We start from the raw sequence: 111,109 nt of genomic DNA, 5'->3' as shown, positions 1-111,109 counted from the left end.
CGCCCCACCGCGACGGCGGTCAGGCGCAGTACATCCACCGCCCGGTGCCGGACCCGCAAGTGGCCACCACGACCGCCGCCCGCGCCTGGGCGCTCGGCCGGCTCCACGAGCCGATCCAGCTGCGGGACATGGCCGAGCAGGAGTCCATGTCCGTACGCACCTTCACCCGCCGCTTCCGTGAGGAGGTCGGCGTCAGCCCCGGCCAGTGGCTCACCCAGCAGCGCGTCGAACGCGCCCGGCATCTGCTGGAGTCCAGCGACCTCTCCGTCGACCAGGTGGCCCGGGACGCGGGCTTCGGCACCGCCCAGTCGATGCGCCAGCATCTGCAGGCGGCGCTCGGTGTCACGCCCACCGCGTACCGGCGCACGTTCCGTGTCACGGCCAAGGCGGCGTGACACGGGCTATTCTCCTCGGCATGAGTGAGGGGGACAGCGGCAGACGCATCGTCGACGGCCGCTTCGAACTGCAGGTCAGGCTCGGTGGCGGCGGTATGGGCACGGTGTGGCGCGCCCACGACCTGCTGCTGCACCGCAGCGTGGCCGTCAAGGAAGTACGGCCACAGGATCCCGGTCTCGCCGAGTACGACCCGGAGGCCGCGCGGATGCTGCGGGAGCGGGTCCTGCGCGAGGCCCGCGCGCTCGCCAGGGTCGAGCACCCGAACGTCGTGACCATCCACCACATCGTCGACGGCGGCGGGGACTCGTACCCCTGGATCGTCATGGAACTGGTCGAGGGCGGCTCGCTCGCCGACCGGCTCGACCAAGGCGCCATGACCCCCGCGGAGGCGGCCCGCATCGGCCAGGGCGTCCTGTCGGCGCTGCGCGCGGCGCACGCCGCCGGCGTCCAGCACCGCGACGTGAAGCCCGCCAACGTCCTGCTGCGCCGCGACGGCCGCCCGGTCCTCACCGACTTCGGCATCGCCGCGGTGCGCGAGTCGACCACGCTCACGGCCACCGGGGCACTGATCGGCACCCCCGACTACATGGCACCCGAGCGCATCTCGGGCCAACCGGGCGGCCCCGAGGCGGACCTGTGGTCCCTGGCGATGATGCTGTACGTGGCGGTCGAGGGCCACCATCCGCTGCGCAAGGCCACGACACTGGCCACGCTGGCCGCCGTGCTCTACGACGAGGTACCGCCTCCCACTCACGCCGGCCCCCTGACCGCCGTACTCAATGCCCTCTTGGTGCGCGACCCCGCGGCAAGGCCGGACGGCGAGACCGTCGAGCGCATGCTCGCCGCCGCGGCCCGACCCGCCCCCGAGCAGGCGCCCATCTCGTACCCGCTCGCACCACCGACGCCGACGCCGACGCCGCCTCCGCCGTACGGTCCGGCGACTTTTGGGCCCCCTCCGGGCATGCCCACGGCGGATGTCGCACTTTCCCCGGCCGAGAAGACCGGCAGGCGGCAACGGCGGATACGGAGCGTCGTCATCGTCGGTTCGGTCGTCGCCGCGATCGTGGCCGGCAGCCTGATCCGGGGGCAGCTGGCCGATGGCAACCACGACGACGCGTCGGACTCTCCCCGCGTCACCGGCACGCCGGCCGGAGCCACCTCCCATGCGACCGCGGCGACGACGAGCCCGGCGGAACACCAGACACCCGGCAAGGCGAAGAACTTGCTCACCCCCGACGGCATCCGCACCGCACTGAAGGCCATCGAGGACGAGACGGGCCGCCACTCCTACGGCGACCTCACTGTCTATCCCGAATACGTCTCCGCGGAAGTGATGGTCGCGGGCAGTCGGACCCAGTACGACACCTACACCTACCGCACCGACGGGGGCGTGGAGAAGGGCATCATCAGCAGTTCCCTGATGGGCGGCGACCAGCCGGTGAGCCTGAGGAACTTCAACTGGGACGCCCTGCCGTCCCTGCTCGCCCAAGCGGAGAAGAAACTGAACGTCGACAAGCCCACGACCCGGTATCTCGTGCTCAATCAGCCGAACACGATCTTCAACAGCCCGGCGGGCATGGCAGTCTACATCAGCAACGATTACAACCAGAGCGGCTATCTGCAAGCCTCGCCGCAGGGCAAAGTGACCAAGACGATGCCCTACGACGGCTGACCGCCACACCCGTCACTTGCACAACTACGAACGCAGCGGCGAGCACAGCAGAGCGGCCGGACCCTGGGAGCTGCCGAAGCGGGTGGTGAAGGCGATGCCTGCGGTGTACTCGTCTGCGGCGCACTGGCCCTTGTAGTTGCCGTAGGCGAAGTCGCCGCCTGCGGCATCGGAGGGGCGGTTGTCAAAGCGGTCGAACCAGACCGTACGACCCGTGCGGCCCAGCGCAGTGCCGGCGGGTGCGCACAGGGCCGCCGACACACGCTCACCGCGTCGGCTGTAGCCGATGACGAACTGCCCGGCCGGGCACTGGAGTTTGGTGTAGCCGCCGGCCCAGTCGCCGCCCGTGGGAACGTACCGTTCGTCGGTGACGACCGTCTGGGCGTTGCCCGCGGCGCGCAGTTCACCGGCGGTCGCGTCGGTGCACAGGCCGCGGCCGGCGGTGTGACTGAGGCCGATGAGCCGGAGGCCGTCGGGGCACGCGGCCTTGTAGGCCCCGGAGTCCCAGTCGCCGCCGGCCCGCACGCGCAGGGACTGCACCTGGTCGCCGTGGTCGGTGGTGAGCATGCGCCAGGTGGCGGTGGGGGCGATGTACCCGGTGCGGGAAGCCGAGGTCATGAGATGGTTCCAGGCGGTGCCGCGCCAGTCGCCCCGGTCGAGGATGCCGTACCGGCGCCCCGCGCTGTCGTAGCGCAGCAGGGCCCAGTCGTCGTGGCCCTCCCAGCCGACCAGGGGCCAGTAGGCGAAGTCGGTGTCGTGGTCGGCGAAGTAGTCGGTGATGTTGCCGAACCAGGTGCGGGCCGCGGTGCCCGTCTCACTGGCTCCGATCCCGAACTCGCTGATCCACACGGGCGCGGTGTGGTGCTGTCCCTCGGTGGTGACGAAGAAGGCCTGATCGGCGAGGACTTGGTACAGCTGGTCGCGGGTCAGGTCCTGGTAGCGGGCATCGTGGGTCTCGCCGATTCCGGTCGCGCCGCTGTGCCGGGGGCCGGTGTAGCCGTAGAAGTGGGCGGAGTAGACCAGCTTGTGGGTGTCCACGAGGGTGTGCGAGAGCGTGCGTACGGGTGTGAGGGTGGGCGGTCGTGCGGCAGTCCGTCGACGGGCACACCGGTCCAGTTGATGCCTTCGACGATGATGAGCAGGTTCGGGTTGCCCTCGGTGAGGATGCGGTCCCCGGCGAGTTGGGCCGCGGCGAACCAGTCGTGTCCGTCGCCCGAGCCCCAGTTGGGGTCGTCCCAGACGTCACGCCGTACTTCGTTGTAGAGATCCGCGCCCACGACACGGGAGTTGGCGGCATACCGGTGGGCCATGAAGACCCAGTCGTCGGCCCACTGCTGGGTGGACTGACTGCTGTTCCAACGCTCGTTGCCGTCGATGCCACAGCACCAACGGGACGTGTTGGTGTGGTTGTTGAGGACGACCGCGAACCCGTTCTGGGTGAGAGCGGCCACGACGGCGTCGTACACCTGCAGCGGTGTCTTGCCGCGCAGCTGCGGATTGGCCGTGACGGCGGTGTCCGGGACGGGCGTCGTCGAGTGGATCATCTCGTTGGAGAACGGAAGCCGGATGCTGTTGATGCCGAGCGTGTGGAAGTCGGCGAGCAGCGCGGGCAGGGACGTACGGTCCAGGCCGAGAGGTATGCCGTAGGAGTTCTGTCCGGCGTGGTGGTTGGCCGGATCGGTGACGCTGCCGCTTCCGGTCCAGGAGCCCTGGGCGCCGTCCCAGTTGGCCGACCGCAGCCGGAAGCGGTTGCCCTGGGCGTCGACGATGTAGCGGCCTCGGGTGGAGAGCGGCGGCTGCCAGGTGTCGGCCACCGGGATCGAGGCTTGGGAGACGGTCCGGGTTGCGGCCGGCTCCGGGGTGGCGGCGAGGGCCGTCGGGGCGGTGGCGAGGAGAGTGAGCACCGTGACGGTTGCTGTCAGGTACTGGACAAGTCTGAAGGTCGGCATCCGGTCCTCTGCGGGCGGGCGGTGGGGAGACTGACGAGTCGCCACCAGAGTAGGGATGGAAAGCGGTTCGGGTCGACGTAGGTTGCCGTCGACATGCTGTTCCCCGGTGGGTACGCGAGCGCATGCCCGTGAGACTCCCGCCCCCAGCGGCGTGGCACTCACCGCGGTACACCTGCTTCCAGTCAGGATTACTGGCCGTTCCGCTGGGTTGTCTGGAGGAAGATATGACGGTGAATCGGCTCGGCCTGGTCGTCCACAGCGGGCGTCCGGAAGCCGTGGAGGCCGCACGGATCGTACGCGCGTGGTGTGCCGAGCACGACGTGCCGTGTACGGACATCGACGTGTGGCGCGACGGCGGCAGGCACAGTACGCGTGACGAACTCGACTCCGCGGGCGACCCGGACCTCATCGTCACACTGGGGGGCGACGGCACGTTCCTGCGCGGCGCCCGGCTGGCCGCCGCGAACGACTCCCTGGTTCTGGGCTTCGACCTGGGACGGGTGGGCTTCCTCACGGAGGCCCCCGTGGCAGCGGTGCGTTCGGCTCTGGACGCCGTGCGGGAGGGGCGGCACCAGGTCGAGAAGCGCATGCTGCTCACGATGCGCGCGTCGTGCCGCCTCGAAGTGCCCTCGGACGTGGAGGGGCTGTTGCAGTACGGCCGCGGCCCGCTGCTGCCGCCACCGAGTGTGCGCCCCGAGTGCGAGGCCGACAGGGACTGGGGCATCCCCCTTCATGTCACGGCGCTCAACGACGTCGTCGTCGAGAAGCTGTCGCGGGACCGGCAGGTCTCGGTCGGCGTCTACATCTCCGGCAGGCTCCTGGCGTCCTACTCCGCCGACGCGCTGCTGGTCGCCACACCCACGGGCTCGACCGCCTACAGCTTCGCCGCCGGCGGCCCGGTCGTGTCGCCCCGCTCGGAGGCGCTGATCTTCACACCGGTCGCTCCGCACATGACCTTCAACCGGTCGGTCGTCACGGCCCCCGACGAGCCCATCGGACTGCGTGTGCTCGAACGCTCCGGCCGGGCGGCGGTCAGTGTGGACGGCCAGGTGCGTGGCGTGCTCGATCCGGGGGACTGGATCGGGGTGTACGCCGCGCCGCAGAGACTGCGGGCCGTACGGCTCGGGCCGATGGACTTCTACGGCCGTCTGCGCGAGCGGATGAACCTGACCGACGCCCCCGCCGCCGTGGCCGACGGGACCGCCGCTCCGCTGTGGTCGGTCACCACCCCTCCGCCCGGCGACCTCGCCCACCTCGAATTCCTGAGGGGATCGGACGATCCGTCCCGGGTCCCCTAGGTACGGCCCACGGCTAGGTACGGCCCACGGCTAGGTACGGCCTACGGCTGGGCGGACGGGCTGTGACTTCCCCCACCTGTCCTTGCCGCAGGCCAGGGGGCCTACCTAGGTTCGGTGACATGTCCTCCCACGGCCCCACCCATCCTGTCGATCCGGACGAACCCGACGCAGTGCGCGGGAACGGCACCGGACGGCCGGACACCTCCGCGCCGGTCGACTTCTCCGTCGACCTCGGCGCCCACGAGGTGCTGCGGCGGGCCCATGTTCTGGACGCCCTCGGCCCCGACTGGGATCCCGTCGCCGTGCTCCAGGACGAGGAGGCGGCCTACGACCTGCTGTACTCCGGCCTCAGCGAGGAACAGCGGCAGGTCTACGACGACCTGGTCGCGGCCGGTGTGCTGCCGAGGAGGGGAGACGGCAGTGCTGCCGCTTGACCCCCAGGCCGACATCGGGCGCCGCGCCTGGGTGAGCTGCCCGAACTGCGACGACAGCCAGGGGTGCGACACCTGCGAGCAGCGCCGCACCTGCTCCGAGCACTGGCGGTATCTGCTCCGTAACACCGGCAGTCTGCTCCATCTGCAGTGCCCGTCGTGCGGCCACATCTGGGAGCACGAGACCGGCTTCGGCGCGACCCGCTCCCGCTGGGAGCGCATCACCAGCGGCCTGCGCCGGCAGTGATCGGCGGCCGCGCCGCGTAGGACTCGGCATCACGTACGGCGTCCGCGCGGACTCCTGGCGTAAGCACGTCCGGCAGTGACGCCTCACTCACCCGGCGCGAGCGCGTGCGCGAGAATCCGGGCCGCGGACTCGATCAGTGCGTTGTCCACGGGCGCGTCCCGGGTGGACTTCGACGACAGCACGGCCAGCACGACCGGTGTGCGCCGCGTGGTCCAGGCGACGCCGATGTCGTTCGCGGTCGCATAGTCACCGGTGCCTGTCTTGTCCGCGACGACCCAGTCGCCGGGCAGGCCCGCGCGGAACCGCCCGCCGCTGGTGGTGTTGCCCTTCAGCCAGGTGACCAGTCGCTCGCGATCGGCGTCGGCCAGGGCCCGGCCCAGCGTCAGTCGTTCGATGCATCCGCCGATCGCCGCCGGTGTGGTGGTGTCGCGGAGATCACCGGGCACGGCCGTGTTCAGGTCGGTCTCCCAGCGGTCGAGGCGGCTCACCCGGTCGCCGATCGAGCGGAAGAACCCGGTGAGCCCGGCCGGTCCGCCGATCTCGCGCAGCAGCAGGTTTCCCGCCGTGTTGTCGCTGTACTGGATCGCGGCCGCGCACAGGTCGGCCACCGACATGCCGGTTTCGACGTGCGCCTCGGTCCTCGGGGAGTTCGGCAGGAGGTCCGCGGGCGGGTAGTGGATCACTTTGTCCAGCGCTGAGCAGTGGCCATGAGCGCGCAGGACCGCCGCGGCGGCGACCGCCTTGAACGTCGAGCACATCGGGAACCGCTCCCGCGCCCGATGGGACACCACCTGCCCGGTGCGGACGTTACGGGCGTACACGCCGAGGCGAGCGGCGTAGCGCCGTTCGAGATCACGCAACTCGCCTTCGGCACTGCGCAGTTGGGGCGACGTCTGCGCCGAGGCCGACGACGTCGTGACAACAGGGGTGAGTACGGCGGCGGAGGCGGCGAGGCCGGCCTTGAACAGGCCGCGGCGCGGCATGGATGCGGAAGTGGTCATGTGCAGAGGTAAACAGCAGAACCTCACTCATGTCCAAGAGTGAACTTTGAACGCACCATAACCAATTGATATGACTGCTGGATGGACCTGCTCGCACACCTTGAGGCGTACGTCGCGGTCGTCGACGAGTCGAGCTTCTCGCGCGCGGCCGACCGGCTCGGGATCGCCCAGCCGCTCCTCAGCCGGCGTATCAAGACGCTTGAGGCGCACTTCGGCGGCTCGCTGTTCGACCGTTCACGGCGTCGGATCACGACCACCGAGTTCGGCGTACTCCTGCTGCCGTACGCCCAGGACGTGCTGGACCGGGCCCAGCGGCTGCGGCACGTCGCGCGGTCGGCCCGCGAGGTGGCGGCAGGCGCGGTCGGAGTGCCTGCAAACTGCGGTCCGGCGGCACTGGCGCGCGTCATGCGGGCGGGCGCCGAACACGGCACCACGCTGCGCGTGCACGAGCTGCCACCGGAGGAGCGGCTGGCGGGTCTGGCCGACGGATCGCTGACGTACGCACTGCTGCGCGTACCCCCGGAGCACGCCGCGCTCCGCGTGCCCCTCGGTCTGGCCTCCGCGCCGCCCGACGGGCCGGACGGTACCCGCACCGGACCGGTCGAGGGCGGCGGGCAGCGGCCTCGTCCGCGCGCGGTCCATCTTGAGGACCTGCGGCCCGCACGGGGCCGACTCCGGCGGCCGGCCGCCGTTCCGATCCTCACCATGGTGGAGGACCAGGTGCCCTACGCACAGGACCGGCTGACCCGTGCGGCCGCGCGGGCCGGGCTGCCCGAGGGGCTGATCCGTCCGGCCGGCCTCACGGCGACGGCGCCGGCCGAGACCCTGGCCGGACGGGTGACCCTGCTCTGCGCGGAGCCCTACGCGCGGCTGCACGGGGCGAGTTGGGCACCGCTCGCTGACGCGTTGCTGCACCGGGGATACGACTTCGGCGCCACACGGCGTCAGGAGGGCGTGACGAGCGTGCCGGACTGGCTGGTCACGTTGCTGGCGGCCGCCGTCGGAGCCGCGCGGAACACCCCGGCCGCGCAGCCGCCCGGGACGGCGCCCCGGGACGCCTCCGCACGGCTGGCGGCGCACGGATGAGCCCCCGCCCGAGCCATGTCGCGAGCGATGGCGCCCTGCTGGACGTCGCCGAGGCGATCGCCGCGGACTGGGCGGCCCTCGGAGTCCACGGCTCGTTCCTCGCCCGCGGCATCGACACCGGCGAGCAGCTCGGCTTCGACGTCGACGAACCCGTGCCCCTGGCCTCGGTGGTGAAGGTCCCGCTCGCCCTCGTGGCGCTGGACCGGATCGCGAGCGGGGAACTCGACCCGGCACGGCCGGTGACCGTCGAGCCGGACACGAGCAGTGTCGGTGCCACCGGGCTGGCCGCGTTCCGGCACCCGGCCACCGTCGCCGTCGACGACCTCCTCTTCCTCATGCTCTCGGTGAGCGACAACGCCGCTGCCGACGCGCTGCTGGACCTCCTGCCGGTGGAGGACATCGATGCCCGTCTGCGCACCTGGGGGTGCTCCGGCGTCCGGGTGCGCCACCGGCTCAACCGCATGTACGAATGCGCCGCCGGCGCGGCGGGCAATGACTTCTCGCTCGCCCTCGAACTGGCCATCCGTGACGACCGCTCGGGGCGTCACTCCATCGAGACGCTGGATCCGGCCCACGCCAACCTCGGCACCGCGGCGGCGCTCGTCGATCTCCTGGAGCGCGTGTGGCGGGACGAGATCGCGCACCCCGACGCCACGTCCGAACTGCGCAGACTCATGGGCCTGCAGGTCTTCACCCAGCGGCTCGCGAGCGAACTGCGCGCGGACACGCTCCGGGTGAGCGGCAAGACCGGAACCTTCCTCCACCTCAGGCATGAGATCGGCGTCGTGGAGGCCGACTCCGGTGACCGGGTGGCGCTGGCCGCGCTCACCCGCTCCGACCGCCGGGCCAAGCTGGCGCCGGACGTCGACCTGGCGATCGGAATCGGCGCACGGCAGGCCTTCGAGGCGCTACGCCGCTGAAGCGCGTCGCTGCTTGGCCAACCGGTCCGCTCAGTCGCGTCCGCGTCCCTTCCCCAGGCGTTCCAGTACCGCACCCGCCATGGCCTGCTCACCCTTGGCGTTGGGGTGTGCGGGGGCCGCGGGCGAGGCCGGCTGCAGCGGTTCGATCCAGCGGTCGGCCGGGGCCTTGCACATGTCGTGGTCGCGCGTGGGCGCGTAGGTGTCGACGTACTCCGCGTGGTTCCAGGCGGCGACCAGGCGCAGCATGACGTTCAGGCGCTTCTCGGTGTCCCGCAGATAGGGGAAGTCCTTCGACGCGAACGGCACCGAGGGGTAGCAGCCGGTGCCGTCGTCGGGCAGGAGGTCCGGGTAGCCGACGACGAGCACCCGGGCGTGCGGCGCCCTGGCGTGCACGGCGCGCAGCACACGGTCGACCTTCGGCGCGGTCTGGACGATGTTGAGCGTCAACTGGTCGATCCCGGACGAGGCGTAGTAGCGCTCGCAGGGGTTTCCCGACAGGTCCTGGGCGGCGAGCCGGGCGCAGGTCTGGATGATGGAACCGAAGCCGACGTCGTTGCCGCCGATCTGGACCGTCACCAGGTCGGTGTCCCGCCCCACCACGTCGAGTTGGGGACCGTTGGTGCCCTGCGGCTTCCACATCTCCTCGGTGGTCGCACCGGCGCAGCTCACGTCCTTGAACGCGGACACACCGCGCTGCGCCGCCACGAGCGAGGGGTAATTGTGGTCGGAACGGGCGCAGTTGGCGTCCACCTGCTGCGGTATGAGCGGGCCCGAGCTGTAGGAGTCCCCGAGCGACACGTACTGCGTGTCGTGGCCGCGTCCCGCGTCGTGCGCGGAGGCCGGTACGGCGGAAGCGGCGACGAGTGTGCAGCCGCCGAGCGCCGCCCCCACCGCGACCGGCCATCGCCGGCGTCTCGCCGCTTCTTCCGGCTTCGTGTCGTTCAGCATCGAAGACCCCCCTGAGCACGGAACTTCGCGCGCAGCCGCCACCAGGAGCGGCTCTCGCGCGTTCGACCAGGCTTGTATACCGTTCGGTATGTCCCGGGGGCCAGAGGTCGGAACCGAGTAACAGACCGGACAGGGGCGAAGGGCAACTGGGCGCCGACGTGTTCAGGTTGCTGCCCGCTCCCGCTCCTCGCCGCCCGCCGTGTCGCCGCGCGGGCCGTCCGGGCGAGCCGACTCGCCCCTTGAGTCACGACTTCGGCTTGTTCGATGCTACGAACTTCCGCCATAGGGCTTCCGATGGGGCGTCTAATAGGAAACCTTCCTATCAGTAGGCTAGAGGGGACAACGTCCCACCCCCCACTTCCAGTTGGAGCCCCCATGGTGCAACTCGACGATCATGCAGCATCCCCGTCCGGCCCCTCCCGCCGGACCTTCGTCGCCCTGACCGGCGCCGTGGCCCTCGGCGGTTTCCTGGCCGCGCAGCACGCCACGGCGGCGCAGGCGGCCGCCCCGGGCCTCGACGACCCGGCGAAGAAGGAAATCGCCATGAAGCTCGTGTCGAGCGCGGAGAACTCCTCGCTCGACTGGAAGGCGCAGTACAAGTACATCGAGGACATCGGCGACGGACGCGGCTACACCGCCGGCATCATCGGCTTCTGTTCCGGCACCGGCGACATGCTCGACCTCGTACAGCTCTACGCCGACCGCAAGCCCGGCAACGTCCTCGCCAAGTACCTGCCCGCCCTGCGCCGCGTCAACGGCAGCGACTCGCACGACGGACTCGACCCCAACTTCCCCAGGGACTGGCGCAAGGCCGCACAGGACTCTGCGTTCCAGCAGGCGCAGAACGACGAGCGCGACCGCGTCTACTTCAACCCCGCGGTGCGGCAGGGCAAGGCGGACGGACTGCGGGCGCTCGGCCAGTTCACGTACTACGACGCCATCGTCATGCATGGCGACGGCAGCGACCCCACGAGCTTCAGCAGCATCCGCAAGCGGGCGCTGCGCCGGGCGAAGCCGCCGGCGCAGGGCGGCGACGAGACGACGTACCTCAACGCCTTCCTCGACGCCCGGGTGTGGGCCATGAAGCAGGAGGAGGCCCACAGCGACACCAGTCGGGTCGACACCGAGCAGCGCGTCTTCCTGCGCAAGGGCAACTTCGACCTGAACACGCCGCTGGACTGGAAGGTCTACGGCGACAGTTATCACATCGGCTGATCGCAGGGGCGCGAGGGCAACACGAGGCGCCGGGACGGCCCGACCGAAGTCGGACCGTCCCGGCGCCTCGCGCTGCTCCGCGGCGTTGCCCAGGCTCCCGCTCGGTCAGCCATTCGGGTGTGTTCCCCGCCGTGGAGCGTGTGAGGTCGACGATGTTCTTCGTCACAGGTGTGATGTTTGTTAAAACGCCGGAATGAAAGGGGGCGAATGGGCAACGTTCCCTTTCATGCCCCAAACGAACCTCCCCCGGCAGGTGACACGATGACGACGGCGACCAGGGTGCCGAGGCCACCGTCCACCAACGCCACCGCAGCCGACCCCACGACTTCTCAGGCCGCCGCGATGCCCTCGCTGCCGTCGCTGACCGGACTGCGGTGGGTGGCCGCGCTGCTGGTCTTCGGACTGCATGTGCGCAACTTCGGCTACTTCGGAGGCGACGGCGGCCGGATCGTGACATGGGGACTGGGGGCCGGCGCCGTCGGCGTCTCGTTCTTCTTCGTTCTGTCCGGGTTCGTACTGACTTGGTCCGCGCGGCCGAACGACCGCGCCCTCGCCTTCTGGCGGCGCCGCATCGCCCGTATCTACCCGGTCCATCTGGCCACCGCCGCGATCGCGCTGCTGATGGCGTACACGCTGGCCCGCCAGCCGAAGCCGACGCTGCCCCAGGCCCTGGCCAACGTCCTGCTGGTGCATTCCTGGTGGCGTCCGTGGTGGCAGACGCTGGACCCGGTCAGCTGGTCGCTGGCCTGCGAGGCGTTCTTCTACGCCGCCTTCCCGCTGCTGGCACTCCTGCTGCGCCGCCTCGGCCCCAGGGGACTGACGGCTCTGGTCGGGATCTCGGCGCTTTCGGTCCTCGTGCTGGCCTGGGCGGAGGCGCACCACTGGGCGGACCAGCCGATCAGCTCCTTCCCCGCCGCCCGGCTGCCCGAGTTCGTCCTCGGCGCCGCCTCGGCCAGGCTGGTGCTGCTGGGCCGGTGGCGCGGCCCAGGCCTGGAAGCCTCCCTGGCCCTCGCCATCATCGGCTACTTCTTCGTCCCTCAGGTCACCGCCGGATACCCCGCCACCGCGTGTACCCTCACCGGCTTCGCCCTGCTCATCCCGGCGGCCGCCGTGGCGGACCTGCGCGGCCTTCCCTCCCTGTGGCGTGGCCGGCGGATGGTCCGGCTCGGTGAACTCTCGTTCGCCTTCTACATGGCCCACCTGCTGGTGCTGCGCGCCGCCACCAGCGTGCTCGGCAAGTACCCGCACTTCGGCGTGGCGGCGGGTCTGGCCGTCACCGCCGCCCTGTTCACGGTGTCCCTCGTCCTGTCGTGGGTCCTGTACGAGGCGGTGGAGCGTCCCGCGAGGCGACTGCTCCTCCGCAAGCGCCGCTCCGCCAAGCCCCAGCCGACGCCACCCGCCGCGGCGAAGCCCGCGCCGCTCAGCAGGTGCACCGAGGACGCACAGCGGACCGACGGCTGAACCGACGAGTTCGGCCCGCTCAGGAGCGGGACGGGTCATCGCGGTCGACGACGGTGCCCGGGATGACCTTCCCCGGGCCGGTGTCCTCGTCCTTCAGTGCCCGCGCCTCGCTCTTGAAGATGCGGGCCGCCTTGCCGGCCGACCGCGTCAGCTCGGGGAGTTTCTTGATCCCCAGGACCACGACGACCACCAGGAGGATCAGGGCCAGCTCGCTCAAGCCGAACATCAGGTTGCTTCCTTCCGTAATCTACAGTGCTGTAGAAGTGTCTCCCGCGAGGCGATCACTCAACAAGCCCTCGCGGGAATCCAGCCCCGGCCGGCGGTCATCGACTGTCTAAAGTGACCGCGTGACCAACGAACCCGCCGATCCGCCCAGAACCGCCTACCCGTCCTCCATACGTCGCACCGCGCTCGTCGCCCTCGGCTCGATCGTGTTCGTGGTGCTGTGCGCATGGGCCCTGCTCGGCCATTCCAGCATCAAGGCCGTCCTCGCGGGCGCGGTGGGCGTGCCGTTCTTCGGTCTGTGCGCCGCCGTCGCGATCGGCCGTCTCGTACGACGGCGGCCCGAGCTGGTCATCACCGGCGAGGGCGTGACCCATGCGATGCTGGGCTCGATCAGCTGGACGGAGATCGCCGCGGTCGGGATCCGGGAGATCAAGGTCAGTTCAAGGCCCCAGCGCATGATCGAGCTGATCCTCCACGACCCGGGCGCCTATCTGGCACGCGCACCACGCATGGCTCGCATCACCGGCAAGGCCAACCTGCGCCTGGGCTACAGCCCGGCGACCATCTCCGCGACCACGCTCCCGGTCGGTGTGGACGAGGTGCTGGCGGCCATGCGCCATCACCACCCCGAGTTGAACATCGGCCGCTAGGACGACGAGCCCCGCCGATTACATGGGTTACATGGGCGCTCATGCTGCAGGGCGTGTATGCGTCGGATGGGTCAGCGGCCGTCGGTGAATATCCGGGTGACCGCCGCCCCCCACGTCATGACAATGGAGCCCACGCACCAGGCTCACTGCGCAAGTACAAGGGCGCAAGCACAGGAAGGCGGCCGTCCGTGACCGTCCCGAACGTCCTCCTGTCCGGGATCGTCGGTTCCACCGCGTACGGACTCGCTCACGAGGGCTCCGACGTCGACCGCCTCGGCGTCTTCGCCGTACCCACCGCGGAACTGCACGGTCTGCACCGGCCGAAGGAGTCCCACGTCACCACCAAGCCCGACCGCACCCTGCACGAGGCCGCCAAGTGGTGCCGCCTCGCCCTCGGCGGCAATCCGACCGCGATGGAACTGGTGTGGCTTCCGGACGAGTTGTACGAGGTGCGGACGCCGTTCGGGGACGAGCTGATCGGCATACGGTCCTCGCTGCTGTGCGCCAAGCGCGTCAGGGACGCCTATCTCGGCTATGCCACACAGCAGTTCCGGCGCCTGGAGGCCCGCGGCGACGGATCGTTCTCCGCGGACACCCGCAAGCGCACCGCCAAGCACGCCCGGCACCTGAAGCGGCTGTGCCACCAGGGCCTGGAGCTGTACGCCACCGGCCGGCTGACCATCCGGGTCGAGGACCCGCAGGAGTACCACGACTTCGGCGAGCGCGTGGCCGCCGACGCGTCCGCCGCTCTGCCCGTGCTCCGGGCCTACCAGGCCGCGTTCGACGAGACGACCAGCGTGCTCCCGGAGCAACCGGACGAGGCGGCCGCCGAAGCGTGGCTGCGCCGCGTGCGGGGCCACCTGTATGCCGAGGCGCCGACGCGGGGATGACCTCGGCCGTCACCTGTGACTGCTGGTGGTGCTCGCGGGCGGTGGGGACGAGGGAGCCTGTTGCAGCGCGGCCAGCAACTCGTTCCGGCCGACGAGCAGTTCCGTGAGGATGCGGCGGGCGGCGGCCAGCAGTTCGGCGACGTCACCGCCGGCCAGTGCGTAGAGGACCGTGGAGCCCTCCCGGGTGGACACGACGATCCCTGATCGTCTCAGCACCGCCAACTGCTGCGAAAGGCTGGACGGTTCGATCTCGATGTCCGCCAGCAGATCCCGTACGGGGACGGGGCCGTGCTGCAGCAGCTCCAGGACCCTGATGCGCACCGGGTGACCGAGCATGCGGAAGAACTCCGCCTTGGCCTGGTAGAGGGGGACTTGCACGCGTTCGCTCCCTGCCGGGTCGGAGTGGTCGCCAGGATGCGGCGGCACCGCGAAGGTGCCGCCGCTCGATCCGGCTTCATGAGTCGATCCTTGTCGCCCGCGACCGTGCGCATCCACGAGTTGGGGTCATGCTGATCTCGTGACTTGAAGAAATCTTCACGTTCTGGGCATGCGTGTGCCCGGGCATACGACCGCTCAGACCTCGATCTGTTCCTCCACCCGCTTCAGCTGGTGCCGGGCCATGGCCAGATTGGACCGGGACTTGTCGAGCACGAGATAGAGGAAGAGCCCATTGCCGTTGCGCCCGCTGACCAGGCGGATCAGGTGGTACTGCCCCTCAAGTGTGATCAGGATGTCCTGAATGTCGCCCTTCAGGCCCAGCTGCTCCATCGTGCGCACTTTCGCGCGGATGACATCCGTGTTGCCCGCCGAGGCGATGTTCAGGTCGAGGTCCTTGTTCCCGCCCAGAGTGCCCAGCGCCATGCCGCTGGTGTAGTCGACGACCGCTGCCCCGAGCGCCCCCTCGACCGAGGCCATGATCTCCTTTAAGGACACTTCGACATTCGCCATCGTGCCTCCCCTTGGTTGTCGGCTGCGGCGGCGCGGCGCGTTGCCGTCCCGCCCGGTGGTTGCACCGTAGACATGCATATGCAGCCCGATGGGGGCGTCTCCGGGACTGACGGCCGATGCCTGATAGATCACATAAGACGACTGATCTTGAATCGAGGGGCGATCGACTTCGATTGACTCGAAGCGGCGACCGACGGTGTCACGCCAGGGGTCAGGGCGCGGTGAACAGGTTCGGGAAGCGTGGCGCGAGCCAGGGCTTGCGCCCCCAGGCGACGATCTGCCCCCGCGCGATGGCAGGCCACGGGCTGCGCCGGCCCAGCGCGATGAGCAGGAAGGCGACGGGCTCGATGAGGATGGTGCAGTCCGGGCGCTCCTGCGGCTCCGGGGTCACCAGCACGGTGCCGTCCGCCAGGGTCACGCCGAACGCCGTACCGCCCCTGAGTCGCACGGTGTAGCGCGCGGTGAGACCGGCCGTGGCGGCCGCGTCGGCCACGCGCGGCATGACCGAGAGCATGAACGGCATGCACAGCCCGGCACGGTCCGGGTCGATCATGTGCGGGCGCTTCACCGCGCGAGCGAGGTCGTAGCCGTGGCCCAGCATGTGGGTGAGCAGGTAGGACGCGAGAAGGGGTCTGGTCAGGGGGCCGAGCGGCGTGACGAGCGGTGTGTCGTCGGCGGTCCCGTCGGCGGCGGCCCGCGCCACGGCGGCCAGGAAGGCGTCGGCCTGCTCGGTGATCACCGCCGCCAGTGGCTCCGCCCGGCGCTCCCCGTAGGCGGCGAGGGACTGTTCATTGGCGGCGGCCAGGCTCTGGGGTGTGCCGTCGCCGTAGGGGCGCTCGCGCCCTGCCGCGAGGTCGGCCATCAGCTCATTGGCCAGTGCCAGATGGGCGGCCGCCTCGCCGAGGGTCCACTCGGATCCCGGTACGGGGACGGTCGTGTCGGGCGCGCCCCGCACCAGCGCGGCGATGTCTCCTGCGGTCTCGCGTATCGCCTGCCCGAGCCCTTCGGGCAAGGGCTCCCTGATGTCCTGCCGTACCGTCGGACGCACGCCGCACGCTCCCGTTCTGCCTGCCGCGCCCATCGCGCGCCGGGGTACCCAATCAGACTCGGCGCCCCGCGACAAGCCTCGGCACACGGCTTCGCGGGGCGGGCCCCGGCGCAGGCCAGGGGGCGGCTGCCCGCCTGCCCTGGTGCGCCGAAGGGGCCCTTTGCGCGACTTGATGTGCCGAACGGGTGAAGAATTGACGGGAGTTGTGAAAGGCGGCAAGAATTCGCTTACTTCGCTGGGCCTGAAGCGAGCGAAGTGACGCGAGTGACTCGGTCGTCCACGCCTTCATGGCGTCTGCCCGTGTCGCCGCTCGCGGTCCACCACCTCCCACACCTTCACCTTCACAGAGGCTCATCTTGTCGCGTTCGCATCAATCGAGAACTCTGGCTGCTCTCGTAGCAACCGCTTTCACCAGCGCGATCGTCCCCCTGGCCGCGGCCGGTGCCGCAAGCGCCACGACGGCCGCCGAATGCCAGTCCGCCACCGTCCAGTACCGCATCGTCGACGCCGACGGAAAGACCGTCGGCGCGGACTGGACCTCGCAGGGCGGGTTCCACCAGTGGGACAGCGCTCCCGGAACCGTGGAGGTCCGGCTCGCCCCGGCCCAGAGCGTGGGCGACGGCTGCAAGTACCCCGTCTCCCTCGCCGAATACACCACCGAGGGCTCGAACTGGTACACCTCCGGTCACCAGACCCTGGTCGACAAGGCCACCGTCTACCTCACCGCCGCCGACGTGGCCGGCTCGGACGACGCGAAGCGGACCTGGCAGCAGCTGTCCGTGCAGTCGCCCGACTGCTACGGCCAGATCGACCTGTACGGCGACGACGTCTCGTACGACGGCAAGACCGGCGAGGGCCATGGCCCCGTTCCCTACCAGCCGGACAACGTCATCACCCCCTATCACCTGATAGCCGCGTGGAACGGCGGGGACAAGGCGTGCACGCCCGGCACCCCTGACTCGCCCACCCCCACACCGTCCGAGCCGACCCCCTCCACGCCCGCGACCCCGACCTCGCCCGCGGACAGTACGCCGCCGAGCGACGCGACCACTCCGCCGACCACCCCCAAGCCCTCCACCACGCCTCCGACGACGCCGGACGTGCCCCCGCTCCAGTCGACACCGCCCACCACCCCGAAGCCGTCGCCCAGCGACAGCAAGCCGCCCCTGGCCGAGACGGGCGCGAGCGCCCCGGTCGGCCTGATCGCGGGCGGCGCCGCCCTGGTGATCGTCGCCGGAGCCGGAGCGGTCTACATGACCAGCCGCACGCGTCGCTCATGATCCGGGGCCACGGGATCGTCCTCGTGCTCTGACGCACCCCGCCGGCTCCGCCTCCGTACCGGTCCGGAGGCGGAGCCGGCGCCGTCGGGCCGGAGAGAGGGCCGGGCGCTCCGCGTGACGCGCGCCACACCCGTGCCCCGGAACTCGGCCGCCGGTCGCTCCGACTCCTGAAGCGGTACGGAGGTACGGACGTGATCTGGAGACGCGGTTGATGGACGATTCTCGGCAGCCCTCGCTCGGCAAGGGTCCGTTGTCGCTGCGCAGGCTGCTGCCCCCGCCCGCCCTCTGCGGATTCCTCGTGCTGCTGGCGGTGCTGTTCACGGTGTCGTACGCCGTCGGCGCCTCGGTCGGACCCGTCGCGCCCGGTATGCACGGCACCGATACGGGCCGTGGAGGCGAGGGCGATGGCGGCGGAGGCGGCGGGAGAGGTGGCATGGACATGGGGGACATGCACGGGGGAAGCCACTGATGGGTGCGGAACAGCTGGACGACCGTGGGCAACGGCAGGAGCGGGAGCGGCTGTTGGTCACCGCGCTGCTCGCGACGCCGGTGCTCGTCCTGTCGATGGCGCCGGGCCTGCAGTTCCGCAACTGGCAGTGGCTGTGCTTCGTGCTGGCCGCGCCGGTCGCGGTGTGGAGCGCGTGGCCGTTCCATGTGCGGGCGGTGCGCGGGCTTCGGCATGCGTCGGCGACCATGGACACGCTGGTGTCGCTGGGCGTGGCGGTCCCCTTCGTATGGTCGGCGTACGCGCTCTTCCTCGGCGGTGCGGGCGAGCCCGGCGTGCGGATGCCCTTCAGCCTGGTGCCCCACGCGTCCCAGGGCACCCCCTACGTCTATCTCGAAGCGGCCGTCGGAGTACCGCTGTTCGTGCTCACCGGACGCTTCCTGGAGGCACGCGACCGACACGGTACGGCGGCGGCCCCGCGGTCGCGGATGCAGCGGCTCGCGGACTCGGCCGCGGGCGTCTTCGTGCCTGTCGTGCCGGCGCTGGCCGTCACGGCACTCGGGTTCTGGCTCGGCGCCGGAGCCGATCCGCAGCCGGCCGTCTCCGCGTGCGTCGCGGTTCTGGTCGGGGCCTGCCCGTGCGTGCTCGGTCTGGCGACGCCGACCGCGCTGATGGCGGCCACCGGCCGGGGTGCCCGACTGGGCGTGCTGGTCACCGGTCCGCAGGCACTGGAGGGGCTCAGGCACATCGATGCCGTCGTCCTCGACAAGACCGGCACCCTCACGTCCGGCCATATGAGTGTCGTCCGGGTCACCGCCGTACCGGACGGTCTCGGCCGTGGCGCGCTGCTGCGGCTGGCCGGAGCCGTGGAGCAGGGCTCGGAACACCCGCTCGGCCGTGCTGTCCTGGCATACGCCCGCCGAGAGCTGCCCGGGCAGCGGCTGCCGGACGTGACCGGGTTCCGCGCGCTGCCGGGACGGGGCGTGCGCGGGAGGGTCGAGGGACGCCGGGTCGAAGTCCTGGCCGTGGACGACGAGTTGCCCGCGGTCCTCGCTGCCGCCCTGCCGGTCGGCGAAGCCTCCGCCCACACACCCGTCCTGGTTCGCGTGGACGGCGTGGCCGAAGCCCTGATCGAAGTCGGGGACGTCGTACGGCCGGGCGGTTACCGGGCCGTGGAGCGGCTCCGGCGTCTTGGTGTGCGCCCCATGCTCGTCACCGGCGACGCGCCCGTGCCCGCCCGAGCCGTCGCCGAGGCGCTGGGCATCGACGACGTGCACGCCCGCCGCACCCCCGAGGACAAGGCCGCCCTCGTACGCGACCTGCAGCAACAAGGCCACCGCGTCGCGGTTGTCGGCGACGGCGTGAACGATGCCGCCGCACTGGCTGGCGCCGACCTCGGCATCGCCATGGGCAACGGCGCCGACCTCGCCATCGGGGCCGCCGACGTGACGCTGGCGCGCGGCGAGATCGACGGCCTCCCGGACGTGATCCGCCTCGCCCGCCGCACGCTGCGCACGATCCGCGCCAATCTCGTATGGGCCCTCGGCTACAACGTCGTCACCGTCCCGCTCGCCATGGTCGGCCTGCTCGACCCGATGCTCGCCGCGGCGGCCATGGCGGCCGGCTCGCTGCTGGTGGTCGGCAACAGCCTGCGGCTCCGCGCCTGGCAGCCCTCACCCGCCCGGAGGCCCACCCGTTGACCGAACAGCACCCCTGGCGGCCCACCCGCCGCCGGCTGACCGACACCCTGCTCGCCGCGATCGCTCCGCTCGCCGCGTGCGGCCTCGCCCTGGCCGGACTGACCATCTGGGTCGGTGCCGGGAAGGCGGGCAGCCCCGCACGGATCACCGTCTCGGCCGGGCGGGTCTTCCTGCCGTACGGCAACAGTACGGAGACCGCTGCCTTCTTCGACCTCACCAACCTCGGCGGCGCGGACGACCGGCTGGTCGAGGTGACGTCCCCGGCGGCCCGGGGTGAGATCACCCTCAGCCGTCACCGCACCACCCGAAGCGGGGCCGCCTACAAGGCCGACACGGCCTCGGCCACTGTCCCTGCGGGCGGGAAACTGGCCATGTCCCCGCACGGCGTGGACGTGAGCCTGCGTGCCGGGGCAAGGTGGCAGACGGGTGACCTCGTCTCGTTCACCCTGCACTTCGAGCGCAGCGGGACGGTCCGGGCCGTCGCCGTGGTGATCCGGCCCGGCGGGCGTGCCTCGTGACCCGGATGCGAGGATGAGGCGCCATGACAGCAGGGTGGTGTTCTCGCACGATACGGGCCGCGGTGTTCGCGGCCGTGTGCGTGCTGCTCGCCGCCCTGGGCCACGTGCTGATGTCCGGGACCGACGTGCCCGGCTGGGCGCTGGCCGGTGGCGCGGCGGTGACCGGTGGCGCGGGCTGGTGTCTGGCGGGCCGTGAGCGCGGTCTGCTGTTGATCGTGACCGTTGTGGTCGCCGCTCAGACGCTGCTGCACGAGGCGTTCTCACTCGCCCAGTCGGCAGTGGACGGCCCGTCCTCCATGGACATAAGCGCGATGGACTCCATGGACATGGGCTCCATGGATATGGGACACATGGGCTCGCGCCACATAGCCGCGCCACACATGGGTGCAAGCCACATGGGCGCAGGCCACATGGACGCGCCCCACATGGGCGACTCGGCGGGTGCAGACTCGTCGTCCCTCGGCATGCTCGCAGCCCACCTGCTCGCCGCGGTGCTGTGCGGGCTGTGGCTGGCCTACGGCGAGAAGGCCACGTTCCGCATCCTGAGGGCCGTGGCCGGCCGGCTGGCGGCACCCCTGCGGCTGCTGCTGGGCCTGCCCGTCACCCCGGACCGGCCGCGGCTCCGTGTGCGGCGCCGCCGCTCGGACCGCACGCCGCGGCGCCTCCTGCTGGCCGACTCGATCACTTCTCGGGGCCCGCCCGTGGGGACCGCTGTCGAGGACAGCTGGATCACCCGAGGTCGCGCAGTCGCGCCTCGGGTCACGGCCGTACGCACGCACAAGCGCCCCGGCGCGCAAGCGGCGTAGGCCGTCTCCCCACTCACCGGACCGTTCGCGCATACGCGCGCCATCGGTCCGGATCACGGATGACCGAGAAGGACACCAGGTGACCATCCCTGCCCTGCCCACCTTGCGCCGCAAAGGCGACAACTCCGGAGCGCTCGACGAGTCGACCACCGCATGGGCGCTCGCCGCACGAGGCGGAGACACGGACGCCGTCGAGCACTTCGTCCGCGCCCTGCACCGCGACGTCCATCGCTATGTCGCCCACCTCTGCGCCGACCCCCAGGCGGTCGACGACCTGGCGCAGGACACGTTTCTGCGGGCTCTCGGCAGCCTGCACCGCTTCGAGGGCCGCTCCTCGGCGCGCGCCTGGCTGCTCTCCATCGCGCGCCGTGCCGTGATCGACAGCTATCGGTACGCCGCCGCCAGGCCGCGCCTGTCCGACGTACCGGACTGGCAAGTGGCCGTGGAACTCGCCCAGCCGCAGAACCTGCCCGGCTTCGACGACGGCATAGCCCTGCTCGATCTGCTGGCGTCGTTGCCGGACGAGCGACGGGACGCGTTCGTCCTGACCCAACTGGTGGGCCTGCCCTACGCGGAGGCGGCCGAGGTCAGCGACTGCCCGGTCGGCACGGTCCGTTCGCGCGTGGCCCGTGCCCGGGCGACCCTGATGGATCTGCTGGACGAGGCGGACGAACCTGCCGTCGCGGCCGCCTGAGCCGGCTGCTGCGAGGGGCCGGCCCCGGTGACAGCCGGAGCCGGCCCCTCGTCAGCACCCATGCGCCACCGACGGCGATTCATTCGAGACGGACTGCCAACCGGCGGGAACTCACGACGCGTTCGTCCCGACTACTGGACCGGGTGAGGGAAATTCGCCCCGTGTACCGAGTAGATCCTGGAGATTTTCAATGCGTTCTCGTGTGTGGGCCGGTACGGCGGCCGTCGTACTCGGCGGCCTGCTGGCGGCGGGGTGCGGAGGTGCGGGGAAGGAGACGGCGGACGCGAACGCCGGAAAGGCCGACTCCGGCGCCCACCCGGTCTCCGTCACCGACTGCGCGGGCGCGAGGACCACCTTCTCCGCCGCACCGGCGAGGATCGTCACGAGCAACGCCTCCAGCCTGGAACTGCTGCTCCGCCTCGGTGCCGGTGACAAGGTGATCGGCACCGGTTTCCCGCCCGGCAGGGGCACCCTGCCCGCCGCCCTGGACGCGCAGGCCAGGAACGTGAAGGTACTCAGCCGGAGCGTGATCCCGAAGGAGAAACTGCTCGGCTCGGGTGCCGACCTGTACGTCGACACCTTCGCCTCCATGGGGAGCATGGGCGGCGGCATGGGGGACGCGCCGACGGCGGAGGAGTTCAAGGCGGCCGGGATCAAGCACATCTATCTGAAGTCCACCGCCTGCGCCGCGCAGAGCAAGGACCCGGTGACCGATCTCTCCGCGGTCGAGGCCGACATCACCTCCCTCGGCGCCGTCACCGGCACCCGCGCACGGGCCAAGGAGATCGTCGCCGGGATGAAGAAGAAGGTGGACGCCGTCCAGAAGGCGGTCGGCGGCATGGCCGGGAGCAAGCGGCCGACGTACTTCCTCTTCGACTACGACGCCGGCACCAAGCAGCCCACGGTCGTCTGCAACCGCCAGATCGCACACGCCGTGATCACCCTGGCCGGCGCCCGCAACGTCTTCGCCGACTGCGACGGCGACTACAAGCAGGTCGGCTGGGAGGACGTGATCGCCAAGAACCCCGACTGGATCCAGCTCGGGGTCCGCAACAGGGGCAACGCGGCGGCGAACGAGAAGGCGTTCGACGAGGCCGAGCACTGGCTCAGGTCCAACGCCGCCACCAAGGGCCTGAAGGCGGTGCGGGAGGGCCACTTCCTGCGCATCGGCTCCGAACCGACCACCATCGCGGGGGTCGAGAACGCCGACACGGTCGAGGCCATCGCCAAGACCCTCCACCCGGGCAAGGTCGGCTAGCCGTGCTGTCCGCACTCTCCCCGTCCCGGCGCCGGGCGTCGGCCGGGAACCGTGAGGCCCGCAGCCTGCCCGCCGCGCCGCTCGCCCTGGCACTCGGGATCGGGCTGCTCGTGGCGCTGACCGTGGCGGTGGGCCGGGGCTCGACCTCCATCCCGCCCGGCGAGGTCTGGAGCGTGGTGTGGCGACGGCTGTCCGGCGAGGCGCCACGCCCCGGCACGGACGACCTCATCGTGTGGCAACTACGGCTGCCCCGAGCCCTGTTGGCCGCACTTGTCGGCGCCGGCCTCGGACTCGTGGGTACGGCCATGCAGGCTCTGGTGCGCAATCCGCTCGCCGACCCGTACTTCCTGGGCATCTCCAACGGCGCCTCACTCGGCGCCGTCGCCGCGATCGTGCTCGGTGTCGGCGCGGGCGGGGCCCTGGGCCTCGGGCTGTCCGGTGCGGCCTTCGCCGGTGCACTGGCCACCTTCGCACTCGTGTGGGCCGTGGCCCGGCGTGGCGGAGGATTCGCCCCCCTGAGACTGGTGCTGGCCGGAATCGCGGTGGGCCAGTTCCTGTCCGGCTTCACCAGCTATCTCGTCCTGCAGACCGGGGACGAGCAGCAGACCCACAGCGTGCTGTTCTGGCTGATGGGCAGCCTCAGCGGGGCGAGTTGGCCGCTGCTGGCGGCTCCCGCGGCAGCCGTGCCCGTCACCCTGCTGTGGCTGCAGGCGCGCGCCCGGGCCCTCAACGCCCTGACCGTGGGCGACGAGACGGCGGCCGGACTCGGTGTGGACGCCACCCGGCTGCGCCGTGAACTCTTCACCATCACCAGCGTGTTGACCGGCGTACTGGTCGCGGTGTCGGGCGCGATCGCGTTCGTCGCCCTGATGGTGCCGCACGCCTGCCGGCTCGTCGTCGGCGGTGACCACCGCCGACTGCTGCCCGTGTCCGCCCTGTTCGGAGCCCTGCTGCTGGTCGTGGTGGACATCGTCTGCCGCACGGTCATGGGCACCCAGGAGCTCCCGGTCGGTGTGGTCACCTCGCTGATCGGGGCTCCGGCCCTGCTGTATCTGCTGGATCGGCGCCTCGGGAGCGGCAGTTGAGAATCGACATCGAGGACCTGCACGTCGCCTACGCCGGCCGCACGGTCGTGGCGGGGGCGCACCTGGTGGCGGCCGAGGGCGAGATCACGGGACTCGTCGGCCCGAACGGAAGCGGCAAGTCCACGCTCCTGCGCACCGTCTACCGGCATGTGAAGCCGACGGCCGGACGGGTCCTGCTCTCCGGCACGGATCTGCGCGAGCTGACCCCGGTCCGGTCGGCGCGGCACGTGGCCGCGCTACCGCAGGAGCGAGGGGGCGATTTCGAGCTGACCGTGCACGAGGTCGTCGCCATGGGCCGTACGCCCTACAAGCGGGCCTTCGCCGCGGAGGACACCGCCGACCGGGACATCGTCGCCCGTGCCCTGGCGGACGTCGGCATGTACGAGCAAGCAGGACGCCGGTTCACGGCCCTGTCCGGCGGAGAACGCCAACGCGTCCTGCTGGCCCGTGCGTTCGCGCAGAACCCGGACGTCCTCGTCCTGGACGAGCCGACCAACCACCTCGACATCCGCCACCAGGTGGAACTGCTCGCCCTGCTGCGGGCTCACCGCCGTACGACCCTGGTGTCGCTGCACGATCTGAACGCGGCCGCATCCGTCTGCGACCGCCTCCACGTGCTGCACGCCGGACAGGTGGTCGCCTCCGGTCCACCGCGCGACGTCCTCACGCCCACGCTGATGGCCGAGGTGTTCGGCGTCAGCGCGGCCGTCGTCGACCACCCGCTCACCGGTGACCCACTGATCGCCTTCGACCACCGGGCGTCGGCCGACGCGGAACCGTCCGCGGCGGCGCGGACACCAGTAGGGCGCACACGAATCGGCGGCTGACCCATGACACTTCGCAAGGATGAGGACCGCTGGCTGCTGGTCGCCGTGGCGGGCGTGCTGGCGTTCGTGGCGATGCTGGACATGAACATCGTCAACGTGGCCCTCGCGGACATCGCGGACAGCTTCCATGTCCCCGCCGCGACCGCTCAGTGGGCCGTACTTGCCTATCAACTCCCCGTTGTCGCCCTGCTGTTGCCTGCGGGGCGATGGCTGGACGGCGTGGGGCTGCGCTCCGCCGTGCTGTTCGCGACGGCCGGTTTCGGAGTGTGCAGTGTGCTCGCGGCCGCCGCGCCCTGGATGGCCTGGCTGATCGCGGCGCGTCTGGCGCAGGGCGTCTTCGGTGCGGTGCTGTTCGTGCTGATGCCGGTCCTGGCCGTCCGTTCCGTACGGCCGCACTCGCGCGGACGGGCGATGAGCGTGCCCGCGACGCTGGGTCCGCTCGGGGCAGTGGCCGGACCGGCCGTCGGTGGCCTGCTGCTGGACCACTGGGGCTGGCATGCCGTCTTCCTGGTCAAGGTCCCGTTCTGTGTGCTCGCCCTCGTCGTGACCCGGCGGGCGATGCCGGGCGACGGCCGGCTGCGGCTGCCCGACCGCCGGTCACTGGTGGATGCACTGCTGGTGGCCACCGGTGTGGCGGTGCTGCTGCTGGCGCTGACCTCGGCATCGGACGGTCCGTCCCGGCTGCCGCTCGTCATCGCGGCCGTCCCGCCGCTGTGGTGGTGGCTGCGAGGACCGGGCGGCCGCCCGGTGGCCGGGGTGCTGCGGACGGCCGGCCTGCTGCGGGCGCACGGGGCGGTGCTGGCCCTGGCGGCCGGGTTCGCCGCGATGCACTACGTCGTCGCCCTGTACCTCCAGCGCGACGACGGAGTCAGCGCCACGACGACCGGGCTGACCGTCCTCGCCTTCCCGCTCGGCATGGGGCTGGCCGGGCCGCTCGGCGGGCGGCTGGCCGACCGGTACGGGGCGCGGCCGGTCGCGGTCACGGGCGCCGTGCTCACCACGGTCGGCCTGCTGCTGCTCGTCCCGCTGGGAGACGACTGGTCGCCGTGGCAGGTGGCCTGGCGGCTCGCCCTGGCCGGCGTCGGAATGGGCCTCAACGGCGGCCCGACCCAGGCCCTGGTCATGGGCGCCGCCCCGCCGGACCGCACGGCGACCGTCGGATCCACCGCCCAACTCGCACGCAGCCTCGGCTTCACCCTCGGCCCCGCGCTCGCCACGGCCGTATGGGGACTCACCGGCCCAGGCAACGGCGTACACGCCGGGCTCGCCCTGGCCGCCACGGCCGCCTGTCTCGCCGTACCCCTGCTCGCCGTGCCCGGACGACGGCGTGCCCCGGCACCGGGCACGACCACGGGCACGGCACCCGCCGCTCGTCCTTGACCTACGAGCGGTCCGATCCACCGACGCGGCGCCCCGCCGTCCGTCCCTGACCCTGGAGTCGTCCCATGTGCGGAATCACCGGCTGGGTGTCCTTCCATCACGACGCCCGCACCCGCGCCCCGGTCATCGATGCCATGACCGCCACCCTCACACCCCGCGGCCCCGACGCGGGTGGCGTCTGGCTCGGTGAGCACGCCGCGATCGGGCACCGCCGCCTGGCCGTCATCGACCTGGCCGGCGGGGTGCAGCCGATGACCGACCGGCCCGACCGGCCGACGGCCGTGCTCAGTTACAGCGGCGAGGTCTACAACCACCACGCGCTGCGGGCCGAACTGCGCGGCAGAGGTCATCGCTTCGACACTCGCAGCGACACCGAGGTGGTGCTGCGGGCGTACGCCGAGTGGGGCGAGGACGTCGCCGACCACCTGGAGGGCATGTTCGCCCTCGCGGTCTGGGACGAGCGTGCCCAGCGGTTGGTGCTGGTGCGCGACCGGCTCGGCGTCAAGCCCTTGTTCTGGGCGGCCGTCGACGGCGGCCTGGCCTTCGCCTCCGAGCCCAAAGCCCTGTTCGCCCACCCCGAGATCAGGCCCAAGGTGGACGCCGACGGGCTGCGCGAGGCGTACAGCCTGCTGTTCAACACCGGGCCCACGGTGTGGTCCGGGGTGCGGGAGGTCGAACCGGGTGGCGTGCTCGTGCTGGACCGCGACGGCATCCGCGAGCGCCGCTACTGGCAGTTGGCGGCGGGAACGCACGACGACGACCAGGACGCGACGGTGGAGCGGATCCGCGAACTGGTGGGCGCCGCGGCCCGCAGCCAACTGGAGGCCGACGTCCCGCTGTGCAGCCTGCTGTCCGGCGGCATCGACTCCACCGTACTGACCGCCCTGCTCGCCGACGAACTCCGGCTGCGCGAAGGCCCGGACGCCCGCCTCCGCTCGTACGCCGTCGACTACAGCGACCAGGCCGAACGCTTCACCGGTGACGTGCTGCGCACCGGTCACGACACCCCGTACGCCACCGAGGCGGGCGCCTTCATCGGGACCGACCACAGCACGGTCGTACTCGACCCGAGAGCGCTCCTCGATCCCGAACACCGCAGGGCGGTGGTCGTGGCCCGCGACTCGCCGATCGGCGTCGGCGACATGGACACCTCGCTGTATCTGCTCTTCGGTCGGATACGGCGGCACTCCACCGTCGCCCTGTCCGGGGAGGCCGCCGACGAGGTCTTCGGCGGCTACCCCTGGTTCCACCACCCCAAGGCACTCGCCGCCCCGACCTTCCCCTGGCTGCTGGTGACGGGCGACGAGGCCGCCATGCCCCTGAACCCGGAACTCGGCTTGCGCATGGGCGAGTTCCGGGAGGACACGTACCGCGGCGCACTGGCCGCCGTACCGCACCTGGACGACGAGAACCCCGTCGAACACCGGCAGCGCGAGATGCAGCACCTGTCGCTGACCCGCTGGCTGCGTCAACTCCTGCACCGCAAGGACCGGTTGAGCATGGCGCAGGGCCTGGAGGTGCGCGTCCCCTACTGCGACCACCGCCTCGTCGAGTACGCCTTCACCACCCCCTGGGCGTGGAAGAGCTTCGACGGCCGGGAGAAGAGCCTGCTCCGGGCGGCGGGCACCGGGCTCGCCCCCGACTCCGTCCTGCACCGCCCCAAGAACCACTACCCGGCCACCCACCACCCCGCCTACAACCGCGGCCTGCAGAACATGGCCCGCGACGCGCTGGCCACCGAACAGGTGCGTGCCCTGGCCGACGAGACCCTCGTCAAGCCCTGTCTCGACACCCCGCCCGACCGACTGGAGTGGGGCCACCGTCTGCGCCTCGAACGCGTCGTCGACCTCGCCCTGTGGCTGGACCACTACCGGCCCGAACTCGCCCTCTGAGGAGCCTCGGCATGACCATCCAGGAAGAACCCCCACCGGCCGTGGCCCCGCAGACGCTCCCCGACCCGGTGCCACTGATCGGCTGCCCCTACAAGGCCGACCCGTACCCCCTGTACGAGCGTATGCGCGAGGCCGGACCGGTCCACCGCGTCCTCTTCCCCAGCGGCGTACGGGCCTGGCTCGTCACCGGGTACGACGCCGCGCACGCCGCCCTGAACGACGACCGCCTCGGCAAGAACCACGACCGGGGCAACGACCGCTGGCGCGCCCGCGCCTCGATCATGCCGGAGCCGCAGCACTCCCAGCTCCAGGTCCATCTCCTCCACCAGGACCCGCCGAAACACACCCGCATGCGGCACTACGTCACCGACGCGTTCACCCCGCGCCGCATCGAGCAACTCCGCCCCCGCCTCCAGCAACTGGCCGACGCGCTTGTCGACGCCCTGCCCGAACAGGGACCCGCCGATCTCGTCACCGGCTTCGCCGCCCCCTTCGCCTTCCAGGTCCTGGCCGAAGTCATCGGCCTTCCACCCGAACTGGCGGTCCGCTTCGACCGCGACTGGGGCAAGGTCGTCCAGCCGGTCGGCCCCACCGACCCGGGACGCCCGCGGTACGAGGCGCGGCTGCACGGCCTGCAGAGCTATATCGCCGAAGTCGTCGCCCACAAGCGGGAGTACGGGGACGACGACCTGCTCAGCCGTCTCGTGCTGGCCCGCGACCGCCGCGAACTCTCCCCGGAGGAACTGGACTCGATGGTCTTCCAGCTCCTCGTGGCCGGACAGGAACCGGTCACCAACCAGATCACCACGGCCCTGACGGCCCTGTTCCGGCACCCCGACCAGTCGGCCCGGCTACGGGACGAGCCGGACCTCCTGCCCCGCGCGGTCGAGGAACTCCTCCGCTACGACAGCGCCTTCGAGCTGACCACCTGGCGCTTCTTCGCCGAGGACAGCGACCTGCACGGAACCCGCGTCCCGGCCGGTGACTCGGTGATCGTCTCCCTGTGCGCGGCGAACCGCGACCCCCGCCGCTTCCCCGAGCCCGACACCCTCGACCTCGACCGCAGCCCCAACCCCCATCTCGCCTTCGGCCACGGAATCCACTTCTGCCCCGGCGCCGCCCTCGCCCGCGCCGAACTCCGGATCGCCCTGAGCACCCTGCTCACCCGTCTGCCCGGACTCCACCTGGCCATCAGGGACGAGGACATCCAGTGGACCCCGGCCGTCCTCGGCCGCGGCACCAGCCACCTGCCGGTCGCCTACGACCGACGTCGCTGACGCCGGCCCGGCGTCGACGCCAACCCACGTCCGAGATGCCCGCACCCCACCCGGAGACCAGCATGCCCCTGACGACCGTGCCGGACGAGACCCGCACCACGGCCATCAGCACCGCGATACTCGACCTGCTCCTGCCGCACCACCGCACGACCGACGACGCCCCCGCCCTCGCCTCCGCGGAGGCGTTCCCCCACCAACTGCGCCGGATCACCCGCTTCGTACATGACGGCGCCCCCGTCGTGTTCACCCTGCCCGGCTTTCCCTGCAAGTCCCCGAACCCGGCAAAGGTGCTCGGTCATCTCCCCGACCAGGCGGAACGCCTCTCCCTCGGATTCCTGAACACCCTGTGCACCGAGATCGAGCGGATCCACCCGCCCGGCGCCCGCGTGATCATCTGTTCCGACGGCCATGTCTTCGGAGACCTGATCAACGTCCCCGACCCACACATCGACGCCTATGCCGACGAACTGCGCCTGCTCCTGGCCGAGTCGGGGCTGGACAGACTCTCCGTCTTCGACCTGCGCGACGTACTCGGCGACCTCCCGTCCGACGCGAAGCGCGCCCATGTCCACGAGCGCTACGCCCCCACCCTGGACGCCCTGCGCGCCGAGATCCGCGCCGACGACCACGCCCTCGCGCTGTATCGGGGGATCACCCGCTTCCTGGTCGAGGACACCGCCGACCATCCGGGCACCCGCTCGGCGCTCCAACGCGCCTGCCGCCAACGGGCGTACGGCGTCATCCAGCGCAGCCGAGCCTGGGGCAACCTGCTCGCCGAACACCACCCCCACGCCGTACGCCTGTCGATCCACCCCCAGCCGGTCGGCGCCCCCAAGTTCGGCATCCGCCTCCTCGACGCACCCGACGCCTGGACCACTCCCTGGCACTCCAGCGCCCTCCTGCGCCCGGACGGCACTTGGACCCTGATGCCCCGGTCCCGGGCTGCCGGACTGGGACGCCTGGTGCGACGGGACGGCAGAGCCAGCCACTTCGAGGACTGGTCAAGAGGGTACGGAGGACTGCCCCTTGGAGCGCAGCAGGAGCACCCTGACGTCGTCCGTGCACTGGCCGGTGGGCCGGGCGCAATGGACGAGGCCGTCGATGAGGCCCTCCAGGCTGTCGTCGTCGGCGTGTGCGAGGTGACGGACCAGGCCGTTGGTGACCTGTGCGGGGTTGGTTCCGGGCCGTTCCACGAGGCCGTCGGTGTGGAGCGCGACGATGGAGCCCGTGGGCGGGGGAGTGGCGGTGAGGGGGTACCGGGCGTGTGTGTCGATGCCCAGGAGCGGCCCGGGTTCGAAGTCCAGGATGCGGGCCCGCTGTGGTGCGTGGCGCAGGAGGGGAGGTACGTGACCCGCATTGGCGAGGGTCAGTTCACTGCGGCGGAGGTCGACTTGGGCATACAGGCAGGCGACGAGCAGATCGGAGTCCAGGTCGACCAGTAGCCGGTTGGTGCGGGCCAGGACCTGACCAGGTGTGGCTCCGGCACTCGCGTGGGCGTGTATGGCGATGCGGACCTGCCCCATGAGGGCGGCTGCCGCGATGCTGTGGCCTTCGACATCGCCGATGACGGCAGCGGCGGTGGTGTCGTCCAGGCGCAGCAGATCGTAGAAGTCGCCGCCGACTTCCATTCCGTGGCCGGCCGGCAGAGAGCGGGCGGCTACCTCCAGGCCGGGCGTGCGTGCAGACTGCCCGGCAGGAGGGCCCGTTGGAGTTCGCCGACGAGGCGGTGCTGGGTGTCGTACAGATGGGCACGGTCCAGTGCCTGGGCCATGAGACCGGCCAGTGAGGTGAGGACGGCGCGCTCGTCGGCGGTGAAGGAGCGGGGCTGTTCGTAGGTGAGGATGCAGCAGCCCACGGGGCGTCCCGTGATGACAAGGGGCAGGAAGGCCCAGGCTTGTTTGCCGCTGATCCAAGGTGCCCTGGGGTAGCAGCGGGCCAGGTCGGCAGGGTTCGCGAAGAAGGCGGCGGTGCCGCCGGCCAGGACGTGGCCCGCGGGAGTGAGATCGGTGTCGAGCGGCAGGGCGTCGAGGCTTTCGATGATGTCGGCGGCGTAGCCGTGATGGCCGGTGATCTTCAGGCGGCCTGCCTCGGCGACGGACAGGACCAGACCCTGGGTGCCGAAGGCCGGCAGGATCTGCTCGACGGCCGGCGCCGTCACATCGCGCACGGTCACCGTCTCCGTGAGCGCGGCCGCCGGATGGACGAGTTGGTAGAGCCTGCTGGTGGGCGTTGCCGGAGGCCGCTGTGCGGCGGCGGGCGCACCGGGGGCGCGGGCTTCGTCGTCATGGCTGGTGATCCGGGCGCTGATGCCGCTGGTGTCCGGGTACATGTGGAAGGTCAGCCTCTGGTCCGGCGGGCGCGCCGCGGTGAACGAGACCGGCGCTCGGCTGACGACCGCCGTACGGTACTGGTCCTCGTACCCGGGGTCGTCCAGCCAGGGAAGGGACTGCCAGGGCCGCGTTCCCCGCAGCTGGTCCGGGCCACGGCCGAGCAGCCTGGCCGCTGTGCCGGTGACGAAGGTGACGCGGCCTTCCAGATCGAGGGCCAGAGCGCCTTCGGGGAGGCGGTCCAGTGAGTCGACGGCGGCGAGCCCGGTCTGCTCGGGGTGGTGTACGGAGTCGACGGGGACGACATGCGGTCGGTCGGGCAGCCCGGGTGGGTCGGCGACTCGTCCAGCAGACGGGCCAGGCGGTGGGCGCGGGCGGTGATGTGGGCGCGTTCGCGCGGTGTGGCCTCGTGCGGGTGGTCCTCGGGCCACATCAGCACGATGGCGCCCCAGCAGCGGCGTGCCCCGGTCAGTGGGGCCGCGGCGAGGGCGAAGGGGTGGGGCAGGACCGCGGCGGTGCGGGGATATCGGCGCGCCATCTCGTCCTGGCTCCCGACCCACACGAGCACGTTCTGCCGGATCGCGTCGGTGACCGGGAGGGGGGTGGTCAGCGAGAGCCGTTGCCATGGCGCGGTGAATTCGACCGGAAGCCCGCACAGTGCCACCAGGCGCAGCATCGCGGCGGCCTCTTCGATCAGGAACACACCACCGGTCGCGGCACCGGTGCGGCGGACGACGTCGGCCAGCGCCGTCGCCAGGGCGTCGTCGGGGGATCCGCCACCGCTCATACAAGGACGATATGCCCAAATGATCGACCGCATTCGGTCAGGACTGTCGAGTGTGCGACCCGCTGACGGACCGGCAGAACCGGGCGACCGGCCCCTCCCGAAAGCAGGGTCCCGGCCCCTTTCGAAAACAGGGTCCCGGCGCCTCCCGAAAACCGGATGACCCCACGGGGCGGCCCACGCTACGGTCTTTCTTGTTCAGGTGCGCAGGCAGCGGCTACTTCGCCTTTCAAGCGGGTAACGCGGGTTCGAATCCCGCCGCCGGTTCCGGCCGGTGTCGTCCAGTGGCCCAGGACGCCTACAGTGCCGCCGCCGACCTCGATCTCTGAACATCAGGGGCGCGTCACGTCTGCTGCGTGCCCCACTGATCCGGCCCGACCTCGCGCCATTCGATCAGCGGTGAATGGGCGACCTCGTCCGGGTCGATGTCCAGCCCGGCCCGGCGCAGGAACTCCGCGACATCCGGCACGCCGTACGCAAGCCCGAGGATCTCGCCGTCCACGCGCACCCTGCGGCCTCCGCTCGGTGAGGGCGGCGAGACCACGACGCGAAACTGCCTGGTCACATCACCAGCATCAGGCGATCGGTCCGGACGCGCATCCGGCGGGGCGTCGCCCGTGCTCACATCGCCACCAGGTCGGCCCACCGGGTGACCCCACCGCACTGGATGCGCATGCCGTGCCGAGCGGACAGTGCGTGGACGATCTGCTTGCCCCGGCCGTGCTCGTCCGGGTCGATTCCGTCGGGCGACTGCCCCGCCGCCAGTACGGGTCCCGCGTCGGTCACCTCCACGCGCAGGGTCCTGAGGCCGTCACGCCGGCCCCAGGACAGCCGCAGCTCCGCCGGCGGCAGAGCATGGACGAGCGCGTTGGTGAGCAGCTCCGTCACCACCAGGATCGTGTCCTCGACGATCTCCGGAGACACGTTCCAGGCGGCCAGGACCGCCCTCACATGCCGGCGAATGGCCGAGACGGCGCCGGCGACGGGCGGCAACGGAAAGACATGTTCGACTACCCCCCGAGGCCTGATTTCGAGCTGTGCCGCCATGTGCTCTCCTCCGGTGAGCGCTGCCGGCGGGTCGCCGGGGCTCAGTGCGCTTTCCCGCACGTTAGGCAGGCGCGCGGAGCCGGTCAATGAACAGTGGTCGGCATTGCCGAACGGCGGCTCTGACCTGGTGCTGAGCCGGTGACCTGCACGTAAGGCGGTCCCTCCACGGGCGTATTAGGCTCGTTTCATGGCCGGCCCAGTCCAGTCGATCGAACGGGCGGCGGCAATTCTGCGGCTGCTCGCTGGTGGGCCCCGTCGGCTCGGGCTCGGCGAGGTGGCGGCCTCGCTCGGGCTGGCGAAGGGCACCGCCCACGGCATTCTGCGCACGCTCCAGCACGTGGACTTCGTGGAGCAGGACGCGGCGACGGGAAAGTACCAGCTCGGGGCCGCGCTGCTACATCTCGGCACGAGTTACCTGGACGTCAACGAGCTGCGGTCGCGCTCCATCAACTGGGCCGACGCCCTGGCCGCCCGCAGCGGGGAGGCCGTCCGTCTGGGCACCCCCTTGGAGGGCAGGGTCCTGGTCGTCCACCACGTCTTCCGGCCGGACGACACGCTCCAGACCCTGGACGTGGGCGCACTGCTGCCGCTGCACGCCTCCTCGCTCGGCAAGGTTCTGCTGGCCTTCGGTACCGCCCCCCTGGAAGCGGTTCTCGAATTCGGGCTGGAGACCTACACACGGCACACGATCGTCGCCCCGGAGGAGCTCTCCCGGGCGCTCGCCGAGGTCCGGGAACTCGGGTGGGCCGCCGAGGTCCAGGAGATGAGCATGGGCGAGGCCGGCGTCGCCTCACCGATCCGAGGGCACGGAGGTCTTGTCGTGGGCGCCATCGGACTGTCCGGGCCGGTCGAGCGGATCTGCGACAGCCAGGGCCGTCCCCTCCCGAACCTGATCACCCTGCTCCGTGAGGCCGCACGGGCGATCTCCAGAGACCTGGGCGCAGCTCGCTGGTAGCCACCCGCCTCTTCGACACATCGGAAGGCAGAGCTGATCATGGTTGAACGGTATGTAATGTCCATCGATCAGGGCACCACCTCTACTCGATGCATTCTGTTCGACCAGCAGGGGCGGCTGGTGACGGTCGCGCAGCGCGAGCACCAGCAGCACTTCCCCAAGCCCGGATGGGTCGAGCACGACGCCCTGGAGATCTGGCGCAATCTGCAGCGCATCGTGCCCGAAGCACTGTCCGGCACCGGGGTGGGCGCGAAGGACGTCGCCTCGATCGGTATCGCCAACCAGCGGGAGACGACGGTGCTCTGGGACCGGCGCACCGGTGCCCCGCTGGACAAGGCCATCGTCTGGCAGGACATCCGCACGGCACCGCTCGTCGAGGAACTGGGTCAGCGCCCCGGCGAGGAGTTCTTCGTGGAGCGTTGCGGTCTGCCGCCCTCGACCTACTTCTCCGCACTGCGGCTCCGCTGGCTGTTCGATCACGTGGACGGGCTCGAACAGCGTGCCCGGGACGGCGAGGTGCTCTTCGGCACGATGGAGACCTGGCTCATCTGGAACCTCACCGGGGGAGCGGACGGCGGCCTGCACATCACCGACCCCACCAACGCCAGCCGCACGATGCTGATGAACATCCGCACGCTCACCTGGGACGAGGAACTGCTGGAGTTCTTCGGGGTGCCCCGCACGATGCTGCCCGAGATCCGGTCGTCCGCCGAACGGTACGGCGCTGCCCGCCTGGTGCTCCCGGGCGTCCCCATCACGGCAGCCCTCGGCGACCAGCAGGCCGCCCTGTTCGGCCAGACCTGCTTCTCCCCGGGAGAGGTGAAGTGCACCTACGGCACGGGGAGCTTTCTGCTGCTCAACACCGGTACCGATGTCGTGCGGTCCCGCAACGGGCTGCTCACGACCGTGGGTTACAAGATCGGGGACCAGGCCCCCGTCTACGCCTTGGAAGGTTCGATCGCCGTCACCGGCTCACTGGTCCAGTGGTTCCGGGACCGTCTGGGCCTGATCAGCAGCGCCCCGGAGATCGAGACCCTCGCGCGCACGGTCGAGGACAACGGCGGCTGCTACATCGTCCCCGCGTTCTCCGGTCTGTTCGCACCTCACTGGCGCAGCGACGCGCGCGGTGTCATCGTCGGACTCACCTCGTACATCACCAGGGGACACCTGGCCCGAGCCGTCCTTGAGGCGACCGGCTGGCAGACCCGCGAGGTCGTCGACGCCATGAACGCCGACTTCTCGGTCCCCCTCAAGCAACTCAAGGTCGACGGCGGGATGACGGCGGACAACCTGCTGATGCAGTTCGTCGCCGATGTGCTCGATGTGCCCGTGGTACGGCCCATGGTCGCCGAAACGGTCTCCCTCGGCGCCGCCTACGCCGCCGGGCTCGCCGCCGGTTACTGGTCGGACCTGGAGGTCCTGCGCCGCCACTGGCACCGGGCCGCCCAGTGGCTGCCGGACATGGACCCCGAGCGCAGGGAGCGGGAGTACGCGGACTGGAAGCGGGCCGTCGAGCGCTCGCTGGGCTGGGTCAGATCGTCGAAGTCGCCTTGACCGGGGAACTCCGGTCCGCCGGTGGCCCGTACACCTGGAGTCGCTTCCGTCCCACAGGTGTACGGGCTCGGCCGGCCGTCATGGGGCCGGCGCCCGGTGTCAGCGCTTGGTGTAGATGAAGCCGACCTTGTCGAGCTCGTCGCCCGAACGTCCGTGGAAGCCGGCGATCTGCCAGCCCGACGGTGCCGTACGGGTCACGCAGTCCGAGGTGGTCGTACCGCCCGCGAGGGTGCGGCCCAGGTTGGTGGTGAACCTGGCGTAGAAGATCCGGGTGTGACTGTCCTTCACGCCTTCGCAGAGGTAGGCGGTCGTCACATACTCGCCGCTGCCCAGCGTCAGCGACGATGCCGTGCCACCGGTTCCGCCGTGGGTGAGCGTGGTGCCGTTGCTCAGCGTGATGCCGACCTGGTCGACCCGGGACCCGTAGCGCAGCGCGACGGTGGTGGCGCGGGCGCCGGCGGGGACCTTGTCGATGTCCTGGTAGTAGTCGCCGTGCGGACCGCCGAACTGGTCGCTGAGCTGGAAGTCCGGGTTCTGCGACCAGGAGAAGCCGACCGTGATCGGGTCGTGGTCCGAGAGCATGAGCCCGTCGGAGGTCAGGAATTTGGCGTGCTCGTTGTTGTACGAGGTGGCGTTCAGCGTGACGAGCCTGCTGCTGCGGTACAGGACCTTGTCCACGACCTCGCAGGTGTTCGGCACGGTGGCGCCCGTCTGGTCGCAGACCAGCGCGTCACTGCCCTTGGCCGGAGGTGTGCCGCCGCGCATCAGCTGCACCCAGGCGTCGGTCAGTCCGTTGGCCGCGGCGAACTCGGCGATGGTGTCGCCGGTGCGGGTGTAGCGGGTGTTGGTGTCACCCATGACCACGACCGCGTTGCCCGCCGAGTGCGACTGGATGAACGACGTGATCTGGTTCAGGTTGTCCGCGCGCGAGGCGAGGTCGCCGTCGTTCGTGCCCGCGTTGGTGTGCAGGTTGTAGAAGTCGACGTACACACCCTCGGCGAGGCGTTCACGCATGAAGGAGAAGCCCTTCGGGGTGAGGCAGTCGCCGGAGTCGAGCTGGCAGGAGTTCCACTTCACGCGCTCGAAGTCGTCACCGTCCCAGGCGTAGTCGGAGACGGTGTTGAGCCCGCTGCCGATGCCCGCGCCGCCGCTGGTGGCGGTGCGGTAGGGGTGAGCGTCCGTGGAGTACAGGTACGCGTGGTAGTTGAAGTCCTCCTGGACGTTGACGATGTCGTACGGTGCGATGCGCCGGCCGATCTCCGTCGTGCTGGTGTCGCGCGGTGTCGAAGCGCTGGACAGGGATTCCGGAAGGCCGGCGACGTTGTACGTGAGCACGCTGAACGTGCCCGAGCCGGCAGCCGCGGCCGGCGTGGCTGCCGCCGTGAGCCCGCCGAGGGCGGCGACCGCGGCCGCCAGGCAGGCGACGAGTCTGCGCATGGGGGTGTCTCCTACGGGGGGTGGACCGATCGGGGTGTGAGCATGCCAAAACTTAGCGGCAAACGCTTTCTGCGCACCCTCTTCGCGCCCGTCCAATCGGGGAATTCCATGTGACGAGAAGTAGATCAACTACCGTTTGGAGACGGTTGGTTCACTTGTGAGCGGGTGGAAAGGGCTTGTAGAAGCTGCCACTTGCACCTGCGCTCGCCCTTGCAGAGGCAGGCGCTTGCCGCTACCGGCTCTGCCGGCGCTTCGGGAGGGCCGTCCGCCCCACCGTCGCCGCCAGTTTGCGCAGCCGCCGCCACTCCAGGGGCGGTGTGACCGCGGGGACGCCGGGCCGGGTGCGGGGGACCCGGACCCGCAGGGCGCCGGGTCGGATGCGGCAGTCGACCGGTGCGGGCAGCACCAGGGCCTCGCCGTCCACGCCGGCCTCGACATCCCCTTTGTCGCAGTCGACGACGACCTGCCGGGCGGTGACCGCGGTGAGCCCCTCGGCATTCCGTCCGCGCAGCAGTCCGGCAGCGTGGGCAGCGCTCTCCACCTTGACGCCGAGCACCCCGAGCACGCCCAGATCCATCCGCTCCCGATAGCCGAGGCCTGCCACGTCCTCCATGCGGTAGGGGTTGTTGCTGACCAGGACGGCCTGGGGCGTGTCGATGACGAGGTCGGGGCCGCCGGTGCCCGCGACGCGCGCCGTGAGCCGCGGCCCACGTTCATGGGTGAGCAGTTCGGGCAGCAGATCCAGGGTCGTGCGCACCTTGTCGTCCCGGTACGCGGGGCTCTGCACGACCGCGGCGTACGCCCCGAAGGACGCGTTGTTCACGAAGGGGTGCTCGCCCGCGAAGCCGAGGTCGACCCGGAGTTCGACCCCGTCGCGGAGCGCGTCCAGGCATGCCGAGGGGTCGCCGCGATCGAGCCCGAGGTCCATGGCGAAGTGGTTGCGGGTCCCGGCGCAGATCACCAGGAACGGCACGTCGTGCTCCGCGGCGACGGCCGCGACCCGCGCCTGCGTCCCGTCCCCGCCGGCGACTCCGAGCAGATCGGCGCCTTCCGCGAGGGCAGCACGGGCCAGCGCGACGACGTCTTCGGGCCCGTCCGCCCGGCCGGTGCCGAGCAGATGCACGCGGGCCCCGAGCTCCTCGGCCTTCGCCTTCAGCCCGAACCGCTCGACCTTCCCGCCCCCGGACCGCGGGTTCATGATCAGATACGGCTGTGCCGGAGGCGGCGTCTCGTACTCGACGACCCGTACGACGTGCGACCGCGTGCCGCTGAGCGCGACCTTCCCGGTCCACACGGCAAGTCCCCACAGGGCCAGCAGCAGGACGGGCAACCACAGCAGCCGCGCCACGGCGAAGAGCGCGATCGCGGCGGCGGGCGCGGCGACCGCGAGGACCCCCGCGGCGGCCCGGAGCCAACCCCGCCGGGTGAGCGTCCACCACAGCGCCGCCAGGCTCACGGCGATCGACAGGCCCCCGACCAGCACGAGGACCACCCCGGCCGAGGATGCGGTGCCGAGCGGTGCGATCACGGCCAGCCCGGCGAACGTCAACGACGCCCGCGCCGCCCACCGTTGCCGCGCGTGCGCCCGCACGTCGAGCCCCGAGCCCGTACGCGGACCGCTTCCAGGAGCCGCGCCCTTGTCCTTCAAGCCCTGCTCCGCCTTTCCAGTGAGCTCAGGAGCCGGCGTCCTCGTCGCCCTCGTCGCCCTCGTGCCGTGCCGCGCGCTCGAAGTCCTCCCAGGCCTGCCGCTGGATCTCCGCGCTGTCCGCGAGCAGATCCTCCAAGGGCGCTGCCTTGCCGGTCGGCGGAGCGAGTGCCCGGATGAGCGTGTCGTAGAGGTACGCGCAGGCGTCGGCCTCGGTGGCGAATCGCCGTATGACGCTGTCCTGGGAGCGTTCGCTCAGGCCGACGCACCAACTGTCCGCCGTACGACGCAGAAAGTAATGGGCATCGGGTCGGGCGGGTACGGCGGGGACACCGGCGATCTCGTAGAACGCCTCGGGAACGCCCGCCTCGCGGAGTCTTTCGACGAGTTCTGCTCTGTCCATCAGGTCGGTCGGTCCTGTCCGTGGTCGCCCGGGTGGTCTCCGGCGCTGTTGCCCGAGACCACCCAGGGTCTGCCGCGGTCAGGTTACCGGCAGCTCTTCCAGGTTCTTCAGCATGACGAGCTCGGGGATCGGCTTGTCCGTGAGGTACTGGAGCCCCTGGCCGGGCTGGCCGAACCAGGGCCTGATCGGGCCCGCGTGGACGGTGAACGACTTGAGGACCCGGTAGAGGTGATAGCCGTACGGGTGGGCGGGGTCGAAGGTGTCGAGGTTGCTCGGCGGAATCGCGCGCTTGGCGTACGGCGTGCCCGCGGGCGCGAGGAAGCGGCCGAAGCCGCTGCCGAAGAGGTCGAGCAACTGCCCCGCGCGGAGCGTCAGATCACGCTCGACCGGCTTGCCGTTCTGGAGGACGAAGCCGTTGTTGTCGGGGTACCACCAGCCGGACTTCTCCGTCTGCGGATCCGTCTGCCAGTAGCAGCCGAGGAACCAGTAGGCGTCCGTCCCGTCCGTGCGGTGATAGCCCTTCAGGATCTGGCCGAGGGCGCCCGTGCGGGGAAGGTCCGCCGGTCCCAGCCGCCAGTCGTGCATGAAGTACTTCTGGAGCGCCGGTGGCGCGGAGTTGGTCCCGCGGCCGCGGTTCTCGGTCGGGCAGTGAGCGATGCCGACCGCACCCTGGTGGGCGGCTTGAGCCGTGGCCGGTGCGATGCCGACCATCAGGAGCAGCCACGCGAGGGTGCTCCCCATGAGAGCGCGCAGTACGCGCATCCGGTATCCCTTCTCTCCCTGGCGCCGACCGGCGCCCGCGCTTCGATGCAGGGCCCAGTTCAGGGGCGGCATATGCGGGAGGACCGAAGAAAACGCAGCCTGTCACCCGAACCGGTGGGCACAATTCATCGAATGGCCGAAGGGCCGGACACCGTGCAGCCGGGCGGTGCTTGAGAAAGGCAGAGGGAGGCCACGCATGGAGGTCCGATCGGTCGTCGGGCGAGGCGTCCGCGTGGGCGCGCGGGTTGGGGCATGGCCCGCGGGAATCCTCGCCGGCGGGTGCCTGGTCGTCGCCTTCGTCTTCCTGGTCGGGGGCCGATCGGGGACCGTGCGCACGCTCGTCACCTGGGGTGTCGTAGCGGCGCTTGCGAGTATGGCGGCAGGCGTGGTGCTGGGCGCCGGCGCAGCGCTCATGTTGGCGGTCGCACCCCAGCGGCTGCTCGTGCGTCCCGTGCTGAGGGGCACGCTCGCGGGGCTCACCGCCGGTCTGCCGATCGCGGCACTTTCGGTCGCCTTCCTGACAGGGGACGGCTACTCCCTTGCGAGTTACCCCCCTTCGATTCATGTCCTTACGTGGACCGTGCCGCTGGTGATCGCTCTGGTGTTGGGCGCGCACAGCGGCGAGATCGCCGGGGCCAGGGCCGAAGGCCGTTCAGGTGGGCTCGGTCTCGGTGGTGGCGTCGGGGACGTAGGTGACGATTCGGCTGGGGCCGCCGGGCGTGCGGTGCGGGCCGAAGTCGTGCGCGGGGTCGTCATCGGGCCACCTGCCCGGCCTTGGCCTGGACGTAGGCGACGTAGCGGATGGTGAACACCATCGGGACGACGAAGCCCGCGATCTGGATGACCGTCGCGGTGGTGGAGTGGGCGTCTCCGGCATGTGCCACCAGGGCGAGGACGACGGCGGTCAGGACGAAGGCCGCGGTCCATACGGCGGTGATGACGACGTTGGTGCGGATGAACGGCTTGAGCTTCCAGACCTCGGGCGGGGTGGTGCGCTTGGCGATGCCCAGGGTGAACGGCCTGCCGATGGCCAGCGAGACGCCTGCGATCACCGCGAGGGTGCCCGAGGAGAGAGCTGCGGAGTAATCGTGCACACCGGAGTGGGGATCGGCGAAGGCGACGACGGCCAGTACGGCGAAGAAGACCGCCGAGCCCAACTCGATGATCAGCGCGTCGAATCCGGTGCCTGCCCTGACCTGCTGGGCGACGAGCGCCACGGCGACCAGCAGTGCGGCCAGTGCTGACCACTGCCAGTCCCCCGAGGGGAGTACGGCGAAGACGATCCACGGCAGGAACGTACGCAGGTAGGACATGATCTCTCCGTTTCGGGGTTTCTCGCCTGACATGTCAAAAGTAGAACGTCCAGCATCGACATGTCAATACTGGAATATGCGAGGTACAGTGGAGCTATGAGCCTCAGACACGCACTGCTCGGTCTCCTCTCGGAGCGCCCCGCCAGCGGTTACGACCTGCTGAAACGGTTCGAGACCTCGCTGGCCAACGTCTGGCCGGCCACACAGAGCCAGATCTACACGGAGCTGACCAAGCTGGCCGACGCCGGACTGATCACGGTGGCGGCCGAGGGGCCGCGCGGCCGCAAGGAATACGCCCTCACCGAGGACGGGCTGGCCGAACTGCGGCACTGGCTGACCGAGACGAAGCCCCAGCGCAACACCCGTAGTGATCTGCTGCTGCGGGTCTTCTTCCTCGGAGTGCTCAAGCCGGAGCAGGCGCGCGCGTATCTGACCGAGCTCACCGAGTTGTCCGAGCAGAGTTACGCGGAGCTCGACCAGCTGGCGCGGGACATCGACTGGGACGACGACAACCTCTCCGTCTACGGGCGGATCGCCCTGGAGTACGGCCTGCGCTTCAACGCCATGCGCCGGGAGTGGGCCCGGTGGGCCGCCGACCAGATTGCGTAGGGAGTAGGCTATGACGGTCGTTATATCCGGCGGAGTGCGAGGAGAATCCGCAGGTGAACCAGACCAGTCCGCAGACACGCGAACGGATCGTGGCCGGTGCGGCCGACATGATCAGTCGACGTGGCCTGAATGCGACCAGCATCCGTGAGATGGCCAAGCATGCCAAGGCTCCGCTCGGCTCGACCTACCACTACTTCCCGGACGGCAAGCAGCAACTCGCCACGGAAGCCGTCCGCTACGCCGGTGAGACCGTCGCCCGGATCCTGCGCAAGGAACTGCGGGCGGGCCCGGCCGCCGGTCTGCGGGCCTTCCTCGACCTGTGGCGCAAGGTGGTCGTCGACACCGAGTTCCGTGCCGGATGCCCTGTCCTGGCGGTCTCCATCGAGGAGCCGCCGGACGACGAGGTCCCCGCGGCCGTGGCGGCGGCCGCCGGGATCTTCGACGAGTGGGAGGGCCTGCTGGCAGGGTCCCTGCGCGAGCACGGCGCCGACCCCGACCAGGCCGCGCAGCTCGCCACCCTCGTCGTGGCGGCCGTGGAGGGGACGGTCGCCATGTGCCGCGCCAAGCGCAGCACCCAGCCGCTCGACCGCACCGCCGAGCAACTGCAGAAGCTGGTCCTCGCGGCGATCAAGGACTGAGCCGGTGTGCCTAGCCGCGGAGGCCTCCCTCGCCGACCGTCGCGCGGACCGCCCTGACCTTCTCCTCGGTGAACACGCCGCTGTCCAGGAGCGACAGAATGGACAGCACGCCGCCGCGGGAGCCCCAGCTGCCCTCCTCGATGACTTGGAAGTTGACCCACCAGGTCGGTGGCGGCTCCTCAAGACCGCAGGCCCGCGCCATCGCGGCCAGGACGCGCTCGATGACCTCGGCGCGGACCTCCTGACGCCAGTCGTCGTCCATGACGGCCACGTCGATCACCATGACGTCGAGGCTCTCCGCCGTGTCCGCCGGCAGTCGGCCGCCGATGGCCATCATGCCGGGCTCGCGCTCCACGAAGTGCACCTGGAACCCGCCCCGCGCGGCCGGGGCGAACTGGCCGACCTCCGGTACCAGCACGGCATCCGTCAGTGTCTCGGCCGGCGTGCGCCGCTGTTCGAGGTCCAGGCGTCCCTCGCGGGCAACCACGGTGATCACGGTCACGTCAGCTCCTATGACAGTCGTTATAGGAGCAGCGTACGCCGGGTTATGACGAGTGTTATAAGGGGTGCTCGGTGCTGTAAGGCGTCCTGGGTGCTGTCATGGGGGAGAGCCGGATGACATGCTTCCCGCGCCCTTCGACTTCGACCCAGACCAGTCCTGGACAGGAGCACCCGTGAGCTACGACGTCACCGGCGTCCGCGCCCAGTTCCCCGCCCTCGCCGCCGGCATCGCTCACTTCGACGGCCCCGGAGGCACACAGACCCCGCAGCCGGTCATCCAGGCCGTCTCCGACGCCCTCGCCCATCCCTTGTCCAACCGCGGCCACGAGGTGGTGGGGGAGACCAACGCCGAGGCGATCGTCGTGGAGAGCCGTCGTGCCATGGCGGACCTGCTGGCCGCCGACCCCGCAGGGATCGTCTTCGGCCGCAGCGCCACGCAGCTCACCTACGATTTCTCCCGCACCCTCGCCAAGAGCTGGGCCGCCGGCGAGGAGGTGGTCGTCACGCGGCTCGACCACGACTCCAACATCCGGCCCTGGATCCAGGCCGCGCAGCAGGCCGGTGCCACCGTCCGGTGGGCCGAGTTCGACCCCGCGACGGGCGAACTGGCCGCCGACGACATCCGCGCCGTGCTCTCCGGGCGCACCCGGCTGGTCGCCGTCACCGCCGCGTCCAACCTGATCGGCACCCGGCCCCCGATCGCAGAGATCTCCCGTTCGGTGCATGAGGCCGGCGCGCTGCTGTACGTCGACGGCGTCCACCACGCCGCCCACTCCCTGGTCGACATCGACCGGCTCGGCGCGGACTTCTACACCTGCTCGCCGTACAAGTTCCTCGGCCCCCATCACGGGGTCCTCGCCGCCCGTCCCGAACTGCTGGAATCCCTCTACCCGGACAAGCTGCTCCCGTCGACCGACACGGTCCCGGAGCGCTTCGAACTCGGCACCCTGCCCTATGAGTTCCTCGCCGGTACGCGCGCGGCGGTCGACTTCCTCGCCCGCCTCGACGCCACGGCGACGGGCACGCGCCGAGAGCGACTGGCCGCCGCGGCCGCGGCCCTCGAAGGACACGAGGACGTCTTGCGGACGCGGATGGACAAGGGCATGTCGGAACTGGAGGGGATCACGATCCACTCCCGCGCGGCCGACCGCACCCCGACCCTGCTCCTCACCTTCGATGGCCGCGACGCGACGGACGCCTACCGCTTCCTGGCGGCCCGCGGCGTCCACGCACCCGCCGGCTCCTTCTACGCGCTCGAAGCCTCCCGGCACCTCGGCCTGGGCGACACCGGCGGCCTGCGGGTGGGTCTCGCGCCGTACAACAACGCGGCGGACGTCGACCGGCTCCTGGAAGGTCTCGCCGACTTCCTGCGGTCCTGAGGCGCGTCAGGCTGCCCCGAGCCGGCTCCCCAGCCCCACGTTCCAGCGTCCCGCGCGACCGCTGAACTCGGTTGCGGTCAGGGGCGGTACGTCGAGACGCCAGAAGGCGGACTCCGGCGCTCCGAGCACATGCAGGGTCGCGGCACGGACGACCTCCGGCTCCACCACCGCCACGGTACGGCCGGAGAACTGTGCGGCCCCGTCCAGCCAGTGCGCAACGCGCAGGCACAGCTCGTGCACCGACTCCCCGCCGTGCGGCGCCGCCTGAGGATCCGTCAGCCAGCGAGCCATTCCGTCCGGCTCGGCGGTGCTGACTTCGTCCAGGGTGCGGCCTCGCCAGCGGCCCATGTCCAAGCCGTTCAGCGAAGGCGAGTCGGTGGCGTCGAGGCCGAGCGCCGAAGCCGTCTCCCGACAGCGGATGGTGGGCGAGGTGAGGGTGCGGTCGGCAGCCGGGAGGGCATTGGCGGCCGAGCGGGCACAGGCAGTGCCGGCCGAGTCGAGCGGGGAACCGTCGTCGAAACGGGCCTGGCGGAGGGCCGCGTTCATCGCCGGCGAGATCAACATCACCCGACTGGTCATCCATTGACTCCGTTGCTCAAGCACCGCTGCTCAGGTGCGCGTCCGGGGCCGACCTGTGCGCCCTTGGCCGTACCCCTGTGCGGCGATCGGGCCGTCGCCGGTGCGCCGGCCGCGACCGTCACTTCCAGGCCGTCTCCACGCAGGGCCCGGTCTCCGGCAAGTGCTTCTTCGCCCACTCGCCGAGCTCCTTGAGTGCGGGCTCCAGCGCGGCCCCGGACTCGGTCAGCCGGTAGGAGACCCGCAGCGGCGGTCCTTCGTCGACCTCGCGCACCACGAGTCCGGCGGCGCCGAGCTCGGCCAGCCGGTCGGAGAGCATGCGCTCGCTGATGCCGGGGACGGCCCGGCGCAGATCGGCGAAATGTGCCGGTTGTTCCACCAGTACGGCCACGATCGGGCCGCTCCAGCGCTTACCGAGCAGCTGGAAGACGCGAGTGATGCCGTCGTCCACTCGCTTGCATGCCGCCACCTCGTGGTTCTGATCCGCCGCCATGGGATCAGGGTATCGCCCTGCCGTGAGGGGATGAAAAAAAGTAAGTACCTGTGTTAGATATAGCCGAGTACGAAAACTTAGCCCGTGGGCTTCGCCTCGGGCTCGCTCTTCTGGAGACACGCATGGCCACCTTGCTGCACATCGACTCGTCCGTCTTCCCGAGCGGGGGCTCCGCCTCCCGTGCCGTCGCGGAGGCCTTCCGCAAGACCTGGCAGGAGCAGCACCCCGACGGCACGGTGATCTACCGCGACCTGGCCTCGAACCCGGTCCCGCACATCACCGCCGACGCCCACACCGCCGGATTCGCCGATCCCGCGGCGCACACCCCGGAGCAGGCGGCGGCCTTCGCCGAGCGTGAAGCTGATCGAGGAGCTGGAGCAGGCGGACGCGGTGCTGATCGGCGCACCGATGTACAACTTCACGATCCCGTCGACCCTCAAGGCATGGCTGGACAACGTGATCCTGATCGGCCGTACCGCCGGTGAGGCCCACTCCGCCAAGGGGACCCCCGTCACCGTCGTGGCCAGCCGCGGCGGCTCCTACGCGCCGGGCACCCCGCGTGAGCCCTTCGAGTACGTCCAGAACTATCTGACGGCGATCCTCGCCGACACCCTCGCCCTGGACCTGGACTTCATCGTCCCCGAACTCACCCTGGCCCCCCACAACCCGGCCATGGCCGAACTCGTGCCGCTCTTCGAGTCCTCCCGGGAGCGTGCCCTGCAGGACGCGGCAGCCAAGGCGAAGGCTCTTGCCGAGCGTCTTGCCGCGTAACAGCGGCTGACTCGGCGACTGCTCAGCCGCCGGTTGCTCGAACGGGGAGCGGGCGAGCACGAGGAACGCTGCGCTCGTCGCGTGCGCCCGCTCCCCGTTCGGCCGCTGTCTACTTACGCCGACGAGCGCTCATGAGTACCCGCAGCGCAGCCACCGGCGACGGGCTCGCCGAGCCGTGCAGCAAGCGTGGCCCCCGCGCGAGCACCGCTTGCGCGGTCAGCAGTTCCATGTCGACCAGGGCGGTCAACAGCACCCGGCAGGGGGCCGTGGTCAGGGCGGGCAGCTCCCGGGCGGCCGCCAACGATGCCTGTGCTGCCGCGACTTGGTGGTTCACCAGCTCGGCGAGGCCCGCCGGCACCCGGCCCGCGGCGAGGTCTTCGAGCGTGACGGCGTGGCGTGCCAGCGCCTGGGCGGAGATGCCGATCCGGCTCTCACGCAGGTCCTCGGCCAGATCGTTGACGAAGTCCAGCCGTTGACTTCCGTCGATGAGCGTCCGACACGCTGCCCGGAACGGGGCAATGTCGGTGTCCGGCCCGAGCAGCACGCCGACCAGCATGAAGGCCGGCAGTGAATAGGCATCCAGGTAGGCCTGGTAGTCGGCCTCCGAGGCGAAGCCGCCGAACTCCAACTCCGCGGTGGCGGTGCACAGATACGACTCCACCGCCTCGCGCAGCCGCGGATGGGCGGCCACGGAGTGCACGAGCGTGCGGACCAGAGGATCGTCACTCACCCCGGAGTCCAGCCCCTTGCGAACCTGCTGTTCCCACGCTGCCCAGGCCGCGAACCGCTGTGCCTCGGGACCGGAGTCCAGCAGGTTGTCACCGTGATCCATCACGGCCGTCGCCGCGACCACGTGCGGCAGCAACGGCCGCGGCAACAGCAGCCGGGCCGCCAGGTAGGCGGTACGGCGGGCGCGCGCCACGAGCGCGCGTTGAGCGTCGTAGTCGCTGCGCAACTGCGGGTCCCGTATCCCCGCCGCATCAAGACTCTCGTTCCATGCGCTCATGGGGATGATCGTAGGCCTACTTCCGCAGGGCCCATGTCTGGTACACGTGCAGCCACTCGTCGAGGGTGACCGGTCGCTCGTCGGGCGCGTCGGATTCCCATATGATCCAGCACCCGGCGTGCTCAAGTGCGGTGCGTACGACGGCCAGGAGCGGGACCAACTGCTCGGCGCTCGCCATTCCCCAGGGGCCGCCGTGGTGAAGGAGCCGCCACACGTCGTACTCGGTGCCCTCCATCCAGCCGGCGCGATACGCCGCCTCGGAGACCTCCGACATCGCCTCGGCGAGCGCGCGCTGCTGCGGGGTGAGGTCGGACATGCGGCCCAGTATCGGCTCTCAATGGGCGGCGCGGACCCGGCGTTGACGGTGTCGACGTGGCCAGTGGCACCCGGCCGCCCGCTTCCCTCCGGGCGGGCGGGTGCTTGGCATGGTCTGCGGTCGGGGCCGTCAGCCGCGCGGGCGTTCGAAGGTGAGGAGGAGGCCCTCGACGGCTCCGGGGCCTATGCGGCCCTTGACGTCGGCGGAGGTGATGGCCTTGAGGGCCCAGCCGTCCTCCGCGTGCTTGTTGAGGACCTTCTCCAGCTTGTCGCTGTCCAGGGCGTCGCCGATCAGCGACTCCCGGAACGTGACGACCTTGTACTCGTATGTGTAGGGGCTGCTCATGGTGCGGAGTCCTCCTGCGGGTCGGCCCGGTCGGGCCGGGGTGCGATGGCCGGGGTCAGCCAATCATCCCCGGGGACCGATGGGTACCTCGGGGCGGCTGTCGTGTCACCCGGGCCGCCTGGGTGTCGAGGACGCAGCGTGATCCGCGGCGAGGGTGGATGCGCACGACGACGGACCTCATGGTGGCGTGATGTGCTGGAGTGCGACGGCCGATCTCGTGGCCGGCACCGGTGTGGCGGCCGTCGGGGTGGCCTGTGTGGCACGCGTGCGCAGGCGCCGGGATCTTCCGCTCGCCGCCCTGCCGTTGCTGCTCGGGGCCCATCAGATCGTCGAGTCGATGGTCTGGGAAGCGGGCGGTGGCAGTGGACCCGCCACCGTCGTCTGGGCCGTCATGGCGCTGCCGCTGCTAGCCGTCTGGGTCCCGGTGGCCGTGGTGTGTGCCGCCCCGCCGGGGGCCCGGCGTCGGCTGACGCTCCCCCTCGCGGCAGGAGTACTGACGGGCGTGGTGCTCGCGTACGCCGTTGCCACCGGCCCGGTGACGGCCGAGATCCGCGGCCGCACGGTCGGCTACGCGGTCGACCTCTCCCATCCACAACTGCTCGTCGCGGGCTACCTGCTGGCCACCGTCGGCTCGTTGCTCCTGTCCGGTGACCGGCGGGTGGTGGTGCTGGGGATCGTGGTCGCCGTCGGCGCGCTTGTCTGCTGGACCCCGTGGCGCCTGGAGTTCGTCTCGACCTGGTGTGCGCTCGCGGCTGTGTGTTCGGCGGTCCTGCTCGGTTGGGCGGGTGCGCGCCCGGTCTCCTCGGAAGTGCGTACCTGAAGCGGCTGGTTGACCGCGCAGGTGGGCGATGATGGGACCCGAGGTCATGGCCGAGGAGCCCGAAGGGGGAGGGGCAGGGATGGCTGATCAGCCGGTGTTCGTCGTGGGGGAGGGGCTGGAGGCGCTGGAGGCGACCGCGTTCGCCGCGGAGGAGGAGTTCCAGGAGCTACTGGCCAGGCACCCGCGTGTCCTGGACTTCGGGACCCTCTCCGACGGGCAGCCCTTGCGGCTCGTGCTGGTCGCGCGCGAGATGGGGGTTCCGACCAGCGCGGAGAGCGGGTCGGTGTACCGGCTGGACCACCTCTTCGTCGACGCCGACGGGGTGCCTACGCTGGTGGAGGTCAAGCGGGCCACGGACACCCGCCTGCGCCGGGAAGTCGTGGGCCAGATGCTCGACTACGCCGCGAACGCCGCCCGGTACTGGCCCGCCGCGCTGTTGCAGCACTCTTTCGAGGAGACCTGCCGGGCCGACGGCCGCTCCATGGAGCAGGCGTACGGGGAACTGCTCGGTGAACGTTCCCCCGAGGACTTCTGGGCGACCGTGGAGGAACGTCTGGCCGCCGGGCAGATGCGACTGCTGTTCGTCGCCGACCGCATCCCGCTGGAGCTGCGGGCGATAGTCGAGTTCCTCAACCGGCAGATGCGCCAGACCGATGTGTACGCCGTTGAGTTGACGCAGTACCGGGGCGACGGAGAGCTGAAGGTTCTCGTACCGCGTGTGTACGGCGAAGTGGCGACGGCGGCGAAGACACCATCGGGCCACGGCGGCACGCAGCGTACGACACGGGCCGAGCTGCAGGCTGCGCTCGACACCCGGTGCACTCCGGAGGTGCGCCGCGTGGCCATGGCGCTGCTCGAACACGCGGAGGTGCGTGGGAAGTTGGTGGGTGGCGCTGGCCGCTGTCCGAGCATGAACGTGCACTACCGCATGGCCGGCGGCGGATGGGTGCCGATCGGCACGCTGTCCCTGTACGAGGACCCCGCGAGAGAGGAGTTCGCCTTCAGCCTGGGGTCGATCGTCATGCGCTTCGGCTTCGACGCGACAGCGGCGTTCGCCGACGCCCTGCCGAGCGCCGGTGGCCTGGACAAACGGCTGCACCAGCTACGGAACACGAACTTCAACGGGTGGCCGTCCGTGTCCCTGGCAGCCCTCGCCGCCGAATCGGGTGCGGTGACAGCGATCCTGACCGCCATCGAGCAACTCCTGGCCGGTCACGAGCCCCGGCCATGACCCCGTTGGCCGCCGACGGCACCACCACGTACATGGTGGCCCTGTACCTGAAGTCCGGAAGTGACCCGGCTGGTCGTGCTGCGCGGCAACAGTGCCTCGGGCAAGTCGTCCGTCGCGGCCGGATTGCGTGACAGACTCGGCCGCGGTCTGGCGATCGTCGGCCTTTCCGAGCGCCTCGGTGACTCCATGGCGCTTCACCTGGGGTAATACGTCGCGAACATGTCCACGACGTGAGCGAGCGATGACGGTCCTGCAGTGAGCATCGGCATCACTGTGTCGATCACTGGAGTCCACTGCCATGTCGTTGCCGCGTACCGGGGTTGTCATCGTGACCATGGGCACTCGCCCGCGGGAGCTGGAAGCCCTGCTCGCCTCCGTGGAGAAGCAGGATGTGCCTGCGACGAAGGCGGAGCTGATCGGCAACGCGACGCTCCTCACCGACGTCTCCTCCGCCGTGACCAAGGTTCCGCTGGAGGAGAATCTTGGCTGCCCTGGTGGCCGCAACGTAGGGCTGAGAATTCTTCGTGAATCGGGCGAAGTCGACGTGGTCGTCGAGCTGGACGACGACGGACTGCGGCCACGGAGCGTCACGGAGTCCATGTAAGTTTCCGAAGCTCGATCGCCGATTACCGAAAAGTCATATTCGGCGCGGTACGGCTCCGTCCTGCCAGCGGTAGAGGTCGCGCAGCAGGGAAATCTCGGCGCCGTGATGGATCAGCTCCCTGTTGACGTGCAGGACGATGCCCTCCATGGGAAACCGCTCGGGACCCACCGTGGGCGGATTCTCCAGGTCAGCGTCCGAGAGTTCGCGGACCCCCGCGTTCCATCTCCCATACATCTCATCGAGCTGTTTTAGTGCCTCGTCAGCGGTCCCCGCGTAGGCGAATGTCTGGGAGTCGACGTCCTGGCCGCCGAAGTGCCATCCGACCCGATAGCCCAGGCACGAGACGATGATGTGCGCCAGCCGCCAGGCAATCGTGGTCACCGGCGCCGGCACCGGATCAGGGGACGCGGAGTCCACCGTCCACTCTCCCGAACCTGCCGACATCGGTGCGGCGGACGTGCCACGTGGGCGGATGCTCCAGCAGCCGCGCACCGGCTCCCAGAAGTACTCCTCATCGGTAAGACCGTCCAGCCGCGGCCGCAGGTTTTTGTGCCAGTACCAGTCCAACTGCTCCGCGAGCCGCTCGCTTCTTGTCATTTCCGCACACTACATACAACGGTGATCTGGCTGCGACCCTCGCGGACGCCGTCGCCGGCCGTGGGCCGCGAGAGCGTACCGCACCGGGAGATGACGCTGGGGGCTGATGTGCCCTTCGGGCCGCTGCCGAGCCGGACTTCCTGGACGCGGAGTATGCCCACGATTCGCATGCGTCCCACAGCCAACTCCCTCGCCACACGTCACGTACGTGCTGAGCATGGAAAGTTGCACAGTGCAAGGGAGCAACAACCGCCACGCTGGCTGGACGTCACGTACACGAGAAAGGCCAGTCGGAAAGGTGGGTCAGGACAACCTCCGCCCGTCGTGCTGCGGGAACACGATCTGCCGGGTGGCGCGAACATCGGTCTGATCGACACGGTTGTGCGCTACGCCCTCGACGCCGGATATCACGTGGTCCTGGAAGGCTGGAGAAGGGGATCTGCGTGAGTGGTGCCGGCCGCTAGATCTGCTGCCCGGGGGGCGTCGAGTCCGTCGTCGGCGCCGACAGCACGCTCGCCGAGACCGTCGGCCGCATCATGCGGGACACGGGCCTGGCCAACCCTTCTGCCGTCGGTCGACACGATCTGTAATCGTGCGGTAGCGGACCGGAGTCGCTCGTCCGTCACGGGCCGTGCTGCTGTCGTCGGGGAGGGAATGACTGCACGGCCTGTCCGGTTGTACGGGCCGTGATCGTGAAGGGGGCGGTGTCCCCGGAGCGTGTACAGCTTCTCAGCTCCCACCCGGAACCCGGGAATGCGGCGACGAGAGCGGCTGTTACATCGGCAGCTGGCATGCCCGGGTCAAGATCGGGATGTGAGTGAAGGAGGAACTCATGGCACGCACCAACACGCGCCCCGTGGTCAGGCTGAAGTCGACGGCGGGGACCGGAGTCACCTATGTGACGCGCAAGAGCCGTCTCAACAACCCTGACCGGCTCGAACTGCGCAAGTTCGACCGAGTGGCGGGGGCGCACGTCCTGTTCCGCGAGGAGCGCTGAGCCCGGCCGCTGCCGCGGACGCAGTCGCCACGCACGCACGAGGAGGAAAACCCATGAGGCCCGGCATTCACCCCCAGTCCCGCCCGGTCGTCTTCCGCGACCGCGCCGCCGACATCACGTTCCTGACCCGCTCCACGGCGGACTCGACCCGGACGATCGAGTGGAAGGACGGCAACACCTACCCGCTGATCGACGTCGAGATCTCGTCGGCCAGCCACCCGTTCTACACCGGAAACACCCGCGTCGTGGACACCGCAGGCCGGGTGGAGCGGTTCGAGCGGCGATACGGCCGCACCGCCTCGGCCGGCCGCTGAGCGCCGACCGCGGTCCGGCTCCCGAAGGAGCCCGGAGGAGAGGAGCAGGCAGCCATGAAGGTGCGCAAGTCTCTGCGCTCGCTGAAGTCCAAGCCCGGCGCGCAGGTGGTACGCCGCCGGGGCGTGACCTTCGTCGTGAACAAGAAGAATCCGCGCTTCAAGGCGCGCCAAGGCTGACGCAAGGCGCGTAAGGACCGACGGGCCGGGGCTGAGCGGCCCCCGACCCGTCCCCTCCGATGGCCTCGGATCCCGAGAGCGGTCCGAGGCCATCGGCATGCCCGGGCCCCGCCTCACGTGACGCGGATCACGCCCGCCGAGTGCAGCGCCGTGGGCAGGCCAGTGCCTTTTCCCTGATGTAGGCAGCCGGCAAGAACGGGGACCGCAGGGATGGAGCAGACAAGGGCCGGTGAGTACGACGAGTTCGTGGCGGCCCGTTGGTCGGGGTTGTTCCATCTGGCCCGTCTGCTCACCGGAGGTGATCGGCATCGGGCCGAGGATCTGTTGCAGGAGTCATTGGTCAAGCTGTGGTTCGTCTGGCCGAAGATCGCCGACGAGGCGCCGGAGGCGTACGTACGCAAGGTGCTGGCCCGCGCCGCCGGACGCTCGGCCCGGCGTCGGTGGTGGGGCGAGCGCCCCGTGGAGGAACTGCCCGAGGTGGTGGCGACGGGCGACATGTCGGCGACCGTGGCCGAGCGTTCGCGGCTGGAGGCGGCACTCGCCCAGCTGAGTCCGCGGCAGCGGGCGGCCGTGGTCCTGCGCTATTACCAGGACCTGCCCGACCGGCAGGTTGCCGAGGTGCTGGGGTGCCCGGTGGGCACCGCGCGGTCCCATGCCTCGCGTGGAGTGGCCCGGCTGCGTCAGCTCCTGGCCGACGTCATCGAGCCGGTGAGGTGAGGAAGGAGCCATGGACCACTTCGAGCGACAGTTGGCGCAACTGATGCGCAGCGCCCAGGAGCACACCCCCTTCGAACCCGAGCAGCGGGAGCGGCTGCGGGCCGGTGTCCGGTCCCGCAGGCGTGTCCGCGCCGTGCAGAGGGCCGCCGGTTCCGCCCTGGCGGTCGCCGGACTCGGCATCGTCATCCTCCTGTGGCCCCACGCCCCGGTCAGGAACGAACCCAGCGGTCCCCACCCGCGGCCCGCGACCAGTCCTTCGGACCCCGCCACCACGTCACCCACGCCGGATGCCACTGAGAGCGAGACCCCCTCCTCGTCCGCGACCACGATCCCTCCGTACACCGGTGGCCCGCCGACGACCTCCGCGCCGCCTGCCACGGACGGGAGTTCGGACCCGAGCAACCCACCCGCGACCGAGTCGGCGGACACGGCCACCTCGGGGAGCACTGTCACCACACCCCCGCCCTCGGCGTCCTCGACGGCACGGGTCGACACGTCCAGCGAACCTTCGTCGGTGGTCAGTCCGAGCGGTTAGCACGCACGGTACACGCCCCGGAGCCCCCTCTTCCCCGCCTCACCTCCTTATCCAACTCAGCACCCCGGTGTGCCTTCGGCATGCCCTACGAACGATCACAAACAAGGAACAACGTGACGAATCCAAGGTCGGCCTCAGCGCTGGACATCGCCCCTCTGCCACCACGGTCACCACTGCCGACGCACCATGACGAACCCGTGCTGGACGTGGCGGTGCCGGTGTTCAACGAGGAGACGGACCTCGAGCCGAACGTACGGCGGCTCCACGGGCATCTGTGGGAGACGTTCCCCTACCCGTTCCGGATCACCGTCGCCGACAACGCCAGCACCGACGCAACCCCGCGGATCGCCGCGCGCCTCGCCGAGGAACTGCCTGAAGTCGAGTGGATACGACTGCCCGAGAAGGGGCGCGGCCGGGCGCTGCACGCGGCCTGGTCGGGTTCGCGGGCCCCTGTCGTCGCCTATGTCGACGTGGATCTGTCCACCGGTCTTGCGGCGCTGCTGCCCCTCGTCGCCCCGCTGATCTCGGGCCACTCCGACCTCGCCATCGGCACACGTCTGGCCCCCGGCTCACGGGTGGTCCGCGGACCCAAGCGGGAGGTCATCTCGCGCGGCTACAACGCCCTGTTGCGCTGCACGCTCGCCGTGGGGTTCTCGGACGCCCAGTGCGGGTTCAAGGCGATACGGCGCGACGTCGCCGAGCGGCTGCTGCCGCTTGTGCGCGACTCCGGCTGGTTCTTCGACACCGAGCTGCTGGTGATCGCGGAGCGGGCCGGGCTGCGCATCCACGAAGTGCCGGTCGACTGGATCGACGACCCGGACAGCCGGGTCGACATCCGCGCCACCGTGCTCGCCGATCTGCGCGGCATCGCCCGGGTCGCCGGGGCGTTGGCCCGTGGCACGCTCCCCTGGGCCGGGCTGACGCGGAGCAGAGCCGGTGAGTCACCCGGCGGGCAGGCCAGGCAACTGACGTGGTTCGCGGTGATAGGAGCGGTGAGCACGCTCGCGCATCTGCTGCTGTTCACGGTGCTGCGCCCGGCCGCCGGGCAGCAGGCCGCCAACGCCCTTGCCCTGCTGGCCTGTTCGATCGTCAACACGGCCGCCAACCGGCGCCTCACCTTCCGGCTGCGCGGGCGGGACGGCGCGCTGCGCCATCAGGCCAGAGGACTGGTGACCTTCGTCGTCGGCCTGACGCTGACCGCGGGCTCGCTCGCCGCCCTGCACCTCGCGGCGCCCACGGCCGGCCACGGCGCCGAACTCGCCGTGCTGGCCGCCGCCCATCTCGCCGCGGCGCTGCTGCGGTTCCTGCTCGTGCGGGCCTGGGTGTTCCGCGCCCGGCCCCGCCGACACCTGACAGGGCCCGCCGCTTCATGAACACCCGCACCGACCCGATGCCGAACTTCACACCAGCCGCTCTGCCTGGCCATGAACCCCCGTCGTTCCCGACTCCCGGCCCAAGCCACCGCATACGCGAGACCGCCCGGCATTACGCCCCCGCCCTGGCCCTGTACGGCGCCCTGAAGCTCCTCGGCTTCTGCACCTTCATGTACCTGCTGCACTCCGCAGGGGACTACCGCACGAAGCACCCACGCTTCGGCGGCGGAGCGCATGCGTGGGACGTCCTGGGCACCTGGGACGGCTGGTGGTACCAGCAGATCGCGATGCACGGATACCACCCGGAGCTGGTGCCGGTCCCCGGTGCCACCGGACTGATCACCCTTGAGGGCAATTCGGCGGCGTTCTTCCCGCTCTACCCCGCGTTGATGCGGCTCACCTCCGAGATCACCGGACTCGGGCCGTACGGCGCGGGCCTGGTGGTCTCCGTCGTCGCCTCGTTCGTCGCGGCCATGGGGATCTTCGCGGTCGCCGAGTTGCTCGGTGGCCCGCGAGCCGGGCTGGCCGCGGCCGGCCTGTGGGCCGTATGGCCCGGTTCCGGCGTGGAGTGGGCGGTCTACTCCGACTCCCTCTACGTGGCTCTCGCCGCCTGGGCCTGCTACGCCGTACTCACCCGCCGCTGGCTCACCGCAGGGATTCTCACCTGCGCGGCGGGACTCAACCGCCCGACGGCCGCCGCCCTGATCGCGGCGCTCGCCTTCGCCGCGGTCAGCGCACTGCGCCACCGCCGGGACGGAGTCCTGCGTCCGCTGGCCGCGATGGCCCTGGCACCGCTCGGCCTGCTCGGATATCTGGCCTGGGTCGGCCACCGAATGGGCGACTACGGCGGCTACTTCACGCTCCAGGCCGGTGCCTGGGCGCATGAGTTCGACTACGGTCGGCAGACCCTGGATGTGCTGACATCCGTCCCGGTGGGTCACTTCGACTACCTCTTCGCGTTCCCCTTCGAGGACGTCATCGGCGTCGGAACGGTACTGCTGGCCGTTGCGCTCATCCCCCTGCTCATCCGGCTGCGGCCCCCGGTGGTGCTGGTCGTCCACACCGTCCTCACCATCGCCCTGGTCCTGAGCAGCCAGCAGATCTTCGGCAACGTCTCGCGCTATCTGCTCCCGGCCTTCCCGCTGTTCATCCCCCTCGCCATGGCCCTGCGCCGCCTCAGCCTGCCCCTCCAGTGCACGCTGCTCGGCATCGCCGCTCTGGCCTCCGGCTCCTACGCGGGCTATGCCCTCTTCGAGCTCGGCGTGCCGTAGTCAGCCGGTGGTCCAGCCCGGCACCGTCGGCAGCACCCGCTCGGCGACGCGGAACAACGCCGCGTCGTCGGGCGGCACGTCGTCCTGGCGCCAGATGGTCACCTCGAAGGTGCCGCCGCCGTCCTTGGGGTTCCTGGCGACCATCAGGCAGCGGGCGATGCCCCCGGGTCCGGTATCGGCCTTGCTGCCGTTGAACGTGATGGCGATGGTCCGGTCCGAGTAGAGGACCGCCTGGTGTCCCAGGACCGTTTGCTTCTGCGCGCTCCGGCCCATGAGGTCGGCCGTCTCGGTGACCGAGAGGTCGTCGTAGGAAGCCGAAAGCTTCACAGAGTAGGTCGGCAGCGTCACGTCCGCCTCGGGCGTGGCGATCCTGGTGCCGCCGGCGAGCTTGAACTCGCTTTCACCGCCCGATGCGGTTTCCGCGTGCTCCGCCGGCGTTCCCAGCAGCTTGGGCAGGTCCGGACGGTTCAGCGCCGTGCACAGCTGCGCCCCGGACACACGCTTCGACGACTGCTTCTTCGTCGGAGTGCTTGAGGTATGGGTGCTCGAGCAGGCGGCCGGCTTGCTGTCACTGGCGCCGTGCCCGGAGACTTTGTCCAGCCCCCACATGCCGCCTATCAGGCCTCCCACCAGCACCACTGCCGCAGTTGCCTGAACCCCCGCACTCGGGCCCTTCTCGGATTCGACGCGATCGTCGGCCATGTCCCCCCACCTTGCTGTTCGCGCCCGATGCGCGCGCTGCGGAGCCTAATCGGTGATCGTCTTGTGGGGAAACAGAGTTATGACTGTGAAGATCAGGCTTGCGGCGCACCTGAGTCGGGCGCGCCCTGTGCCGGGGGCCGTGCCGTCGCCCCGGACGCCTCACGGACCACGACACACCGCACGAACAACGCATGACTGTGGCCGGATTAGCCGTCTGAGGGGTGTTCGAAGCCGGTGATACTCAGGGCTGGGCAATCCGCCCGATTTCCTACGTCCGGAGGCCGCTGATGCCCCAGACCCGTGTTCACACCGCCGCCGTGCTCGACGCCTGGCTGTCGGGTGCCGAGAGCGCGTACGGCCAGATCAACCCCGCCGGGCCGCTCTACGTCGGCGGCGCAGCCGCCGAGGCCGCGCTGACCGACCCGAGCGACTCCCTCTACGGCTTCTGTTCCAGCCCGAGCGGGTCGCGCGGCAGTTGGTGCTGCTGATCGCCTGGGGCGTCACCAGACCCTGGGGCGCCACCACGGAGTGAGGTCCGAAGAAAGGAGCGTGGGGAACCGCGTGCCGAGCACGGCCGGTCGCGCGGTTCCCCACGTGGGTTCGGGGCGTCTGGCAGGGCGCGGACGCGCGGCGGAATGCGGAATGCGGAATGCGGAATGGGGGCGGTGGACGGGTGAGCGGATCGGCGCCGGAACAGACGGAACAGGTGGAACAGACGGAACGGACGGAGCAGGCGGAACAGGCAGACGAGACGGGAGGGGGAAGAAAGAGCGACGAGACGGAGTGGTTCACCCAGCCCGTACGCGGCATCGCCCGTCCCTGGCGGGAGGACCTGGCCCGGCGGTTGACTGCCGTGGACGCGTTGGGTCCCGCGGAGCGGGACGTGGTGCTGGAGGCCGGCCACACCGCCCTGCTCAGGTCCCTGCACGCGAAGCTGTCCCGGCTGTTCCTGATCGAACTGCACGCACTGCGTATGGCGGCGGGCGCCGGGCCCGCCGACGGCGGTGCGACCGGGGCCGGTTCCGACACGGACACATGGGCCTCGTTCATCGAGCAGGCCTGCGAGGAGGGCTATCTCGACCGGCTGGCCGGCCGATACCCCACCCTCGGCTCGCGGATCGCGGCCGTGGCACGGCTGTCGGTGGCGGCGACAGTGGGCTTCGCCGAACGGGTCGCCGCGGACCGCGAGTTGCTGCGGCCGTTGCTGGGTGCGCCCGCGGGCGAGTTGCGAGGGGTCGCGTTCGGGGCGGGCGACAGTCACCGCGGCGGCCTGACCGTCAGCCGGGTGGACTTCGCAGGCGGCAGCGTCATGTACAAACCCCGTCCGTCCGAGGCCGATGTGGCACTGGGCGCGCTGTTGGACGAACTGTTCGAGGGCTTCCCCGGTGCCCCGGCGCCGCACGAGCGCATCCGGGTGCCGCGCACACTGGCGCGCGAGGGCTACGGCTGGGCCGAGTTCGTCCGCCACCGCTACTGCGCGGACGACGCCGAACTCACCGCGTTCTACCGCAACGTCGGTCACTGGCTCGCCGTCCTGCGCTTCACCGGCGGCACCGACATGCACGCCGAGAACATGATCGCCGAGGGCCCGGTGCCGGTGATCGTGGACGCCGAGACACTCTTCGACGCCCCCGCGCCCTTCCCGCCCAGCGGCCGGGGCGACGCCGTGGACGTGGCCGCAGCGGCCATCCGCCGTACGGTGCTGCGTACCGGACTGCTGCCCGTACGCGGCACCGGCTTCGCGCTCGGCGGGGTGGACATCTCCGGGGTCGGGGCGCTGCCCGGCCAGCAGCCGCTGATCCCGAATCCGGTGATCGCGGAAGGCGGCACCGCCGCGGCCCGCTTCGAGGTGGACCTGGTGGCCATGCCCGGCGCGGGCAACCACCCCAGCGCCACACCGGTGCTGAGCGCGTACTGGGACCGGATCCTGGCGGGTTTCCGCGAGATGACGGCGTATCTGCACCGGCCCGGGAACGACCCGCATCTCCTGCTGCGCCGCTTCGAGGGCGCCCAGGCGCGACGCATCCTGCGGCCCACACAGGCGTACGTCGACATCGGCCGGATGCTGTGGCACCCCGCCTCCTTGCACGACGAGCCGGCGGCCGTCGAGCGCGCCCGGGACATCCTGCTGCGCAACGCGGAGGTGCTGCCCGGCGCACCGACGGACCGCGCCGCCATCGACGGCGAGATCGCGGAACTCCTCGCCGGCGACGTACCGATGTTCACCTTCACCGTGGACGCGGCGGCCGTACGGACCACGGTCGAGGACTGGCGCACCGCCGACCTGGCGCTGGAGGAGTCGGTGATCCAGGACGCGCTGGTGGGCGCCTACCTAAATGAACGTTCTTTGCCCGCGCGAGTGCAGGAGGCCGCCCGCGACCCGCACGCCCGCGACCGGGAGTGTCGCCGCCGTGAGTTGGCCGCGCAGATGGTACGGCGGCTGTGCGACGGTGCGGTGCGCGGCGAGGACGGTACGGTCACCTGGATCAGCCCCGTGTTCACCCCGGCCGGATGGTCCATCCGAGTACTCCCCGCCGACCTCTACACCGGGCAGGGCGGAGTTGCCCTGACCCTCGCCGAGTACGTGACCGAGGTGCGGGCAGGCAGGGCGGACGAGGTGCCGGGAGTCGCCGAGACGTACGAGGGGGCACTGCGGGTGCTGCTCAGCACCGAGGACAAGACGCCGACGCCGTCACCCGGGGCGTTCAGCGGTGCCGCCTCCCAGGTGTGGACGTGGCTCGCGCTGCACCGGGTGCTCGGTGACGACTTGCTGCTGGAACGGGCCGCCGAGAGAGCGCTGCTGCTCGCCGAGGGGCGACTGGTCGAGGACGACATCGAGGTGGACCTCCTCAACGGGGCGGCCGGCGCAATCGTGCCCCTGCTCAACCTGGCCGCGGCGACCGGGCAGGACCGCTGGCTCGGCGCCGCCGCGCACATCGGCCGCCGGCTGGCCGGGCTGGCCACGGTCGACGCTAGCGGCGCCCGCTGGACGACCCGGCTCAACCCCGAGGGCATCGGCGGATTCGCCCACGGTGCCAGTGGCATCGGCTGGGCGCTGGCCCGGCTCGCCCTGAGCGACGCGGGTTCCGCGGCGGACCGGCGTGGCTGGACCCACCTCGCCGAACGGGCCGTCCACTACCAGGAGTGCCTCTACCGGCCCGAGCACGGCAACTGGCTCGACGTACGCGTCGGCGCCGAGGAGGACTTCTTCACCAGTTGGTGCCACGGCAGCGCGGGCGTCGGCATCGGCATGCTCGACCTCCACCGGCGCACCGGCGATCCCGCCCACCTCGACATGGCCCAGCGCGCGGCACGCGCCTGCGCCGCCGAGGGTTTCGGCTGGAGCCACACCCTGTGCCATGGCGACCTCGGCCTGTGGGAGTTCCTGACGTCGATGGACTTCGGCGACCCGGCCGACCTCGACGGCGAGATCCTCACGGGCCTCGAACAACGCGGCCCGGTGGGCGGCTTGGCCCGCGAGGCGTTCTCGCCCAGCCTCATGTCCGGACTCTCAGGAGTCCTCCACACCCTGCTCCGCATGCACCCCGCGGCCACCCTGCCCAACCCCCTGCTCCTGGACTGATGCCTGGGCGCGGTCAGGGCGGTGGGACTCGAACCGATGTCGGCCCAGCACGCGGTGTCAGTGGTGGCTGCTTTCATGGCCCCATGAACACCGAGCAAGCGGATCCGGCCGAACTCAAGGCTCTTCGTGCCGCGTTCGACGTGGACGACGACGGCGAGTCGGCACTGGGCTGGGAGAAGGTCCATGCGTTCGAAGCACGGCACGGCATCGTGCTGCCCGAGCCGCACCGGAGTTTTGTCGCCGAAGTGACCGACGGCTCCTACTCCGGGCCGCCGGACCATGGCCTGCTGGGGCTGGGCGAACTGCCCGACGACTGGGGCGGGGAGGCCGAGGAGCGTGACCTGAGCCGGCCGTTTCCGCTGGTGGAGGAGTGGCTGTGGGAGGACGCCGAGGACGAGCCGGACGACTCCGCCCTCGACGCCGTCATCAACCACGGCTCTCTGGTGCTCGGCACCGACGGCTGCGGCATGTACTGGCATCTCGTCGTCACCGGCCCGCACCGCGGCCACATATGGAACATCACGGACGTCGGAGCCGCCCCCTTCGGCGCCGAGTTCGGACACACCACCGCGGCCGGCGGGTTCGCCGGCTGGGTCGCCCACTGGGCGGAGTCCAAGCCGTGGTTCGACCAGGAGGCCGTGGCCTGATGAGCGACGAGAAGATCATCGACGTTGCCTACGGCGAGGGCTGGGACGCCTCCCACGCGGCCGTGCTCGGACCGATCGGCACCGCCGAGGCGGCCGGACGGGACGCGGCGGGGGAGCCGTACGCGGTGGTGCTCCGGCCGCGTGACGGTGCCGAAGTGATCGTCGCGCACCTGCACCACGCCCGCGACTACATAGGACTGTGGCTGTACGACACGCGGGGGCGCCGGTGCGTCGAGGTGGACCTGAGACGCCTGGCGCAGGACCGGCTCTTCCTGCTGTACCGCCGCGTCTGGGTCTACGAGAACGACGAGGCGCCGGAGTTCGCGCCGGACGCGGCACGCGTGACCCTCCATCTCCGGCCCGACGGGAAGGGACGACAGATCGTCGAGCCCAAGGGCGACCGGGGCGGCTCGCGCCACACCATCGCCGATCTTCCTGAAGCGCAGCGGTGGTTCTCGCCTCCGGCCTTCGGCAAGTGGCTGCACCTGCTTGCGGCGCTGTGCATCGAAGGCGCCGGCGACCACGAACTGCGGGAGAGCGCGGACCAGCCGGACGGCGAGCGTGCCGAGCCCAACTGGCATACGCCCGAGGGGCTGCGGCCGCGACACCTGGACGAGCTGTTCACCGCGGGGGCGCGATTCTCGGACCGCGACGAGGTGTACACCGTCCGCGAACCGACGGCGGCCGGCACGCTGCGGCTGCCCAGTGGCCGACTGGTGGCGCGCGACCCCACGTACGACACGTGTGAGCAGGACGTCGGCTTCACCGTGACCGTGCCCCCCGGCGACTATTCCGTGCAGATCGCCTCCGCCGGGTACGACACCGAATTCTGGGGCAAGTCGATGACCATCGACGAGGACACCGCCGTCCGCATCCTGGTCTCCGACCGGCCGACGGACGGCTGGGAGCCGGCCCTGCTCGACGGCCAGGACACGCGGCTGCTGCGGGAGGGCGAGTTCTACGGCTTCGGGGTGGACAGCGGGACCGGTGCGTTCGTCGATGCCGGCACGGCAGGCGAGCTCGGGCGGCGCTACGGCGACGGTATGGCCAACGGCACGCTGGAGTTGGCCACGGACGAGAACGGCGTCCACATCCTGGAGGACCCGGCCACCGGGACCAACCTCATCGCCTACCCGAGCGGCCGAGGCGACGGCTCGTACCCCGTGTGGATCGGCCGGGACGCGGACGGCGCCGTCACCTGCTTCGTGGCGGACATGCTGATCCTGAACGACGCCGAGCTGCTGTAGCCGGCGCTGCCCCACGCCTTGTATGTCCTCTCCTCGGCCCGTGCCCGACCGTCGGGTGGGACGGCGTTTCGCCCGCCTGCCCGGCCCGGCCGCGGTCTAGGCTCGGCGCGTGGGGCAGCCCGAGCAGCGCGCCGAGGGCGCGGGACCTTTCACCACCCGGGTCACCTGGCGACTCCCCGGCGGCGACACCGCCGTCTGGGAGTCACGGACCGCGCGTCGGCGCGGGGTGCTCGCCGTCCGCCCGCCCGGGGCGGCGGCCGTCCGGCACACCCGAGCGGACCCGGTGGCCATCGCCCGGCTGCGCAGGCTCAACACCCTTGCCGGGATCGCCTTCACGATCGGCGGGGCCTTCTTCGCGGCCGGCGCGGCGGTGGCCGAGTTCGGCTCCGGCGACGCCACGGTGTGCGCCTCGATCTACTTCGCGGGCGGCCTGTTCTTCAACACCGGCGGATACGTCTCGCTGCTCCAGGTGATCAACGCACCGCGCCATGTCGCCGGCGGCGAAGACCGGCTCATCACCCGCCGCTGGCGTTGGTGGAGCTACGAGCCGATGAGGGTGGACTGGCTGAGCACCTTCGTGCTCTTCCTAGGCACACTCGTCTTCGCGGTGAACCTGCTGGACTCTTTCCTGAAGGGGCTGAGCGTCCAGCAGGTCAACCGGCTGATCTGGGTGCCCGACGTGATCGGCTGTGCGCTCTTCCTGGCCTCCGGGCACCTGGCGTTCGTCGAGATCTGCCATGGCGGCCTCTGTGTCCGCCGGCGCAGCCTCGGCTGGTGGGTGGTCGCGGTGAACCAGCTCGGTTCCGTTCTCTTCATGATCTCGGCCCTGGCCGCCTTCACCCGTCCCGTCACCGGCTTGCTGGTCAACACCGCCATCGCGAACTGGGGCACACTCATGGGCGCCCTGTGCTTCTCGCTCGGTGGCCTGCTCCAGCTCTTCGAACACCCCTAGGGCAGCCACGGAGCGACTCGGCCGGCACCCCCTTACGGCAAGGACAGTGAGAAGCACCCCGCAGTCCTCGCCGCGAGGGCCGTCATAGCAGTGGTGGGGCGGGGGGAAGCGCGGGGTGCGACGGCATGGCCGGTCTCGCCACCGGCGTGCCGGACTCGAAGGAACCGATGGAGTGCCCCGTCTGCATCACTGCGTCGAGGTCGCGCCGTATGCTCGCGGCAGCGTCGCGGACCCGCGCGGGCACGTCACCGCGCTCGGCAATGAGCTGGTGATAGATGGGGGCGTCCTGAAACATGGGCAACATGGCCTTCCGATCGGCGGTTTCAACCGCTTTGCAACGGCTGCCGAGTGTACGGCCCCCCATCACCACCCGTGTCCACGGGATCGCCCCCTGAGATGCCGACGCCGACAACTCCGTCCTCGGCGAGTACCGGGCCTGCCATTCAGGACAGCGCCGAGCGCCGGTGCGGCGGTGGCATCGCGCGCAGCAGTTCCCACAGGGGGCGCGAGCCGGATGCCCATACGCCCAGCGTCCGGCGGTCGACGACATGCAGACGCTGCTGTTCGGCGAACGCGACCGCCGGTGCGGTGACTCTTCCGTTCGTCACGATCACCGCGACGTCCGCGCCGTGCACCTGCCGGGCCGTCCCGTTGAGCACTTGAAGATCCGGCGTGCCCACGGCCGCGCCCCGTACCCCGTTGTGGCGGTGCTTGCACTGGATCACCCAGCGTCGCCCGAACGGGTCCGTCGCCTTCACGTCCGCGCCCAGATCCCCACCGCCGCCGACCCGTTGCGCGTCGGCACAGCCGTCCCTGCGCATCAGGTCCCGTATCGCGTCCTCGAAGCGGGCATGATGCAGTGCATCCAGCTGCGGCAGCGCATACCTCAGGCCCTGTGCGCGAACAGCCTCCCATCGGGCCCGTTGTTGCCGGTTGTAGAACCAGCCGACGGCCGCGAGCACGGCGACCACCAGGCCGACGACCAGGACCCACCAGTGCGCCAGCAGCCAGTTGACCACCATCACCACCAGCCCGATGGCTGCGACGCCCGCCAAGAGAAGACCGATCAGCCGGGCGTCCCGCTGCTGCTGCCTGCTGGGCCGTCGAGTACGCCGCCGCACGGGCGACCGCCGCCGGGTCACCGCTCGCCCCTGGCGGAGCGGAACCGGATCGGACACCGCACGCACAACCGGACTCCAGACATGGCAGCCTCCCCCTGGTAGCACTGACAAACAGTCAGGGAATCATCACACAAGGTGATCGAGGAAGGCGGGAACAGGTCTCCTTACCTACAACTCCGCGCCTGTGCACGGAAGTTGGTGTGTAAAACTGTTGGTACCCGTTGAGAGGAGCGCGGTGTGACCCAGGACGGCGTGCGTGCCGAGGAGATAGACACCAGCAGGCCGCATCCTGCCCGGATCTACGACTACTTGTTGGGCGGCAAGGACAACTACGAGGTGGACCGCGAGGCCGGAGACGAACTCGCCGCCGCGGCGCCCGAGGTCCGGATCGGTGTGCGGGCCAACCGCGCCTTCATGCAAAGGGCTGTCCGGCACGTCGTCGGCAGCGGTGTCCGTCAGATCCTCGATGTCGGTACCGGGCTGCCCACCTCGCCGAACGTGCATGAGATCGCTCAGGAGGCGGCACCGGACGTGCGCGTCGCGTACGTCGACAACGATCCCATCGTGAGCGCGCACGGCAACGCGCTGTTGAGCCGCTCCGGCTCGACCAGCATCGTACTCGGCGACCTGCGCGACCCGCGGGCCATCGTGGATCACCCCGACGTCCGCCAGGTCATCGACTTCGACGAGCCGGTCGCCCTGCTCCTCGTCGCCGTCCTGCACTTCCTCACCGACGCGGAGCAGCCCGCGGAGGTGGTCGCCACCCTGCGTGACGCACTTCCGGCCGGCAGCTTCCTGGTGCTCTCGCATGCCACGGGCGACTTCGCCGATCGCAGTGGGGCGCAGGCCATCTACAACAGGGCCACGGCCACGCTGAATCTGCGGTCCCGCGCCGAGGTGGAGCGATTCTTCGACGGCTTCGAACTGATCGAACCGGGCCTGGCCCAGGTTCCGTTCTGGCGCCCGGACGCCCCGCCGCCGGCCAGATCCGCCGAGATCGGCTTCTACGGGGGCGTGGCGCGCAAGGCCGGCTGAACCGCCGAGGCCATCGCATCGGGACGGCTTGGGAAGCCGGGACGGGGATACTGTGCGCATGCATCTCGGGGTGGTCACGGCGATTCTCTACTGCCTGCAGTTCAGCCGGGAGTTGAGTGACGAAGAGGTCGAGCGCATCGCCCGCATGGTCCTGGAGCAGCCGATCTACGACCTCACCGTCGAGGAGCAGTACGCGGGCATCGAGGGCGCCCTGGCCGTGCACGCCTGGGAACAGGACCTGTCCTGGCAACCGCACGACGAGCCGGCCGTACGGGATTTCCTGCGGCGCCTGCTGGAGCGTCTGGACGCGCTGCGGCCCTGGCAGGAACCGCCGACACGCAGCCTCGGGTTCGACCGCTGGCAGGAGTACAAACGCGGGGCGCTCCTGGCTCATGTACGGCTGTACTCGCCGGCGCAGGACACTCTGCACGCCAGGCTGCGCACCGTACCCGAGGACGAGAACCGGCTGCGGGCTGTGGTGCTGCGGCTGCGCTCCGGGGACGAAGTCGCCGTGGTGGCCCCGCCGTTGCCGGACGGATACGACGCGGTGCTGATGGCCGTGCCACCGCATCGGCCCGCCGCGCAGGTGATCGAGGCGTTCGTGACCCACACGGGATATGAGCGCGGGCGGGTGTCCGAGGCGGTACGACGGCGGTGGGGACGGGGCAGGCAGCGGGAGGGAAAGCTGCCTCCCGGGCTGCGGCCACTGCGCGACTGAACCGGGCGCCCTTCAACGGACGCCGAGGTCACCGCTGCGGGGAGACGACCTGGTCGTGCACCGCGGCATACAGCTTCGACATGGCATCCCGGACCCGTTCGAGATCCTCGTCGTCCAGCGCGGCGAGGGCATTGGCCGCCGCCTCGCGCACCGGATGGGGCACTTCGTCCTCGGCCGCGAGCCGATAGGCGACGGTGCGGCGTGCGGCGCGCTCGTCGTCCGTGACGCCACCGACGTTCATCGGGAAGACGGCCGCCTGGTAGTTGGCCACGCCGACGAGGACGCCGTGCGCGATGCCGTCGGCGTAGCCGCGCGTCGTCGCCTCCTGCCGGGCGGCACGGAATCCGGCCATGGCCCGCCGCCGAACGAGCAACGCGCCGACGACGGAACCCGCCCCGGCGATCACCCCTACGACCAGTGCCACGATCCAGCCGCCGAGGAGAGCGCCGAGAAGTCCGCCCGATGCGGTCACCAGGCAGGCTATGCCGGCGGTCACCAGCACAAGGGCGCGTTCGGGTGTCAGGGTCTTCACGCCGTGCAGTCTGCCAGGCCGGTCAGCGCCGTATCGATGTCTCGTTCTCTTCCCTCCAACGGACATTCCTTGGGACGATGTCGATCTCGTACGGGAACAGGGGGCTGTGCCACTGCCCTACGTCCACCGCGTCACCAAGTACGACCCCACCGACCGTGACGAACACGGCCACTGCACCGGCGATGAGGACGTCGTCAGCGATCACGGCAAGGTGGAGTCGGCCTGTCTCGAGGCCGTCGAGGCATTCGCCACGGACGCCGGTGTCGACCGCTTGTCCCGGCCGGCCTGGCCGGCTTTCACGACGGAGCGGAGTTACCGCTCGCCATGGGGCTGGAGCTGGTGCGGGTCATGCTGCGCGACGGCGGGGCCCGGTGCCGGCAGGAAGTGGAGTGCGCTTTCGCGGTGCACGTCGGATGGGACCAGCACCCCTACGTTGGCAGCAACCGGCTCTGCGAGGAGGCGCTGGCGCGGACCCGCGCACTCGGGCTGCTCCCGGAACGCCTGACCGCTTCCCCGTACGACTATGGACACGGACGGGGAACAGCACGTCCAGCGACCGGGCGACGACGAGTTCTGGGCCGGCCTGCACTGGTCGGTCACCTCCGGACGCGCCGGGCTCCTGGAGGAGATCTGCGTCGAAGGCGCCTTCACGCCGGCACCGCCTCACCTCCGACACGATCGACTCGGTACGGGCCGGGACCGCTCCCCGCGCCCGGCTGGCCGTGTGGCCGGACCTGTCCTCCGACATCGAGTTGGCCGACCCGATCTCGGGTGCGGAAACCGCGGCGCTCCTGTCCGCGTACACGGACGAGCGTGTGCCCTGGTTCACCGCCGTCATGCCCGACGCGGACGGAGTGGTACGCGCCCGCTGGCGGACCGATCCGACGCCGGGGGACCGGAGTTGGGCCTTCCGCAAGACTCTTCGGCGAGGTGAGGAAGATCCGAGACTTCCGGATCACGGCAGACTCTGACAGGGCTTGGTCGACATGGGAGCGTGCGGACGACCGGTGGTCCGATATTCGCGAGCTGTTCGACCGCCGGCTCGGGATGATGCTTCCGTGAATCGTGCGCTGTGCGGGCTCGCCGTCAACCCGTCCCTCCCGGCCGGACTGGTCGACAGGCTGATCGAGATCGCGGACACCGAACTGGCCGAGGCTCTCGCGTACCGTCACGACCTCAGCCATGCCCAGGCGGTGGCCCTGGCCGGGCGCGTCGAGGAGGCAGCGGTGCAACTTGCCTACGAGGGCAGGCTGACCGTTGCCGACATCGATCCGGTGGCACAGCCGCGGGCCGCGCTCGCCCTGCTGGAAGAGAACGCGGGCAGGCCGGAGTGGGCCCGCCTGCTCGCCACGGACCCGGTCGTGGAGCACCGGGAGCGACTGGCTGCCTGTCCCGGCCTTCCGTCCGACGTCCTGGAGACACTCGCCGCCGACCCGGACGTACGAGTCGTCGCGGAACTCGCGCTGTGGACGACGCCGGACATGGCGGCCCGGCTCGCGCGGCACCCGCACGCCGAAGTCCGCAGCGCCGTGGCGGCCAATGAGTCGACGCCACCGGATGTCCTCGCGATGCTGGTTACGGGTGAGGGCATACCGCCGGCCCGGCGGTGCCTGGTCTGCGATCGCGAGGCGACGCCCTTCGTGCACGATCCGAACTGCCCACGGCCCGACTGCGATCTGCTGCCGGGCGTCGCGTGCGACGGTTCCCACGAGTCCACCCTTGACGCGCTGCGGGAGAGAGCGCTGCGCAACCCGGCCACACCGATCGACGTTCTCATCGGCCTTGCCGACCACTCCTCACCGGTACTGCGCTGGGAGTTGGCCGCCCGCCCCGACCTGCCGCCGCGGCTCTGCGCACGGCTTGCCGATGATCCCGCTCCCGGTGTCCGGGCCGACCTCGCGAAGAATCCCGTGATCGGTGAGGCAGTGATGCGCGCGCTGGCCACCGACCCCAGCCCGGACGTGCGATGCAGCGTCGCACTCAACCCGAACGTGCCCCTCGACCTGCTCACCGCCCTGGCCGGCACCGCAAAGATCGGCTCGACCCTGCTGCCCCGGATCGCCGCCGCTTCTCCGGCGGAGGTCATGGACCTGGCCAAGTCCCCGCATCCGGGCGTACGGATGCTCGTGGCCGAACGACGTGATCTGCCGGACGAGATCCGCGACGTACTTGCCGTCGATCCCGACGCGAAGGTGCTCAAGTCGATCGCGGGGCACCCGGGACTGTCCGAAGCCCAGTTGCGCTCCATGGTCGACCGGCACGGCGTCCGGGTCGCCGCCAAGGTGGCGGCCAACACGGACACGCCGCCGGCGCTGCTGGAGGAGCTGACACGGCATGAACCGCCGGTGCAGAAGGCGTTCCGCGCGGTGGCCCGGCACCGCAACGCCACACCCCTGGCGCTGCTGGCCTGCCTGGCGGACAGGCAGGGCCGGCCCATGGCCGCCCGGCATCCTGCCCTGCCGCCCGACGTCCTGATCGACCTGCTCGCCGACGAGGACTGGCAGGTGGTCGAAGCGGCGGCCGCGAACCCCGCGCTGCCGCTCGCGGTGATGTCCGAGCTGGTGCCCTGACCCTCAGACGACGCCCTCCTCCTCCGGCACGACGACCTGGTCGACCATGCGCTGGATCTGTTCCGTCGGCAGCGCGACCGCCATGGCCCAGTAGTAGATGCCGAGGCTGAAGACGGCCGTGACGGCGATGTCCCACCACAACGGGAACCACGGGTGCTTGAGGGGCCCGAAGTCGCTGAGGTAGACGATCAGCCCCATGCCGATGAGGTAGGCGGGCAGCCACTGGGCCGCGCTCAGGTCGAGCTGGGGCGTGATGGGGTTCATCTTGAACACCCGGTTGGCGATCAGGACGACGTAGCCGATCAGGATCGCGACGCCGAGCTTCCAGTCGGTGGCCCAACCGGACCACAGGATCAGCAGGTTGGCGACGATGAAGGCCAGCGGCGACATCCAGCTGCCGCCGGGCAGCCGGTAGGGACGGTGCGCGTCGGGCAGCCGCCTGCGGAACACACCGAAGGACAGCGGAGCACCGGCGTACATGAGCACACTGGCGCTGGTGATCAGTCCGACGAGGGAGCGCCAGCTGGGGAACGGCAGGAAGCAGATGCACCCGATGACGAACGCGGTGATCAGGCCGATCCAGGGGACTCCGCGCCGGTTGGTGGCCTCGAACGCGGAGGGCACATAGCCGTTGCGGCTGAGGCCGTAGGAGACCCGGGAGGATCCGGTGATGTAGATCAAACCGGTCCCGGCGGGGGAGACGACGGCGTCGAGGTAGAGGATCGTGGCCAGCCAGCCAAGACCGATGAGCGTGGCGACCTGGGCGAACGGACCGCTCAGGGCGGTGAACGCGGAGGTGGCCCAGTGGCTGCCGATCTGCGAGGCGGGCAGCGCGGCGAGGAACGTGACCTGGAGGAGGATGTAGATCACGATGCCGATGACGATCGATCCGATCACCGCCCGCGGGATGTCGTGCTTGGGATGGGCGCTCTCACCGGCGAGCTGGTCGGCCTGTTCGAAGCCCAGCAGCGCGAAGATGATGCCGCTGGTGGAGACGGCGGACAGGATGCCCTTGGCTCCGTAGGGGTCGAATCCGTCGGCCGCGGTGAAGTTGCTCGTGTGGAACTGGGCAATGGCCAACACGAAGATCGTCAGCAGCGGGACGCCGACCTTCCACCAGGTCGCCGCGCTGTTGGTGCGGGCGAGCAGACGGATGCTGAGGAAGTTGATGGCTGTGATGACTGCCATCAGTCCCACCGCGACGGCGATGCCGGGCGGGGTCAGGACATGCTCGCCGCCCTTGATCTTCTCCCAGCCGCCGGCCCAGGAGTAGTGCTGGGCGTAGGTGATCATCGCCAGCACCTCGATGGGTGCCACCGTGGCCGCCTGCAGCCAGGAGAACCAGCCGAAGGAGGCGCCCGCGGCTCCGCCGTAGGCGTAGTGGGGGAAGCGGGCGGTCCCGCCGGAGACCGGATACATCCCGCCGAGCTCGGCGTGCACCAGTGCCAGGATCAGGATCGCGAGGCCGCCGATGCCCCAGGAGATGATCGCCGCGGGCCCGGCCGCCGCCAGGGCTCCCTGTGCGCCGAACAGCCATCCGGAGCCGATGATCGACCCCTCCGAGGCCCAGATGAGGCCGATGAAGCCGATCTCGCGCCTCAGCCCCGGCCGATGGGTTCCCGCGGCAGGCGACTTTTCCGATACGGCCATGTGCCACACCCCCTCACAAGGGTGATGCCCCTCTCCATCGTGCCACCGTGCGCGGCACTCGGCCGTGGCCGTGAGCTGGAAAATCGACCGGCACGTGGGCTGCCGCGGACCTGGTCACCGTGGGGGAGACGCTCAACGTCAGCGTGGTGGGTCCGCGTCGGGGCAGCCCGTCAGCTGGCGTGACGACCATTGGAGGTGCAGGAGCTTGTAGGCGCGGCGGAAGATGTAGGCCGCCGTGGGCAGTTCGACGAAGACGGCAAGCCCGGCGGACGCCCAGACGTCGGGCGTACCGACGGCGAGTGACGCGTCGAACCACGCGTCGCACACGAGCAGCACCGCGGACGCCAGTGCCGGGATCACCACGGCGCGGTGCCGGCGAAAACCGAGGACGGCCGTGGCCGCGAAGGCGGTGAGCAGCAGCAGGTCGAAGCCGACCCAGGTCACCCGCCAGGAGTGGACCTGATAGTCGGAGGGGAGCGTCAGGCCGAGGATCACCGTCCAGGGAATCAGCCCCAGCGCGGACGCGGCCAGCAGCTTTATGGTGTGCCGACGGCGCCGCTCGAACTGTTCGTTCCGGCCGGGGTGGCGCGCAGCGGCGGAGCGTACCGGCGGGGCGGTCTCCATACGCGTACGTGGGGCGGCGGCCGCCGCCGGATTGCTGGTTGCCTGGCTCATCGCCGGACCGGTTCCTCGACCGATCCGCGCGTCCGTGCCGCGGGGTACCGGATCGCCGTGCGGCCGGCGGTCAGCCAGCCGAGAGTGGCCAGCAGCACTCCGGCCAGAGCGTTCGGGAGCTGCCGGCTCAGCAGCATCACGAGGGCCGCCGCGTCCAGGCCCACGACCAGCAGAACCAGTACGGCCCGGCGCCGTGCCGCCCGTGGATCCCCGGTCGCCCGTCGACGGCCGGGACGGGCGTGCAGCAGGCCCGGTGTGAGAACGCTCATCGCCGTCACCTCTCCCGGCGCTCTGGGGTGTGGTCCATGTCCGCCTCCAGCGAAAATCGCGGATGCACACGACAACCGAGGAAGCCCGCGCCGGTATTTCCGGATCCCGCCCGGAGGGCCGTCGTCGGCGCGTGACGTGGGACACACACTCCCCGAGCCCGTCTGCGCGGCCCTGAGTTCACCTTCTTACGATCAACGAAGCGGATGGAGACCGGCTCGGCTGTCGCTCGATTCCAAGCGGCGGTACGCGTCGGCCGTACGTGGATCAGGGAGCGTCGACAAGTCGATCCGGGCAGGCAGGAGTACGATATTCATCGGGTGATGAATTACTGCTCTCCGGAAAGGCAGGGCCGTGATGGAGCGGACCACGTGCTGTGTGGTGGGAGGTGGCCCCGCCGGCATGGTGCTCGCGCTGCTGCTGGCGCGGGCCGGCGTCGCGGTGACGGTGCTGGAGAAGCACGGCGACTTCCTGCGTGACTTCCGCGGCGACACCGTGCACCCCTCGACGCTGGCGTTGCTCGACGACCTGGGTCTGGCCGAGCGCTTCGCGCAGCTGCCGCAGCGCAGGGTGCGCACCGTCCAACTGCCCATCGGGGCCGGCCGGTCGGCGGTCACCGTCGCGGACCTCGCGGTGCTGCGCGGCCCGTACAACTACGTCGCGATGGTGCCCCAGTGGGACCTGCTGGACCTCCTCGCGGACGAGGCCCGGCGCGAACCGTCCTTCGACCTGCGGATGAACACCGAGGCGACCTCCTTCCTGGTCGAGGGCGGACGGGTGACCGGAGTGCGCTACCGCACCTCCGACGGCGCCACCGGCGAGCTGCGTGCCGTCCTCACGGTCGCCTGCGACGGCCGTGGATCGCTGGCCCGCTCCCGGCCGGAGCTGGGGCTGCGCCGGTTCGGCTGCCCGATGGACGCCTGGTGGTTCCGGCTGCCGCGGCACGAGGGCGATCCGAGCGGGCTCGTCGGCGGCGCGGGCGACCGCTTCCTGACCGCGATGATCGACCGCGGGGAGTACTGGCAGTGCGCCGCGCTCATTCCCAAGGGCACCGACGCGGAGCGCCGGGCCGCCGGTCTCGACCGATTCCGGGCCGACTTCGCCGCCGCGGTCCCCTGGGTCGCGAACCGTACGGACCACCTGCGCTCATGGGACGAGGTCAAGCTCCTCGACGTACGTCTGGACCGGCTGCGCCGCTGGCATCGCCCGGGACTGCTGTGCATCGGTGACGCCGCGCACGCGATGTCCCCGGTCTTCGGGATCGGGATCAACCTCGCCGTGGAGGACGCGGTGGCCGCCGCCCGGTACCTCGTCGAGCCGCTGCGCCGCGGGAGCGTGGGCCTGCACGACGTACGCGGTCTGCAGCGCCGCCGCCTGCCCACCACGGTCGTCACACAGGGGCTCCAGCGGATCGCCCATGCCCGTGTCATCGCTCCCGTCCTGCAGGGGCAGCCGCCTCTCGGCAGCGTGGAACGCGCCCAGCGCATGGCCGGTCTGCTCACCGGGTCACGGTTCGTACGCCGTCTGCCCGCGTACTTCATCGGGTACGGCGCGCTGCGTGAGCGCCCACCGGCCGTGGCCGTCCGATAGCCGCGGAGCGTCAGCCGCGAGGCGAGGCGTGGCGTTCACATACATGAACATTGCTCATGTGGGTGTACAGCTTCGGAGCTGCTGTGCAAGGCTCACGCCAACGTCCTTGCACCGTAGCCTCGTTGAGGGAAGGCGCCCATGAGTGTTTCCCGGCGTACTGTGCTGGCCTCGGCCGCCGGAGTCGCGACCGTGTGTGCCGCTACCGAGCAGACCGCGCAGGCGGCCGATCATCCGGCATCGTTGACCGCTGTGCGCGTCCTGCGGGACGCGGCCGACTATGCGGTCGGGAAACTCGCGGCAGTCGGGCCCGGAGTCAGTGCCTTCCCCGTCGGGACGAAGTTCGAGAAATGGGTGTACTCCCAGAACGGGGACTGGGTCGGCGGCTTCTGGCCGGGGACGCTCTGGATGGCGTACCTCCACAGCGGGGACGACGCGTTCCGCACACTGGCCCTCGATTCGGCGGGGCGGCTCGCTCCCCGCCGGTACGACACCACCACCCACGACCTCGGCTTCCTCTTCTCTCCCTCCTGGGTCACGGCCTGGCGTCTCACGGGTGACGACAAGTGGCGGACGGGCGCTGTACAGGCGGCCGACTCCCTGCTCCAGCGGTACAACCCGCGCGGGCACTTCATCCGGGCGTGGGGCGCGCTGAACGATCCGCACAACGCCGGCCGGATCATCATCGACACGATGATGAACCTCGACCTGCTGGCCTTCGCGAGCCGGCAGACAGGCGACGAGAAGTACCTTCGGGCCGCGGTGGACCACGCGAACACCGCTCAGCGGGTGTTCCCCCGCGCGGACGGGTCGACCCCGCACGCCTTCGACCTGGATCCGGACACGGGCGCGCCCGTCGGTCCCGCCACGGTGCAGGGCTACAGCTCCTCGTCCTGCTGGTCACGCGGGCAGGCGTGGGGGATCTACGGGTTCACGACGATCTACCGCCGGACCGGTGACCGGCAGTTCCTGGCAACCGCCGGCCGACTGGCGGACTTCGCGCTGGGCGCGTTGAGCGGTGACTGGATTCCGGTCTGGGACTACCGGGCACCCCAGCAGCCCCATGACATCAAGGACGCGTCGGCCGGCGCGATCATGGCCTGCGGACTGCTCGACCTGTCCGCCGCGACCGGCAGACACCACTACCGCGAGGCGGCACTGCGCCTGCTCGTCGCGCTCTCGCAGACCTGCCTGACCAGGAAGTCGTCCCGTGCCGAAGCGGTCGTGGCCCGCTGCACGCGCAACCGGCCGGCCGAGGACGGGATCGAGATATCGCTCCCCTACGCCGACTACTACCTGCTGGAGGGCATCCTCCGCGTCCTCGAGCCGCAGGAGGTCGACCGGGCCATCGACCTGTCGACGGTACCCGCGTGAGCCGACCTGCGGCGGAGCCGCCGAGGCCGCCGCGCGTACATCGCAACATTCCGGATGAACAGCGAGTTTTCCGTCGGCCCGGATAGGGTCGGAACACTGTGAACTACTACGAGCTGGGCAGCCACCGACGACGCGTGACGACATCGTCCCCCGAGGCCCAGACCTGGTTCGACCGCGGACTGGTGTGGACGTACGCCTTCAACCACGAGGAGGCCGTCCGCTGCTTCGAACGCGCCGCCGAGGCCGATCCCGACTGCGCCATGGCCCACTGGGGCATGGCCTACGCCCTGGGCCCCAACTACAACAAACCCTGGGAGTTCTTCGACGAGCACGACCTGGCGCGGACCGTCGAACGCACCCACGCCGCCGTCGAGCGCGCGCACGCCACGGCGGCGTCCGCCACCCCGGTGGAGCGCGCCCTGATCGACGCGCTGCGCGCCCGCTACCCGCGGGCTGTGGCCGAGGACCTTGAGGGCCTGTCGGTGTGGAGTGCGGCCTATGCCGAGAGCATGCGGGCCGTCCACCAACTGGCGCCCGACGACCTCGACGTGGCGACCCTGTACGCGGACGCCTTGATGAACCTCACCCCCTGGCAGCTGTGGGACATCCGCACCGGCCTCCCGGCCGCAGAGGCACGCACGCCGGAGGCCAGGGACGTGCTCCGGCGGGCGATGGCGACGGAGGCGGGCACATCGCACCCCGGCCTGCTGCACATGTACATCCACCTGATGGAGATGTCCCCGACGCCCGAGGCGGCCCTGACGGCCGCCGACCGGCTGCGGGGCCTGGTGCCCGACGCCGGACACCTGCAGCACATGCCGTCCCATCTGGAAGTGCTGTGCGGCGACTACCGGAGGGTGGTTTCCGACAATGCTGCGGCGATCGCCGCCGACGAGAAGTACCACGCGCGCGAAGGCGCCTTGAACTTCTACACCCTGTATCGCTGCCACAACTACCACTTCCGGATCTACGGCGCGATGTTCCTCGGCCGCCTCCAGGACGCGCTCGACTCGGCGGAGCGGCTCGACGCCGCAGTGCCGGTGGAACTGCTGCGTGTGGAGAGCCCGCCCATGGCCGACTGGCTGGAGGGGTTCCTCGCGATGCGGGTGCACGTCCTGATCCGCTTCGGACGGTGGGACGACGTGCTGCGCCTGCCCATGCCCGCCGACCCGCGGCTGTACTGCGTCAGCACCGCGATGCTGCACTACGCGCGCGGCGTCGCGCTCTCCGCCACCGGCAGGATCGCCGAAGCGGAGGAGGAGCGTGCGCTCTTCCGGGAGGCGGTGACCCGGGTCCCGCAGACACGCATGCTGTTCAACAACACGTGCGCGGACATCCTGGCCATCGCCTCGGCGATGCTCGACGGCGAACTGGACTACCGCAAGGGCGACTACGACGCCGCCTTCGCCGCGCTGCGCCGCTCGATCGAACTGGACGACAACCTCCCCTACGACGAACCGTGGGGGTGGATGCAGCCGACCCGGCACGCCTACGGCGCGCTGCTGCTGGAGCGGGGCCTGATCGCGGAGGCCGAGGCGGTCTACCGCGCCGACCTGGGCCTGGACGACACGCTTCCCCGGCCGCAGCAACACCCCAACAACGTCTGGTCGTTGCACGGGTACCACGAGTGTCTCCAGCGACTCGGCCGGACCGGTGAGGCACGGATCGTGGCTCAGCAGCTGAAGTTCGCGGCAGCGACGGCGGACGTGCCGATCACGGCGTCCTGCTTCTGCCGTCTGGACGCGGGGCCGCACGACGACGCCTCGGGCGACGGCTGCTGCACACCACGGGCGTGAGGTGAGTTCCCGCGGTGGCCGGCGCCGCCGCCGTACCGCGGAACTCAGTGCAGCCGCTCGGCCTCGTCGTACTCGGCCGCCTTGAACGTGGGCCAGTACGTGATCTGGGGCTTGGACCGCTCGATCATCGCCAGCAGCGCCTGTCCGTGCAGGACGCGCACCGCGACCTCCGCGCCGTCGCGGCCCGCGAGGTTGTCGACCACGTAGAGGTAGTAGTGCTCGGGGTCGGCCTTCGCGGCTGTCACCTGCCGCTGTTCCAGCGGCAGCGCCTCGCTGCGCGCCGAGCGGCTGAAGGCCTTCACCTCGATCATCCGCGGCGGACTCTCGACGTCGTACGGGAGGCCCGAGGTACGGACGTCCTTGGGATCACGCCCGGCGGCCCGCTCCAGGGCCATCACATGCGTGATGGCAGCCTGTTCCGTCTCCCTGTTGCCCACGGCACCCCCTCGTTGCGGCTACCCATGATGCCGTGAAGCTCCTCGGCTCGGGAAGCGATTCCGATTCGCCGCTGCATTGGCATGGACCTGACGGCCAGGGGTGGCTAGGCTCTGCTGCGCCACGAATGAGAGCGCTCTCGGGAATCGGCTGTTCCATCCCCCACTCCTGGAACGACGAAGGGCAACTCCCATGAGACGCACGAGAATCGCGCACGTCGGCCTGGCTGTTCTGCTGCTGCTCGGCGGCCTGGGCGCAGCAGGTACGTTCCCCGCCTCGGCGAGCGGCTCCGAGGCCGCGCCCGCAGTGTCCGCCGCACCCGCTTCCGACGGCGTGCTGTCCGCCATGCAGCGTGCTTTCGGCCTGTCCCGCGACCAGGCCGAGGCGCGGCTCGCGGCCGAGCGGACCGCCGCAGCGCTCGCTCCCAAGGCACGCCGCGCGGCCGGTGCCGCCTATGCGGGCTCCTGGTTCGACGACTCGCGCGGTCGTCTGACGGTGGCGCTCACACCGGACGCGTCGGCCGCCACCCGCCGCACGATCCGGGCCGCCGGGGCCGGCATCCGCACGGTCGAGCACAGCCTGCGGCAGCTGAACGCGGTGAAGGCGCGCATCGACCGGCTGTCCGCCCCTTCCGGGGTGAGCAGCTGGCGCGTCGATCCGATGACCAACACCGTCGTCGTCGACGTCGTCCGCGACCGCCGTGCTGACAACGATGTCCAACGCTTTGTGTCCCGGGCTCGCGAGTCGGGTCCCGTGGCCGTCGAGACCGTCTCCGCGGCGCCGCAGACCTTCGCCGCGGGCACGGTCGGCGGCGACCCGTACTACACGGGCAATGTCCGCTGCTCCATCGGTTTCTCGGTGTACGGCGGCTTCGTCACCGCCGGTCACTGCGGTCGGCCCGGCGCCGGGGTCAGCGGCTGGGACGGCTCGTACATCGGTACCTTCCAGGGCTCCTCGTTCCCGGGCGACGACTATGCCTGGGTCAGCGTGGGCAGCGGGTGGTGGACGGTGCCGGTCGTGCTGGGCTGGGGCACCGTGCCCGACCAGCTCGTGCGCGGCTCGGCCGAAGCTCCCGTTGGCTCCTCGATCTGCCGTTCGGGATCGACGTCGCACTGGCACTGCGGGACGGTGCTGGCCAAGAACGAGACCGTCAACTACAGCCAGGGCACGGTGTATCAGCTGACCAAGACGAGTGTCTGCGCCGAACCCGGCGACTCCGGAGGGTCGTTCATCAGCGGAGACCAGGCGCAGGGCGTCACCTCGGGCGGTTGGGGCAACTGCTCCGGCGGCGGTGAGACCTGGTTCCAGCCGGTCAACGAGATCCTCAACCGCTACGGGCTGACCCTGCACACTTACTGACCGCCCGCCCGCGGTCGCGTCCCTGGGGTTCCGCGCGAGGTCCGGCGGAACCCCACCGGCCGCCGTGCCGTACACACCAGGGAGCAGACATCATGGCGAGACTCCTGTCCCCCCGATCGTCCTCGACCCCCGGGCCGCGCCGGACCTGGAGCCGACTACTGGCCACCGCCGCGGTGTTGATGCTGACCGTCACCGCCCTGCTGGCCTCCGGCGCTCACCCCTCCCGTGCCGCCGAGGCCGCCTGGACCCCCAAACCCGCGCCGATGTCCACCCCGTGGACGGACCAGGTCTCCGTGGACCACCCCCTGCCGGACTATCCGCGCCCGCAGCTCACCCGCCCCGACTGGGCCGATCTGAACGGCATTTGGGACTTCGCGGTCACCTCCCGAGATGCCGCTCAGCCCGCGACGTTCGGCGAGCGGATCCGTGTGCCGTTCGCGCCGGAGTCCGCGCTCTCCGGCATCCAGCGCAAGGTCACCGGGAACGACAAGCTCTGGTACAAGCGCACCTTCACCGTGCCCGCCGGCTGGCGCGGGCGTCGCGTCCAGCTCAACTTCGGTGCCTCCGATTGGGAGACGACCGTCTGGATCAACGGCCGGCAGGCGGGCGCCGCACACCGCGGCGGCTACGACTCCTTCTCGTACGACATCACGCCCCTGCTGAACGACGGCACCAATACCATCGTCGTGTCGGTGTACGACCCGACGGAGACCGGCGGCCAGGCCATCGGCAAGCAGCGCGTCCAGGACGTCACACCGCACCCCGGCCACAGCATCGTCTACACCGCCTCGTCGGGCATCTGGCAGACCGTCTGGCTCGAACCGACCGCCGCGGCGCACATCACGCGGCTCGACATGGTCCCGCACCTGGAGGACGGCACACTGCACGTGACGGTGCGCGGCGCCGCGGCCCAGGGCGTGCCCGTCAAGGTCACGGTCTCCAGCGGGGGCACCCCCGTCGGCAGCGCCACCGGCACGGTCGGCACCGAATTCTCCGTGCCCGTCCCGAACACTCACCTGTGGACGCCCGACGACCCCTTCCTCTACGACATCACCGCGCTGCTGACCGGGAGCGCCGGCGCCGATCGGGTCGGCGGTTACGCCGGTATGCGCTCGATCGCGGTGAAGGACGTGAACGGGGTGCGCCGGCCCGTGCTCAACGGCCGGTTCGTCTTCCAGACGGGCACCCTGGACCAGGGCTACTGGCCGGACGGCATCTACACCGCGCCCACCGACGACGCCCTCAGGTTCGACCTCCAGAAGCACAAGGACCTCGGCTTCAACATGGTGCGCAAGCACATCAAGGTGGAGCCGCAGCGCTGGTTCTACTGGGCGGACCGGCTCGGGCTGCTGGTGTGGCAGGACATGCCGTCCATGGACAGCGCCAGGACGCCGGACGGCGCGGCCCGCACCCAGTGGGAGAGCGAGTACCGGGCCGTCATCGACCAGCACCGCAGCTCGCCCGCGCTGATCCAGTGGGTCGACCAGAACGAGGGCTGGGGCCAGTACGACCAGGCGCGCATCGCGGACATGGTCAAGGCGTACGACCCCTCGCGCCTCGTCGACAACATGAGCGGGGTCAACTGCTGCGGTGCCCAGGACGGCGGCAACGGCGACGTGATCGACAACCACAACTACGTCGGACCCGGAAACACCCCGACGGAGCCGGTACGTGCCTCGGTGCTGGGCGAGTACGGCGGCCTCGGCTACCGGGTCCCCGGCCACGAGTGGTACCCGGGTGGCGGCTTCAGCTATGAGGACCAGCCCAGCCCGGCGGCTCTCGACGACCGGTTCGTCGGTCTGCTGGACGGCATCCGGGAGAACTCCATGCCCGCGGGTGGTCTGTCGGCCTCCGTCTACACGCAGATCACCGATGTGGAGAACGAGGCGAACGGGCTGATGACCTACGACCGCCAGGTCGTCAAGGTCGACGAGGCCCGCGTCCGGGCGGCCAACCAGGCGCTGATCGCCGCGTCCCGTACGCTCGGGCCGACGGTGAAGCTGCCGCTGGAGCAGTATGTGTCGATCCGAGTCACCACACCCGGCTACACCGACCGCTACATCCGTCACTACGACGGGCTCGGCTACACCGAGGTGGTGACCGCGGAAAGCGGCGCCCTGCTGAAGCAGGACGCCACCTGGAAGGTGAGGCCGGGTCTCGCGAACAAGCTCTGCTACTCCTTCGAGTCCCGCAATTACCCGGGTGAATACCTCCGCCACCGCGACTTCCGGGTACGGCGCGAGGCGGGCGACGACTCCGCGCTCTACAAGGCCGACGCGACATGGTGCCCCGTCCAGGGCAGCGGAGGCATCCGGTTCTCGGCGTCCGGCTACCCGGGCCAGTATCTGCGGCACATGAACGCCGAGCTGTGGCTGGCACAGCGGGGCGGCTCGCACGCCTGGGACAGCCCGGGCAGCTTCACCGAGGACACCACCTGGGCCGTCGAGGGCCCCTGGGCACCCTGAACACGGGAGTTGCCTTCCGTGACTACCAGTAATGACGTCGGCCGGCCACCGCGTGCCCCATGGAGCCCAGGATCCAGAAAATGGCACCGAGCACCACGAGAATGACTCCGATGGTCCACAGAATCGAGATTCCGGTGACGAGGCCGACGACGAGCAGGACAAGACCGAGGATAAGCATGACCGCCTCCTCTGCTGACTTCTGAGGTGTCTCGGACTTCGGGTACCCCCAGGAACGTTCGACTATCTGCTCGGCACCCGAAATTCCCACCATGCTCAGCCCTGTGCGACGAGCCCTTGGCCGGCGGACTCGTCGGCGGCTCCCCGTGCCACCAGCAGAAGGGCGTCGACGAGGTCGTCCGCCGGGCTGCCGGTGGCCAGGCGCCGCAGTTGCAGGCCCATCACCACGGCGACGGTGGTGGCCGCGAGGCGTTCCGCGTCCGGGACGCCCAGGGCGGTGAGGATCTGGGCGGCGAGCCGGTCGTAGGCCCGGAACGCCTCCGAAGCCGCCTCGCGCAGCCGTTCGTCGCGCCCGGCGTGGATGTACAGCTCGAAGGGTGCGAGATGCGCGGTGTCCAGGGCCGTACCGCAGGCCACCTGGCCGGCCAGGGACGCCGCGTCGTCTATGTCGAGGTTCTCGGTCTGGCACTGGTCGGCCAGCTCGGTGAAGTGCCGGGCCTCCTCGCGCACGAAGTACAGCAGGCTCTCGCGCAGCAGATCGTGCTGCGTCTCGAAGTGGTACGTGACGGAGCCGAGCGAGACGCCGGCCTCCTTGGCGATCCTTCTGTTGGTGACCGCCGCGACCCCACCGTCGCCGATGATCTGCAGGACGGCGGTGATGATGCGCTGACGTGTCGGGGTGGTGAGGGCGGCCTTGGGCATGCCGCCCATTGTTCCACCCGTGGTGTGCGCCGGATGACGTACGAGGTCACAGCGGTGCGGGCGGACTGACGGCGCCTCAGCTCCACCACTGCCGCGGGGCGTTGGCGGGGGCCGCCGGTGGACAGGAGTCCCCGCCCTCCCTATTGTTCGTTCGAACGAACAGGACCGGAGGGTAGTCGTGCACATCGCTGGGACAACCGTTCTGCTGACCGGAGTCACGGGCGGCATCGGAGGGGCGCTGGCCGCCGAACTGTCGGCCCGGGGCGCGGATCTCGTTCTCACCGGCCGCCGCCGTGAGGCGCTGGACCCGCTGGCCGAGCGCTTCGGTGCCCGGACGATCCTTGCGGACCTCGCCGATCCGGACGATGTGCAACGCCTCGCCGCGGAGGCTGCGGGCACGCAGATCCTCATCGCCAACGCGGCCCTGCCCTCCAGCGGCGACGTACTGGACTACACGCCGGAGCAGATCGACCGGTCGATCGCCGTCAATCTGCGCGCGCCCGCGATGCTCGCGCGCCTGCTCGCCGAGGACATGGTGGCGGCGGGGCGCGGGCACATCTGCTTCGTCGGATCACTGTCGGGAATGGCGGCCACCAAGTCGTCGTCGATGTACACGGCGACGAAGTTCGGGCTGCGCGGCTTCTCCCTGTCCTTCCGCCAGGATCTGCACGGCACGGGCGTGGGTGTCTCGATCGTCCAGCCCGGCTTCGTACGCGAACTGGGCATGTTCGCGAACACGGGCTCCTCGACGCCGGGCGGCGTACGCACCGTTGCGCCGGAGCGGGTCGTCAAGGGCGTGATGCGCGCGATCGAGCGTGACGTCGCCGAGATCAACGTCGCCCCGCTGGAGCTGAAGTTCCTCACCAAGATCGCTTCGCAGTTCCCGGGGTTCGCGGAGCGGATACAGCGACTGGCGGCGCCGGAACGGACGATGAAGGTGATCGTGGAGGCGCAACGGGCCAGCCGCTGAGCCGCACGCCTGCCCTCACGCGTGGTCGGCGCAGCACGGGGTGGGGTTGGGTACTTCGAAGGGGGCCAGTGTGCCGCCTGCTGCCGGGACGAGGGCGAGGGTCAGGTGGCCGTCTTGCCACTCGGGGCGTACGTGGTCGCGGGTGAGGACGGGTGTGGTGGGCTCGGGTCCGTCCGCCGTCGGTGCGCCGACCACGACGAGCCGGTCGATGGCGGTCAGGGCGAGCAGGTCGGCCACGGTGACCGTGCCGGTGAGGTGATCGACTCCCGGGAAGAGCACCGCTCGCCCGCCTCGGCGGTGGGTGTGTTCCTCTGCCGCCAGCATTGCCGCGTGGGCGGCGGGTTCGGCGCCGTACGAGCGGCCGGCCAGGACCGCGCCGATGTCGGGGTCTGCCGGCGCGACGACATGTGACCACGTGATGGCGGCGGTCCGGGCGTCCGGGAGCGCGAAGGAGACGGCCGTACCCCGACGCTCGTCGGTGCGGATCAGGTGCGTGCAGGCGATGGTGCCCTGCGGGAGGCCGAGCCGAGCCGCCAGGTCGAGGATCAGGTGGTCGGCCTCCCGCAGGCTCGCCGTCCCGGCGTCCACCCCGATGACGGAGTGGACGCCGGGCGCGCCGTGTGGTGCGCTCATGCGGGCAGGACCCACATGGGGTTGGAGTAGAACCACAGGTCCTTCCACGGGTCGGCGTCCCCGACCACGTCCATGGCCGGTCCCGCCGGGTCCACGGAGGCACCGCGCAGGCCGACGGCCGTACGGTTGCCGTCGGTGCCGCGCAGCCGGACATAGCACGGCTTGTCGACCTGGCCCAGGGAGTAGGTCAGCCGGACGCGGCCGCTGGACTTGTTGACCTCGAACGACTTCACGACCTTGGTGTCCGGCGTCGCCAGGGCGTCCCGGTCGGAGACCGGACCCGTGACGTCACCCTGGATGACGTCGACACGGGCCAGGGCCGGCACGAACTGCGCCCAGTTCGGCCCGTTGGCGAGGCTGATCTCGACGACCAGGTCGACCCGGCTGCCCCGGCGCACCGTCAGCGCGCCGCCGAGGGTGACCCCACGGGCGCCGGAGCGCAGCTGGGCGTCCAACCCGCTGATCAGGCCGCCGTGGTCGACCCAGACACGGCCGGCACGGATGCCGTCCATGACCGCCTTGTACGAGAAGGACGCGGCGCCGACGTGGGTGCGGGAGTACTGGCCCGGCCAGAAGTCGGTGTCGCCGAGGTTGAGGCCGCCGCCGTAGACCGGGTCGTTGTAGCGGCCGTTGCCGGCGAAGTCGCTGTTCGGGCCGCGCACCGCGCTGTCGGCGTACACATTGTGGGAGTCCGAGTTGGCGGTGATCCACCACGGCTTGCCCTCGGCCAGCAGGCTGTCCCACAGACCGCCGACGGTGGCGGTCATCCAGTCGAAGCCGCCCCAGGTGCGGTAGCTCTCCAGCGGGTAGCCGGCGAAGGAGTCGGCGCCGGGGCTGTTGTCGTAGATGCCGCGCGCGGAACCCGCGCCGTTGGGGGCGGGAAAGCCGCCCGCCTGGTGGCCGGGGGCGCCCTCCATGCCGACGGCGATGGTCGGCTGGGCGTCGCGCCAGGCGCGGATCTCGTGCGGGGAGTCGATGCCCTTGCGGGCGGGGTGGTTGGCCAGGAACAGTACGTCCTTCACCCGGCGGCGCTGCACCTGCTCGGCGAGGAAGTTGACGCCCGCGATGGCGAGCGCCTCGTTGGCCGGGGTGCTGGCAGACGCCTTCTTCACCGAGCCGTCGAAGGAGCTCTCGAACTCCTTCAGCACCGCCACCTCGTTCTTGCCGGGGTGGACGAAGACCGTGCCGTGCTCGGCGGCCGGGATGTTCCACTCCAGGCCCTGGAAGACCAGCGTGTCGTCGATCCGGTCGCGGGCCTCGACGATGTCCGGATTGACCTTCTCCACACCGATCTTGGCGTGCGTGTCGCTGCCGTGGTCGGTGATCACCATCCAGTCCAGGCCGTGCGCGTTCGCCTGTCGCACCTGGTCGATGACCCGGTACTTGGCGTCGGAGCTGTACTGCGTGTGGATGTGGTGGTCACCGGCCAGCCACAGATACCCACCGGAGCGCTCGTCGTGGTGCGTAGCGGACGCGGGCACCGCTGCCGTGGCCTGACCCGCGCCTCCGAGGACGGTGCCGGCGGCGAGGCCCGCGCCCAGCAGCCCGGTGCGGCGCAGCATCGAGCGTCGCGAGAGCTGACTGGGAGTCAGTTCCTCGTCGGGGACCGACATGTCGAGGGCGGGCGGAAGGGAGGAGGCGTCGCCGCTCCCGTGGTGGTGGTGGTGATGGTGGTGGTGACCGTCGTCGTGTCTGTGGCCGTGGCTCATGCTCAACTCCCGCGGGCGGCAGGGACGTACACGCTTGGGACGTGCAGATTCTGAGAAGGCCGCATGAACGACGGAGAACCGGGTGATGGTGTGACGCGGAACGGTTGATGTGCGACGAGGGGACGTCGCCTTGCCCGACTGATCGGCCGAAAACCGTCCGTGTCAGGTGGAGCGAGGCATGATGTTCACCGCGCGGTAGTCGTAGCCGTCCTGTTTGAAGCCGGGGGCTTCCCACTTGAGGTCGACCTGTTGGCCGGGTGACAGCGTGCGGAAACCGGTCATCTGGATGTCGGAGAAGTGGCCCCAGCAACCGCCGGGAGTCACGGCGGAGTCGAGTACGCCCCACCCTTCCTCTTCGTGCCACTCGCGTACGGTCGCAGTCACCATGCCCGTAGCCTACGGGGCCCGCGCGGTGCCGCCGGGCCCCCTCGACTGCCGGAGCACTGCAAGGGAAAGGCCGGCTCCACGCCCTGGGCGTCGAGCCGGCCTCTGCTGCGTTCGGCTGGTCAGTCCGTGCCCGACTCCATCGCGGCGCGGTCCAGGAGTTCGTCGTCGTCGGCCTCGCCGCGGGAGGCGATGGCCTCGGCGCCGCCCTCCGGCATGCTGCCGATCAGCCCGGTCGCGGCCGCCTGGGCGGCACCGATGGCGGGATTGGCGGTGCCGATCAGGCCGAGCCCGGCGTACTGCTCCAGCTTGGCGCGCGAGTCGGCGATGTCGAGGTTGCGCATGGTGAGCTGGCCGATGCGGTCCACGGGGCCGAACGCCGAGTCCTCGGTGCGCTCCATCGACAGCTTGTCCGGGTGGTAGCTGAACGCCGGGCCCGTGGTGTCGAGGATCGAGTAGTCCTCGCCGCGCCGCAGCCGCAGTGTCACCTCACCGGTGACGGCCGCGCCGACCCAGCGCTGCAGCGACTCACGGATCATGAGCGCCTGCGGGTCCAGCCAGCGGCCCTCGTACATCAGCCGGCCGAGGCGCCGCCCCTCGCTGTGGTACTGGGCGAGGGTGTCCTCGTTGTGGATCGCGTTGACCAGGCGCTCGTACGCGGCGTGCAGCAGGGCCATGCCGGGCGCCTCGTAGATGCCGCGGCTCTTGGCCTCGATGATCCGGTTCTCGATCTGGTCCGACATGCCCAGGCCGTGGCGGCCGCCGATGGCGTTCGCCTCCATCACCAGGTCGACGGGGGAGCCGAACTCCTTGCCGTTGATCGTCACCGGGCGGCCCTGTTCGAAGCCGATCGTCACGTCCTCGGGGAGGATCTCGACCGCGGGGTCCCAGAACCGTACGCCCATGATCGGCTCCACGGTCTCCACGCCGTTGTCCAGGTGCTCCAGGGTCTTGGCCTCGTGCGTGGCGCCCCAGATGTTGGCGTCGGTGGAGTACGCCTTCTCCGTGCTGTCGCGGTAGGGCAGCCCGTGGGCGAGCAGCCACTCCGACATTTCCTTGCGGCCGCCCAGCTCGGTCACGAAGGCCGCGTCCAGCCAGGGCTTGTAGATCCGCAGATGCGGGTTGGCGAGCAGGCCGTAACGGTAGAACCGCTCGATGTCGTTGCCCTTGAAGGTCGACCCGTCGCCCCAGATCTGTACGTCGTCCTCAAGCATCGCCCGGACCAGGAGCGTGCCCGTGACGGCACGGCCGAGCGGGGTGGTGTTGAAGTAGGCGCGCCCGCCCGTGCGGATGTGGAACGCCCCGCAGGTGAGCGCGGCCAGGCCCTCTTCGACCAGTGCGGCGCGGCAGTCGACCAGGCGTGCGATCTCGGCGCCGTAGGTCTTCGCACGGCCGGGCACCGAGGCGATGTCGGGCTCGTCGTACTGGCCGATGTCGGCGGTGTAGGTGCACGGGACGGCGCCCTTGTCGCGCATCCACGCGACGGCGACCGAGGTGTCGAGGCCGCCCGAGAAGGCGATGCCGACGCGCTCGCCGACGGGAAGGGAGGTGAGGACCTTGGACATGGGAAGAGTATGCATGGAAACGCATGAACATGCAAAGGGGTGTGTGCGACGCCTCGGCGTGGCGCTGCGAGCGGCCAGGTGGTGCGGTCCATCAGGTGCCGTGGCGGCTGCCGCGCTCGGGCACGGCGGCCGCCCTGTGCCGGTCTCAGCCCTGCCCTGCCAGGGCTTCGCCGAGGATTTCCTCCGTGGTCTTCAGGGCCGCGACGCGGTCCTCGGTGACCAGGCCGATGCGTGTGCGTCGATCGAGCAGGTCGGCGGCGTCGAGTGCGCCCTCGTGCCGTACGGCCCAGAGCAACTCGGCCCGGGTGACGGGGTGGTTGGGCAGCACGAGGTCCCGCAGGTGCGGGGTCTGTGCGGCCAGGGCCTGGACGGCCGCCGCCTCGGTGCCGTAGCGCCGGACCAGGCGCCGCGGCGCGGGCAGGGTGGCGAGCCGGGCGGGAGCGGCGGCGCCGACGAGCGGGAGCGTGGCGGTGGGGGAGGGCCCGGCGTGCAGACGGCCGGCGGAGGCGGCGGCGTCGACGGCGTCCTCGGCCATGCGCCGGTAAGTGGTGAGTTTGCCGCCGACCACGGTGACGACGCCGTCCGGTGACGTCAGTACCGCGTGCCGCCGGGAGATGTCGGCGGTGCGGGACTCCTCGCCCGAGCCTGCCGGCGTGGTGTCCAGCAGGGGTCGCAGTCCGGCGAAGGCGCCCACGACGTCGGCACGGTGGACCGGGACGTCCAGGACGGAACCGAGGACGTCGAGCAGGAAGCCGATGTCGGTCTCCGGGACCTCCGGCACATCGGGGACGGGGCCGTCGACGGGTTCGTCGGTGAGGCCGACGTACACCCGGCCGTCGCCCTGCGGCAGGACGAGGACGAAGCGGTTGGTCTCGCCGGGGATCGGTATGTGCATCCCGGCCGGCAGCGCGCCCAGGCGCTCGGCGCGCAGCACCAGGTGGGTGCCCCGCGAGGGCCGGATCCGGATGCCGTCGACCAGTTCGCCCGCCCACACGCCCGATGCGTTGATCACGGCACGGGCGCGGATCTCGCCCTCCTCGCCGGTGAGTTCGTCGCGGACACGGGCCCCCGCTCCGGTCAGCTCCAGTGCCCTGACCCGGGTCAGGATCCGGGCGCCCTTGGCGGCCGCGGTGCGGGCGAGGGCGGTCACCAGGCGGGCGTCGTCGGTGAGCCTGCCGTCCCAGGACAGCAGGCCTCCGCGCAGGCCGTCGGTGCGCAGGGCGGGGGCCAGGTTGCGGGTCTCCACCGCGGACAGCCGACGTGGCCCCGGCAGGGTGGCGCGGGCCGTGCGGGCCGCCAGGCGCAGGCCGTCACCGGCCCGGAACCCGGCCCAGGCCAGGGCCGCCTGACCGCGTGAGACCAGCGGGGTCAGGGGGAGGACGAACGGCTGGGCACAGACCAGGTGGGGTGCGGTCCGCTCCATCAGCACACCCCGCTCGACGGCGCTCTCGTGGGCCACGTCGAGCTGTCCCGAGGCCAGATAGCGCAGGCCTCCGTGGATCAGCTTCGAGCTCCAGCGCGAGGTGCCGAAGGCCAGGTCGTGGGCGTCTACGGCGGCGACCGTCAGTCCGCGGGCGGCGGCGTCGAGGGCGGCGCCGGCGCCGGTGGCGCCGAGCCCGACGACCAGGACGTCCACGGCCGGTCCGCCCACGGTCCGGGCCAGGTCGCGGGTACGGCGTGCGGCGGACAGCGACGAACCGGGGACGGGCGCGGCGAGGTGGGCCGGGCTGCTGGTGGGGCTCATGGGGTGAGGGTCCTCTCCAGGATGGTCCGCAGCTCAGTGAGGAAGGCGGCGGTGGTCAGGTCCGGGTCGTCCTCGTCGGTCATGGTCCGCAGCGACAGGGTGAAGGACTGGACGATCAGAAGAAGGGACCGTGCCTGTCTGCCGGGGTGGCAGGCGCGCACCGATCCGTCGGCGTGTCCGTCGCGCAGGCCGGTGGCCAGAAGCTCCAGGAGGGCGTTCTGGCTCGCGCCGCGGCGGTCCAGTACATAGGGCAGGAGCAGTTCGGGGTCGACGTCGACGATCTTGCGGAAGAGCGGGTGGTCGCGGAACGCCCGCACCCCGCCCACGAGTCCCTCGACGATCAGATCGCGCGCCGATCGGTCCGGGCTGGGCTCGGGCATGGCGCGGGTGGCCACGTCGACCCACTCGCGCGTCATGAGGTCGCCGACGAGTGTGCGTACGTCCGGCCAGCGCCGGTACAGCGTCATGCGCGAGACGCCCGCACGGCGGGCCACGTCGGTCAGGGTGGTGCGGCGGACGCCGACGGCCAGGACGCAGTCGCGCACCGCGTCGAGCACCGGATCGCTGTCCGCATGGTTGTGACGAATAGGCGTCATGTGTAACAGTGTAACGCCCTTGCGGCGGCGCCCGGCAGACGGGCACGACGCGGAAACGACCGATGAGGACAAACCGCCATGGACATGCTGTGGAGTGGCTGGGGTGACCCGGCCAAGGCGGCACCGCTGCCCGAGACGGTGATCGGGCTGCTGCGCGATCTGCTGGGCGTCAAGCCTCGTAGCGCACCCCCGCTGCGGCTGGAGGAGATCGCCGTCCCCGGCACCCCTCTCGACTCCGCCGTACTCGAAGGACTGTCCGCGGCCGTCGGCGGCGAGGCACATGTCCGTACGGACGCGGAGACCCGTGTCCGGCACACCCGCGGCAAGTCCACGCCCGACCTCCTGCGGATCCGCGTCGGAGACGTCACCGACACCCCGGCTGCCGTAGTCCTCCCGGCCGCACACGACGAGGTGCTGGCCGTCCTGCGCGTGTGTGCCCGATACGGCCTCGGCGCCGTCCCGTTCGGCGGCGGCACGTCCGTCGTCGGCGGTCTGGCCCCCGAGCGGCGAGGACCGTTCGTCGCCCTGGACCTACGCCGCATGGACGGACTGGTCGACGTCGACCCGGTCTCCCGCACGGCGACCCTGCAGCCGGGCCTGCGCGCCCCCGAGGCCGAACGTCTGCTGGCCGAACACGGCTTCACGCTCGGCCACTTCCCGCAGTCCTACGAGTGGGCCACCATCGGCGGATTCGCCGCGGCCCGCTCCAGCGGTCAGGCCTCCGCCGGATACGGCCGCTTCGACGAGATGGTGCTGGGCCTCACCCTCGCCACTCCCGAGGGCACCCTCGACGTCGGCCGCGCTCCGCGCTCCGCCGCGGGCCCCGACCTGCGCCAGCTGATCCTCGGCTCCGAGGGCGCGTTCGGCGTGATCACCTCGGTCACCGTGCGCGTACGGCCGCAGCCGCGCGCCCGCCACTACGAAGGCTGGCGCTTCGCCTCCTTCGAGGAGGGCGGCGCCGCACTGCGCCGGCTCGCCCAGGACGGACCGCGCCCCACGGTGCTGCGCCTGTCCGACGAGACCGAGACACTGATCGGTCTCGCGCAGCCCGACGCGATCGGAGCGGACGGTCTGCAGCAGAGCGTCGGCTGCCTTGCGATCGTCGGGTTCGAGGGCACCGAGGAGGACACCGCCCACCGCAAGGAGTCGGCCGCCGCCGTCCTGCGCGAGTGCGGCGGCACGTATGTGGGAACGGAGCCGGGAGAGCGCTGGGCCCACGGCCGGTACTCGGCGCCCTACCTGCGGGACGCGCTGCTGGACGCGGGCGCGTTCGCCGAGACGCTGGAGACGGCCGCCTTCTGGTCGCGGATCCCCGAGCTGTACAACGCGGTCCGCACGGCACTGACCACCGCCCTCACGGAGGCCGGCACACCGCCCCTGGTCATGTGCCACATCTCCCACGTCTACGAGAACGGCGCCTCGCTGTACTTCACCGTCGTCAGCGCACAGGGCGACGACCCCGTCGCCCACTGGACCCCGGCCAAGGAAGCGGCCAACGAGGCGATCCTCGCCGCCGGCGGCACGATCAGCCACCACCACGGCGTGGGCACCGACCACCGCGACTGGTACGTCCGGGAGGTCGGCACCCTGGGCATCGAAGCCCTGCGGGCCGTCAAGCGCAGACTGGACCCCGACCAGCTGCTCAACCCGGGCGTCCTCCTGCCCACCGACTGACCCGACCCGCCGACCGACCCAGCCCCTCGTCCGTTCAGCCCCAGCACACCGGCTCCCGAATCACCGCCTCCGGAGGCTCACCCATGCGACAGTTCACCGCCGTCGTCAACCCCACCGCGGGCGGATCCAGCGCGGCGGCCGCGCTGATCCAGGTGGCACGCGTGCTGCGCGAGGCCGGGGCGGAACTGGAGACGGAGTACAGCCGCAGCCTGGCCCACGCCCAGGACATCGCCCGCGCCGCGGGGGAGCGGGGCCGGGTGGTGCTCGCCGTCGGCGGTGACGGCATCACCGGCGGCATCGGCGGCGCGCTCAGCGGCACCGACACCGTGTTCGGCATCGTCCCGGCCGGACGGGGCAACGACTTCGCGCGGGCGCTGGAGCTGCCCTCCGACCCCGACGCCCTGGCCCGGATCCTGCTCGACCGGGAGCCGCGCCCGGTCGACACCATCGAGGTGCGCTCGGCCGTCCACGACGGGACAGTCGTCCTCGGCAGTGTGTACGCGGGCGTCGACGCGCTGGCCAACCGCCACGCCAACCACGCGCGACTGCTCAAGGGCGCCGCCTCCTACTACGCGGGGGGCCTGCGGGCCGTGACCACGTGGCGCCCGGCGGACTACCGGATCACCGTGGACGGAGAGGAGCACGCCCTGCGCGGCTACACCGTCGTGGCCGCCAACTCCGCCTACTACGGCTCCGGCCGCATGATCGCGCCCGGAGCCCGCGTGGACGACGGCCTGCTGGAGGTCGTGATGATCCGCGAGGCCCCGCGCCACCTCTTCTTCACCCTGATGAACGAGCTCAAGTCCGGCGCACACGTCGCGCGCCCGGAGGTCCGCATCCTGAGGGGCCGCGAAATCCGCATCGAGGCCGACCGCCCGGTGCCGTACGGCGCCGACGGCGAGGTGGAGGCGGTGCTCCCCGTCACGGTGAAGGTGCTGCCCGGCGCGCTGAAGGTGCTGCACTGACGACCGACCGAGGGCGCTGTACCGACGACTCGACGGCGCGTCACAGATGTCAGCTCATCGCTGCCCCGCATCCGCTGCCCGGCGTGCCGCGAAGTCGGCGAACCAGGACAGCATCCCGAAGTGCGTGACCGCCCCTTCGCTGCCGACATCGGCGACGCGAGCGCCCTGCAGGATCCGTTTGACCGGCACCTCCAGTTTCTTGCCGGTCACCGTGCGCGGCACGGCGGGCACCGGCACGATCGCGTCGGGTACGTGCCGCGGGGACAGTTCCCTTCTGATCGCTGTCGTGATCCGCTGCCGCAGGCCGTCGTCGAGTGCCGCGCCGTCGGCCGTCGCCACGAACAGCGGCATGTAGTAGTCACCGTCGTCCAGTTCGACACCGACGACCAGACTGTCCACGATGCCCGGCACCTGTTCCACAACGGAGTAGATGTCGGCCGACCCCATCCGTACCCCCATGCGGTTGAGCGTGGAGTCCGAGCGCCCCGACACCACGAGCGACAGGTCCTTGTCGATGGTGATCCAGTCGCCGTGACGCCAGACGCCGGGGTAGGTGTCGAAGTAGCTCGCCCGGTAGCGGACGTCGTCGGGGTCGTCGACGAACCGAAGGGGCATGGACGGCAGGGGGGCTGTCACCACCAGTTCACCCTGTTCACCGGTCAGGGGCCGGCCCGTGTCGTCCCACGAGGCCAGGGCCACGCCCAGGCCGGGACCCGAAATGCGTCCCGCACGGACGGGGAGCAGGGGTGAGCCGCCCACGAGTGCCGAACAGACGTCGGTTCCGCCGCAGATCGACTGGAGCCGGATGCCGGGGGCGAGCCGGTCGTACACCCAGTGCCAGGTGCTCCGCGCCATCGCGGACCCGGTCTGTACGACGGAACGCAGCGCACCGAGGTCGAGGTCGGCGGCCGGATGCAGGCCCGACCGTTCCACGGCCGCGAGGTAGGCCGCGCCCACGCCGACCACGGTGGCCCGGGTGCGCTCCGCGACACGCCATACGCCGGCCGCGTCGGGGTGGGTGGGGCTGCCGTCGTACAGGACGACCGTGCTGCCGTGGAGCAGCCCGCCGACGAGGAAGTTCCACACCATCCAGCTCGTGGAGGTGACGAAGAGGTAGCGGTCCTCGGGGCGCAGGTCGACGCCCAGCCCCAGCGCCTTCAGGAGTTCCACGACGATGCCGCCGTGCCCCTGCACGATGCCTTTGGGGATGCCGGTGGTGCCCGACGACCACAGGATCCACACAGGATGGTCGAAGGGTACGTCGGCGAAGACCGGCGCTGCCTCGGTGGCCGGCAGCGCCGACCACACGCGGACGGCGACGCCGGAGCGCGTCGGCCGGTCCAGGGACGTACCGGAGAACAGGTGGTCGATGAGCAGCAGGTGACGGACTGTCGGCAGACCGTCCAGCAGCTCGGCGACCGTGGTCCGTCTGTCGTGCTCCTTGCCCCCGTAACGGTATCCGTCCACGGCGATGAGGACGGTCGGCCGGACCTGCCCGAGGCGGGCGAGCACGCTGGGCGTGCCGAAGTCGGGGGAGCACGCCGTCCATACGGCACCCACCGCGGTGGTGGCCAGCAGGGCCACCACCGCCTGCGGCAGGTTGGTGAGATATCCGGCGACGCAGTCGCCGGGCCCGACGCCCATGTCGCGCAGGGCGGCCGCGACGTCGGCGACGTCACGGCGCAGTTGCTCCCACGACGTCTCGACCGGGTCGCCGTCCTCGGTCACGCTCACCAGCGCCGGACGCGCGTCGGTGGCCTGCGCGAGGCAGCGTTCCGCGAAGTTCAGTCGTGCGCCGGTGAACCAGCGGGCTCCCGGCATGGTGGCGTCGGCCAGTACCTCGTCGTACCCGGACACCGAGTCCAGCCCGTAGAACTCCCAGACGGCCGACCAGAATCCCGTCAGGTCGGTGGCGCTCCACCGCCACAGCGCGGCGTAGCCGGGGAAGTTCAGCCCCCTGCTCTCCTCCAGCCATTCCATGAACACCGCGACGTTGGAGTCCTCCAGTTCACGGCGGCCGGGCGACCAGAGCAGCTCGGTCTCCGTGCTCATGCGTGCCGTCCGGCGGCCGGCACGGGGAGCGGGGTGCCGGCCGGTGCCCGAGGCGCCGTACGGCCGGACTCCAACTCGTGCAGGAGGTCCTCCGCGAGGGGCCAGTCGCAGTGTCCGGATGCCGGGTTGAGGTGCCCGACGGGGCCGAGGGACACGAGGCGGCTGCCCCAGTCGCGCGCGAGTTCCGCGACGCGCTCGGCGGCGGCGAGCGGGTCGTTCGCGCTGGCCGCCACCACGCTGGGGAACGGCAGCGGTCGGCGGGGTACGGGCGTCCAGCCGTTCTCCGCCAGTTCGGCGGGGGTGGGGTAGCCGTCCGGGAGGGGGGTGTCGAAGTCCGGCGGCGTCGCGAACAGGGCGCCACGGACGTCCGCGTGATGTCGCCGGGCCCAGTGCACCGTGGTCATCACGCCCGCACTGTGGGCGACGAGGACGACGGGCCCGGTCACAGGGGCGAGCGTGGCGGCCAGGTTGGCGACCTGGGCGTCGCGGCTGAGCCGGTCCTGCGCCACCGGGGGAGTGACGCGGACGCTCCGGCCGGCTGCGGCGAGCCGAGTGGCCAGCAGCGTCTGCCAGTGTTCTGCGACGTGGTCGCGCAGGCCGGGGACGATCACCACGGTGGGTGTCATGGGGTGGGTCATGAGGAGACCTCCGATGGTGTCCGTGTCTCGGCACGTGCGGCGACACCGTTGATACGGAGCAGGTCGCGTGCGTACCAGTGGCGCCCGATGAGGAAGGCGACGGTGGCCGCGACCGCGGTGAGCGGCACGACGCGCAGGGCGCCGAGGAGTCCGATGCGGTCGGCGAGGGCGCCGGTGACGGCGGGTCCGGGTGCCAGTCCGAGCAGGCTGTTGGCGAGCGTGAGGGTGGCGAAGGCGGTCGCGGCGACGGACGCGGGGGTCAGATTGGCGACCATGGCGGCCGCCGGTCCGGCCGTGCCGGCCGACAGCAGGGCCCCGGCGGCCAGAGCGGCCAACTGGGCCGGGCCGGTGGGCAGTCGGAAGGCGAGCGACAGCAGAACGAGTGAGCTCAGGCTGCAGACGACGGCCACGGCCCACTTGCGGATGGGGGCGGTCGCGCTGATGCGGTCGGAGGCGATGCCACCGGCGATCATCCCGATGCCGATGATCAGCGCGAAGACGCCCGCGACCGCGCCCGCCCGTGCGGGGGCCATGTGGTAGTAGCGGTCGAAGAAGCTGGGCAGCCAGGCCAGGAGCGTGGCGGCCACGAACAGTTGAAGGCCGCTGCCGATGTATGCGCTGATGACGGAGACGGAGGAGAACAGGCGGGGCAGATGACCGCGCAGGGGTTCATGGGTGGTCGGGCCGTCGGCGTCGTTCGCCGGCTGTCCTTGCGGCTTGAGTCTGCTCTCCTTGACGACTGCTCCGTACACCGCGGCGAGCACCAGCCCGAACAGGCCCATCACCGCGAACGCCCAGCGCCATCCGGCGACTTGGGCCACGGCCCCGCCGAGGGCGACGCCGAGCACGGAGCCGAAGGCGCCGCCGGCGATGAACGCGCCGGAGAGAGTGGCCCGCATGGTGAGCGGAAAGATGCTGAGGACCACGGCGATGCCCACACTGCCGTACGCGGCCTCACCGATGCCGACGAAGAGGCGGCCGACGAACATCTCGCCGTAGTTCGCGGAGATCGCGCAGCCCAGGGTGGCCAGGCTCCACAGCACGGCGGCGATGAGCAGGCTGCGGACCCGCCCCCACCGGTCGGCCACCAGGGACATGGGGAAGGTGAGCACGCCGACCGTCAGGGCCACCACACCGCTGAGCGATCCCAGTGCGGCGTCCGACAGCAGCCATTGCGCCTTCAGCATCGGGAAGACGGCGTTGAGCACCTGGCGGGACATGTAGTCGGACAGGAGCAGGCCGAAACCGAGTCCGAAGACGGTCCAGGCATAGCCCCGGGACACGGGCCAGACCGGTGCGGACGGGCCCGTGGCGGGCGCAGTGGTGTGAAACTCCATTGTCATCACCTCGACTGCTTGATTGAGGGGCAGGTCAGAACGGTCTGTCGCCCACGATCCCGGCGCGCTCCATCTTGCGGACGGCGGGCCAGTAGTCCTGGACGGCGTAGTGCTGGGTGGAGCGGTTGTCCCAGATGGCGACGCTGTTCGGCCGCCAGCGGAAGCGCACCTGGTACTCGGGGATCGCCGCCTGGCTGATCAGATACGTGAGCAGATGGCTCGCGCCCGGTGCGTAGTCCTGCCCGAAGCGGACGTTGCGTGGCGTGTGGTAGTTGACGAAGTGGGTGGCGAACGCGTTGACGAAGAGGATCTTCTCGGCGGTCTCCGGGTGGGTGCGGACGACGGGGTGCTCGGCGTCGGGGAACCGCTCCTTGAGCGCGTGGCGCTGCTCCTCGGGCAGTACGGCACCGAAGGAGGCCTCGATGCTGTGCCGGGCGCGCAACCCCTCGATCTGCGTCTTGATGTGCTCGGGCAGCCGCCGGTAGGCCTCGGCCATGTTGACCCAGATCGTGTCGCCGCCCACCGGGGGAGACTCGATGCAGCGGAGCACGGCGCCCATGGAGGGGTTGGTGCGCCAGGTGCCGTCGGTGTGCAGGGCGTTCTCGTAGTGCTCGGCCGGGCTGTCCAGGTCCTTGTAGATGCGCACCAGTCCGGGGTGGTCGGGGTCGCTGCCGGCGACGGGGTGGTCCTCCAGCGGACCGAACCGCTCGGCGAAGGCGACCTGGTCGGCACGCGTGATGTCCTGGTCCCGCAGGAACAGGACCTTGTACTGCAGCAGCAGGCTTCTGATCTGTGCGAACAGGTCGTCGTCGCGGGCGGCGTCGGCCAGGTTCACGCCGCTGAGCTCGGCTCCGATGGTGCAGGTGAGCGGCTCGACCTCGATCGAGGTGCGCAGTGCGGCCGGGCGGACGAGCGCCGGGGCCCGCCCTTGGGACGGCGAGAGGGTGTCTGGCATGGGTGATCACTCCCTGGGTTTCACAGGACGAAGACGGACGAGCCCGTGGTCCGGCCGGCCTCCAGGTCGCGATGGGCCTGTACGGCGTCCGAGATGTCGTAGCGCTGGTTGATCTCGATGGCGATGCGGCCGGCGGCGACGTGGCCGAACAGCTCCCCGGCCAGGGCGTCGCGCTCGGCCTGGTCGGCGATGTAGTCGGCGAGCGCGGGGCGTGTGACGAACAGCGAGCCGTGGACGGCGAGTTGCATGGCGTCGATCGGTGGCACGGGGCCGGACGCGGTGCCGAAGCACACCAGGAGGCCACGGCGGGTCAGCGACGCCAGCGAACCGGCGAAGGTGTCCTTGCCGATGCTGTCGAGGACGACCGGGACGCCCGCGCCGTCGGTCAGCTCGCGGACCCGGGCGGGTACGTCCTCGTGCCGGTAGCGGATGACATGCTCGCATCCGTGCGCCAGGGCGATCTCCGCCTTCTCCTCGCTGGAGACCGTCCCGATCACACGGATGCCGAGCAGCGCGGCCCACTGCGAGACGATCAGCCCCACACCGCCGGCCGCGGCATGCAGCAGCACGGTGTCCCCGGGCCGCAACGGGTGGATCCTGCGCAGCAGATAGGCCGCCGTCAGGCCGCGCATGGTCATCGCGGCCGCCGTCTCGCAACCGATCTCGGGGGGCAGCCTGATCAGGTGCGAGGCGTCCATGACCCGCTCGGTGCTGTAGGCGCCGAGCGGGCTTCCGGTGTACGTCACCCGGTCTCCCGCGGCGACGTGCGTGACGCCCTCGCCGACCGCCTCCACCACGCCCGCGGCCTCGACACCGATGCCGTCGGGCAGGCGTACCGGGTAGAGCCCGGTCCGGAAGTAGGTGTCGGCGAAATTGAGCCCCACCGCCTCGTGCCGGATGCGTACCTGGCCCGGGCCCGGATCTCCGACGGTCACCTCCTCCCAGGTCAGGACGTCGGGTCCACCGGTTTCGTAGAAGCGGACGGCGTTGGCCACGAAGAGCTCCGAAGGGTCGTACGGGTGAGGGGGGCGGGCCGGTCAGGCGGAGACGTCGCGCAGCATGAAGCCGCGCCGGCCGGGACGGCGGTTGGGCACCATGCCGAGCCGGGCGAGGGTCTCGTCGGAATCCGCGTAGTACTCGCCGAGCTTGTAGATCCGCTTGGCGTCGGCCCCGGTGGCGATCTCGCGGCCGAGCGCCTCGGAGATCTTGACCATCTGCTCGACCTGCGCCACCGACGACATGCGCTCCCCCTTGCCGCGCCAGAGGTTGTCCTCGTTGCCGACGCGGACGTGCTGGCCCAGGGCGATGGCGACCGCGTTCATCGGGGCCACGGCACGCATGGAGCTCTCGATGGTGAGGACGGCGCCGTCCGGGACGCGGCGGATGAACTCGACCAGGTCGGCGGGGTGCCGTCCGGCGAAACCACCGCCGATTGCGACGTAGTTGAGGATCAGCGGCCCGGTGTAGATGCCGGCGCGGACGAGTCGCTCGACGGTCTCCAGCTGGGCCAGGTGCGCCAGCTGGAAGTGCGGCTGGATGCCGTTTGCGTGCAGCCGCTTGAGGTGTTCGAGATAGAACTCCGGACCGGCCTCGACGACCATGTCGCGGTATGCCCGGTAGTAGTCCGGCTTCGCGATCGAAGTGCCCTCCAGATCGTCGTCGGTCATGATCTCGACGATGTTCATCTGGCTGGTGTTGATGGCGATCGTGACCTGGTCCGGGGCCGGGTCGAGCTCGGCCAGCAGATGGCGGGTGTCGTAGGCGAGCCACTTCGCGTCGCCGCCCTCGCCCTCCGGAGCGAAGGAAATGGAGCCCCCGATCTGCAGGACCATGTCCGGCACCGCCTCGCGCAGCCGGCCCAGCAGCTCGTTGAACATCGACATCCGCTTGGCGCCCCGGCCGTCGAGCTCGCGCACATGGATGTGCAGCACCGTGGCCCCGGCGTTGTAGCAGTCGACAGCGGCCTGTACATGCTCGTCCATCGTGACCGGAATGTCGTCCGCGTCCCCGGGCAGCCACTCCGGGCCGTACGGGGCGGCCTGGATCACCAGCTTTTCCTGGTTCTCGGGGAACAGCGAGTCGTCGTGGAAGTGCACGATGCATCTCCTTGTCGATATGTCGAGTGGGGTGATCGCGTGCCGAGGGCATCGGCGGATGCGACGACCGGGACGCGGGTGGCAGCTGCCTGCGCCGGTTGTGAGAGGGACGGGCGTGACGCACCCGGGTGGGAATTGCGGTCGGCTCGGAGAAGCACGCCCAAGGGGAGTGACGGAGCGTGCCCTCCGGACCGACCGGCTGTGCGGTGGTGTCACCGTAGGGCGGTCACTTCCGGCCCGCTTGCCCTGGAGGGACAGGTGACTTGTCATTTCGGGACACGAGGCCCGCACGCGTCACCCGCGGCCGGCCGGAGCCTCCGGGCCGGTGGGCGTCGGCTCCCCTGTCAGTCCCGGGATGCGGCTCGTGCCTTGCGCCACTCCCGCGGGCCGGTCCCGAACTGCTCACGGAACCACCGCGAGAACGCGCTCAGCGAGGAGAAGCCCAGCAGGGTCGAGACCTCGGTCAGCGACCGGTTGGGATTCGCCACGAACTGTTCGGCGAGCGCCGTACGCGTGGAGTTGAGCAGTGACGAGAACGTCTGACCCGATCGGGCAAGTTGCCGGTGCACGGTACGCCTGTCCACGCCGAGGCTGCGCGCGACCTGTTCGATGGAGCACCGCCCGGTCGGCAGGAGCGCCTCGATCAGATCGCGTACCCGATCCGCCTCTCCGGCCTGGCGCGCAGCCGCGATCGGCTCGAAGAACTGCCGGGTGTAGCTGCGCAGTTGCGCATCCGCCATGGCATTGGGGGCATCCAGGTCCTCGGCGTACAGGACGATGCCGTTGAAGTCCCGGTCGAACTCCGTCAGCGGCCCGAAGAGACGGCGGTGCGTCCCGGTGTCCTTCGGCGCCGGGTGGGCGAAGCACACCGACACCGGCCGCCAGTGGCTGCCCAGGAATCCGCACAGGATGCGGTGGAAGGCGCCCACGGCGAGCTCCACCGCCTGCCGGACCGGTGCCGTCTCACCCAGCCGGATGTCCACCTTGAGCGTGGCGACCCCGTTCGCCTCGGACAGGCGGGTGCTGAGGGCCTCGTTGTAGGTGTGCTGGTGGCGGATGAGCAGGTCCAGGGCGCTGCGGACGTCGGGTTCCTCCCGTACGAGCAGACTGATGGGGCCCAGATTGGAGAAGCGGCGCCGGTCCGCCAGCAGGAGGCCGAAGTCGTCGCGGCCGCAGGCCCGGGCCGTGAGCTCAAGGAGGCGGACCACGGCCGCGCCGGAGATCCACCGGTCCTGCACGGCCAGGTCGGCCGTGTCCAGGCCGACGCCCCGCATGAGCGCGCGGGGATCGAGCCCGAAGGACCGGCTCAGCTCCACATACCCGTTCAGCGCGGCGGTGCGGGACAGGGGCCTCATGCGCACTCTCCAGGGACGGGTCCCCAAAAGTTAAGTTTCCCGTCCCCTCAGGTCAAGCATGGTGCGCAAACGATCCATACCATCCCTGCAAAGCGCGCCCGGTCGGCACACGGGCCGCACGTCCATCGCCCACACGCCCGCCGGCCGTACCGGCGCGTCAGACAGGGAGGCGGCACATGGCCCAGCCTGCGGACCCGCGGATCGGCCCGGTCCAGCCCTTCACCGGCCCCGCTCTGTGGTACGGCCCCGACCTCGCGGGCCGCGAGGACTGGGTCGTACGGCTCACCGCGCACCACCGCGACGAGCTGCACACCGCCCTGCGCACAGCCCGTGCTCGGGGTACCACCCTGCTGAGGATGACCAGGGACGACTTCCCTCTGCCCGACCTCAGCGCCGAGCTGGAGCACGCAGCCGCGCAGCTGCGCGCCGGCCGCGGCTTCGTCCTGATCCGCGGCCTGCCGGTGGACGGGCTCGGCGACACGGACGCGAGCACCGTGCTGCGCGGTGTCGGCCAGTACCTGGGGCGGCCGGTGCCGCAGACCGCCGACGGACGCACGCTGTGCCACATCCGGGAGGCGGACCGCAGGGAGGACTCCCTCCGCCCGCCCGCGTACCGGACCCGGGCAGGGCTGCCGCTCCACTCGGACGATTCGGACCTGCTCGGCCTGCTGTGCCTGCGGCCGGCCCGCTCCGGCGGACGCACGGTCCTGGCCAGTGCGGCAGCCGTGCACAACACGATGCTCGCCGCCCGGCCCGACTTCACCCGGCGCCTCTACGACACCTACTTCTTCGCCCAGTTCGAGGAGGAGGACGTCCCGGGCGAACGGTCCTATCTGGGCGCCCCGCTCATCACCCGGCACGGCACCCGGCCCAGCATGCGGTACGACCGGGAGGGCCTGGAGGCGGGAGAGGCCCTCCTCCAGGACGGGCGCAGGACGGGCCCGCCCGACGAGGACCGGGAGCTGTTCGACCTCGTGGACGCGACGGCCGCCTCCCCGGCCGTCCGGCTGGACCTGGACCTGCGAGCGGGTGACCTGCTCCTGGTGGACAACCACGTCGTCCTCCACGGCCGTACCCCCTTCGAGGACCACGCCGAGCCCGGGAACAAACGCCACCTGCTGCGCCTGTGGCTGGCCCGGCAGGAGGCACCTCCGGCGCCCGACGGACCCGCCGAACGCCGCGGCGCCCCGCACACGCGTGCCGGCATCCCGCCGCGCGACGTCATTCGCCCCCGGACGCTGCGCCCGGCGCACACTTCGCTGAGGAGGTCGGGAAAGCCGCGGCCGACACCGGGGCGATCTGCCTGATCACGGGATCCGACGCCGGCTCGATACCGGTGGCTCCCAATGCCCCGGCGTCACTCGTACCAGACACCGCCGATGGGTCCGCGCTTGGTGACCGCTTGTGTCCCGGGCGGGAGTTGGGCGGTGGTCAGGTCGCCGCGGATGTGCTGGTACAGGGTCGGGGTGGGCAGTCCGGCGGTCTGGATCCACCCCCTGCCGTGCACGTGGCCGGCGGCGATCAGTTCCTCCTCCTGTCCGGGGGGTGCGAGCTTGCGGCTGTACGTCTGGCTGATCGTCTGATTGTCGTCCGCGAAGGCGAATCGTGCCGCGTACGCCCATCGGTCCTCGTTGAGCCAGACGTACAGGACGACCGGCTTGTCCAGTAGCGAGCGGAACCAGTCCGCCGACCGCTGGGCCAGTTCGTCGACGCTGCCGGTGGCCTCCAGCGCCCAGCTCGACGGGCGGTCGGTCAGTGTGTAGAGCTGGTTGTGCAGTCGGTCACCGCGAACCCGGTCGCCGTAGCAGTGCACACCGATGTCGATGAGATGCATCGGCGCCGCGGGGTCGGTGAAGGTCAGGTAGGCCACCAACGAGTCCCAGTCGTCCGGACGTCCGACCTGTCCGGCGACATGGGCCGTGACCAAGGGGGCGGTTCGTTCCTGCAGCGCTGTCACGAAGGCCCGCTCGGTGGCGGTGAAGTCGTAGTAGTCGTCCTCGTTCGGCTCGTCGATCGCGAACCAGGGGTGCTCCGGCATGGCCGGGAGCCTACGGTCGGCGTTCTTGGCGCGGCCAGCCGATTTCTCCGCCGGGTGCGGGCGGACCGCTGCGCATTCATGACCGCGCGGGTTGGTCGGCGATCATCAGCGTGATGTCGGCAGGGCGGAAGCCCAGGCGCGCGTAGATACGGGCGACGGCGTCCTCCGCATACGCGAGGAAGACGGTGTGCACCCCGTGGTCGCGGGCGTGGGTGGCCAGAGCCGTCGTGACGGCTGCGGCCAAGCCCTGGCGGCGTGCGGTGGGGAGGGTGCCGACGCCGCCGATCTCAGTGGTGCCGCCTGCGGGGTGGTAGTGACCCGCGGCGAGCGGGGTGCCGTCCGGCGCGAGGGCGGCGACGAGTTGCTTGTGCCCGGCGCGGATGCCGGGGCGGATGGTCTCGACGCTGCCGTCCGCGATCATCTTCCCGGCCTCCTCTTGCAGTTCCGTCGGCCCTGCGCAACCCGCCGCCATGTTCTTGGCGAAGGCCAGGCGGGGCAGGGCGAGGACTGCGGGCAGGGCCGGATCGTCCGCCGTCAGCGCACGGATCGTGACGCCGGACGGCAGGGGCTGCGCGGGCAGCCGGTGGTGTGGGTCGAGGGCCATCAACGGGCGTTCCGCAACGGGGAGACCGGCGGCCTCGATGCGGGCGCGGAGCGTGGGGGCCGCCTCGGCCAGCCACTCGAAGGCCTCCGGTACCCCGAGTTCGCGCTGCCGGGCGCGCACCCGGGCGATGTCGGCCGCGGTGACGCTCCCGGAGCCCTCCGCGGTGGGTTGAGCGTGGTTCGGACCGCCGTAATAGGGGGCTCCCGGGGTCTTTCGTACGAACAGCCGTAGCGGGCCGAAGTCTTCGGCGTCGGCGAAGAGCAGGGGCACGGTGGCGTAGTACCGCTCGACACGGGCGCACAGTGAGTCGCTCATCTCATGCATCCCGCCTCACGTCTGCCGCAGCGGCGCATACGTCTCCGCCGCCACCCCGAACGTCCAGGCGACGCCCTCCCGGGCCGTCCGGGTTCCCGGCGGGACCCGCAGCCAGTAGGTGCGCCGGGTGCCGTCCGGCTCCGGCGTGGAGTTGATGACCTCCACCATCACCACCGCCTCGTCGCCGTCCAGGTCGATCCGCCAGAGCGTGCCCGTCTCGTCCTGGTGCACGGGGCGTGCTCCGGAGTCCTCCAGGTAGCGGTCGTAGCCGTAGTACTCCAGCATCACCCGGCGCAGCTCGGCGTTCTCCTCGGCGCGGATCCGCTCCGGCGTCAGGGTACGGAGCTCCGCGAGGAAGGCGGCAGGAACGGGCATGCCGCGCCAGGCGTACAGGGCGAAACCGTCGGGATAGGCGAGGGCCGGGCCGTCCCCACGGTCCAGGCGGCCCGCTTCGTCGCGGTGCAGGGCGGTGGGGCGTTCGCATACGACCGCCACCTTGGCGAACGGCCACCACCAGCCGGCGTTCCGGCACACTTCGCCCAGACCGTCGAGCGGAGCCCGGTCGGTGGGGAAGGCGGCGAGCCAGGGCGCGTCGTGCTGGCCCAGTACGGCGTCCAGCAGGAGCAGCCGGATCTCCGCCTCTTGGCGGGAGCGGGCCGCCCGGTCCGCCCGGTCCGGCATTCCGGCTTCCTCGGACGCGTCGGGACCCGCAGCCCCGCCCGCGCCGCCCGGGGCTGTGCCGGTGAGCTCTTCCAGCACGCCTTGGTGGATGCGCTCCACGAGCGCCTGTGTGTTCTCCCACAGCAGCCCGCCGGTAACCGCCCAGTGCGCCGACCAGCCCACCGCCCCCAACTCGGCGTGGAGTCGGCCGCGTTCGACCGCCCAGGGAGCCGTGCGCACCGCCTCCCGGACGCTGGGTCCGGTGTCCTCCATGCCGCGTATCAGGGTGATCGCCTCGCGGGGCGAGCCGGCCCACACCACGCGCTCCGGCTCCGGGAGCCCGGCCCGTCGATAGGCCAGGCGGACACCCCGCTCGGCGCGCTCCCGGTCGGCGGGAGCCGTCTTTGCGGCACACGCGCGCCAGAGCGCGGTCTCCTCGAACACCCCGGCTCGCGTGCCGAGTTCCGCCGCGCTGTCCACGCTGCTCATCGTCTGCTCCGTCACCTTCCGCCGTACCTCGCTCAGTCCGCCACGATCCGCACGGACCCCGGCACGTACTCCCGCTGCCGGATCACCCGGTACCACCCCTTGGGCAGGGCGATCGCCGCGTGCTCCTCGTGGACCACCCGGCCGCCCTGGGGCAGGTGCAGCAACATCGGTCCGAACGGCCCCGGCTCCCGCATCAGTTCACCCGGTCCGACGACCGCGTGCGCATGACCGGTGACCTCGCCGAGCGCCAGCACGAGCCGGCCCCGCCCGTCGCGCGGTTCCCTCGGTGCCGCGGCGACATGCGACGGCACCGCCTCCTTCGCCACGGGCACGATCAGCACGTCTCCCTGCCGGTACACGGCACGCCTCCCCTCCGGCCGGGGCACCGCGCACCGGCCTCATGCCACAGACAGTAGAAGCCGCCACTGACAACGGGCCGGACCAAGGCCCCCCGCACCCCGTTGTCAGTTCCTCTTGGTAGAACTGCGGCATCACGGAACGGACGACCCACTTCTCCACAGGAGCAGCCGCATGACCATCGGTGACCACCTCGACGAGCTGTACCGGCTGCCTGCCCACACCTTCCCCGGCCCGGACGCCCGCACGGACGACCTGCCCGAGGCGGAGTCCGTCGCCTGGCGCATCACCAGCGACGTGTACGACGCGGACGAGGACTGGACGGAGGCCTTCGCCCGGTTCTGCGCCGCCGTCGACACCACGCGCGTGCGGGCTCTGATAGTCGGTGCCTGGCAGGAGGCGTACGACACCGACCCGGCCGACGTGATCGAGGCGCTGCTGGCCGCGCGGGACCGATTCCCCGCCCTGCGGGCGCTGTTCCTGGGCGACATGGTCATGGAGGAGTGCGAGATCTCCTGGATCAACCAGACGGATGTCACCCCGCTCCTGGCCGGATTCCCGGACCTGGAGGAGTTCGGTGTGCGCGGCGGATCAGGGCTGCGCTTCCCCGCCCTGCGCCACACCGGGCTGCGCCGGCTCACCATGGAGAGCGGAGGCCTGCCCGCCGAGGTCGTCCGGGGCGTGGGCGCCAGCGACCTGCCCGCGCTGGAGCAGCTCGACCTGTGGCTGGGCACCCCCGACTACGGCGGTGACAGCGAGGCCACCGACCTGGAGCCGATCCTGTCCGGCGCCCGGCTGCCGCGTCTGCGTCATCTGGCGCTGCGCAACAGCGAGATGCAGGACGCCGTCGCCGCCGCGGTCGCCGCCGCACCGGTCGTCGCCCGGCTGGAGGTGCTGGACCTGTCCATGGGCGTCCTGTCGGACGAGGGCGGCGCCGCCCTGCTCGCCGGTCAGCCGCTCACCCACCTCAAGCGGCTCGACCTCCACCACCACTACCTCAGCGAGCCGCTGCTGGAGCGGATACGTCAGACCCTGGAGCTCGCGGGCGTCGATGTGGACCTCGACCGCGACGACGCCGACGAGGACCAGGACGACGACGGCACGGTGTGGCGGTACGTGGCCGTGGGCGAGTGAGCCCGAGCCCCATGAGCCACTACCCCTCGTACCTCAAGCGGTTCCACGGTCTGCCCGTACACCTCTTCGACGTGGATGGTGACGGCCGTGGCCGGCCCCGTCCCGAACCCGCCTCGGTCGCGTGGAAGCTGAGCGCCGACCGTCAGCATGCCTTCGAACCGCTGTGGCAGCGGTTCCTCGACGAGGTCCGCGCCGAGGAGGTCACCGCGCTCGTCATCGGCGCCTGGTGGCAGTCGTGGGACGAACACGGCATCGACCCCGTGCTCGACCTGCTCACGGCCGAGGCACATCGGTTCCCGCGGCTGCGCGCCCTGTTCCTCGCGGACGTCGAGTCCGAGGAGACCGAGATCTCCTGGATCCGCCAGGGTCACCTTTCCCGCGTCCTGCGCGCCTGGCCCGAACTGGAGGAGATCGGGGTACGGGGCGGGGAGGGGCTGGTGATCGAGCCCGTGCGCCACGACCGGCTGCGCACCCTGCGCATCGAGTCCGGGGGGATGCCCGCGCAGCCCGTTCGCGCCCTGGCCGCCTGCACGTTCCCGGCCCTGCGCCACCTGGAGTTGTGGCTGGGCACCCCCGACTTCGGCGGCGACTGCGAGGCCGAGGACGTCACCGCGCTCCTCACCGCGCTGGGCCACTGCCCCGAACTGCGGCACCTGGGGGTGAAGAACAGCGACATCCAGGACGCCGTGGCCGCCGCGGTGGCCACGGCACCTGTCGTCGCGGGCCTCACCTCGCTCGACCTCAGCATGGGCACCCTCGGGGACGAGGGCGCGGGCGCGCTCCTGTCGGGTCAGCCCCTGACCCATCTGCGCGCTCTCGACCTGCGGTACAACTTCCTGAGCGACGAACTGGCCCAGCGCCTGCGCGAAACGCTGGAGCCGCACGGAGTCGACCTCGCACTCACTCCGGCGCCCCGCAGCTCGTACAACCCCGAGGCACGCTATGTCGCCGTCGGCGAATGACCCGGGACCGCGCTTCGTGGTCGTGGGCAACCCCGAGAACCGCCGTGTCACCCTCTTCGCGGACGCGGTGCGCGCGGCCGGACTCGCCGCCCCGCGCATCGTCGCCTGGACCGACGTGCTGCGCGCGGGCGGAGCCGAGTTCGGGGCTGAGTTCGGGGCCGAGGAGATCGTCCGGATCGACTCGCCCGGTGAGAACGCCGAGGTCGACCGGCTGCTGCGCGGTGCCCAGGACCCCACCCGGGTCGAGGGTTCGGCACGCTGGTACGCCGGGTTCATGACCGCGCTGCGCGGGCTGCGTGGCGGCATCAGGCTCGACGAGCCGGCCGACCTTCCCGTCCTCTTCGACAAGCGGCGCTGCCACGCCGTGCTGGACGCGGCCGGCGTGCCGGTGCCCGACTCGCCCACCTCGGGTCCGGAAGCCGCACCGGTGCGCGGCTGGGACGACGTACGGGCGCTGATGCGGGAACACCGCATGCCCCGCCTGTTCGTCAAACCCGCGCACGGTTCGTCCGCTTCGGGCGTGCTCGCCGTGGAGTCGGGCGGCGGCGGCCGGATCAGGGCGACCACATCCGTGGAACGCGCGCCGGACGGCCGCCTCTACAACTCCCTCAAGGTGCGCCGCTACGAACGCGAGGCGGACATCGCGGCCGTCGTCGACGCGCTCGCCCCGGACGGGCTGCATCTGGAGCGCTGGCTGCCGAAGGCCTCCCAGGAGGGGCGCGCGGCCGACTTGCGGATCGTCGTCGTGGCCGGCCGCGCCACCCACGCGGTCGTCCGCACCAGCCGCTCACCCCTGACCAATCTCCACCTCGGGGGCCGCCGGGGCGATCTCGACGCGGCCCGGCAGGCCGTCGAGTCGGCGGGCGCGCGCTGGACCGATCTGCTCGACGTGTGCGAGCGGGCCGCGGCCTGCTTCCCGCGCACGCTCTGCGTCGGCGTCGATCTGCTGCCCGCCGTGGGCTGGCGCCGAGCCGCGGTGGGCGAGGTGAACGCGTTCGGCGACCTGCTGCCGCGCCTCACCGGCCTGCCCGGCAGCGGCGCCGAGGGCCTCGACACCTACGCCACCCAGGTGGCCGCCGCGCTGCGCCGCTTCGCTCCGGACCGGCCGGCCGCCTCTTCGCACCACCAGTACAGAGAAGGAAACCCGCATGCCCTCGCCCGCTCCGACGCCTGAGCCGCTCCCGCCCCGGAGCACCCCCACCGCGCCTCAAGCGCCGGGTGAGCCACATGAGTCGTATGTTCCGCATACGCCGGACATGAACGAGATCGTCGGCAGCCACGACATCCTCCTCGTCACCCTCGACACCCTCCGCCACGACGTCGCCGCCGAACTGGCCGCGGCGGGCCGCCTCCCGAACCTGGCCCGTCACCTCCCCGGCGGCCGCTGGGAGAAGCGCCACGCCCCGGGCAGCTTCACCTACGCCTCCCACCAGGCGATCTTCGCGGGCTTCCTGCCCACCCCGGCCGCCCCCGGCCCGCATCCGCGCCTGTTCGCCGCGAGCTTCGCGGGCAGCGAGACCACCGCCGCGGGCACCTTCGTCTACGACACCCCGGACCTCGTCTCCGGCCTCGCCAAGGTGGGCTATCACACCGTGTGCATCGGAGGCGTGGGCTTCTTCAACAAGCTCGGCCCGCTGGGCTCGGTGCTGCCCGGCCTGTTCCACGAGTCCCACTGGGCCCCGGAGTTCGGCGTCACCGACCCCCACTCCTTCGAGAACCAGGTGGCGTGCGCCGACCGCGTCGTACGCGAACTGCCCACGGAACAACGGCTGTTCCTCTTCGTCAACGTGTCCGCCCTGCACCAGCCGAACTGGTTCCACCTGCCCGGCGCGACCCGCGAGGCCGGGGACACCCGCGCCACGCACGCCGCCGCCCTGGAGTACGTGGACCGGCACGTCGGACGGCTCTTCGCCGCCGCGAGCAGCAGACGCCGCTGCTTCGCCGTCGTCTGTTCCGACCACGGCACCGCCTACGGCGACGACGGATACACCGGCCACCGCCTCGGCCACGAGTCCGTCTGGACCGTGCCCTACGCCCACTTCTTCCTGGACCCCGCATCCCGCCCGACGGAGGCCGCCCGATGATCACCGCCGAGCAGACGACGGCGACCAGCCCCTACCAGAGCTACGTGTACGCCTACCCCCACAAGACCGCCTACCGCCGGCTCCACGACCGCCCCCTGCTGAACACCCTCTGGGCGGCCGAGCCCAAGGACACCCTCTCCCTCTACCTCCACATCCCCTTCTGCGAAGTCCGCTGCGGTTTCTGCAACCTCTTCACCCGCATCGGCGCCCCCGACGGCCTGACCGGCACCTACCTGGACGCGCTGGAGCGCCAGGCGGGGGCCGTACGCGAAGCGCTCGGGGACACGGACGAGGTCCGCTTCGCCACGGCGGCCTTCGGCGGCGGCACCCCGACCTTCCTCACCGCAACCGAGCTCGAACGGCTGTGTGACATCGCCGAACACCGCATGGGCGCCGACCTGAGCGCCGTCCCGCTGTCGGTCGAGGCTTCCCCGGCCACCGCCACCGCCGACCGGCTCACGGTCCTCGCCGACCGCGGCACCACACGGCTGAGCCTGGGCGTGCAGAGCTTCGTCGACTCCGAGGCCCGTGCCGCCGTACGCCCACAGCGCCGCGCCGACGTGGAGTCGGCCCTCGCCCGCATCCGCGACGCAGGCATTCCCGTCCTCAACATCGACCTCATCTACGGCATCGACGGCCAGACGGAACGGACCTGGCTGCACTCCCTGGACGCGGCCCTCGCCTGGCGTCCCGAGGAGCTCTACCTCTACCCCCTCTACGTCCGCCCCCTGACCGGCCTGGGCCGACGCGGCAGCGGCCCCGACCCCGCCTGGGACGAACAGCGGCTGCGCCTGTACCGCGCCGGCCGCGACCACCTCCTCGCGCACGGCTACACCCAGCAGTCCATGCGCATGTTCCGCCGCACCGACGCCCCGCTCCAGGGCGCTGACGACTACGCCTGCCAGACCGACGGGATGATCGGCCTCGGCTGCGGCGCCCGCTCCTACACATCAGGTCTGCACTACTCCTTCGACTACGCCGTGGACATGCACGAGATACGCGCGATCATCGACGACTACGTGTCCCGCCCGGCCGCCGACTTCGCGCACGCCGAGTACGGCCGTCCCATCGACACCGACGAGGCCCGCCGCCGGCACCTCCTGCAGTCCCTGCTCCAGGCCGAGGGCCTGCGCCTCGACGACTACCGTGCCCGCTTCG

Annotated in this window: 108 protein-coding genes and 7 pseudogenes (2 of these 115 cut by a window edge); 64 read left to right on the top strand and 51 right to left on the bottom strand. The window is 70.9% G+C overall.

From position 1 onward, the window contains the following. On the top strand, window positions 1-395 hold the end of the coding sequence (locus ACZ4EG_RS09080) for a GlxA family transcriptional regulator (RefSeq protein ID WP_467790139.1). The gene continues 613 nt to the left of window position 1, outside the view; only the last 395 of its 1,008 coding nucleotides appear in the window; its start codon lies off the left edge, out of view; it ends in the stop codon at window positions 393-395. Window positions 396-415: 20 nt separating this feature from the next. Continuing rightward, window positions 416-2,068 carry a serine/threonine-protein kinase gene (locus tag ACZ4EG_RS09075; RefSeq protein WP_467790138.1) on the top strand — a complete coding sequence of 551 codons (1,653 nt, stop codon included), beginning with the start codon at window positions 416-418 and terminating at the stop codon, window positions 2,066-2,068. 24 nt (window positions 2,069-2,092) lie between these two features. On the opposite strand, the pseudogene ACZ4EG_RS09070 reads toward ACZ4EG_RS09075, so the two are convergent. Then, a pseudogene (locus ACZ4EG_RS09070) lies at window positions 2,093-4,014 on the bottom strand (glycoside hydrolase family 5 protein). 224 nt (window positions 4,015-4,238) lie between these two features. Here ACZ4EG_RS09070 and ACZ4EG_RS09065 point away from each other — a divergent pair. The 3 genes from ACZ4EG_RS09065 to ACZ4EG_RS09055 all read left to right on the top strand — a co-directional run bounded on the left by ACZ4EG_RS09065 (window position 4,239) and on the right by ACZ4EG_RS09055 (window position 5,990). Continuing rightward, window positions 4,239-5,312 (top strand): NAD(+)/NADH kinase, encoded by a 1,074-nt coding sequence (locus ACZ4EG_RS09065; protein WP_467790137.1) that lies wholly within the window; start codon window positions 4,239-4,241, stop codon window positions 5,310-5,312. Between the two features lie 119 nt (window positions 5,313-5,431). After that, a complete protein-coding gene (locus ACZ4EG_RS09060; RefSeq protein WP_453546429.1) occupies window positions 5,432-5,746 on the top strand; it encodes a DUF6400 family protein in 315 nt (104 codons plus the stop codon). Further along, window positions 5,733-5,990 (top strand): hypothetical protein, encoded by a 258-nt coding sequence (locus tag ACZ4EG_RS09055; protein WP_390706050.1) that lies wholly within the window; start codon window positions 5,733-5,735, stop codon window positions 5,988-5,990. The genes ACZ4EG_RS09060 and ACZ4EG_RS09055 overlap by 14 nt, the downstream gene beginning before the upstream one ends. A gap of 83 nt (window positions 5,991-6,073) precedes the next feature. On the opposite strand, the gene bla is transcribed toward ACZ4EG_RS09055, so the two are convergent. Next, a complete protein-coding gene (gene bla / locus ACZ4EG_RS09050) occupies window positions 6,074-6,991 on the bottom strand; it encodes a class A beta-lactamase (RefSeq protein WP_467790136.1) in 918 nt (305 codons plus the stop codon). Between the two features lie 81 nt (window positions 6,992-7,072). Between bla and ACZ4EG_RS09045 the strand changes: the two genes are divergently transcribed. Next, on the top strand, window positions 7,073-8,077 hold the full coding sequence (locus ACZ4EG_RS09045; RefSeq protein WP_467790135.1) for a LysR family transcriptional regulator: 1,005 nt from the start codon (window positions 7,073-7,075) through the stop codon (window positions 8,075-8,077). Next, window positions 8,074-8,997 (top strand): serine hydrolase, encoded by a 924-nt coding sequence (locus ACZ4EG_RS09040; RefSeq protein ID WP_467790134.1) that lies wholly within the window; start codon window positions 8,074-8,076, stop codon window positions 8,995-8,997. The genes ACZ4EG_RS09045 and ACZ4EG_RS09040 overlap by 4 nt, the downstream gene beginning before the upstream one ends. A gap of 30 nt (window positions 8,998-9,027) precedes the next feature. On the opposite strand, the gene ACZ4EG_RS09035 is transcribed toward ACZ4EG_RS09040, so the two are convergent. After that, window positions 9,028-9,945: an SGNH/GDSL hydrolase family protein gene (locus tag ACZ4EG_RS09035; protein ID WP_467790133.1), complete on the bottom strand. Its 918-nt coding sequence runs from the start codon at window positions 9,943-9,945 to the stop codon at window positions 9,028-9,030. A 375-nt stretch (window positions 9,946-10,320) separates the two neighbouring features. Between ACZ4EG_RS09035 and ACZ4EG_RS09030 the strand changes: the two genes are divergently transcribed. Together ACZ4EG_RS09030 and ACZ4EG_RS09025 are read left to right on the top strand one after the other, a co-directional pair. Beyond that, entirely contained in the window at window positions 10,321-11,160 is an 840-nt protein-coding gene (locus ACZ4EG_RS09030; RefSeq protein WP_467790132.1) for a chitosanase, read from the top strand. A gap of 261 nt (window positions 11,161-11,421) precedes the next feature. Beyond that, a complete protein-coding gene (locus ACZ4EG_RS09025) occupies window positions 11,422-12,621 on the top strand; it encodes an acyltransferase family protein (RefSeq protein WP_467790131.1) in 1,200 nt (399 codons plus the stop codon). Between the two features lie 19 nt (window positions 12,622-12,640). Here the strand turns inward: ACZ4EG_RS09025 and ACZ4EG_RS09020 are convergent, their stop codons facing one another. After that, window positions 12,641-12,847 (bottom strand): twin-arginine translocase TatA/TatE family subunit, encoded by a 207-nt coding sequence (locus ACZ4EG_RS09020; RefSeq protein ID WP_467790130.1) that lies wholly within the window; start codon window positions 12,845-12,847, stop codon window positions 12,641-12,643. Between the two features lie 121 nt (window positions 12,848-12,968). On the opposite strand from ACZ4EG_RS09020, the gene ACZ4EG_RS09015 reads away from it, so the two are divergent. Both ACZ4EG_RS09015 and ACZ4EG_RS09010 read left to right on the top strand, forming a co-directional pair. Further along, complete coding sequence (locus ACZ4EG_RS09015) at window positions 12,969-13,496, top strand: STM3941 family protein (protein ID WP_467790129.1); 528 nt, start codon at window positions 12,969-12,971, stop codon at window positions 13,494-13,496. 188 nt (window positions 13,497-13,684) lie between these two features. Further along, complete coding sequence (locus tag ACZ4EG_RS09010; RefSeq protein ID WP_453546446.1) at window positions 13,685-14,386, top strand: nucleotidyltransferase domain-containing protein; 702 nt, start codon at window positions 13,685-13,687, stop codon at window positions 14,384-14,386. Window positions 14,387-14,395: 9 nt separating this feature from the next. Here ACZ4EG_RS09010 and ACZ4EG_RS09005 read toward each other — a convergent pair whose 3' ends face one another. The 3 genes from ACZ4EG_RS09005 to ACZ4EG_RS08995 form a co-directional block, all read right to left on the bottom strand. Then, complete coding sequence (locus ACZ4EG_RS09005) at window positions 14,396-14,764, bottom strand: ArsR/SmtB family transcription factor (RefSeq protein WP_453546449.1); 369 nt, start codon at window positions 14,762-14,764, stop codon at window positions 14,396-14,398. 195 nt (window positions 14,765-14,959) lie between these two features. After that, a complete protein-coding gene (locus ACZ4EG_RS09000; RefSeq protein ID WP_453546451.1) occupies window positions 14,960-15,334 on the bottom strand; it encodes a roadblock/LC7 domain-containing protein in 375 nt (124 codons plus the stop codon). Between the two features lie 211 nt (window positions 15,335-15,545). Next, a complete protein-coding gene (locus ACZ4EG_RS08995) occupies window positions 15,546-16,415 on the bottom strand; it encodes a maleylpyruvate isomerase family mycothiol-dependent enzyme (protein ID WP_453546453.1) in 870 nt (289 codons plus the stop codon). A 323-nt stretch (window positions 16,416-16,738) separates the two neighbouring features. Here ACZ4EG_RS08995 and ACZ4EG_RS08990 point away from each other — a divergent pair, with 323 nt between their 5' ends. The 13 genes and pseudogenes from ACZ4EG_RS08990 to ACZ4EG_RS08930 all read left to right on the top strand — a co-directional run. Beyond that, the gene (locus ACZ4EG_RS08990; RefSeq protein ID WP_467790128.1) at window positions 16,739-17,662 is read left to right on the top strand and encodes a hypothetical protein; all 924 of its coding nucleotides are present in this window, start codon (window positions 16,739-16,741) and stop codon (window positions 17,660-17,662) included. A 211-nt stretch (window positions 17,663-17,873) separates the two neighbouring features. Continuing rightward, entirely contained in the window at window positions 17,874-18,131 is a 258-nt protein-coding gene (locus ACZ4EG_RS08985) for a hypothetical protein (protein ID WP_467790127.1), read from the top strand. Next, entirely contained in the window at window positions 18,131-19,807 is a 1,677-nt protein-coding gene (locus ACZ4EG_RS08980; protein ID WP_467790126.1) for a heavy metal translocating P-type ATPase, read from the top strand. The genes ACZ4EG_RS08985 and ACZ4EG_RS08980 overlap by 1 nt, the downstream gene beginning before the upstream one ends. Continuing rightward, a complete protein-coding gene (locus ACZ4EG_RS08975; RefSeq protein WP_467790125.1) occupies window positions 19,804-20,325 on the top strand; it encodes a copper chaperone PCu(A)C in 522 nt (173 codons plus the stop codon). Before ACZ4EG_RS08980 ends, ACZ4EG_RS08975 begins: the two co-directional genes overlap by 4 nt. Window positions 20,326-20,348: 23 nt before the next feature. After that, the gene (locus ACZ4EG_RS08970; RefSeq protein WP_467790124.1) at window positions 20,349-21,131 is read left to right on the top strand and encodes a hypothetical protein; all 783 of its coding nucleotides are present in this window, start codon (window positions 20,349-20,351) and stop codon (window positions 21,129-21,131) included. Between the two features lie 79 nt (window positions 21,132-21,210). Beyond that, on the top strand, window positions 21,211-21,825 hold the full coding sequence (locus ACZ4EG_RS08965; protein ID WP_453546462.1) for a sigma-70 family RNA polymerase sigma factor: 615 nt from the start codon (window positions 21,211-21,213) through the stop codon (window positions 21,823-21,825). A gap of 190 nt (window positions 21,826-22,015) precedes the next feature. Continuing rightward, on the top strand, window positions 22,016-23,083 hold the full coding sequence (locus ACZ4EG_RS08960) for an ABC transporter substrate-binding protein (RefSeq protein WP_467790123.1): 1,068 nt from the start codon (window positions 22,016-22,018) through the stop codon (window positions 23,081-23,083). Between the two features lie 2 nt (window positions 23,084-23,085). Further along, a complete protein-coding gene (locus tag ACZ4EG_RS08955; RefSeq protein ID WP_467790122.1) occupies window positions 23,086-24,168 on the top strand; it encodes a FecCD family ABC transporter permease in 1,083 nt (360 codons plus the stop codon). Further along, window positions 24,165-24,995, top strand: coding sequence for an ABC transporter ATP-binding protein (locus tag ACZ4EG_RS08950; protein WP_467790121.1), 831 nt, complete (start codon window positions 24,165-24,167; stop codon window positions 24,993-24,995). Before ACZ4EG_RS08955 ends, ACZ4EG_RS08950 begins: the two co-directional genes overlap by 4 nt. A gap of 3 nt (window positions 24,996-24,998) precedes the next feature. Next, complete coding sequence (locus tag ACZ4EG_RS08945) at window positions 24,999-26,375, top strand: MFS transporter (protein WP_467790120.1); 1,377 nt, start codon at window positions 24,999-25,001, stop codon at window positions 26,373-26,375. Between the two features lie 65 nt (window positions 26,376-26,440). After that, complete coding sequence (gene asnB / locus ACZ4EG_RS08940; RefSeq protein ID WP_467790119.1) at window positions 26,441-28,267, top strand: asparagine synthase (glutamine-hydrolyzing); 1,827 nt, start codon at window positions 26,441-26,443, stop codon at window positions 28,265-28,267. A gap of 11 nt (window positions 28,268-28,278) precedes the next feature. After that, the gene (locus ACZ4EG_RS08935) at window positions 28,279-29,544 is read left to right on the top strand and encodes a cytochrome P450 family protein (protein ID WP_467790118.1); all 1,266 of its coding nucleotides are present in this window, start codon (window positions 28,279-28,281) and stop codon (window positions 29,542-29,544) included. Window positions 29,545-29,606: 62 nt separating this feature from the next. Further along, window positions 29,607-30,539: pseudogene (locus tag ACZ4EG_RS08930) on the top strand (L-tyrosine/L-tryptophan isonitrile synthase family protein); the annotation flags it as partial. A 6-nt stretch (window positions 30,540-30,545) separates the two neighbouring features. Here the strand turns inward: ACZ4EG_RS08930 and ACZ4EG_RS08925 are convergent. The 5 genes and pseudogenes from ACZ4EG_RS08925 to ACZ4EG_RS08905 form a co-directional block, all read right to left on the bottom strand. Further along, complete coding sequence (locus tag ACZ4EG_RS08925; protein WP_467790416.1) at window positions 30,546-31,172, bottom strand: PP2C family protein-serine/threonine phosphatase; 627 nt, start codon at window positions 31,170-31,172, stop codon at window positions 30,546-30,548. A 29-nt stretch (window positions 31,173-31,201) separates the two neighbouring features. Continuing rightward, window positions 31,202-31,873: a GAF domain-containing protein gene (locus ACZ4EG_RS08920; RefSeq protein ID WP_467790415.1), complete on the bottom strand. Its 672-nt coding sequence runs from the start codon at window positions 31,871-31,873 to the stop codon at window positions 31,202-31,204. A 75-nt stretch (window positions 31,874-31,948) separates the two neighbouring features. Continuing rightward, a pseudogene (locus ACZ4EG_RS08915) lies at window positions 31,949-32,497 on the bottom strand (PAS domain-containing protein); the annotation flags it as partial. 501 nt (window positions 32,498-32,998) lie between these two features. Beyond that, window positions 32,999-33,220 carry a hypothetical protein gene (locus ACZ4EG_RS08910; protein ID WP_453546475.1) on the bottom strand — a complete coding sequence of 74 codons (222 nt, stop codon included), beginning with the start codon at window positions 33,218-33,220 and terminating at the stop codon, window positions 32,999-33,001. Window positions 33,221-33,276: 56 nt separating this feature from the next. Next, window positions 33,277-33,702 carry an ATP-binding protein gene (locus tag ACZ4EG_RS08905; protein WP_453546477.1) on the bottom strand — a complete coding sequence of 142 codons (426 nt, stop codon included), beginning with the start codon at window positions 33,700-33,702 and terminating at the stop codon, window positions 33,277-33,279. A gap of 187 nt (window positions 33,703-33,889) precedes the next feature. Here ACZ4EG_RS08905 and ACZ4EG_RS08900 point away from each other — a divergent pair, with 187 nt between their 5' ends. Both ACZ4EG_RS08900 and glpK read left to right on the top strand, forming a co-directional pair. After that, window positions 33,890-34,657, top strand: a complete 768-nt coding sequence (locus ACZ4EG_RS08900) for an IclR family transcriptional regulator (protein ID WP_453546480.1) — start codon at window positions 33,890-33,892, stop codon at window positions 34,655-34,657. 39 nt (window positions 34,658-34,696) lie between these two features. Then, window positions 34,697-36,211, top strand: coding sequence for a glycerol kinase GlpK (gene glpK, locus ACZ4EG_RS08895; RefSeq protein ID WP_467790117.1), 1,515 nt, complete (start codon window positions 34,697-34,699; stop codon window positions 36,209-36,211). 99 nt (window positions 36,212-36,310) lie between these two features. On the opposite strand, the gene ACZ4EG_RS08890 is transcribed toward glpK, so the two are convergent. From ACZ4EG_RS08890 to ACZ4EG_RS08870, 5 genes are all read right to left on the bottom strand, one after another. Further along, window positions 36,311-37,648, bottom strand: coding sequence for a jacalin-like lectin (locus ACZ4EG_RS08890; protein WP_467790116.1), 1,338 nt, complete (start codon window positions 37,646-37,648; stop codon window positions 36,311-36,313). Between the two features lie 232 nt (window positions 37,649-37,880). Further along, window positions 37,881-39,296, bottom strand: a complete 1,416-nt coding sequence (locus ACZ4EG_RS08885) for a diacylglycerol/lipid kinase family protein (RefSeq protein WP_467790115.1) — start codon at window positions 39,294-39,296, stop codon at window positions 37,881-37,883. A 25-nt stretch (window positions 39,297-39,321) separates the two neighbouring features. Further along, window positions 39,322-39,696, bottom strand: coding sequence for a hypothetical protein (locus ACZ4EG_RS08880; protein ID WP_467790114.1), 375 nt, complete (start codon window positions 39,694-39,696; stop codon window positions 39,322-39,324). 78 nt (window positions 39,697-39,774) lie between these two features. After that, a complete protein-coding gene (locus tag ACZ4EG_RS08875; protein ID WP_467790113.1) occupies window positions 39,775-40,458 on the bottom strand; it encodes a TNT domain-containing protein in 684 nt (227 codons plus the stop codon). A gap of 752 nt (window positions 40,459-41,210) precedes the next feature. Next, a complete protein-coding gene (locus ACZ4EG_RS08870) occupies window positions 41,211-41,771 on the bottom strand; it encodes a hypothetical protein (protein WP_467790112.1) in 561 nt (186 codons plus the stop codon). 96 nt (window positions 41,772-41,867) lie between these two features. Between ACZ4EG_RS08870 and ACZ4EG_RS08865 the strand changes: the two genes are divergently transcribed. After that, window positions 41,868-42,380 carry a PadR family transcriptional regulator gene (locus ACZ4EG_RS08865; RefSeq protein WP_467790111.1) on the top strand — a complete coding sequence of 171 codons (513 nt, stop codon included), beginning with the start codon at window positions 41,868-41,870 and terminating at the stop codon, window positions 42,378-42,380. A 53-nt stretch (window positions 42,381-42,433) separates the two neighbouring features. After that, window positions 42,434-43,018 carry a TetR/AcrR family transcriptional regulator gene (locus ACZ4EG_RS08860; RefSeq protein WP_467790110.1) on the top strand — a complete coding sequence of 195 codons (585 nt, stop codon included), beginning with the start codon at window positions 42,434-42,436 and terminating at the stop codon, window positions 43,016-43,018. A 10-nt stretch (window positions 43,019-43,028) separates the two neighbouring features. Here ACZ4EG_RS08860 and ACZ4EG_RS08855 read toward each other — a convergent pair whose 3' ends face one another. Continuing rightward, the gene (locus ACZ4EG_RS08855) at window positions 43,029-43,520 is read right to left on the bottom strand and encodes a tautomerase enzyme (protein ID WP_467790109.1); all 492 of its coding nucleotides are present in this window, start codon (window positions 43,518-43,520) and stop codon (window positions 43,029-43,031) included. A gap of 172 nt (window positions 43,521-43,692) precedes the next feature. Between ACZ4EG_RS08855 and ACZ4EG_RS08850 the strand changes: the two genes are divergently transcribed. Then, window positions 43,693-44,898 (top strand): cysteine desulfurase-like protein, encoded by a 1,206-nt coding sequence (locus tag ACZ4EG_RS08850; protein ID WP_467790108.1) that lies wholly within the window; start codon window positions 43,693-43,695, stop codon window positions 44,896-44,898. 6 nt (window positions 44,899-44,904) lie between these two features. Here the strand turns inward: ACZ4EG_RS08850 and ACZ4EG_RS08845 are convergent, their stop codons facing one another. Both ACZ4EG_RS08845 and ACZ4EG_RS08840 read right to left on the bottom strand, forming a co-directional pair. Then, complete coding sequence (locus tag ACZ4EG_RS08845; protein ID WP_467790107.1) at window positions 44,905-45,477, bottom strand: histidine phosphatase family protein; 573 nt, start codon at window positions 45,475-45,477, stop codon at window positions 44,905-44,907. A 118-nt stretch (window positions 45,478-45,595) separates the two neighbouring features. Then, the gene (locus ACZ4EG_RS08840) at window positions 45,596-45,967 is read right to left on the bottom strand and encodes a winged helix-turn-helix transcriptional regulator (RefSeq protein ID WP_467790106.1); all 372 of its coding nucleotides are present in this window, start codon (window positions 45,965-45,967) and stop codon (window positions 45,596-45,598) included. Window positions 45,968-46,089: 122 nt separating this feature from the next. Here ACZ4EG_RS08840 and ACZ4EG_RS08835 point away from each other — a divergent pair. After that, window positions 46,090-46,738: pseudogene (locus tag ACZ4EG_RS08835) on the top strand (FMN-dependent NADH-azoreductase). A 109-nt stretch (window positions 46,739-46,847) separates the two neighbouring features. Here the strand turns inward: ACZ4EG_RS08835 and ACZ4EG_RS08830 are convergent. The 3 genes from ACZ4EG_RS08830 to ACZ4EG_RS08820 all read right to left on the bottom strand — a co-directional run bounded on the left by ACZ4EG_RS08830 (window position 46,848) and on the right by ACZ4EG_RS08820 (window position 48,405). After that, window positions 46,848-47,744: a squalene/phytoene synthase family protein gene (locus tag ACZ4EG_RS08830; RefSeq protein WP_467790105.1), complete on the bottom strand. Its 897-nt coding sequence runs from the start codon at window positions 47,742-47,744 to the stop codon at window positions 46,848-46,850. Window positions 47,745-47,760: 16 nt separating this feature from the next. Beyond that, on the bottom strand, window positions 47,761-48,060 hold the full coding sequence (locus ACZ4EG_RS08825; RefSeq protein ID WP_453546508.1) for a hypothetical protein: 300 nt from the start codon (window positions 48,058-48,060) through the stop codon (window positions 47,761-47,763). Window positions 48,061-48,189: 129 nt separating this feature from the next. Continuing rightward, window positions 48,190-48,405, bottom strand: coding sequence for a DUF4177 domain-containing protein (locus tag ACZ4EG_RS08820; RefSeq protein ID WP_363297899.1), 216 nt, complete (start codon window positions 48,403-48,405; stop codon window positions 48,190-48,192). 190 nt (window positions 48,406-48,595) lie between these two features. Here ACZ4EG_RS08820 and ACZ4EG_RS08815 point away from each other — a divergent pair, with 190 nt between their 5' ends. The 4 genes and pseudogenes from ACZ4EG_RS08815 to ACZ4EG_RS08800 form a co-directional block, all read left to right on the top strand. Continuing rightward, entirely contained in the window at window positions 48,596-49,225 is a 630-nt protein-coding gene (locus ACZ4EG_RS08815; RefSeq protein WP_467790104.1) for a DUF6629 family protein, read from the top strand. 79 nt (window positions 49,226-49,304) lie between these two features. Further along, a complete protein-coding gene (locus ACZ4EG_RS08810) occupies window positions 49,305-50,456 on the top strand; it encodes a hypothetical protein (RefSeq protein WP_467790103.1) in 1,152 nt (383 codons plus the stop codon). 60 nt (window positions 50,457-50,516) lie between these two features. Then, window positions 50,517-50,618, top strand: a pseudogene (locus ACZ4EG_RS08805) (kinase); the annotation flags it as partial. A gap of 136 nt (window positions 50,619-50,754) precedes the next feature. After that, window positions 50,755-51,030: pseudogene (locus tag ACZ4EG_RS08800) on the top strand (glycosyltransferase family 2 protein); the annotation flags it as partial. A gap of 63 nt (window positions 51,031-51,093) precedes the next feature. Here the strand turns inward: ACZ4EG_RS08800 and ACZ4EG_RS08795 are convergent. Beyond that, the gene (locus tag ACZ4EG_RS08795) at window positions 51,094-51,657 is read right to left on the bottom strand and encodes a DinB family protein (RefSeq protein ID WP_467790102.1); all 564 of its coding nucleotides are present in this window, start codon (window positions 51,655-51,657) and stop codon (window positions 51,094-51,096) included. A gap of 217 nt (window positions 51,658-51,874) precedes the next feature. On the opposite strand from ACZ4EG_RS08795, the pseudogene ACZ4EG_RS08790 reads away from it, so the two are divergent. From ACZ4EG_RS08790 to ACZ4EG_RS08755, 8 genes and pseudogenes are all read left to right on the top strand, one after another. Next, window positions 51,875-52,247 (top strand): annotated as a pseudogene (locus tag ACZ4EG_RS08790) (P-loop NTPase family protein). Between the two features lie 242 nt (window positions 52,248-52,489). Further along, entirely contained in the window at window positions 52,490-52,654 is a 165-nt protein-coding gene (rpmG, locus tag ACZ4EG_RS08785) for a 50S ribosomal protein L33 (protein WP_390706090.1), read from the top strand. A gap of 53 nt (window positions 52,655-52,707) precedes the next feature. Then, the gene (locus ACZ4EG_RS08780) at window positions 52,708-52,968 is read left to right on the top strand and encodes a type B 50S ribosomal protein L31 (RefSeq protein ID WP_467790101.1); all 261 of its coding nucleotides are present in this window, start codon (window positions 52,708-52,710) and stop codon (window positions 52,966-52,968) included. A gap of 54 nt (window positions 52,969-53,022) precedes the next feature. Beyond that, window positions 53,023-53,145: a type B 50S ribosomal protein L36 gene (ykgO, locus tag ACZ4EG_RS08775; protein ID WP_046586208.1), complete on the top strand. Its 123-nt coding sequence runs from the start codon at window positions 53,023-53,025 to the stop codon at window positions 53,143-53,145. A gap of 210 nt (window positions 53,146-53,355) precedes the next feature. Beyond that, entirely contained in the window at window positions 53,356-53,862 is a 507-nt protein-coding gene (locus ACZ4EG_RS08770) for a SigE family RNA polymerase sigma factor (RefSeq protein ID WP_467790100.1), read from the top strand. Between the two features lie 10 nt (window positions 53,863-53,872). Further along, window positions 53,873-54,397: a hypothetical protein gene (locus ACZ4EG_RS08765; RefSeq protein WP_453546524.1), complete on the top strand. Its 525-nt coding sequence runs from the start codon at window positions 53,873-53,875 to the stop codon at window positions 54,395-54,397. 113 nt (window positions 54,398-54,510) lie between these two features. Continuing rightward, window positions 54,511-55,770 carry a bifunctional glycosyltransferase family 2/GtrA family protein gene (locus ACZ4EG_RS08760; protein WP_467790099.1) on the top strand — a complete coding sequence of 420 codons (1,260 nt, stop codon included), beginning with the start codon at window positions 54,511-54,513 and terminating at the stop codon, window positions 55,768-55,770. Then, on the top strand, window positions 55,767-57,041 hold the full coding sequence (locus ACZ4EG_RS08755; protein ID WP_467790098.1) for a hypothetical protein: 1,275 nt from the start codon (window positions 55,767-55,769) through the stop codon (window positions 57,039-57,041). Before ACZ4EG_RS08760 ends, ACZ4EG_RS08755 begins: the two co-directional genes overlap by 4 nt. On the opposite strand, the gene ACZ4EG_RS08750 is transcribed toward ACZ4EG_RS08755, so the two are convergent. Further along, window positions 57,042-57,743: a DUF6215 domain-containing protein gene (locus tag ACZ4EG_RS08750; protein WP_453546530.1), complete on the bottom strand. Its 702-nt coding sequence runs from the start codon at window positions 57,741-57,743 to the stop codon at window positions 57,042-57,044. Window positions 57,744-58,030: 287 nt separating this feature from the next. Between ACZ4EG_RS08750 and ACZ4EG_RS08745 the strand changes: the two genes are divergently transcribed. The 5 genes from ACZ4EG_RS08745 to ACZ4EG_RS08725 all read left to right on the top strand — a co-directional run bounded on the left by ACZ4EG_RS08745 (window position 58,031) and on the right by ACZ4EG_RS08725 (window position 64,172). Beyond that, a complete protein-coding gene (locus ACZ4EG_RS08745; RefSeq protein ID WP_363297890.1) occupies window positions 58,031-58,231 on the top strand; it encodes a DUF6229 family protein in 201 nt (66 codons plus the stop codon). A gap of 218 nt (window positions 58,232-58,449) precedes the next feature. Further along, window positions 58,450-61,326, top strand: a complete 2,877-nt coding sequence (locus ACZ4EG_RS08740; protein ID WP_467790097.1) for a type 2 lanthipeptide synthetase LanM family protein — start codon at window positions 58,450-58,452, stop codon at window positions 61,324-61,326. 83 nt (window positions 61,327-61,409) lie between these two features. Next, window positions 61,410-61,973 (top strand): SMI1/KNR4 family protein, encoded by a 564-nt coding sequence (locus tag ACZ4EG_RS08735; RefSeq protein ID WP_467790096.1) that lies wholly within the window; start codon window positions 61,410-61,412, stop codon window positions 61,971-61,973. Continuing rightward, entirely contained in the window at window positions 61,973-63,220 is a 1,248-nt protein-coding gene (locus ACZ4EG_RS08730) for a DUF4241 domain-containing protein (protein ID WP_467790095.1), read from the top strand. Before ACZ4EG_RS08735 ends, ACZ4EG_RS08730 begins: the two co-directional genes overlap by 1 nt. A 109-nt stretch (window positions 63,221-63,329) precedes the next feature. Beyond that, window positions 63,330-64,172 carry a hypothetical protein gene (locus tag ACZ4EG_RS08725; protein ID WP_467790094.1) on the top strand — a complete coding sequence of 281 codons (843 nt, stop codon included), beginning with the start codon at window positions 63,330-63,332 and terminating at the stop codon, window positions 64,170-64,172. A gap of 82 nt (window positions 64,173-64,254) precedes the next feature. On the opposite strand, the gene ACZ4EG_RS08720 is transcribed toward ACZ4EG_RS08725, so the two are convergent. Together ACZ4EG_RS08720 and ACZ4EG_RS08715 are read right to left on the bottom strand one after the other, a co-directional pair. Further along, entirely contained in the window at window positions 64,255-64,467 is a 213-nt protein-coding gene (locus ACZ4EG_RS08720) for a hypothetical protein (protein WP_467790093.1), read from the bottom strand. Window positions 64,468-64,615: 148 nt separating this feature from the next. Next, window positions 64,616-65,314 (bottom strand): restriction endonuclease, encoded by a 699-nt coding sequence (locus ACZ4EG_RS08715; RefSeq protein WP_467790092.1) that lies wholly within the window; start codon window positions 65,312-65,314, stop codon window positions 64,616-64,618. Between the two features lie 216 nt (window positions 65,315-65,530). Here ACZ4EG_RS08715 and ACZ4EG_RS08710 point away from each other — a divergent pair, with 216 nt between their 5' ends. After that, the gene (locus ACZ4EG_RS08710) at window positions 65,531-66,328 is read left to right on the top strand and encodes an SAM-dependent methyltransferase (RefSeq protein WP_467790091.1); all 798 of its coding nucleotides are present in this window, start codon (window positions 65,531-65,533) and stop codon (window positions 66,326-66,328) included. A gap of 58 nt (window positions 66,329-66,386) precedes the next feature. Then, a complete protein-coding gene (locus ACZ4EG_RS08705) occupies window positions 66,387-67,046 on the top strand; it encodes a hypothetical protein (RefSeq protein WP_467790090.1) in 660 nt (219 codons plus the stop codon). 28 nt (window positions 67,047-67,074) lie between these two features. On the opposite strand, the gene ACZ4EG_RS08700 is transcribed toward ACZ4EG_RS08705, so the two are convergent. Continuing rightward, complete coding sequence (locus ACZ4EG_RS08700; RefSeq protein WP_390706102.1) at window positions 67,075-67,578, bottom strand: FxsA family protein; 504 nt, start codon at window positions 67,576-67,578, stop codon at window positions 67,075-67,077. A gap of 1,058 nt (window positions 67,579-68,636) precedes the next feature. On the opposite strand from ACZ4EG_RS08700, the gene ACZ4EG_RS08695 reads away from it, so the two are divergent. Next, window positions 68,637-70,148, top strand: coding sequence for a hypothetical protein (locus ACZ4EG_RS08695; RefSeq protein WP_467790089.1), 1,512 nt, complete (start codon window positions 68,637-68,639; stop codon window positions 70,146-70,148). Between the two features lie 3 nt (window positions 70,149-70,151). On the opposite strand, the gene ACZ4EG_RS08690 is transcribed toward ACZ4EG_RS08695, so the two are convergent. The 3 genes from ACZ4EG_RS08690 to ACZ4EG_RS08680 all read right to left on the bottom strand — a co-directional run bounded on the left by ACZ4EG_RS08690 (window position 70,152) and on the right by ACZ4EG_RS08680 (window position 72,742). Next, window positions 70,152-71,798 carry an APC family permease gene (locus ACZ4EG_RS08690; RefSeq protein ID WP_467790088.1) on the bottom strand — a complete coding sequence of 549 codons (1,647 nt, stop codon included), beginning with the start codon at window positions 71,796-71,798 and terminating at the stop codon, window positions 70,152-70,154. Between the two features lie 138 nt (window positions 71,799-71,936). After that, window positions 71,937-72,473: a hypothetical protein gene (locus tag ACZ4EG_RS08685; protein ID WP_467790087.1), complete on the bottom strand. Its 537-nt coding sequence runs from the start codon at window positions 72,471-72,473 to the stop codon at window positions 71,937-71,939. Continuing rightward, window positions 72,470-72,742: a hypothetical protein gene (locus tag ACZ4EG_RS08680; RefSeq protein WP_467790086.1), complete on the bottom strand. Its 273-nt coding sequence runs from the start codon at window positions 72,740-72,742 to the stop codon at window positions 72,470-72,472. The genes ACZ4EG_RS08685 and ACZ4EG_RS08680 overlap by 4 nt, the downstream gene beginning before the upstream one ends. A 355-nt stretch (window positions 72,743-73,097) precedes the next feature. Here ACZ4EG_RS08680 and ACZ4EG_RS08675 point away from each other — a divergent pair, with 355 nt between their 5' ends. From ACZ4EG_RS08675 to ACZ4EG_RS08665, 3 genes are all read left to right on the top strand, one after another. Next, window positions 73,098-74,330 (top strand): FAD-dependent oxidoreductase, encoded by a 1,233-nt coding sequence (locus ACZ4EG_RS08675; protein ID WP_467790085.1) that lies wholly within the window; start codon window positions 73,098-73,100, stop codon window positions 74,328-74,330. Between the two features lie 138 nt (window positions 74,331-74,468). Further along, window positions 74,469-75,701, top strand: coding sequence for a glycoside hydrolase family 88 protein (locus ACZ4EG_RS08670; RefSeq protein ID WP_467790084.1), 1,233 nt, complete (start codon window positions 74,469-74,471; stop codon window positions 75,699-75,701). A 98-nt stretch (window positions 75,702-75,799) separates the two neighbouring features. Further along, window positions 75,800-77,497 (top strand): tetratricopeptide repeat protein, encoded by a 1,698-nt coding sequence (locus ACZ4EG_RS08665; protein ID WP_467790083.1) that lies wholly within the window; start codon window positions 75,800-75,802, stop codon window positions 77,495-77,497. A 44-nt stretch (window positions 77,498-77,541) separates the two neighbouring features. Here ACZ4EG_RS08665 and ACZ4EG_RS08660 read toward each other — a convergent pair whose 3' ends face one another. After that, window positions 77,542-77,934 (bottom strand): protein NO VEIN domain-containing protein, encoded by a 393-nt coding sequence (locus tag ACZ4EG_RS08660; RefSeq protein WP_453546562.1) that lies wholly within the window; start codon window positions 77,932-77,934, stop codon window positions 77,542-77,544. A 190-nt stretch (window positions 77,935-78,124) separates the two neighbouring features. On the opposite strand from ACZ4EG_RS08660, the gene ACZ4EG_RS08655 reads away from it, so the two are divergent. Together ACZ4EG_RS08655 and ACZ4EG_RS08650 are read left to right on the top strand one after the other, a co-directional pair. Continuing rightward, window positions 78,125-79,291, top strand: a complete 1,167-nt coding sequence (locus ACZ4EG_RS08655; RefSeq protein WP_467790082.1) for a S1 family peptidase — start codon at window positions 78,125-78,127, stop codon at window positions 79,289-79,291. Window positions 79,292-79,470: 179 nt separating this feature from the next. Then, the gene (locus tag ACZ4EG_RS08650; RefSeq protein ID WP_467790414.1) at window positions 79,471-81,756 is read left to right on the top strand and encodes an AbfB domain-containing protein; all 2,286 of its coding nucleotides are present in this window, start codon (window positions 79,471-79,473) and stop codon (window positions 81,754-81,756) included. 22 nt (window positions 81,757-81,778) lie between these two features. Here the strand turns inward: ACZ4EG_RS08650 and ACZ4EG_RS08645 are convergent, their stop codons facing one another. Together ACZ4EG_RS08645 and ACZ4EG_RS08640 are read right to left on the bottom strand one after the other, a co-directional pair. Continuing rightward, window positions 81,779-81,934 carry a DUF6131 family protein gene (locus ACZ4EG_RS08645; RefSeq protein WP_316754532.1) on the bottom strand — a complete coding sequence of 52 codons (156 nt, stop codon included), beginning with the start codon at window positions 81,932-81,934 and terminating at the stop codon, window positions 81,779-81,781. Window positions 81,935-82,029: 95 nt separating this feature from the next. Further along, window positions 82,030-82,635: a TetR/AcrR family transcriptional regulator gene (locus tag ACZ4EG_RS08640; RefSeq protein WP_453546566.1), complete on the bottom strand. Its 606-nt coding sequence runs from the start codon at window positions 82,633-82,635 to the stop codon at window positions 82,030-82,032. A 178-nt stretch (window positions 82,636-82,813) separates the two neighbouring features. Between ACZ4EG_RS08640 and ACZ4EG_RS08635 the strand changes: the two genes are divergently transcribed. Continuing rightward, complete coding sequence (locus ACZ4EG_RS08635; protein ID WP_467790081.1) at window positions 82,814-83,605, top strand: SDR family NAD(P)-dependent oxidoreductase; 792 nt, start codon at window positions 82,814-82,816, stop codon at window positions 83,603-83,605. A gap of 15 nt (window positions 83,606-83,620) precedes the next feature. On the opposite strand, the gene ACZ4EG_RS08630 is transcribed toward ACZ4EG_RS08635, so the two are convergent. The 6 genes from ACZ4EG_RS08630 to ACZ4EG_RS08605 form a co-directional block, all read right to left on the bottom strand. Then, window positions 83,621-84,238 (bottom strand): hypothetical protein, encoded by a 618-nt coding sequence (locus ACZ4EG_RS08630; protein ID WP_467790080.1) that lies wholly within the window; start codon window positions 84,236-84,238, stop codon window positions 83,621-83,623. Further along, window positions 84,235-85,947, bottom strand: coding sequence for a PHP domain-containing protein (locus tag ACZ4EG_RS08625; RefSeq protein ID WP_467790079.1), 1,713 nt, complete (start codon window positions 85,945-85,947; stop codon window positions 84,235-84,237). The genes ACZ4EG_RS08630 and ACZ4EG_RS08625 overlap by 4 nt, the downstream gene beginning before the upstream one ends. A 162-nt stretch (window positions 85,948-86,109) precedes the next feature. Beyond that, window positions 86,110-86,334 (bottom strand): cold-shock protein, encoded by a 225-nt coding sequence (locus tag ACZ4EG_RS08620; protein ID WP_467790078.1) that lies wholly within the window; start codon window positions 86,332-86,334, stop codon window positions 86,110-86,112. Window positions 86,335-86,453: 119 nt separating this feature from the next. Beyond that, window positions 86,454-87,896, bottom strand: coding sequence for an argininosuccinate synthase (gene argG / locus ACZ4EG_RS08615; protein WP_363297862.1), 1,443 nt, complete (start codon window positions 87,894-87,896; stop codon window positions 86,454-86,456). 145 nt (window positions 87,897-88,041) lie between these two features. Next, window positions 88,042-89,640 carry a glycerol-3-phosphate dehydrogenase/oxidase gene (locus ACZ4EG_RS08610; RefSeq protein WP_467790077.1) on the bottom strand — a complete coding sequence of 533 codons (1,599 nt, stop codon included), beginning with the start codon at window positions 89,638-89,640 and terminating at the stop codon, window positions 88,042-88,044. Beyond that, on the bottom strand, window positions 89,637-90,236 hold the full coding sequence (locus ACZ4EG_RS08605) for a TetR/AcrR family transcriptional regulator (RefSeq protein ID WP_390706120.1): 600 nt from the start codon (window positions 90,234-90,236) through the stop codon (window positions 89,637-89,639). The genes ACZ4EG_RS08610 and ACZ4EG_RS08605 overlap by 4 nt, the downstream gene beginning before the upstream one ends. 78 nt (window positions 90,237-90,314) lie before the next feature. Between ACZ4EG_RS08605 and ACZ4EG_RS08600 the strand changes: the two genes are divergently transcribed. Continuing rightward, the gene (locus ACZ4EG_RS08600) at window positions 90,315-91,910 is read left to right on the top strand and encodes an FAD-binding oxidoreductase (RefSeq protein WP_467790076.1); all 1,596 of its coding nucleotides are present in this window, start codon (window positions 90,315-90,317) and stop codon (window positions 91,908-91,910) included. Between the two features lie 83 nt (window positions 91,911-91,993). Further along, window positions 91,994-92,875, top strand: coding sequence for a YegS/Rv2252/BmrU family lipid kinase (locus tag ACZ4EG_RS08595; protein ID WP_467790075.1), 882 nt, complete (start codon window positions 91,994-91,996; stop codon window positions 92,873-92,875). A gap of 54 nt (window positions 92,876-92,929) precedes the next feature. Here ACZ4EG_RS08595 and ACZ4EG_RS08590 read toward each other — a convergent pair whose 3' ends face one another. From ACZ4EG_RS08590 to ACZ4EG_RS08560, 7 genes are all read right to left on the bottom strand, one after another. Further along, window positions 92,930-94,927 carry an acetoacetate--CoA ligase gene (locus ACZ4EG_RS08590; RefSeq protein ID WP_467790074.1) on the bottom strand — a complete coding sequence of 666 codons (1,998 nt, stop codon included), beginning with the start codon at window positions 94,925-94,927 and terminating at the stop codon, window positions 92,930-92,932. Then, window positions 94,924-95,565: an RBBP9/YdeN family alpha/beta hydrolase gene (locus ACZ4EG_RS08585; RefSeq protein WP_467790073.1), complete on the bottom strand. Its 642-nt coding sequence runs from the start codon at window positions 95,563-95,565 to the stop codon at window positions 94,924-94,926. Before ACZ4EG_RS08585 ends, ACZ4EG_RS08590 begins: the two co-directional genes overlap by 4 nt. Beyond that, the gene (locus tag ACZ4EG_RS08580) at window positions 95,562-96,902 is read right to left on the bottom strand and encodes an MFS transporter (protein WP_467790072.1); all 1,341 of its coding nucleotides are present in this window, start codon (window positions 96,900-96,902) and stop codon (window positions 95,562-95,564) included. The genes ACZ4EG_RS08585 and ACZ4EG_RS08580 overlap by 4 nt, the downstream gene beginning before the upstream one ends. Window positions 96,903-96,936: 34 nt before the next feature. Continuing rightward, window positions 96,937-97,857 (bottom strand): TauD/TfdA dioxygenase family protein, encoded by a 921-nt coding sequence (locus ACZ4EG_RS08575; RefSeq protein ID WP_467790071.1) that lies wholly within the window; start codon window positions 97,855-97,857, stop codon window positions 96,937-96,939. Between the two features lie 20 nt (window positions 97,858-97,877). Continuing rightward, a complete protein-coding gene (locus ACZ4EG_RS08570) occupies window positions 97,878-98,852 on the bottom strand; it encodes a quinone oxidoreductase family protein (protein WP_467790070.1) in 975 nt (324 codons plus the stop codon). A 42-nt stretch (window positions 98,853-98,894) separates the two neighbouring features. Next, entirely contained in the window at window positions 98,895-99,953 is a 1,059-nt protein-coding gene (locus tag ACZ4EG_RS08565) for a beta-keto acid cleavage family enzyme (RefSeq protein WP_467790069.1), read from the bottom strand. A 344-nt stretch (window positions 99,954-100,297) separates the two neighbouring features. Continuing rightward, on the bottom strand, window positions 100,298-101,308 hold the full coding sequence (locus ACZ4EG_RS08560) for an AraC family transcriptional regulator (RefSeq protein WP_467790068.1): 1,011 nt from the start codon (window positions 101,306-101,308) through the stop codon (window positions 100,298-100,300). Between the two features lie 176 nt (window positions 101,309-101,484). Here ACZ4EG_RS08560 and ACZ4EG_RS08555 point away from each other — a divergent pair, with 176 nt between their 5' ends. Continuing rightward, window positions 101,485-102,615 carry a TauD/TfdA family dioxygenase gene (locus ACZ4EG_RS08555; RefSeq protein WP_467790067.1) on the top strand — a complete coding sequence of 377 codons (1,131 nt, stop codon included), beginning with the start codon at window positions 101,485-101,487 and terminating at the stop codon, window positions 102,613-102,615. Between the two features lie 50 nt (window positions 102,616-102,665). Here the strand turns inward: ACZ4EG_RS08555 and ACZ4EG_RS08550 are convergent, their stop codons facing one another. From ACZ4EG_RS08550 to ACZ4EG_RS08535, 4 genes are all read right to left on the bottom strand, one after another. Further along, the gene (locus tag ACZ4EG_RS08550) at window positions 102,666-103,346 is read right to left on the bottom strand and encodes a hypothetical protein (RefSeq protein WP_467790066.1); all 681 of its coding nucleotides are present in this window, start codon (window positions 103,344-103,346) and stop codon (window positions 102,666-102,668) included. A gap of 76 nt (window positions 103,347-103,422) precedes the next feature. Next, on the bottom strand, window positions 103,423-104,274 hold the full coding sequence (locus ACZ4EG_RS08545; RefSeq protein WP_467790065.1) for a GNAT family N-acetyltransferase: 852 nt from the start codon (window positions 104,272-104,274) through the stop codon (window positions 103,423-103,425). 6 nt (window positions 104,275-104,280) lie between these two features. Continuing rightward, entirely contained in the window at window positions 104,281-105,414 is a 1,134-nt protein-coding gene (locus ACZ4EG_RS08540; protein ID WP_467790064.1) for a DUF6745 domain-containing protein, read from the bottom strand. A 32-nt stretch (window positions 105,415-105,446) separates the two neighbouring features. After that, window positions 105,447-105,773, bottom strand: coding sequence for a hypothetical protein (locus tag ACZ4EG_RS08535; RefSeq protein WP_467790063.1), 327 nt, complete (start codon window positions 105,771-105,773; stop codon window positions 105,447-105,449). A gap of 172 nt (window positions 105,774-105,945) precedes the next feature. Here ACZ4EG_RS08535 and ACZ4EG_RS08530 point away from each other — a divergent pair, with 172 nt between their 5' ends. From ACZ4EG_RS08530 to ACZ4EG_RS08510, 5 genes are all read left to right on the top strand, one after another. Further along, window positions 105,946-106,905, top strand: coding sequence for an STM4015 family protein (locus ACZ4EG_RS08530; RefSeq protein ID WP_467790062.1), 960 nt, complete (start codon window positions 105,946-105,948; stop codon window positions 106,903-106,905). Window positions 106,906-106,916: 11 nt separating this feature from the next. Further along, window positions 106,917-107,867, top strand: a complete 951-nt coding sequence (locus ACZ4EG_RS08525) for an STM4015 family protein (protein ID WP_453546589.1) — start codon at window positions 106,917-106,919, stop codon at window positions 107,865-107,867. Then, window positions 107,848-109,041, top strand: a complete 1,194-nt coding sequence (locus ACZ4EG_RS08520; protein WP_467790061.1) for an STM4014 family protein — start codon at window positions 107,848-107,850, stop codon at window positions 109,039-109,041. Before ACZ4EG_RS08525 ends, ACZ4EG_RS08520 begins: the two co-directional genes overlap by 20 nt. Before the next feature lie 82 nt (window positions 109,042-109,123). Continuing rightward, window positions 109,124-109,951 carry an STM4013/SEN3800 family hydrolase gene (locus ACZ4EG_RS08515; RefSeq protein ID WP_467790060.1) on the top strand — a complete coding sequence of 276 codons (828 nt, stop codon included), beginning with the start codon at window positions 109,124-109,126 and terminating at the stop codon, window positions 109,949-109,951. Further along, window positions 109,948-111,109, top strand: partial view of an STM4012 family radical SAM protein gene (locus ACZ4EG_RS08510; RefSeq protein ID WP_453546595.1) — the 5' portion only. 182 nt of this gene lie beyond the right edge of the window; 1,162 of the gene's 1,344 nt are visible here — the first part of the coding sequence; its start codon is at window positions 109,948-109,950; its stop codon lies beyond the right edge, outside the window. The genes ACZ4EG_RS08515 and ACZ4EG_RS08510 overlap by 4 nt, the downstream gene beginning before the upstream one ends.

Source organism: Streptomyces sp. NPDC025638 (assembly GCF_055558775.1).
Note: the sequence above shows the minus strand (reverse complement) of the source record. Positions and strands in the feature narration are given on the sequence as shown.

Coding starts and splice junctions, on each gene's coding strand:
- ACZ4EG_RS09075 (WP_467790138.1), top strand. CDS start 416: ATGAGTGAGGGGGACAGCGGCAGACGCATCGTCGACGGCCGCTTCGAA.
- ACZ4EG_RS09065 (WP_467790137.1), top strand. CDS start 4,239: ATGACGGTGAATCGGCTCGGCCTGGTCGTCCACAGCGGGCGTCCGGAA.
- ACZ4EG_RS09060 (WP_453546429.1), top strand. CDS start 5,432: ATGTCCTCCCACGGCCCCACCCATCCTGTCGATCCGGACGAACCCGAC.
- bla (WP_467790136.1), bottom strand. CDS start 6,991: ATGACCACTTCCGCATCCATGCCGCGCCGCGGCCTGTTCAAGGCCGGC.
- ACZ4EG_RS09045 (WP_467790135.1), top strand. CDS start 7,073: ATGGACCTGCTCGCACACCTTGAGGCGTACGTCGCGGTCGTCGACGAG.
- ACZ4EG_RS09040 (WP_467790134.1), top strand. CDS start 8,074: ATGAGCCCCCGCCCGAGCCATGTCGCGAGCGATGGCGCCCTGCTGGAC.
- ACZ4EG_RS09035 (WP_467790133.1), bottom strand. CDS start 9,945: ATGCTGAACGACACGAAGCCGGAAGAAGCGGCGAGACGCCGGCGATGG.
- ACZ4EG_RS09030 (WP_467790132.1), top strand. CDS start 10,321: ATGGTGCAACTCGACGATCATGCAGCATCCCCGTCCGGCCCCTCCCGC.
- ACZ4EG_RS09025 (WP_467790131.1), top strand. CDS start 11,422: ATGACGACGGCGACCAGGGTGCCGAGGCCACCGTCCACCAACGCCACC.
- ACZ4EG_RS09020 (WP_467790130.1), bottom strand. CDS start 12,847: ATGTTCGGCTTGAGCGAGCTGGCCCTGATCCTCCTGGTGGTCGTCGTG.
- ACZ4EG_RS09000 (WP_453546451.1), bottom strand. CDS start 15,334: ATGGCGAATGTCGAAGTGTCCTTAAAGGAGATCATGGCCTCGGTCGAG.
- ACZ4EG_RS08995 (WP_453546453.1), bottom strand. CDS start 16,415: ATGGGCGCGGCAGGCAGAACGGGAGCGTGCGGCGTGCGTCCGACGGTA.
- ACZ4EG_RS08985 (WP_467790127.1), top strand. CDS start 17,874: ATGGACGATTCTCGGCAGCCCTCGCTCGGCAAGGGTCCGTTGTCGCTG.
- ACZ4EG_RS08980 (WP_467790126.1), top strand. CDS start 18,131: ATGGGTGCGGAACAGCTGGACGACCGTGGGCAACGGCAGGAGCGGGAG.
- ACZ4EG_RS08970 (WP_467790124.1), top strand. CDS start 20,349: ATGACAGCAGGGTGGTGTTCTCGCACGATACGGGCCGCGGTGTTCGCG.
- ACZ4EG_RS08960 (WP_467790123.1), top strand. CDS start 22,016: ATGCGTTCTCGTGTGTGGGCCGGTACGGCGGCCGTCGTACTCGGCGGC.
- ACZ4EG_RS08945 (WP_467790120.1), top strand. CDS start 24,999: ATGACACTTCGCAAGGATGAGGACCGCTGGCTGCTGGTCGCCGTGGCG.
- asnB (WP_467790119.1), top strand. CDS start 26,441: ATGTGCGGAATCACCGGCTGGGTGTCCTTCCATCACGACGCCCGCACC.
- ACZ4EG_RS08935 (WP_467790118.1), top strand. CDS start 28,279: ATGACCATCCAGGAAGAACCCCCACCGGCCGTGGCCCCGCAGACGCTC.
- ACZ4EG_RS08925 (WP_467790416.1), bottom strand. CDS start 31,172: ATGGAAGTCGGCGGCGACTTCTACGATCTGCTGCGCCTGGACGACACC.
- ACZ4EG_RS08920 (WP_467790415.1), bottom strand. CDS start 31,873: ATGTACCCGGACACCAGCGGCATCAGCGCCCGGATCACCAGCCATGAC.
- ACZ4EG_RS08905 (WP_453546477.1), bottom strand. CDS start 33,702: ATGGCGGCACAGCTCGAAATCAGGCCTCGGGGGGTAGTCGAACATGTC.
- ACZ4EG_RS08900 (WP_453546480.1), top strand. CDS start 33,890: ATGGCCGGCCCAGTCCAGTCGATCGAACGGGCGGCGGCAATTCTGCGG.
- glpK (WP_467790117.1), top strand. CDS start 34,697: ATGGTTGAACGGTATGTAATGTCCATCGATCAGGGCACCACCTCTACT.
- ACZ4EG_RS08890 (WP_467790116.1), bottom strand. CDS start 37,648: ATGCGCAGACTCGTCGCCTGCCTGGCGGCCGCGGTCGCCGCCCTCGGC.
- ACZ4EG_RS08880 (WP_467790114.1), bottom strand. CDS start 39,696: ATGGACAGAGCAGAACTCGTCGAAAGACTCCGCGAGGCGGGCGTTCCC.
- ACZ4EG_RS08875 (WP_467790113.1), bottom strand. CDS start 40,458: ATGCGCGTACTGCGCGCTCTCATGGGGAGCACCCTCGCGTGGCTGCTC.
- ACZ4EG_RS08870 (WP_467790112.1), bottom strand. CDS start 41,771: ATGTCCTACCTGCGTACGTTCCTGCCGTGGATCGTCTTCGCCGTACTC.
- ACZ4EG_RS08865 (WP_467790111.1), top strand. CDS start 41,868: ATGAGCCTCAGACACGCACTGCTCGGTCTCCTCTCGGAGCGCCCCGCC.
- ACZ4EG_RS08845 (WP_467790107.1), bottom strand. CDS start 45,477: ATGACCAGTCGGGTGATGTTGATCTCGCCGGCGATGAACGCGGCCCTC.
- ACZ4EG_RS08840 (WP_467790106.1), bottom strand. CDS start 45,967: ATGGCGGCGGATCAGAACCACGAGGTGGCGGCATGCAAGCGAGTGGAC.
- ACZ4EG_RS08830 (WP_467790105.1), bottom strand. CDS start 47,744: ATGAGCGCATGGAACGAGAGTCTTGATGCGGCGGGGATACGGGACCCG.
- ACZ4EG_RS08825 (WP_453546508.1), bottom strand. CDS start 48,060: ATGTCCGACCTCACCCCGCAGCAGCGCGCGCTCGCCGAGGCGATGTCG.
- ACZ4EG_RS08820 (WP_363297899.1), bottom strand. CDS start 48,405: ATGAGCAGCCCCTACACATACGAGTACAAGGTCGTCACGTTCCGGGAG.
- ACZ4EG_RS08815 (WP_467790104.1), top strand. CDS start 48,596: ATGTGCTGGAGTGCGACGGCCGATCTCGTGGCCGGCACCGGTGTGGCG.
- ACZ4EG_RS08810 (WP_467790103.1), top strand. CDS start 49,305: ATGGCTGATCAGCCGGTGTTCGTCGTGGGGGAGGGGCTGGAGGCGCTG.
- ACZ4EG_RS08795 (WP_467790102.1), bottom strand. CDS start 51,657: ATGACAAGAAGCGAGCGGCTCGCGGAGCAGTTGGACTGGTACTGGCAC.
- rpmG (WP_390706090.1), top strand. CDS start 52,490: ATGGCACGCACCAACACGCGCCCCGTGGTCAGGCTGAAGTCGACGGCG.
- ACZ4EG_RS08780 (WP_467790101.1), top strand. CDS start 52,708: ATGAGGCCCGGCATTCACCCCCAGTCCCGCCCGGTCGTCTTCCGCGAC.
- ykgO (WP_046586208.1), top strand. CDS start 53,023: ATGAAGGTGCGCAAGTCTCTGCGCTCGCTGAAGTCCAAGCCCGGCGCG.
- ACZ4EG_RS08770 (WP_467790100.1), top strand. CDS start 53,356: ATGGAGCAGACAAGGGCCGGTGAGTACGACGAGTTCGTGGCGGCCCGT.
- ACZ4EG_RS08765 (WP_453546524.1), top strand. CDS start 53,873: ATGGACCACTTCGAGCGACAGTTGGCGCAACTGATGCGCAGCGCCCAG.
- ACZ4EG_RS08755 (WP_467790098.1), top strand. CDS start 55,767: ATGAACACCCGCACCGACCCGATGCCGAACTTCACACCAGCCGCTCTG.
- ACZ4EG_RS08750 (WP_453546530.1), bottom strand. CDS start 57,743: ATGGCCGACGATCGCGTCGAATCCGAGAAGGGCCCGAGTGCGGGGGTT.
- ACZ4EG_RS08745 (WP_363297890.1), top strand. CDS start 58,031: ATGCCCCAGACCCGTGTTCACACCGCCGCCGTGCTCGACGCCTGGCTG.
- ACZ4EG_RS08735 (WP_467790096.1), top strand. CDS start 61,410: ATGAACACCGAGCAAGCGGATCCGGCCGAACTCAAGGCTCTTCGTGCC.
- ACZ4EG_RS08730 (WP_467790095.1), top strand. CDS start 61,973: ATGAGCGACGAGAAGATCATCGACGTTGCCTACGGCGAGGGCTGGGAC.
- ACZ4EG_RS08720 (WP_467790093.1), bottom strand. CDS start 64,467: ATGTTTCAGGACGCCCCCATCTATCACCAGCTCATTGCCGAGCGCGGT.
- ACZ4EG_RS08705 (WP_467790090.1), top strand. CDS start 66,387: ATGCATCTCGGGGTGGTCACGGCGATTCTCTACTGCCTGCAGTTCAGC.
- ACZ4EG_RS08690 (WP_467790088.1), bottom strand. CDS start 71,798: ATGGCCGTATCGGAAAAGTCGCCTGCCGCGGGAACCCATCGGCCGGGG.
- ACZ4EG_RS08685 (WP_467790087.1), bottom strand. CDS start 72,473: ATGAGCCAGGCAACCAGCAATCCGGCGGCGGCCGCCGCCCCACGTACG.
- ACZ4EG_RS08680 (WP_467790086.1), bottom strand. CDS start 72,742: ATGAGCGTTCTCACACCGGGCCTGCTGCACGCCCGTCCCGGCCGTCGA.
- ACZ4EG_RS08675 (WP_467790085.1), top strand. CDS start 73,098: ATGGAGCGGACCACGTGCTGTGTGGTGGGAGGTGGCCCCGCCGGCATG.
- ACZ4EG_RS08670 (WP_467790084.1), top strand. CDS start 74,469: ATGAGTGTTTCCCGGCGTACTGTGCTGGCCTCGGCCGCCGGAGTCGCG.
- ACZ4EG_RS08655 (WP_467790082.1), top strand. CDS start 78,125: ATGAGACGCACGAGAATCGCGCACGTCGGCCTGGCTGTTCTGCTGCTG.
- ACZ4EG_RS08650 (WP_467790414.1), top strand. CDS start 79,471: ATGCTGACCGTCACCGCCCTGCTGGCCTCCGGCGCTCACCCCTCCCGT.
- ACZ4EG_RS08645 (WP_316754532.1), bottom strand. CDS start 81,934: ATGCTTATCCTCGGTCTTGTCCTGCTCGTCGTCGGCCTCGTCACCGGA.
- ACZ4EG_RS08640 (WP_453546566.1), bottom strand. CDS start 82,635: ATGCCCAAGGCCGCCCTCACCACCCCGACACGTCAGCGCATCATCACC.
- ACZ4EG_RS08630 (WP_467790080.1), bottom strand. CDS start 84,238: ATGAGCGCACCACACGGCGCGCCCGGCGTCCACTCCGTCATCGGGGTG.
- ACZ4EG_RS08625 (WP_467790079.1), bottom strand. CDS start 85,947: ATGAGCCACGGCCACAGACACGACGACGGTCACCACCACCATCACCAC.
- ACZ4EG_RS08620 (WP_467790078.1), bottom strand. CDS start 86,334: ATGGTGACTGCGACCGTACGCGAGTGGCACGAAGAGGAAGGGTGGGGC.
- argG (WP_363297862.1), bottom strand. CDS start 87,896: ATGTCCAAGGTCCTCACCTCCCTTCCCGTCGGCGAGCGCGTCGGCATC.
- ACZ4EG_RS08610 (WP_467790077.1), bottom strand. CDS start 89,640: ATGAGCCCCACCAGCAGCCCGGCCCACCTCGCCGCGCCCGTCCCCGGT.
- ACZ4EG_RS08605 (WP_390706120.1), bottom strand. CDS start 90,236: ATGACGCCTATTCGTCACAACCATGCGGACAGCGATCCGGTGCTCGAC.
- ACZ4EG_RS08600 (WP_467790076.1), top strand. CDS start 90,315: ATGGACATGCTGTGGAGTGGCTGGGGTGACCCGGCCAAGGCGGCACCG.
- ACZ4EG_RS08595 (WP_467790075.1), top strand. CDS start 91,994: ATGCGACAGTTCACCGCCGTCGTCAACCCCACCGCGGGCGGATCCAGC.
- ACZ4EG_RS08590 (WP_467790074.1), bottom strand. CDS start 94,927: ATGAGCACGGAGACCGAGCTGCTCTGGTCGCCCGGCCGCCGTGAACTG.
- ACZ4EG_RS08585 (WP_467790073.1), bottom strand. CDS start 95,565: ATGACCCACCCCATGACACCCACCGTGGTGATCGTCCCCGGCCTGCGC.
- ACZ4EG_RS08580 (WP_467790072.1), bottom strand. CDS start 96,902: ATGGAGTTTCACACCACTGCGCCCGCCACGGGCCCGTCCGCACCGGTC.
- ACZ4EG_RS08575 (WP_467790071.1), bottom strand. CDS start 97,857: ATGCCAGACACCCTCTCGCCGTCCCAAGGGCGGGCCCCGGCGCTCGTC.
- ACZ4EG_RS08560 (WP_467790068.1), bottom strand. CDS start 101,308: ATGAGGCCCCTGTCCCGCACCGCCGCGCTGAACGGGTATGTGGAGCTG.
- ACZ4EG_RS08555 (WP_467790067.1), top strand. CDS start 101,485: ATGGCCCAGCCTGCGGACCCGCGGATCGGCCCGGTCCAGCCCTTCACC.
- ACZ4EG_RS08550 (WP_467790066.1), bottom strand. CDS start 103,346: ATGCCGGAGCACCCCTGGTTCGCGATCGACGAGCCGAACGAGGACGAC.
- ACZ4EG_RS08545 (WP_467790065.1), bottom strand. CDS start 104,274: ATGCATGAGATGAGCGACTCACTGTGCGCCCGTGTCGAGCGGTACTAC.
- ACZ4EG_RS08540 (WP_467790064.1), bottom strand. CDS start 105,414: ATGAGCAGCGTGGACAGCGCGGCGGAACTCGGCACGCGAGCCGGGGTG.
- ACZ4EG_RS08530 (WP_467790062.1), top strand. CDS start 105,946: ATGACCATCGGTGACCACCTCGACGAGCTGTACCGGCTGCCTGCCCAC.
- ACZ4EG_RS08525 (WP_453546589.1), top strand. CDS start 106,917: ATGAGCCACTACCCCTCGTACCTCAAGCGGTTCCACGGTCTGCCCGTA.
- ACZ4EG_RS08520 (WP_467790061.1), top strand. CDS start 107,848: ATGTCGCCGTCGGCGAATGACCCGGGACCGCGCTTCGTGGTCGTGGGC.
- ACZ4EG_RS08515 (WP_467790060.1), top strand. CDS start 109,124: ATGAACGAGATCGTCGGCAGCCACGACATCCTCCTCGTCACCCTCGAC.